Origin of the sequence: Paraburkholderia sp. J8-2 (assembly GCF_905220195.1) — a bacterium.
Lineage (GTDB): Bacteria > Pseudomonadota > Gammaproteobacteria > Burkholderiales > Burkholderiaceae > Paraburkholderia.
Window position 1 is genome coordinate 1 of sequence record NZ_CAJMZA010000013.1, and the last position, 115343, is coordinate 115343.

General features: G+C 65.9%; 99 protein-coding genes and 1 pseudogene (1 of these 100 running past the window's edge). 50 read left to right on the forward strand and 50 right to left on the reverse strand.

Annotated features, from left to right (window positions below; translation table 11 throughout):
* The first annotated feature begins 526 nt into the window (after positions 1–526).
* The 3 genes from U5A52_RS24955 to U5A52_RS24965 are packed head-to-tail and all read left to right on the forward strand — an operon-like array spanning position 527 to position 2309.
* Positions 527–1204: a CsgG/HfaB family protein gene (locus tag U5A52_RS24955; RefSeq protein ID WP_321936612.1), complete on the forward strand. Its 678-nt coding sequence runs from the start codon at positions 527–529 to the stop codon at positions 1202–1204.
* A gap of 59 nt (positions 1205–1263) precedes the next feature.
* Positions 1264–1629: a DUF4810 domain-containing protein gene (locus tag U5A52_RS24960; RefSeq protein WP_321936613.1), complete on the forward strand. Its 366-nt coding sequence runs from the start codon at positions 1264–1266 to the stop codon at positions 1627–1629.
* A 14-nt stretch (positions 1630–1643) separates the two neighbouring features.
* Positions 1644–2309 carry a DUF799 domain-containing protein gene (locus U5A52_RS24965; RefSeq protein ID WP_321914152.1) on the forward strand — a complete coding sequence of 222 codons (666 nt, stop codon included), beginning with the start codon at positions 1644–1646 and terminating at the stop codon, positions 2307–2309.
* Positions 2310–2411: 102 nt separating this feature from the next.
* On the opposite strand, the gene rpoD is transcribed toward U5A52_RS24965, so the two are convergent.
* From rpoD to U5A52_RS24985, 4 genes are all read right to left on the reverse strand, one after another.
* Positions 2412–4391 (reverse strand): RNA polymerase sigma factor RpoD, encoded by a 1980-nt coding sequence (gene rpoD / locus U5A52_RS24970; RefSeq protein ID WP_321914151.1) that lies wholly within the window; start codon positions 4389–4391, stop codon positions 2412–2414.
* A 408-nt stretch (positions 4392–4799) separates the two neighbouring features.
* On the reverse strand, positions 4800–5390 hold the full coding sequence (locus U5A52_RS24975; RefSeq protein ID WP_321936614.1) for a class I SAM-dependent methyltransferase: 591 nt from the start codon (positions 5388–5390) through the stop codon (positions 4800–4802).
* 128 nt (positions 5391–5518) lie between these two features.
* Entirely contained in the window at positions 5519–5956 is a 438-nt protein-coding gene (locus U5A52_RS24980; RefSeq protein ID WP_321936615.1) for a GFA family protein, read from the reverse strand.
* Between the two features lie 262 nt (positions 5957–6218).
* Entirely contained in the window at positions 6219–6560 is a 342-nt protein-coding gene (locus U5A52_RS24985; RefSeq protein WP_321914148.1) for an XRE family transcriptional regulator, read from the reverse strand.
* A 79-nt stretch (positions 6561–6639) separates the two neighbouring features.
* On the opposite strand from U5A52_RS24985, the gene U5A52_RS24990 reads away from it, so the two are divergent.
* The 3 genes from U5A52_RS24990 (at position 6640) to U5A52_RS25000 (ending at position 10192) form a co-directional block, all read left to right on the forward strand.
* Positions 6640–7536 (forward strand): hypothetical protein, encoded by an 897-nt coding sequence (locus U5A52_RS24990; RefSeq protein WP_321936616.1) that lies wholly within the window; start codon positions 6640–6642, stop codon positions 7534–7536.
* Positions 7484–7732: a hypothetical protein gene (locus tag U5A52_RS24995; RefSeq protein WP_321914146.1), complete on the forward strand. Its 249-nt coding sequence runs from the start codon at positions 7484–7486 to the stop codon at positions 7730–7732. Before U5A52_RS24990 ends, U5A52_RS24995 begins: the two co-directional genes overlap by 53 nt.
* A 228-nt stretch (positions 7733–7960) precedes the next feature.
* Positions 7961–10192, forward strand: coding sequence for a tetratricopeptide repeat protein (locus U5A52_RS25000; RefSeq protein WP_321936617.1), 2232 nt, complete (start codon positions 7961–7963; stop codon positions 10190–10192).
* Between the two features lies 1 nt (position 10193).
* Here U5A52_RS25000 and bcsR read toward each other — a convergent pair whose 3' ends face one another.
* The 9 genes from bcsR to bcsB all read right to left on the reverse strand — a co-directional run bounded on the left by bcsR (position 10194) and on the right by bcsB (position 25427).
* A complete protein-coding gene (gene bcsR, locus U5A52_RS25005; protein ID WP_321914145.1) occupies positions 10194–10403 on the reverse strand; it encodes a BcsR/BcsP family cellulose biosynthesis protein in 210 nt (69 codons plus the stop codon).
* On the reverse strand, positions 10403–11989 hold the full coding sequence (bcsG, locus tag U5A52_RS25010; protein WP_321936618.1) for a cellulose biosynthesis protein BcsG: 1587 nt from the start codon (positions 11987–11989) through the stop codon (positions 10403–10405). Before bcsG ends, bcsR begins: the two co-directional genes overlap by 1 nt.
* A 50-nt stretch (positions 11990–12039) precedes the next feature.
* Positions 12040–14634: a UDP-forming cellulose synthase catalytic subunit gene (gene bcsA / locus U5A52_RS25015; RefSeq protein WP_321914143.1), complete on the reverse strand. Its 2595-nt coding sequence runs from the start codon at positions 14632–14634 to the stop codon at positions 12040–12042.
* Positions 14631–15455 (reverse strand): cellulose biosynthesis protein BcsQ, encoded by an 825-nt coding sequence (gene bcsQ, locus U5A52_RS25020; RefSeq protein ID WP_321914142.1) that lies wholly within the window; start codon positions 15453–15455, stop codon positions 14631–14633. Before bcsQ ends, bcsA begins: the two co-directional genes overlap by 4 nt.
* Positions 15452–15655 (reverse strand): hypothetical protein, encoded by a 204-nt coding sequence (locus U5A52_RS25025; protein ID WP_321914141.1) that lies wholly within the window; start codon positions 15653–15655, stop codon positions 15452–15454. The genes bcsQ and U5A52_RS25025 overlap by 4 nt, the downstream gene beginning before the upstream one ends.
* 9 nt (positions 15656–15664) lie before the next feature.
* The gene (bcsE, locus tag U5A52_RS25030; protein WP_321936619.1) at positions 15665–17509 is read right to left on the reverse strand and encodes a cellulose biosynthesis protein BcsE; all 1845 of its coding nucleotides are present in this window, start codon (positions 17507–17509) and stop codon (positions 15665–15667) included.
* A gap of 72 nt (positions 17510–17581) precedes the next feature.
* On the reverse strand, positions 17582–21664 hold the full coding sequence (locus tag U5A52_RS25035) for a cellulose synthase subunit BcsC-related outer membrane protein (RefSeq protein WP_321936620.1): 4083 nt from the start codon (positions 21662–21664) through the stop codon (positions 17582–17584).
* On the reverse strand, positions 21646–23037 hold the full coding sequence (gene bcsZ, locus U5A52_RS25040; protein WP_321936621.1) for a cellulose synthase complex periplasmic endoglucanase BcsZ: 1392 nt from the start codon (positions 23035–23037) through the stop codon (positions 21646–21648). The genes U5A52_RS25035 and bcsZ overlap by 19 nt, the downstream gene beginning before the upstream one ends.
* Before the next feature lie 2 nt (positions 23038–23039).
* Positions 23040–25427: a cellulose biosynthesis cyclic di-GMP-binding regulatory protein BcsB gene (gene bcsB / locus U5A52_RS25045; RefSeq protein WP_321914137.1), complete on the reverse strand. Its 2388-nt coding sequence runs from the start codon at positions 25425–25427 to the stop codon at positions 23040–23042.
* Positions 25428–25858: 431 nt separating this feature from the next.
* On the opposite strand from bcsB, the gene U5A52_RS25050 reads away from it, so the two are divergent.
* Positions 25859–26527, forward strand: coding sequence for an O-methyltransferase (locus tag U5A52_RS25050; protein WP_321936622.1), 669 nt, complete (start codon positions 25859–25861; stop codon positions 26525–26527).
* 101 nt (positions 26528–26628) lie between these two features.
* Here U5A52_RS25050 and U5A52_RS25055 read toward each other — a convergent pair whose 3' ends face one another.
* Entirely contained in the window at positions 26629–28860 is a 2232-nt protein-coding gene (locus U5A52_RS25055) for a TonB-dependent siderophore receptor (protein ID WP_321936623.1), read from the reverse strand.
* Positions 28861–29358: 498 nt separating this feature from the next.
* Here U5A52_RS25055 and U5A52_RS25060 point away from each other — a divergent pair, with 498 nt between their 5' ends.
* Both U5A52_RS25060 and U5A52_RS25065 read left to right on the forward strand, forming a co-directional pair.
* Positions 29359–30090, forward strand: a complete 732-nt coding sequence (locus tag U5A52_RS25060) for a PIG-L deacetylase family protein (RefSeq protein WP_321914134.1) — start codon at positions 29359–29361, stop codon at positions 30088–30090.
* Entirely contained in the window at positions 30087–30782 is a 696-nt protein-coding gene (locus tag U5A52_RS25065) for a 4-carboxy-4-hydroxy-2-oxoadipate aldolase/oxaloacetate decarboxylase (protein WP_321914133.1), read from the forward strand. Before U5A52_RS25060 ends, U5A52_RS25065 begins: the two co-directional genes overlap by 4 nt.
* A gap of 89 nt (positions 30783–30871) precedes the next feature.
* On the opposite strand, the gene U5A52_RS25070 is transcribed toward U5A52_RS25065, so the two are convergent.
* From U5A52_RS25070 to U5A52_RS25085, 4 genes are all read right to left on the reverse strand, one after another.
* Positions 30872–31999, reverse strand: coding sequence for an aminotransferase class V-fold PLP-dependent enzyme (locus U5A52_RS25070; RefSeq protein ID WP_321936624.1), 1128 nt, complete (start codon positions 31997–31999; stop codon positions 30872–30874).
* A gap of 197 nt (positions 32000–32196) precedes the next feature.
* On the reverse strand, positions 32197–32631 hold the full coding sequence (locus U5A52_RS25075) for a hypothetical protein (protein WP_321936625.1): 435 nt from the start codon (positions 32629–32631) through the stop codon (positions 32197–32199).
* A gap of 47 nt (positions 32632–32678) precedes the next feature.
* Positions 32679–33938, reverse strand: coding sequence for a LysR family transcriptional regulator (locus U5A52_RS25080; RefSeq protein ID WP_321914131.1), 1260 nt, complete (start codon positions 33936–33938; stop codon positions 32679–32681).
* 40 nt (positions 33939–33978) lie between these two features.
* Positions 33979–34704, reverse strand: coding sequence for a GntR family transcriptional regulator (locus U5A52_RS25085; protein WP_321914130.1), 726 nt, complete (start codon positions 34702–34704; stop codon positions 33979–33981).
* Positions 34705–35077: 373 nt separating this feature from the next.
* Between U5A52_RS25085 and U5A52_RS25090 the strand changes: the two genes are divergently transcribed.
* From U5A52_RS25090 to U5A52_RS25110, 5 genes are all read left to right on the forward strand, one after another.
* Positions 35078–35923, forward strand: a complete 846-nt coding sequence (locus U5A52_RS25090) for a gallate dioxygenase (RefSeq protein WP_321914129.1) — start codon at positions 35078–35080, stop codon at positions 35921–35923.
* Positions 35920–36279: a protocatechuate 3,4-dioxygenase gene (locus U5A52_RS25095; protein ID WP_321914128.1), complete on the forward strand. Its 360-nt coding sequence runs from the start codon at positions 35920–35922 to the stop codon at positions 36277–36279. Before U5A52_RS25090 ends, U5A52_RS25095 begins: the two co-directional genes overlap by 4 nt.
* Positions 36280–36481: 202 nt before the next feature.
* Entirely contained in the window at positions 36482–37597 is a 1116-nt protein-coding gene (locus tag U5A52_RS25100) for a porin (protein ID WP_415774051.1), read from the forward strand.
* Between the two features lie 160 nt (positions 37598–37757).
* Positions 37758–38867 carry an NAD(P)/FAD-dependent oxidoreductase gene (locus U5A52_RS25105; RefSeq protein ID WP_321936626.1) on the forward strand — a complete coding sequence of 370 codons (1110 nt, stop codon included), beginning with the start codon at positions 37758–37760 and terminating at the stop codon, positions 38865–38867.
* Positions 38868–38906: 39 nt separating this feature from the next.
* Positions 38907–39200 (forward strand): antibiotic biosynthesis monooxygenase, encoded by a 294-nt coding sequence (locus U5A52_RS25110; protein ID WP_321914126.1) that lies wholly within the window; start codon positions 38907–38909, stop codon positions 39198–39200.
* Between the two features lie 40 nt (positions 39201–39240).
* Here the strand turns inward: U5A52_RS25110 and U5A52_RS25115 are convergent, their stop codons facing one another.
* Both U5A52_RS25115 and U5A52_RS25120 read right to left on the reverse strand, forming a co-directional pair.
* Positions 39241–40362 (reverse strand): CmpA/NrtA family ABC transporter substrate-binding protein, encoded by a 1122-nt coding sequence (locus tag U5A52_RS25115; protein WP_321936627.1) that lies wholly within the window; start codon positions 40360–40362, stop codon positions 39241–39243.
* Entirely contained in the window at positions 40359–40940 is a 582-nt protein-coding gene (locus U5A52_RS25120; protein ID WP_321914124.1) for an ANTAR domain-containing response regulator, read from the reverse strand. The genes U5A52_RS25115 and U5A52_RS25120 overlap by 4 nt, the downstream gene beginning before the upstream one ends.
* A gap of 400 nt (positions 40941–41340) precedes the next feature.
* On the opposite strand from U5A52_RS25120, the gene U5A52_RS25125 reads away from it, so the two are divergent.
* Positions 41341–43107 carry a sulfate permease gene (locus U5A52_RS25125; RefSeq protein WP_321914123.1) on the forward strand — a complete coding sequence of 589 codons (1767 nt, stop codon included), beginning with the start codon at positions 41341–41343 and terminating at the stop codon, positions 43105–43107.
* Positions 43108–43143: 36 nt separating this feature from the next.
* Here U5A52_RS25125 and U5A52_RS25130 read toward each other — a convergent pair whose 3' ends face one another.
* Positions 43144–44163 carry an alcohol dehydrogenase gene (locus U5A52_RS25130; RefSeq protein ID WP_321936628.1) on the reverse strand — a complete coding sequence of 340 codons (1020 nt, stop codon included), beginning with the start codon at positions 44161–44163 and terminating at the stop codon, positions 43144–43146.
* Positions 44164–44378: 215 nt separating this feature from the next.
* Here U5A52_RS25130 and U5A52_RS25135 point away from each other — a divergent pair, with 215 nt between their 5' ends.
* Positions 44379–44816, forward strand: a complete 438-nt coding sequence (locus U5A52_RS25135; protein WP_321936629.1) for a GNAT family N-acetyltransferase — start codon at positions 44379–44381, stop codon at positions 44814–44816.
* Between the two features lie 13 nt (positions 44817–44829).
* Here U5A52_RS25135 and U5A52_RS25140 read toward each other — a convergent pair whose 3' ends face one another.
* Positions 44830–47640 (reverse strand): helix-turn-helix transcriptional regulator, encoded by a 2811-nt coding sequence (locus tag U5A52_RS25140; protein WP_321936630.1) that lies wholly within the window; start codon positions 47638–47640, stop codon positions 44830–44832.
* Positions 47641–47783: 143 nt separating this feature from the next.
* Positions 47784–49661 (reverse strand): AMP-binding protein, encoded by a 1878-nt coding sequence (locus U5A52_RS25145; protein ID WP_321936631.1) that lies wholly within the window; start codon positions 49659–49661, stop codon positions 47784–47786.
* A gap of 416 nt (positions 49662–50077) precedes the next feature.
* On the opposite strand from U5A52_RS25145, the pseudogene U5A52_RS25150 reads away from it, so the two are divergent.
* The 5 genes and pseudogenes from U5A52_RS25150 to U5A52_RS25170 all read left to right on the forward strand — a co-directional run.
* Positions 50078–51013: pseudogene (locus U5A52_RS25150) on the forward strand (ShlB/FhaC/HecB family hemolysin secretion/activation protein); the annotation flags it as partial.
* A 36-nt stretch (positions 51014–51049) separates the two neighbouring features.
* Positions 51050–51268: a hypothetical protein gene (locus tag U5A52_RS25155; RefSeq protein WP_321936632.1), complete on the forward strand. Its 219-nt coding sequence runs from the start codon at positions 51050–51052 to the stop codon at positions 51266–51268.
* 4 nt (positions 51269–51272) lie between these two features.
* On the forward strand, positions 51273–51749 hold the full coding sequence (locus U5A52_RS25160; protein ID WP_321936633.1) for a carboxymuconolactone decarboxylase family protein: 477 nt from the start codon (positions 51273–51275) through the stop codon (positions 51747–51749).
* Positions 51746–52603, forward strand: coding sequence for a sigma-70 family RNA polymerase sigma factor (locus U5A52_RS25165; protein ID WP_321936634.1), 858 nt, complete (start codon positions 51746–51748; stop codon positions 52601–52603). The genes U5A52_RS25160 and U5A52_RS25165 overlap by 4 nt, the downstream gene beginning before the upstream one ends.
* A gap of 91 nt (positions 52604–52694) precedes the next feature.
* Complete coding sequence (locus U5A52_RS25170; protein ID WP_069265792.1) at positions 52695–53102, forward strand: DUF2000 domain-containing protein; 408 nt, start codon at positions 52695–52697, stop codon at positions 53100–53102.
* Positions 53103–53225: 123 nt separating this feature from the next.
* Here the strand turns inward: U5A52_RS25170 and U5A52_RS25175 are convergent, their stop codons facing one another.
* From U5A52_RS25175 to U5A52_RS25190, 4 genes are all read right to left on the reverse strand, one after another.
* Positions 53226–55031, reverse strand: a complete 1806-nt coding sequence (locus U5A52_RS25175) for a chloride channel protein (protein WP_321936635.1) — start codon at positions 55029–55031, stop codon at positions 53226–53228.
* Positions 55032–55036: 5 nt separating this feature from the next.
* Positions 55037–55450: a MarR family winged helix-turn-helix transcriptional regulator gene (locus tag U5A52_RS25180; RefSeq protein ID WP_321914114.1), complete on the reverse strand. Its 414-nt coding sequence runs from the start codon at positions 55448–55450 to the stop codon at positions 55037–55039.
* A gap of 121 nt (positions 55451–55571) precedes the next feature.
* Positions 55572–56729: an HPP family protein gene (locus U5A52_RS25185; protein WP_321936636.1), complete on the reverse strand. Its 1158-nt coding sequence runs from the start codon at positions 56727–56729 to the stop codon at positions 55572–55574.
* 262 nt (positions 56730–56991) lie between these two features.
* Positions 56992–57564, reverse strand: a complete 573-nt coding sequence (locus tag U5A52_RS25190; RefSeq protein ID WP_321936637.1) for a hypothetical protein — start codon at positions 57562–57564, stop codon at positions 56992–56994.
* Positions 57565–57878: 314 nt separating this feature from the next.
* Here U5A52_RS25190 and U5A52_RS25195 point away from each other — a divergent pair, with 314 nt between their 5' ends.
* On the forward strand, positions 57879–61469 hold the full coding sequence (locus U5A52_RS25195; RefSeq protein ID WP_321936638.1) for an indolepyruvate ferredoxin oxidoreductase family protein: 3591 nt from the start codon (positions 57879–57881) through the stop codon (positions 61467–61469).
* 15 nt (positions 61470–61484) lie between these two features.
* On the opposite strand, the gene U5A52_RS25200 is transcribed toward U5A52_RS25195, so the two are convergent.
* The 3 genes from U5A52_RS25200 to U5A52_RS25210 form a co-directional block, all read right to left on the reverse strand.
* Complete coding sequence (locus U5A52_RS25200) at positions 61485–62243, reverse strand: glycosyltransferase family 2 protein (protein WP_321936639.1); 759 nt, start codon at positions 62241–62243, stop codon at positions 61485–61487.
* Between the two features lie 240 nt (positions 62244–62483).
* Positions 62484–63200, reverse strand: coding sequence for a 3-oxoacyl-ACP reductase FabG (gene fabG, locus U5A52_RS25205; RefSeq protein WP_321914109.1), 717 nt, complete (start codon positions 63198–63200; stop codon positions 62484–62486).
* A 41-nt stretch (positions 63201–63241) separates the two neighbouring features.
* Complete coding sequence (locus U5A52_RS25210) at positions 63242–63502, reverse strand: phosphopantetheine-binding protein (protein WP_321936710.1); 261 nt, start codon at positions 63500–63502, stop codon at positions 63242–63244.
* A 516-nt stretch (positions 63503–64018) separates the two neighbouring features.
* Here U5A52_RS25210 and U5A52_RS25215 point away from each other — a divergent pair.
* From U5A52_RS25215 to U5A52_RS25270, 12 genes are all read left to right on the forward strand, one after another.
* Positions 64019–64687, forward strand: a complete 669-nt coding sequence (locus tag U5A52_RS25215; RefSeq protein ID WP_321936640.1) for a hypothetical protein — start codon at positions 64019–64021, stop codon at positions 64685–64687.
* A 92-nt stretch (positions 64688–64779) separates the two neighbouring features.
* The gene (locus tag U5A52_RS25220) at positions 64780–66579 is read left to right on the forward strand and encodes an AMP-binding protein (protein WP_321936711.1); all 1800 of its coding nucleotides are present in this window, start codon (positions 64780–64782) and stop codon (positions 66577–66579) included.
* Positions 66576–67619, forward strand: coding sequence for an acyl-CoA synthetase (locus tag U5A52_RS25225; protein WP_415774052.1), 1044 nt, complete (start codon positions 66576–66578; stop codon positions 67617–67619). Before U5A52_RS25220 ends, U5A52_RS25225 begins: the two co-directional genes overlap by 4 nt.
* An 83-nt stretch (positions 67620–67702) precedes the next feature.
* Positions 67703–68269, forward strand: coding sequence for an outer membrane lipoprotein carrier protein LolA (locus U5A52_RS25230; protein ID WP_415774053.1), 567 nt, complete (start codon positions 67703–67705; stop codon positions 68267–68269).
* Positions 68269–70821 (forward strand): MMPL family transporter, encoded by a 2553-nt coding sequence (locus U5A52_RS25235; protein WP_321936642.1) that lies wholly within the window; start codon positions 68269–68271, stop codon positions 70819–70821. The genes U5A52_RS25230 and U5A52_RS25235 overlap by 1 nt, the downstream gene beginning before the upstream one ends.
* Positions 70818–71678 carry a polysaccharide deacetylase family protein gene (locus U5A52_RS25240; protein WP_321936643.1) on the forward strand — a complete coding sequence of 287 codons (861 nt, stop codon included), beginning with the start codon at positions 70818–70820 and terminating at the stop codon, positions 71676–71678. Before U5A52_RS25235 ends, U5A52_RS25240 begins: the two co-directional genes overlap by 4 nt.
* A 30-nt stretch (positions 71679–71708) precedes the next feature.
* Positions 71709–72914: a beta-ketoacyl-[acyl-carrier-protein] synthase family protein gene (locus U5A52_RS25245; protein ID WP_321936644.1), complete on the forward strand. Its 1206-nt coding sequence runs from the start codon at positions 71709–71711 to the stop codon at positions 72912–72914.
* 5 nt (positions 72915–72919) lie between these two features.
* Positions 72920–73747, forward strand: a complete 828-nt coding sequence (locus U5A52_RS25250) for a beta-ketoacyl synthase chain length factor (RefSeq protein WP_321936645.1) — start codon at positions 72920–72922, stop codon at positions 73745–73747.
* Positions 73744–74262 (forward strand): hotdog family protein, encoded by a 519-nt coding sequence (locus U5A52_RS25255; RefSeq protein ID WP_321936646.1) that lies wholly within the window; start codon positions 73744–73746, stop codon positions 74260–74262. The genes U5A52_RS25250 and U5A52_RS25255 overlap by 4 nt, the downstream gene beginning before the upstream one ends.
* Before the next feature lie 22 nt (positions 74263–74284).
* Positions 74285–74578 carry a hypothetical protein gene (locus U5A52_RS25260; RefSeq protein WP_321914101.1) on the forward strand — a complete coding sequence of 98 codons (294 nt, stop codon included), beginning with the start codon at positions 74285–74287 and terminating at the stop codon, positions 74576–74578.
* 287 nt (positions 74579–74865) lie between these two features.
* Positions 74866–77187, forward strand: coding sequence for an EAL domain-containing protein (locus U5A52_RS25265; protein WP_321936647.1), 2322 nt, complete (start codon positions 74866–74868; stop codon positions 77185–77187).
* A gap of 165 nt (positions 77188–77352) precedes the next feature.
* Positions 77353–78318 (forward strand): chemotaxis protein, encoded by a 966-nt coding sequence (locus U5A52_RS25270; RefSeq protein WP_321914099.1) that lies wholly within the window; start codon positions 77353–77355, stop codon positions 78316–78318.
* 16 nt (positions 78319–78334) lie between these two features.
* Here U5A52_RS25270 and U5A52_RS25275 read toward each other — a convergent pair whose 3' ends face one another.
* On the reverse strand, positions 78335–79120 hold the full coding sequence (locus U5A52_RS25275) for an aspartate/glutamate racemase family protein (RefSeq protein ID WP_321936648.1): 786 nt from the start codon (positions 79118–79120) through the stop codon (positions 78335–78337).
* A complete protein-coding gene (locus U5A52_RS25280) occupies positions 79117–80361 on the reverse strand; it encodes a D-amino acid dehydrogenase (RefSeq protein WP_321936649.1) in 1245 nt (414 codons plus the stop codon). Before U5A52_RS25280 ends, U5A52_RS25275 begins: the two co-directional genes overlap by 4 nt.
* A gap of 273 nt (positions 80362–80634) precedes the next feature.
* On the opposite strand from U5A52_RS25280, the gene U5A52_RS25285 reads away from it, so the two are divergent.
* The 5 genes from U5A52_RS25285 to U5A52_RS25305 all read left to right on the forward strand — a co-directional run bounded on the left by U5A52_RS25285 (position 80635) and on the right by U5A52_RS25305 (position 86304).
* Positions 80635–81801 (forward strand): branched-chain amino acid ABC transporter substrate-binding protein, encoded by a 1167-nt coding sequence (locus U5A52_RS25285; RefSeq protein WP_321914096.1) that lies wholly within the window; start codon positions 80635–80637, stop codon positions 81799–81801.
* Between the two features lie 16 nt (positions 81802–81817).
* Positions 81818–82717 (forward strand): branched-chain amino acid ABC transporter permease, encoded by a 900-nt coding sequence (locus U5A52_RS25290; RefSeq protein WP_321936650.1) that lies wholly within the window; start codon positions 81818–81820, stop codon positions 82715–82717.
* Positions 82718–82720: 3 nt separating this feature from the next.
* Positions 82721–84589, forward strand: a complete 1869-nt coding sequence (locus U5A52_RS25295) for an ABC transporter permease subunit (protein WP_321936651.1) — start codon at positions 82721–82723, stop codon at positions 84587–84589.
* On the forward strand, positions 84580–85341 hold the full coding sequence (locus tag U5A52_RS25300) for an ABC transporter ATP-binding protein (protein ID WP_321936652.1): 762 nt from the start codon (positions 84580–84582) through the stop codon (positions 85339–85341). Before U5A52_RS25295 ends, U5A52_RS25300 begins: the two co-directional genes overlap by 10 nt.
* A gap of 174 nt (positions 85342–85515) precedes the next feature.
* Positions 85516–86304, forward strand: a complete 789-nt coding sequence (locus tag U5A52_RS25305) for a helix-turn-helix transcriptional regulator (RefSeq protein WP_321936653.1) — start codon at positions 85516–85518, stop codon at positions 86302–86304.
* Positions 86305–86328: 24 nt separating this feature from the next.
* Here the strand turns inward: U5A52_RS25305 and U5A52_RS25310 are convergent, their stop codons facing one another.
* The 10 genes from U5A52_RS25310 to U5A52_RS25355 all read right to left on the reverse strand — a co-directional run bounded on the left by U5A52_RS25310 (position 86329) and on the right by U5A52_RS25355 (position 95159).
* Entirely contained in the window at positions 86329–87207 is an 879-nt protein-coding gene (locus U5A52_RS25310) for a LytTR family DNA-binding domain-containing protein (RefSeq protein ID WP_321936654.1), read from the reverse strand.
* On the reverse strand, positions 87204–88337 hold the full coding sequence (locus tag U5A52_RS25315) for a sensor histidine kinase (protein ID WP_321936655.1): 1134 nt from the start codon (positions 88335–88337) through the stop codon (positions 87204–87206). The genes U5A52_RS25310 and U5A52_RS25315 overlap by 4 nt, the downstream gene beginning before the upstream one ends.
* Complete coding sequence (locus U5A52_RS25320; RefSeq protein WP_321914089.1) at positions 88334–88711, reverse strand: DUF2306 domain-containing protein; 378 nt, start codon at positions 88709–88711, stop codon at positions 88334–88336. The genes U5A52_RS25315 and U5A52_RS25320 overlap by 4 nt, the downstream gene beginning before the upstream one ends.
* Positions 88712–88847: 136 nt before the next feature.
* A complete protein-coding gene (locus U5A52_RS25325; RefSeq protein WP_321936656.1) occupies positions 88848–89315 on the reverse strand; it encodes a GNAT family N-acetyltransferase in 468 nt (155 codons plus the stop codon).
* A gap of 55 nt (positions 89316–89370) precedes the next feature.
* Positions 89371–90894, reverse strand: coding sequence for a response regulator (locus tag U5A52_RS25330; protein ID WP_321936657.1), 1524 nt, complete (start codon positions 90892–90894; stop codon positions 89371–89373).
* Positions 90891–92297 (reverse strand): sensor histidine kinase, encoded by a 1407-nt coding sequence (locus U5A52_RS25335; protein WP_321936658.1) that lies wholly within the window; start codon positions 92295–92297, stop codon positions 90891–90893. The genes U5A52_RS25330 and U5A52_RS25335 overlap by 4 nt, the downstream gene beginning before the upstream one ends.
* On the reverse strand, positions 92290–93432 hold the full coding sequence (locus tag U5A52_RS25340) for an ATP-binding protein (protein WP_321936659.1): 1143 nt from the start codon (positions 93430–93432) through the stop codon (positions 92290–92292). The genes U5A52_RS25335 and U5A52_RS25340 overlap by 8 nt, the downstream gene beginning before the upstream one ends.
* Positions 93417–93842 (reverse strand): anti-sigma regulatory factor, encoded by a 426-nt coding sequence (locus tag U5A52_RS25345; RefSeq protein WP_321914084.1) that lies wholly within the window; start codon positions 93840–93842, stop codon positions 93417–93419. The genes U5A52_RS25340 and U5A52_RS25345 overlap by 16 nt, the downstream gene beginning before the upstream one ends.
* A 53-nt stretch (positions 93843–93895) precedes the next feature.
* Positions 93896–94255 (reverse strand): STAS domain-containing protein, encoded by a 360-nt coding sequence (locus tag U5A52_RS25350; RefSeq protein ID WP_321936660.1) that lies wholly within the window; start codon positions 94253–94255, stop codon positions 93896–93898.
* A gap of 37 nt (positions 94256–94292) precedes the next feature.
* Positions 94293–95159: an STAS domain-containing protein gene (locus U5A52_RS25355; protein WP_321914082.1), complete on the reverse strand. Its 867-nt coding sequence runs from the start codon at positions 95157–95159 to the stop codon at positions 94293–94295.
* A gap of 408 nt (positions 95160–95567) precedes the next feature.
* Here U5A52_RS25355 and U5A52_RS25360 point away from each other — a divergent pair, with 408 nt between their 5' ends.
* The 5 genes from U5A52_RS25360 to U5A52_RS25380 all read left to right on the forward strand — a co-directional run bounded on the left by U5A52_RS25360 (position 95568) and on the right by U5A52_RS25380 (position 100220).
* The gene (locus U5A52_RS25360; protein WP_321936661.1) at positions 95568–95798 is read left to right on the forward strand and encodes a hypothetical protein; all 231 of its coding nucleotides are present in this window, start codon (positions 95568–95570) and stop codon (positions 95796–95798) included.
* Between the two features lie 218 nt (positions 95799–96016).
* Positions 96017–96649 carry an MlaC/ttg2D family ABC transporter substrate-binding protein gene (locus tag U5A52_RS25365; protein WP_415774054.1) on the forward strand — a complete coding sequence of 211 codons (633 nt, stop codon included), beginning with the start codon at positions 96017–96019 and terminating at the stop codon, positions 96647–96649.
* Positions 96650–96838: 189 nt separating this feature from the next.
* Entirely contained in the window at positions 96839–98794 is a 1956-nt protein-coding gene (locus U5A52_RS25370; protein WP_321914079.1) for an AI-2E family transporter, read from the forward strand.
* An 85-nt stretch (positions 98795–98879) separates the two neighbouring features.
* The gene (locus U5A52_RS25375) at positions 98880–99131 is read left to right on the forward strand and encodes a hypothetical protein (RefSeq protein WP_321914078.1); all 252 of its coding nucleotides are present in this window, start codon (positions 98880–98882) and stop codon (positions 99129–99131) included.
* A gap of 348 nt (positions 99132–99479) precedes the next feature.
* Positions 99480–100220, forward strand: coding sequence for a 3-ketoacyl-ACP reductase (locus tag U5A52_RS25380; RefSeq protein ID WP_321914077.1), 741 nt, complete (start codon positions 99480–99482; stop codon positions 100218–100220).
* Between the two features lie 343 nt (positions 100221–100563).
* On the opposite strand, the gene U5A52_RS25385 is transcribed toward U5A52_RS25380, so the two are convergent.
* Positions 100564–101856: a D-amino acid dehydrogenase gene (locus U5A52_RS25385; protein ID WP_321936663.1), complete on the reverse strand. Its 1293-nt coding sequence runs from the start codon at positions 101854–101856 to the stop codon at positions 100564–100566.
* Between the two features lie 380 nt (positions 101857–102236).
* Between U5A52_RS25385 and U5A52_RS25390 the strand changes: the two genes are divergently transcribed.
* A complete protein-coding gene (locus tag U5A52_RS25390) occupies positions 102237–103349 on the forward strand; it encodes an alkene reductase (RefSeq protein WP_321936712.1) in 1113 nt (370 codons plus the stop codon).
* A 555-nt stretch (positions 103350–103904) separates the two neighbouring features.
* Positions 103905–104375 (forward strand): ribonuclease, encoded by a 471-nt coding sequence (locus tag U5A52_RS25395; RefSeq protein WP_321914074.1) that lies wholly within the window; start codon positions 103905–103907, stop codon positions 104373–104375.
* Between the two features lie 69 nt (positions 104376–104444).
* Here U5A52_RS25395 and U5A52_RS25400 read toward each other — a convergent pair whose 3' ends face one another.
* The gene (locus tag U5A52_RS25400; RefSeq protein ID WP_321936664.1) at positions 104445–105329 is read right to left on the reverse strand and encodes a LysR family transcriptional regulator; all 885 of its coding nucleotides are present in this window, start codon (positions 105327–105329) and stop codon (positions 104445–104447) included.
* Positions 105330–105458: 129 nt separating this feature from the next.
* Between U5A52_RS25400 and argC the strand changes: the two genes are divergently transcribed.
* The gene (argC, locus tag U5A52_RS25405) at positions 105459–106388 is read left to right on the forward strand and encodes an N-acetyl-gamma-glutamyl-phosphate reductase (RefSeq protein ID WP_321936665.1); all 930 of its coding nucleotides are present in this window, start codon (positions 105459–105461) and stop codon (positions 106386–106388) included.
* 117 nt (positions 106389–106505) lie between these two features.
* On the opposite strand, the gene U5A52_RS25410 is transcribed toward argC, so the two are convergent.
* The 6 genes from U5A52_RS25410 to U5A52_RS25435 form a co-directional block, all read right to left on the reverse strand.
* Positions 106506–107027 (reverse strand): SRPBCC domain-containing protein, encoded by a 522-nt coding sequence (locus tag U5A52_RS25410; protein WP_321914071.1) that lies wholly within the window; start codon positions 107025–107027, stop codon positions 106506–106508.
* Entirely contained in the window at positions 107020–107430 is a 411-nt protein-coding gene (locus U5A52_RS25415) for a metalloregulator ArsR/SmtB family transcription factor (protein ID WP_321914070.1), read from the reverse strand. Before U5A52_RS25415 ends, U5A52_RS25410 begins: the two co-directional genes overlap by 8 nt.
* Before the next feature lie 101 nt (positions 107431–107531).
* Positions 107532–108332, reverse strand: a complete 801-nt coding sequence (locus tag U5A52_RS25420; RefSeq protein ID WP_321936666.1) for a DUF2182 domain-containing protein — start codon at positions 108330–108332, stop codon at positions 107532–107534.
* Positions 108325–108927, reverse strand: a complete 603-nt coding sequence (locus U5A52_RS25425) for a DUF1326 domain-containing protein (protein ID WP_321914068.1) — start codon at positions 108925–108927, stop codon at positions 108325–108327. The genes U5A52_RS25420 and U5A52_RS25425 overlap by 8 nt, the downstream gene beginning before the upstream one ends.
* Before the next feature lie 269 nt (positions 108928–109196).
* Positions 109197–110057 (reverse strand): class I SAM-dependent methyltransferase, encoded by an 861-nt coding sequence (locus U5A52_RS25430; RefSeq protein ID WP_321936667.1) that lies wholly within the window; start codon positions 110055–110057, stop codon positions 109197–109199.
* A 34-nt stretch (positions 110058–110091) separates the two neighbouring features.
* Positions 110092–111075 (reverse strand): LysR substrate-binding domain-containing protein, encoded by a 984-nt coding sequence (locus U5A52_RS25435; protein ID WP_321936668.1) that lies wholly within the window; start codon positions 111073–111075, stop codon positions 110092–110094.
* Positions 111076–111241: 166 nt separating this feature from the next.
* On the opposite strand from U5A52_RS25435, the gene U5A52_RS25440 reads away from it, so the two are divergent.
* The 3 genes from U5A52_RS25440 to U5A52_RS25450 all read left to right on the forward strand — a co-directional run.
* The gene (locus U5A52_RS25440) at positions 111242–112993 is read left to right on the forward strand and encodes an IlvD/Edd family dehydratase (RefSeq protein ID WP_321914065.1); all 1752 of its coding nucleotides are present in this window, start codon (positions 111242–111244) and stop codon (positions 112991–112993) included.
* A gap of 98 nt (positions 112994–113091) precedes the next feature.
* On the forward strand, positions 113092–114447 hold the full coding sequence (locus tag U5A52_RS25445; protein WP_321936669.1) for an MFS transporter: 1356 nt from the start codon (positions 113092–113094) through the stop codon (positions 114445–114447).
* Between the two features lie 40 nt (positions 114448–114487).
* A protein-coding gene (locus tag U5A52_RS25450; RefSeq protein ID WP_321914063.1) for a dihydrodipicolinate synthase family protein crosses the window boundary here: on the forward strand, positions 114488–115343 show its 5' portion. Its footprint extends 74 nt past the window's final position; the window shows 856 of its 930 coding nt (coding positions 1–856); it begins with the start codon at positions 114488–114490; its stop codon lies beyond the right edge, outside the window.

Sequence of the window (115343 nt, forward strand, 5' to 3'; positions counted from 1 at the left end):
ATCTCCGAAAGAGAGCCGGGGTTCTGGCGTTTGGGCGTCGTGAAAGAACATGCAACACCTCTCCCGCAGCATTTCACAGCCGCGATAACGGAAAGCACGACTCCGTTTTTAAAACGTATTTCCCTAATACGTTAATGCGATTCAAAATTTCGCAAAATCAATCTAATAAGCATTAAATAACCAATCTCCTAAAGTTTCTCTAAAACCCGCCGATACATGCGTTTGTAGTTTTTAACTACGAATTAAAAAAACACGCTACATCGACAAGAATCCGGGGGCTTCCGCGTGCGCGCTTGCGCACGGGAGGCGAGAAACATGCAATGCCGATGGAATAACCACGCGCGCAGCGACACACTGCGCCCTTTGTGCTCGCCCGCGCCTCCGTGCGCCGGGCCGACATGCCCCACGTGCGCGCCGCCGCACAGCACCGCATTTCGCCGCTCCCATTTCTCCAGTCGCTTCAATCCGTGCGCGCAGCAAACGCGCGCGCCTGCTGTCGTTTCTGTTCCACCACCAAGGAGAATCCATGAAGTTGTCCAGAACCTGCGGTGCCGTGCTGGCCGCCGCCGCTATCGCGGCGCTGAGCGCCTGCGCGACGGAGTCGTCGCGTTCGCTGCCGGTCCCGCCGGTCGCGAGCGCGCAGCGCCCGGCCGTCGGCAAGCCGGTGCAGATCGCAGTTGGCAAGTTCGACAATCGCTCGAGCTATATGCGCGGCATCTTCTCCGACGGCATCGACCGTCTCGGCGGCCAGGCGAAGACCATCCTGATCACGTCGCTGCAACAAAGCGGGCGCTTCAGCGTGCTCGATCGTGACAACCTCGACGAGATCCGCCAGGAAGCCGGCTTCACGAAGAAAGCCCAGGTGATCAAGGGCGCGAACTACGTCATCACCGGCGACGTGACCGAGTTCGGCCGCAAGGAAGTGGGCGACCACCAACTGTTTGGCATTCTCGGAAGCGGCAAGAACCAGATTGCCTACGCGAAGGTGAACATCAACGTCGTCGATACCACGACGTCGGAAGTGGTCGCTTCGGCGCAAGGTGCAGGCGAATACAGCCTGTCGAACCGCGAAATTATCGGCTTTGGCGGTACCGCGAGCTACGACTCGACGCTCAATGGCAAGGTGCTCGAGCTCGCGATCCAGGAGGCAGTCAACCATCTGGCCGATCAGGTCGACGCGGGCGCGTTGCGCACCGCACATTGAGCGCGCGCGTCGTCCGCGTTTCACGCTCGATCACAACAACTACGCATACGGGGTTTTCAATGAAATACATCGGCACGCTTCGGGGACTCTGCCTGCCCGTCACGGCAGCGACGCTGCTGCTCGCGGGCTGCGCGAACACCACGCCGCCGCTTTACCAGTGGACCAGCTATCAGCCCGCGGTCTACGACTACCTGAAGGGCCAGAAGGCGCCGCAGGAACAGATCGACGTGCTCGAGAAGTCGCTGCAGGAGATTCGCGCGAAGGGCAACACGCCGCCGCCGGGCTTCCATGCGCAGCTGGGCATGCTGTACGCCAACGTCGGCAACGACACGCAAGCCATGCAGGAATTCGACGCCGAGAAGCATCTCTTCCCGGAGTCGACGACCTATATGGACTTCCTCATGAAGAAACCGAAACAACAATAAGCGAGCGTACCGATATGTCCAGATTCTCTTCCCTCAAGCTCGGGCTGGCCCTCTGCGCGCTCGCGCTGCTGGCCGCCTGCGCGCAGCCCGTCAGGCACGCGGACTACACGGCGTTCAAGAGCGCGCGTCCGCGCTCGATCCTCGTGCTGCCGCCCGACAATGCGACGACCGACGTGAATGCGTCGAACAGCATGCTCTCCCAGATGACGATGCCGCTCGCCGAAGCGGGCTACTACGTGATTCCGGTCGCGGTCATGGAGGAGACGTTCAAGCAGAATGGTCTCACGACGGCAGGCGATATCCAGCAGACCTCGCCCGCGAAGCTGCGAGAGATTTTCGGCTCCGACGCGGCGGTGTATTCGAAGATCACGCAATTCGGCACGCAGTATCGCGTGCTCGACAGCGCGACGGTCGTCACGGCGTCGGCGAAGCTCGTCGATCTGAAGAGCGGAGACGTGCTTTGGCAAGGCTCAGCGACCGCGAACAGCAACGAGGGCAATAACAGTAGCGGCGGCGGTCTGATTGGCATGCTCGTGATGGCGGCGATCAAGCAGGTCGCGAATTCGCTGACCGACAAGAGCCACGATATCGCTGGTGTCACGAGCTATCGCCTGCTGCACGCGGGGCCGCCGACCGGTCTGCTCTACGGTCCGCACTCGCCGAAGTACGGTACGGACTGACCGGCACCCGCGTTGGACCAAACAAAAAGGCCCGTCACCGAAGTGACGGGCCTTTTTCATTCTGGCTCCGAAACGCGTCGCACTAGAGCGCGACTAACGCGATCAGCGCTCCAGGAACGGCCGCAGCTTGTCTGCGCGGCTCGGGTGCATCAGCTTGCGCATTGCCTTGCTCTCGATCTGGCGAATACGCTCGCGCGTCACGTCGAACTGCTTGCCCACTTCTTCGAGCGTGTGGTCCGAAGTCGTGTCGATGCCGTAGCGCATACGCAGCACCTTGGCTTCGCGCGGCGAAAGCGCCTTGAGCGCTTCGTCGATGGCAGCGCGCATGTTCGCGTGGATCGCGGCGTCGGCCGGCGAGGCCGAGCCTGCGTCCTCGATCATGTCGCCGAGCGTCGCGTCGCCGTCGTCGCCCACCGGGCTTTCGAGCGAGACCGGTTGCTTGGCGATCTTGAGGATGCCGCGCACCTTCTCTTCGGTCATGCCCATGCGTGCGGCGAGGTCCGCCGGATGCGCTTCCATGCCCGTTTGCTGCAAGATCTCGCGCGAAATGCGGTTGAGCTTGTTGATCGTTTCGATCATGTGCACCGGCACGCGGATCGTGCGCGCCTGGTCGGCGAGCGCACGCGTCACGGCCTGACGCACCCACCACGTCGCGTACGTCGAGAACTTCCAGCCGCGGCGATATTCGAACTTGTCCACCGCCTTCATCAGGCCGATGTTGCCTTCCTGAATCAGGTCGAGGAACTGCATGCCGCGGTTGACGTACTTCTTCGCGATCGAAATCACGAGACGCAGGTTGGCCTTGACCATCTCGCCCTTCGCCTGACGCATCTTCGATTCGGCAACGGTCATGCGGCGATTGATCGCCTTGATCTGCTGCAGCGACAGCGATGCGGCCGCTTCGATCTCGGCGAGCTTGCGCTGTTCTGCCTGGATAGCCGGCAGGCTGCGCTCGATCGCGGGACCGTACTTGCTCGACGCGGCTGCGGCGCGCACGCCCCAGTCCAGATCGGTTTCGTGACCCGGGAACTGCTCGATGAAGGCTTCGCGCGGCATGCCGCAGCGATCGACGACGATGGAGAGCACATTGCGCTCGATCGCGCGAATTTGCGCGACCTGCTCGTGCAGCAGCGAGCACAGGCGGTCGATGGTGCGAGCCGTGAAGCGGATCGGCGCGAGTTCCGTCTGGATGTCGGCGCAGATCTTCATTTCCGAGGCCGACGCACGCGCATTGGCGTCCGAGGTGCAAGCCATCTGTTCGAACAGCGTGCGAACGCGCGCGAAGATCGCGAGGCTGTCTGCCTTCAACTGTGCGAGCAGGGCTTCGTTCGCCTTGCTGTTGTCGGCGTCGGCGTCGTCTTCGTCATCGCTCGAATCGTCCGATTCTTCTTCGTCGGAGGCCGCTTCGACGTCTTCGCTGGCGTCGGCTTCGGCCGCGGCCGGTTCCTGTGCGGCTTCGTCGCTGCCGATGCCGTCGACGAGTTCGTCGATGCGCATTTCGTCAGCCGCGATGCGGTCGGCGTCGGCAAGGATGGTCGCGACGATCGACGGGCATGCCGCGATCGCCTGGATCATTTCCTGGAGACCGTCTTCGATACGCTTCGCCACTTCGATTTCGCCGGCGCGCGTGAGCAACTCGCTCGAGCCCATTTCGCGCATGTACATGCGCACGGGGTCGGTGGTGCGGCCGAATTCGGAGTCGACCGTCGAGAGCGCGACTTCGACTTCTTCGTCGGCTTCGTCGTCGGCCTGCTGGTCGGCGCGGGAATCTTCGTTCAGGAGCAGCGTGTCGGCGTCGGGCGCCTGTTCGTACACCTGCACGCCCATGTCGTTGAACGTGGCGACGATCGTTTCCAGCGCGGCCGTCTGCGCGAAGTTGTCGGGCAGATGGTCGTTGATGTCCGCGTGCGTCAGATAACCGCGCTCACGGCCGAGCTTGATGAGCGCCCGCATTTGATGCTGGCGTTTTTCGAGTTGCGAGCCTGCGTCCATGGGCGTCGTATCGCCGGATTTGTCTTTCGACGAACGGCGTGCGGGGCGGGCAGACGAGATCAGCGCGTCGTCCCGGTCATGGCTTGTCAATACATTCTCCTCGAAGGGATAGCCCGACAAGGGCAAAAAGGGTCACGCGCCAGCGGCGTGGCGTCCTGGCGATGACGAAATTGCAGGGGAGTGGGCGGGGCGCATGCCGGTCCCGCCAAGCGAGCGCCAAACGTCGAAGACGTGGCAGCCTGGATTTTCGTGCAATGCAGAAAGACCGCGTATGGTAGTGCGTTACTGCATGCGAGGCAACCTGAATCGTCGTGTTTGCGGCACATTGTCCGCCTTCAGGGTCGTACCGCTTGCTAGCGCTCCACCTTACATATCTCCTACATAAGTGCGTTAGACCATTTTTCAAGCGAATAGTTCACGTATTTGTCACTCGCTCGGTGCCTGGCGCTCTGTTGTTCCCCACTAATCCCGTTGCCGGATCGTCGTGCGCGGCAACGCTCACGCACGAATCGCGACAATACGTTGAACGCGTTTGCCGGAAGAGCGGTTGACCGCGTCCTCGTCGAGCGCGAGCGTCGTGCCCTCGAGCGCGCCCGTCACGAGCGCGGGGTCGAAGGCACTATATAGACGCCCCGCAGGGTCGCGTGCGCTGTCGCCTTCGGTTACGCGCCAGCTCAGGTACAGCACGCCGCCGGGCGTGAGCAGCTCGACGAGGCGGCGGCAGGCCGGGCCGATTTGCGCGACAGGCAAATGCATGATCACGGTTTCGCAGAGGACGTTGTCAAAGCTCGCGGCCGGTACATTCTCCAGATCGGGCAACGTGGCAAGGCCGAACGCGTATTGCGGGTATTCAGCGGCAGCCTGCGCGATCAAACCCTGCGACGCGTCGTACCCGGCCGCCGGATAACCGTGTGCGTTCAGCCACGCCACGTCGCGCCCCGATCCGCACCCGATATCGACTGTCCGTCCCTCGGGGCGGAAATGCTGCGTGAGACGCGCATAGAGGTCGTCCGGCTCGGGCTGGTTCGCCCATTCGGCTGCGTAGCTTGCGGCGCCACTCGTGTACGTCTCGATCGTCTTGGAGTCCATATGGGGCTCGGAGTCCTTGGGGACAAGGGGAAGGGACGCTTCGAGACTAGCCGAACCATGTACCGGCAGGCAGTAGTGCGGCGATACCGGTATGGTCGCTGCCACGCATGTCTGCAGGAACGCACGTGTCAGGGCGGGAATTCGTCGTACTGGGGGAGCGAGTCGGCGATCTCGAACCAAGGCGCTTTCGAGCGCACGAAGATATGGCCGGCGGGCCGGATGTCGGGCGCATCGGTCAGCGTGCCGAGCGTTACGTGCACATAGGCTCCTTCGCGCACAACTGAATAGAGCAGCGAGCCGCAGCGGCCGCAATGCACGTCATGGGCGGCCTGAGGGTCGCCGTAGACCAGCGTCTGCGCTTCGCCCTCGGTCAGGCGCAGCGCCTCGCTTTCGATGCCCGCAAAGGGCTTGAATGCGGACCCGGTCGCGCGGCGGCACTGCGAGCAGTGGCAATTGAATGCATAGCGGAATGCATTCGCGACCGCATAGCGCACGGCGCCGCAAAGGCACTGCCCGCGCAAAGTAGCGGGAGCATTCGTGTGGACGGGGGAAGTGTCGGCGGACATGGTGGACGCGGTGCTCGGGTAGCGAATCTCACACACTGCAAACGGGCGGCTGCGGTGCGATGGGTGCTCTCACATCATACGTTTGAGCCTCCCGCGGCGCAGGAAAACGTCAAGGTCACCACATATGGGGATTTGCCGGACCACCGTGGCTTGCGCACGGTTCGTGGCTCCTCTGGAACCCCGAAATGCAAGGCGAATTTCCCATGGATGGTTACCTTTGCGCCCTCGCGCAAAACGCTTCGTGCCGCCGGCCCAATTGAATCTACGCGGGCCGTTCCCTCAGCTCCTTCAATCCCTTGATGACGACCAGCAGCGCGCGGCCGTGCTCCTCCGAGCCGTCCCACGCCTCGACGATCGCGTTGCGCAGCAATTCGTTGTACGCGGCCGCGTGCCGGCTGGACGGCGGCGCCTTCACGCCATAGAAACTGCATAGCTTATTGAATGACGCGCTCCGGCGTACACGCCTCCCGTTCGACGTGCGAAGACGCGAGACGGTAGGCTGACTGACCCCGGAAAGCCGTGCAATTTCGCTGGCCGAGCGTGAATCGTCCGATAACCGCCGCAGCAGTTCCTGCACCGGAAAATAAGTATCTGGGGCTTCCATGTCATGCATTATACCTATACAGTAACGGTTATTGAATTGCTCACCCTAATCAATGAGCAACTGCATTCCGAGGAAGTCGATGGCACTGAAACACCTACCGCCCACGTTCTGCTGGTCCCGTATCGGGCCGGAGGCCGGCATGGATCTCCCTACGCTGATTCTGCGCAAGGAGTGGGAGCGCCGGCAGGGCGGCGGACGTTTCCTGTGGGGCATCGGCCAGTCGCTCGGCAGCAGCGCTCAGGTCGCCGCGCTGCGCACCGGCTCGCTCCTCGCCCTGTTCTCGCCGGCGGCGAGCCGTCCGCGCGTAGCGCAAGACAAGCGCGGCAAGCGTGCCGGCGTGGTCGTGTGGAATGCGTGGGTCGACGCAAGCGGTCAGGTGCGCCAGCTTCCGCAGCACGTGTTCGTCACGAGCAGCGCCACGCTGCCTTCGGGCGCCGCACGCGAGCATCACTACGCGCTGGTATGCGTCTCGCCAACCGAGCTCAGCGTCGGCAGTTCGCTGCGGGTGTTTCCGGAGCGGCTGCGCAGCGTAAGCACGGCGAAGCCGCCGGCCCGCTCGCAGGGCACCGTAGTGGTGGATTGCGTCGAGCGCGCCGCCGAGGCGGGCGGCAAGAGCCATCCGCTCGTGTTGACGGCGGAGCTGGAGGCGCCGTACTTTGTGCGGCTTACGCAGCCCACGCTCGTCAAGGCGCGCGATCTCGCGGCAATTCACGAGGCGTCGCGCATGGGCGACTTCGACACCTACGCGAATCTCACCAAACGCGTGCGCAGCGAGGCCTGTGCGCAGCAGGCGCGTGGCGTGACGCGCGATCTCTTCGACGTGCCGCCGGCCGACCACACGGCGTCTTCACGGCTTGGCGGCGCAAGAACGCGTCACGTCTCCCGGGCGGGAGACTGGACGCAACTCACGATGGAACTCTTCCATGGCGATTCACATCCGTTCACAAGAGGCCGAGGCTGCGCAACGCTTTTTTGAGGCGAGCCGCAACGTCGACCGGGCATTTCGCGCCCTGCGTGCCGAGGTCCAGGGCGACATCGCCGCGCCACTTGCCTATGGGGTCGCGCAATCGCGGCTCGACCGCGCGCTGGACGAACTGGCGCGTGCCGAGGCGCTGTTCGATTCGGTGACTGAAGTCCAGGCGCGTCAGATCAAGGATCATAAGGACCACTGAAGCACCGCTCGCTGGCCTGCATGCCGCTTCCGCGCAGCCTGCTTGCTGAACGTATGGACCAGGGCGGGCCTGGAGCGCGCTGCGGAGCAAGCCGGCTCGGCCTGGCGCCACAACGGGCGCAACCCAGACAGCCAGTTTCGAGACGCGGCAATAATCGAACGCTTTGCGTCTACACGCGTTGCCATCTTCGGACGTTTGCTATCCGAAGCCATGGAAGCGTTCACCCTCATGTCGACCTCCCAAGCTTCCCGCGACGCCACGCCGCCCGCGCAAGCAACGCAAGCACCCTTGGCCGCCGCCGAGTCCGCGTGGCAGCGCGGCGAAACTGAAGCGGCGCGCGCCATGTGCGAGCGCCTCATCGCCGCCAATCCGCACGACGCCGACGCGCTGAATCTCGCCGGCCTGATCGAAAACGGGCGCGATCCGCTCGCCGCACGTGCGCTCATCGCCCGCGCGCTGGCCGAGCGGGAGGACCCGGTCTTCCTCGTGAACCTCGCCTTGACCTGTCAGCGCGCGGCCGACCGCGACTTCGCGATCCGGGCGCTGCATCGCGCGATCGAGTTGCAGCCGGACTTCGCCGTGGCGCTGAACAATCTCGGTCAGCTTTACGGCGAAGCGGGAAACTGTGCCGAGGCCTCGCGCCATTTCGAGCGTGCCTTGGCGCTTGCGCCCGCCCATGTGGCTATCCACTTCAATTACGGAACCACCCTGTACAAGTCCGGCGAGTTCGCGCGCGCGGAAGCGGTACTGCGGCGCACGCTGGAACTGGCGCCCGGTCATGTGAATGCCTGGAACAATCTTTCACAGGTGCTGCTCGCCACGAACCGCAACACCGAAGCGCTGGCCATGCTCGAACACGCGCGTACGCTCGCGCCGGACTCGGTCGACCTGCTCACGAATCTGGGCTGCATGCTGCTGGGCGCGGGCCGTGTCGACGAAGCGCAGGCCGCACTCATACGCGCGCTCGAACGCGAACCGGGCAGAGTGTCCGCGTGGAACAATCTCGGCAACCTGATGATGCAGACGGGCCGCATCGACGAGGCGCGCGCGGCCTTCACGCGCGCGATCGAACTCAAGCCGGATTTCGCCGCCGCGCACCTCAACCTCGGCAACACGTGCAGCAAGTCCGGCAGCATCGACGAGGCCATTGCCTGCTATCGGCGCGCCATGGCCTGCGATCCCGCGCATGCCGGCGCGAACAGCAACTTGCTGTGGTCGCTGATGTTCGCCATCGACGACGGCCACGCGCTGCGTGCCGAAGCCGAGCAGTTCTCGGCCCGGCACGAAGCGGCGCTGCTGGCCGCGAGCGCGGGAGCGCACCATGCGAACACGCCCGAACCCGCGCGTCGGCTGCGCATCGGCTATGTCTCGCCCGACTTCCGCAACCACTGCCAGTCGCTTTTTACGACGCCGCTGTTGCGCCATCACGATCACGAGGCGTTCGAAATTTTCTGCTACTCACTGGGCGCACAGGCCGACGAATTAACCGCCCGGCTACGCGGTTTCAGCGATGTCTGGCGCGACGTGCGCGAGTTCGACGATGCGCGCGTAGCCCAGCAGATTCGCGACGATCGCATCGACGTGGTCGTGGATCTCACAATGCACATGGACGGCGCGCGGCGCCTGGTGTTCGCACGGCGGCCCGCTCCGCTGCAGGTGGCGTGGCTCGCCTACCCCGGCACGACGGGCAGCCCCTCGATCGGTTGGCGTCTCACCGACCCCTGGCTCGATCCGGAGGGCGAGCCGCACATCGACGATCAATACACCGAGCGCTCGGTGCGCCTGCCGGACGCCTTCTGGTGCTACGACTCGTTGGCGACGGATGTGGATGTGAACGCATTGCCGGCGCTCACGGCTGGACACATTACGTTCGGATGCCTGAACAATCCCTGCAAGCTCACCGACGCCACATTGGCGCTGTGGTCCGGCGTGTATGCCGCGCTGCCAAACGCGCGGCTGCTTCTGATGGCGCCGCCCGGCAGTGCGCGCGAGCGCTTGAATGCGCGCTTTGCGGCACACGGCATCGATCCGGCGCGCGTGAGCTTCGTGGGTTTCCAGGCGCGCGCCGATTATCTGCGCACTTACCAGCAGATCGACATCGCGCTGGACACGTTTCCGGCCAATGGCCACACCACGAGTCTCGACGCCTTCTGGATGGGCGTACCTGTGCCCACGCGCTACGGCCGCTCGGCGGTGAGCCGCGCGGGGCTCTGCCTGCTTGCCAATCTGGGTTTGCCGGAGCTGGCGGCGGCAAGCGACGCCGGGTATGTGGCCGCCGTGACGGCGCTCGCGCGCGATGTGCCGCGCCTCGCCGCGCTGCGCGCGGGCTTGCGTGCGCGCATGGAAACCTCGCCGCTCATGAATGGCGCACGCTTCGCGCGAAACATGGAAGCCGCCTACCGGCAAATGTGGCAAGCGTGGTGCGCTCAAGAGGGCGCAACCCGCGAGGGCGTGCGCTGACTCAGCCTTTGCTCTCCTGCGTCGGCAGCTCCAGCACGGCCGCCACGAGCGGCCAGCGTTTCGCGGCCGCTTGCCAGGCGTCCTCGGCCTGAACGTCGAGATAGCGGTCGCGGTCCACGCCCTCGACCAGGCGCGCGAGCGCGTCGATATCGCTCGGTAGCGCAGGACCGCTGCGCGAACGGCGGCCGGACCCCCACAAGCGTATCGCCATTACTTGCCCTCCACCCACACGCCGTCCGGCGTGTGGATCACATAGCCCGTGGGGGTCGTCATCGTCACCGTGCCCTCGTTTTCGCCCACCATGCGCGTTTGCGGCAGGTTGTTCGCATACTGCGCGAGCGGCGGCGCGCCCGTGGCGAACGGGCTTTGCGCGACGAGGTTCGCGAGCAGTTGCGCAAGCGCGAGAAAGCTCGTGGGCGTATCGATCGTCGTCACGCCACCGGTGTGCTCGCTGCCGGGCGGCAGACCCACCACCTTCACGCCTACCGGCACATGCACGATGTTCGGCGTGGGAATTTCGCGCATGCCGGCGATCTGGTTTTCTTCACCGCGCAGCGCCGCGCCGTGTTCGGGGACGAACACGATCACGGCGCGGCGGCCCGATTGCGCGACGAGGTTGATCAGCTTGTCGACGTCGCCGAGCAGATTCTGCAGGCGGATCGGGTAGGACTGCAGGCTCGTGAGATTGGTGTTCGGAGGCGGCAGGCGGTTGCCGTCGTGCAACGAGACCGTGTTGTAGTAGAGCGCGACCGGACCGCCGCCCGCCGCAATGCGTTGCTTGTACCAGCGCGCGAGCACGTCGTAGTCGCCAACCAGCGGCGAGCCGTCGAACTCCTTCATCGCTTCCGGCAGGCCTTCGTTGGAGGGAATCGTCACGCCCGGCACGGCCATTTCATTGATCACCGTGCCGCGGAAATTGTCGAAACGGCCGTTGTGATTGAGCAGCGCCTGCGGCTTGTAACCCGCCTGCGCAAGCTGCGCGAACAGATGGCACTCGGGCGGCGCCGGGTCGTAGAGCGACTTGTGCGGCTCCTGCCCGCAGGTGGCGCGCAGGACGCGAATGGCGGCAGGGCCGCTATAGCTCGCGGCGGAACTGAAGTTCTGGAAGATGTAGTCGAAGCGCGAGAAGAGCGGGTTGTTGCGCATCTTCACGACGTCCATGTCGTCCCACGAGAGCGAGCAGATGTGCACCACGATGATGTCGAACTGCGCGCTCGTGTCCGTCGTGAGCGGCGTGAAGTTCACGCGCCGGCCCTCTTCGTTGGCGCGGAACGCCGCTAGCTGCTGGTCGTAGCTGCCCGACTGCTCGTCGCGCTTCTTGCCCGTGCCGCCGTCGTCGTCGCCGTTGCTGGCGAGCGAGGCGTTGGCGGTGGCGTTCGCGACGAAGGTGCCCACGCCCTGCCAGATCGGCATGACGACGAGCGCGATCAGTACGAGCGTCGTCACGCGCACCCAGCGGTCGATGAGGAAGTAGAGCAGCACGCCAAGCACCGCGGTCACGACCATCGAAAGCGAAATCACGCGCCGCGTGAGTTCGAACATGTACGAAGGCGTGAAGGTGAAGAGCACAGGAATCTGCGAGATCGCCCGGCCGATGTCGGGCATGCTCGACTCGTGGTACGCAATGGCGATGCCCACGACAACGGCGGCCACGTCGCGCGCGATTCGCAGCCAGCGCTTGTGCAGCGGCACGAGCAGCAGGACGACGAAGGCGAAGTTCATCCACCACTCGGGCTTGAGCGTGCCGATCGAGTAGAGGTACAGCTTGGCGAGGAAGTAGAGATTCCAGAGACCCATAGTGTTTCGCGTTCCAGGGGTGTAGCGGCTTGATGTGGCGGTTGCGTTTCTCAGGGCTGGCGGGCCTGGCCGGCCCGGCGTCGCGTGAAGAGGTTTTCCAGCGCGTCGAAGAGCGCGTCGATGAGGCGCATGTAGCCTTGCCAGCTCAGCTCGATCAGCTGGACGAGGCCGTGCAGCGGCGCATCGGAGGGCGGCACGTCTTCCCACTCGAGCCAGGCGTCGGCGCGGCCGAACGTGCATTCCACGAGCTTGCGCTCCGTCTCCACCGTCATGTCGGTAAAGCGCACGCCAAGGCGCCGGTCGGCGAGACGCGCGACCACGGCCGGGAAGTCGTGTTCCAGCACGCCGCGCGCGAGCGTCACGTTGATGCGCTCGCCGGGCTCGAGCTTCGCCACGGCGTCGGCGGGCAGCATGAGGCCGAGGCCGCCCATCGAATAGTTCTCGGTCTTGCAGGCGAGCGTGCGGCCGTCGGGCAGTGTGAGCATGGCGGGCACGCGCAACGGAATGCGGTGCGCCACGCGCACCTGCTTCGCCTCTTTGGCCACGCCGAGCGCCAGCCCGAGAATGGTGAGATTCACGCCGGCCCAGAAGAGGTTCATGAATACGGTGGCGGGCTCTTCGGTTCGCCAGATCGTGAGGCGGCCAATGCCGGCGAGTATGGAGCACACGTTGATGCCAAGCAGCACGAGATAGGGCTTGGAGATCGTCCAGTCGAGATACTCGTGCTCGATATGGCCGCCCTTCGAGGTCACGTTGAACTTGCCGAGCTTCGGGTTGATGAAGGCCATGGTGGTGGGCAGCACGATGTACCACGCGAGCACCGACTCGTAGGCCTCGGCCCAGAACGAGTGCCGGTAGCGCCCCTGGATGCGCGAGTTGGCGATCGCGGCAATCACCAGATACGGCACCACGTAGGCGAGGATCACGGGCGCGGGCGTGTTGATCACGTGCAGTCCGAAATACAGGTACGCGCCCGGCATCACGAGGAAAATGAGGCGTGGGAAGCCGTAGAAGAAGTGCAGCATGGCGTTGCTGTAGCACATGCGCTGGAAGAACGAGAGGCCCTTGCCGATCCACGGATTGTCGACGCGGAAGATCTGCGTCATGCCGCGCGCCCAGCGAATGCGCTGGCCGATGTGGTCGGCGAGGCTGTCGGTGGCGAGGCCCGCCGCCTGCACGGTGCGCAGGTAGGCCGAGGTATAGCCGTGGCGATGCAGCCGCAGCGAGGTGTGGGCGTCTTCGGTCACGGTCTCGGTCGCGATCCCGCCGATGTGTTCGAGCGCCGCGCGCTTGATGACCGCGCACGAGCCGCAGAAGAACGTGGCGTCCCAGAAGTCGTTGCCGTCCTGGATCAGGCCGTAGAAGAGGCTGCCTTCGTTGGGCACGCGGTGGAACGTGTCGAAATTGCGTTCGAACGGGTCGGGCGAGAAGAAGTGGTGCGGCGTTTGCACCAGCGCGCAATTCTTGTCGGCGAGAAAGACGCCTACGGTCGTTTGCAGGAAGGAGCGCGTGGGAATGTGGTCGCAATCGAAAATCGCGATGAACTCGCCCTGGGTGAGCGGCATCGCATGATTGATGTTGCCGGCCTTCGCGTGCGTGTGCTCGGCGCGCACGATATAACCCACGCCGGCTTCCTCCGCGAAGCGTCGGAATTCATCGCGCGTGCCGTCGTCGAGAATGTAGACGCGCAGCTTGTCGCGCGGCCAGTCGATCGAGCTGGCCGCGAACACGGTTGGGCGCACCACCGAGAGCGACTCGTTGTAGGTCGGGATATAGATGTCGACGGTCGGCCAGTCGGCGGGGTCGTCGGGCAGCGGCTGCGGCTTGCGGCGCAGCGGCCAGGCGGTCTGCACGTAGCCGAAGATCAGCACGATCCACGTGTAAAGCTCGGCCGCGTAGAGGATGTAGCCCACGATAGCCTCGGCGGGGCTCGTCAGATGCAGCGTTTGCGTGCTGCGCCACCAGACGTAGCGGCCCGTCATGAGGATCGAGAGCATCACCATGAGCATGGTGGCGAGACGCCCCGGCAGGCGGCGCGCGATCATCACCACGACGTACACGAGCAGGAACAGCAGCACCTGGCCCGCGAACGGCAGCGGCGTCGTGCACACGGCAATGGCCGCGATGAACGCGAGCCACAGAAGGCACTGGCGCAGGAAAGGCACGCTGTCGAGCGCTGCCGAAAGCTTCTCGAGGCGCTGCTCGATGCCGTCCCACGGCACGTCGGGCAGGCGTGCGCCGATTGCCGCGCTCGCGCGCGAGGCACGGCGATAGATCGGTTCGAGCCCCCTGCCGAGCCACGCGCGCAACGCGAAGCGATGGTGCCCTTGCGGCGCCTTGTGAAGCTTGCGCAGGTCGGCGGCAAGGCGCTGTCGCGCGCGGCGCGGGCGCAGGAAGAGGCGCAGCAGCCAGGCGCCGGCGGTGTCGTCGCGGCCTATGTTCAGCCGCTGGCGGATGTCCTTGCCCAGGCGCGCGAAGGCGAGGGCGGGCACGTCGCGCTGGCCGGGGCGCGGCGGCCGGAAGAAGGCGCGCAGCAGCCACTGGCCACGCGGCGCGTCGGGCGCGAGATCGAGCTCAGGCGCGCTCAGGCGGCGTAGCGACGCCCAAAACGCGATCCACAGTGCAGCGATCTTCTCGCGGATCATGGCGTGCTCCCGCGCGCGGCATGTTGCGCGAGCAGTTCGTCGGGGGCGTCGAGGCTTGCGCCCGTGCTCCAGTGCGAGAGCCACGAGGCAATGCCGTTCAGGTCGTGCGCGGCTTGCGAGCTGGGCGCGCTCAGGCAGAAGTTTTCGCCGGCGGCGAGTGCTGCGGGCACACCGGTGTCCGCATGCACGAGATACGGCAGCATGGCGGCGCCGAGGCGCGCGCGCAGCAGCGAAACGACGTCCATGTGCAGCTGGCGCGCGGGCGCGACCGCATTGGCGATGAACACGCTGCGCTTGCCGGCGCGCACGAGCGCGGCGATCAGGCGCGGCAGCGTTGCACACGCGGTGGCGCAGGGCGCGAGGACGCAAAGCACGAGGTCGGCGGCGTCGATCGCCTGGCGCGCGTGCGCCGAGGGCCACGTGCCCGCGTCGACGAGCGCAATCGCGTGCGCCGGCAGGTCCACGCGGGCGAGCAGTTCGCGCAGCCAGCCAGGGCGCGCGTCGAGCAGGGCGCTCGCGTCGTCGTCGAGGGACGCGTGGCCGTTCGCGAGGCTGCCCCATGGCAGCACGAGCACGCCATCGTCGCTTTGCAGCGCGGCGCGCGACCAGGCGTCGTCGGCGCCGGGGCCGCCCGCCAGATGCGTGACGAGGCCTTCGCGCGCGCTCTCGCGCAGCCCGAAGTGGAGCGCCAGCACGTTGCGCGGGTCGCATTCGGCGGCGAGCGCGACGTGCTCGCGCGCCGCCAGCAGCCCCGCGAGCGCGGCAGTGAGCGTGGTGCGGCCGGCACCGCCGACGCTTGAGACGATGGCGATGGTTTTCATTGGCGCGGCCCCGTCTGGCCGGTGCGGCGCTGGCCGCGAATCAGCAGGGCGTCGAGCTGGGGCGGCAACTGGAGCGGGCGCGAGCGCGCGGGGCGCAGCCACATGGGCAGGAAGCGCCCAAGACGCAGACGCCAGGCGACGAAGTAGAGCGGCACGGCAAGCATCAAGCCCCAGACGAAGTAACCGAGGAATACGTTCATGTCGCTCTCCTATGCTTTGAGCGGCAGCGGCGCGCGCTGCGGCGCGGCTCGCGGTTTCGCGCTGTCGCCGCGCGCGGCGGGGTCGAGCGCGGACAACAGGTCACCATTTATGGGAGCGATATTGCGCGGCGTCGCGTTTGCTGTCGCTGTCGTTGCAGCCGACGCTGCGCCCGGCGCAATCGCGGAAGCCGCCGCAGGCGGCACGGTCTGGCCGTTGGCCTGGACCGAGACGGCCGCGGGCGCGGCGGGCTGCCCCTCGTTGATCGCGAGCCAGCCCGAATAGTCGGGCGGCGGCGCGGTGTCGATCTCGTCGGCGAACGCGTCCAGCGCCTCGGTGATCGCGCGGCCATCACCGTAGCGCTCCTCGCCCTGGAACAGCTCGGCGAGCGGCCGCGTGAACACGCGCTGACACACGGCGTCGGCGTCGCTCATGCGGCATGCAAAGAAGAACACGTAGAGGCTGTCGCCGCTCGCCGTCACGATATCGCCCGCGCGGCGCAGATGGCACACCTTGAGCGCATCCACGTGCGCGATTTCCGGCATTAGCGCGAGCCGGATCAGCACGCTCGGCAACTGGATCACGCGGCTGCGTTCCACCGCCGCGCGCACCAGTTCGACGAAGTGCGCCGCACCCACGTAGCCGCTCTCCTCGCCGTGCACCACGGCGGCGAGCGCCTGGCGGTAGTCGGCGGGCATGGGCCGCGAATACACCTGGCCCTGCAGACTGTCGACGATAGCCTCGACCTGCGCGAGCGGCGTTTGCCGCGCAATGACCCGGTTCGCACCGAGGTTGAGCATGAGCGACTCGTAGCGCATGGCCACGGCGTCCTCGCGCACGATGATCTTGAGCGCTTCGCCGCACTGCAGGCGCAGCGTGTGCACCTGTTCCGCGAGCGCTTCGAGGTCGCGGTTCACGCTGAAATCGAGAATCACCGTGGCTGCGACCGAAGTGCGCGCCGCGGCCACGGCAGCCTCGTTGTTGTCGACGATCTGCCAGGCCTGCGGCAGTACGCGTTCGTGCAGCATGGCGTCGCGCGAAACAACGACACGGCCTTCGTCGGGCGCGAGCAGGCCCGCTTCGCCGATCTCGGTTTCGAAGGTGCCGCCAGAAACGGTCAGGCGGTGATCGACCGCGGAAAAGCGCAGCGGCACGCTCTGGCTGCCGTGCACGGCGTCGCCGGCGCGCCAGAACGCCACTTCCCAGCGATACTGCCCCTGCACCTGGTGCAATTGCGCGGCGCCCGCAAAACGCGCCTGGAACGCGGCCAGCTCGGGATGCTCCTGATCGTCGCCAAGGCCTGGGGGCGCCACCACCATCAGCACGCCGTAACGATACTGCGCGCACCACCCTGCGAGCTGCGCGCCCTGACTCGCAAGCGCGGCGGGGTCCTGCCAGTTGAAGAACGCCTCCGCGCCTTCGATGAAGAACTGGCTTTCGGGTGCGGCGCACTGCGCGGCGAGCGCGTTGAGCGCTTCGATCAGCACCTGCACGCCGTCGCGTTCCTGGAGTGGACGCACCGTGCATACGTTTGCCCACGCGTGCGTCGAACCGTTCTTGTCGAGATCGACGCCATGGTCGCGCAACGTGGCCGCGAGGCTCGCGCCGTCGCGCGTGGAGAGCACGGTGGCTGGACCCGTGAGCGCGGCGGCGGCGGTTTGCCAGAAGAGCGCGTCGCGCGCGGGCGAGGCGCCCGCGTAGACCACGTGCACCTGGCCCGCGCCGAGCGAGGCGAGCGACGGCGGCAGGCCGTCGATCGCGAGCGGCTCGCGGCGCGCGAGACGCGAGAACAGCGAGCGGCGCGTATCGCGGCTGGCGCCGGCGGGCGCTGCGGGAAGGGTGGCGGGATCGGTCATCGTGTCGCTCGTGTCGCGGATTTCATCGTCGCGGGTTTCATCGTCGTCATGCGCGCTCGCTCTGTGGCCACGTCAATAGGCCGAATAAGGGACGACCGGCCGCGGCGGGAACGGCACCGGCCCCTTCTGCGGCGAGAAGAAGTAGCGCATGTAAAGCACGCCCACGTTCGGCGCGTAGTCGCGCGAGCGGTCGATCGAAAAGCGTCCGCCCACCACGAAGTGCTCTGTCACGCGGTATTCGAGCGCGGCTTCGATCGTATAGCTGAAGCCGCCGCCCGAGCCGCCGCCGAAATACGGCGAGCCGAGATCGTTGGCGCTCATGAACGCGAGCGCCTGAGCCTGCAGGCCTGGCCGCGTGGGGTAGAACGGCGACTGGTTTTCATTCGTGAACGACATGCCCACCGACCCGTCGATCTCCCACGAAAGCTTCTTGTAGCGGCCGGTCCAGTCGAGCGGAATGCCGATCGAAAAATAGCTTTGCGGACTGTAATAGCCGCCGTTACCAAACGTGTAGTTGTGCTCGTTCTTCGAGTACTTCCAGTAGTTGAGGATCAGGCCGCTCGACACGATCTGGTCGGGCCGCCTGAACACGGACCAGTCGTAGCCGCTGCGCACCTTGAACTCCTGGTTGGTCTCCACGTTGGTGCCGGTCAGGAGTCCGAAGCCGATGCTCGTGAAGATCGTGCCGGGCCCGAAGTCCTTCGCGCCGCGCACCGTGAAGCCATTGCGCACCACGCCGCCCCACTTCTCGCCAGTGACCGGATCGATGCCGCCCGCGTACGAAACCAGGCTGGCGGTCACGGGCCGGCGCGAGACGTCGAGCGACAGCGACGAACTGTTCTGGAAGTCGTGGCGGTACTGAATGCCGCCCAGCACGCTCGTGATCGGAAAGCCCACCGGCGTGCTGCCGATGTCGGCGCGCCAGCTATTGTTCGCGCCGCTGAACTCGTAGCCCGCTGCGAGCGCGACGCCCTTGGCGGTCTCGTTGATGTTCCCGAGTCCGGCGTTGCCGAGCGCCGCGATCTTGCCGTACTTGGACGCGGTGTCGAGGTCGCCGCCGGGCAGCGTGCCGGCGTTCAGGTAGACCGTATCGGCATGGAAGAAATAATGGCCCGTGTAGCCGTCCGGAATGCGCACGTAGAGCGGGACTTCGGTGGCGTGCAGTTCGGAAATGCCGGGGTCGCCCGAAAGGTTCGACTGATACCAGCCGGTTGCGACCTGCCCCTGCTTGCGGTCTTCCAGACTCTGCAGCGCGCGGCCGGCCGATGTCGTGCCATCGGCGTCCGGCTGCGTGCCTTCGGCCTCTTCCTGCGTGCGCGAAGTGCGATAAAGGTTCGCGGCCTCGTTGTAGTTGCCGCGCGCCTGCGCCACGCGCCCCGCCTGGATCGTGATGTCCGGGTTGTCCGGATATTGCTCGTGCAACGGATCGACCACGGCGGAAGCCTCGTCGTTCAGCCCGAGCGCGGTGAAGCGCCGCGCCACGGCAAGGCGCGTGTCGATGTCGTTCTCCGCGGTGTCGGCCAGCACTGCGCGCACCATGTCGGCGGCCTCCCGGTCTCGGCCCATGCGCTCCAGCATACGCGCAACGGCGAGGCGTGCATCGGCGTCGTCGGGTTGCGTGGCGAGCACCTTCTGCGCCGCGGCCATCGCACCCTTGTAGTCGCCCTTCGCGTCGAGCAGATCCACCTCTTCGAGGAGCCACCGCCGGTTCGACTTGAGGCGGTCGGGCACGGCGTCGAGCGTGTGGCGTGCGGCCGTGAGGTCGCCCGCTTCGATCTGCCGGTCGGTTTCGCGCACCGCCAGGCGCAGCTCCTGGTCGTCGAGACTGGCCAGCTGCTCCTCGGTGATGCCGGGCTGATCGCGCGTGGCGTCGATCCAGTTCGCCCACGCGTCGTCGCGGTTGGCCGCCGCCAGCAGCTCGCCGTAGCGCACCCGCGCGCCGTTGGCCGCCGGGTCGTCGGGGTGCGCCGCGAGCCAGTCCTGCACGAGCTTCAGGCCCCGGTCCGGCTCGCCGATGGCGATCCACTCGCGCCCGACCGTGGCGAGCATCTGCGGGTCGTTGGCCGCGTTGGCGTCGGCGGCGGCGGAGTCGAGCAGCGCGCGCGCTTCGTCTTCCTTGCCCTGGGCGATGAGCTGGCGGGCCTGCGCGATCTTCTTCTGCGCGGCGAGGTTGCCTATCAGCTCGCGCATGCCCTGGCTGCGTTCGGCCTCTGGCACAGCCGCGAGCTGTGCGGCGGCCGCGTCGACGTCGTCCACGGAATTCAGGTAGAGCGCCGTGGCGTAGCGCATGTCGGGCGCCTGCGAGACTTTCAGGCCGTCTTCCATGACCTGGCGGCCCAGCGCGGGCAGGCCCAGATCGCGATACTGGCGCGCGAGCGTGAAGCGCGTCCAGGCGTCGTCGGGCGTGAGGCGCACGGCCTCTTCGAGTTTCGCGATGGCCGGGCTCTTGCGGTTGTCCGCGAGCAACTGGTCTGCCTGGATCGAGAGCAGCTCGGCGTGCAGGCGCTTGAGCTCCGCCGTCGAACCGCTCACGCGCGGCGTCGTGGCGGCGATCAACGGTTCGATCTCGTTTTCGCGATGGGTTTCGCGCAGCACCGTCACGAGGCCGCGCAGCGCGTCCATGTCGGGCTTGGGCGCGTTCACGAGTGGACGCAGCACGGCTTCGGCTTCTGGCCACTTCTTTTGCGCGATGAGCGCGTTGCCGAGAATGTCGCTGGCGGTCGTGTTGCCCGGATCGAGCTTGAGCGCCTCGCGCGCGAGCGCTTCGGCTTGTTCCGGTTTGCCTTGCGAATTGGCATCGCGCGCCTTGGCAATGGTGCCCCAGATGGTGGCCGTCTTTTCGAGGCTGCGCCACTTGCCGGCGTTGTCCGGGTCGAGCTTGAGGGCGCGCGCGAACAGTTCGCGCGCCTCGTCGTGGCGGCCTTCGCGCAGCCGCACGAGGCCGAGCGCGCCAATGGTTTCGCCGTCGTTGGGGTTCGCGCGCTGCGCGCTTTGCAGCGAGGTTTCGGCGTCCTTGAGATCGCCGCGGTCGAGTTGCGCGAGGCCGCGCGCGCGGTCGGCGGCGCCGGGGCCGGGCCGGGCGCGGGCCTGAGTCGAAGCGCCGCTCGTTGCAGCTGCACGCGAGGGTGCGGGCGCGGTGACGACGGCCTGCGGGTTCTGCGCCTGCGCGAGCGCCTGCGCCTGGCCCTTCGCGCCGAGCTTCTTGCCGAGATCGGCCACGGTCTGCTGCGCGTCGGTGTCGTCGGGCACTTCCTGCAAATAGCGCAGATACCACACGTAGTAGGCCGGATCGTCGCGCCCGGCGCTGCCGAGTGCGCGGCGCCACAGTTCGAGCGCAAGCGCGCGATTGCTGTCCTGGCGCTGGTACACGCGGTAGATGAGGTTGAGGCCTTCCATGCGCGTGTCGGCGCGGTCGGTGAGCAGGTCGCCGAGGATCAGCGCGAGACGCGGGTCGTTCGGATTCTGCTTCACGCGCGTGCGCAATTCGCTGATCGCCTGCGCGCGGCCCGCGGTGGTGCCGGCGAGGATGCGGTAATAGTCGCGTGCGAGATCGCCCGCGGGCGCGCCGTTCGGAAACAGCTTGAGCAGGCGTGCCGAGGCTTCGTCGCTCTTGCCCGCGGCCGAGAGCAGACGGATCTGGGCCATCTCCATCTTGCCGCTCGTGGCGATGCGGTAGGCGTCGTCGAGTTCCTTCGTCGCGCTCGCGTTCGGGGCGATTTTCTTGAGCTGCGCGAGGATTTTCGCGGCCTCGGCCGGGCGGTTCGAGCGCAGCTCGATTTCGCCGAGCAAGGCGAGCGCGTCGGGCTGCTTCGGGTCGAACAGCAGCGCTTTTTGCACGAGCCCACGTGCGACGTCCGGACGATTCTTGCCTTCCCACATGCGCGCGGCCGAGAGCAGTTGCTCGGCCTGGGCGCCTGGCGTGGCGGCGTTGGCCGCTGGCTGCGGAGCCGTCTGCGCCGAGGCAGGATATGGCGACGCGGCGACGAGCAGCGCAACGAGCGGCGCGATGTTCGGCAACAAGCGGCTCGGCGGCGTGCCGGGACTGGCGAGGCCCGGCAGCGCGCACGCAGCGAGGCGCCGCGCCTCACGGCGCGCGCTGCGCGCACGGGCGCCGCGGCGAGCAGACGCGAGGGCGTTCAGCGCGGCGTGGGGCATGCGCTCGTCCATGCTGGGGCAACGCGGCCTTGCGCGTCGAAATGGTAGAGGCCGTCGAGGTAGCCGAGCCCGAACAGCATCAGCACGCTGCTGTAGTAGCCAGGCGGCGACTTCTGCGCGAGCGTGCGGCTGCGCTCGGCCTGAGCGTTCGCGAGATCGCTGCGGCCAAGCGCGGCCAGGTACGGCGCGACCGCGGCGGAAAAGCCGCCGTTGCCCTCGTTCGGCCCCGCTGTACCCGTAGTCGTGTCGACGCGCTCGGGCGGAAAACCCTGTGTGCCGACAAAGTCCGCGAGCGGCTTGAAGGTGGCGAGCGTGCTGGCGCGCAGCGGGTCGTCGCTCGCGAGCATGCCGGCCCACAGGTACACGCGAATGGCGTTGTAGGCGCTTTCGGCGTGCGTTTGCGCGTCGGGGGCGAAGCCGCCTTTCGCGTGATATTCCACCCAGTCGGGCGAGTAGCCCTTGGGCGCGGTCTCGTTGACGAGTCTCGCCGAGGAAGCCAGCAGCGCCTTCCATTCGCTCGCCTGTGGCAGCGCGAGCATGAAGCGCCGCATGACCTGGAGCGGCACGTAGCTCGGGTTCAGGCGCCAGCCGTCCTTGCCGATCGTGAAACCCACGGGCCCTGGCAGCACCGTGCGCCCAAGCCCCGGCAGCACGGCAGTTTCCTCGCGCACGATGTTGCGGGCCATGATCGTGCCGAGCGCGGTATAGCGGCGCTCGTTCCAGAGGCGCCCGGCTTCGAGCAGCGTGTAGGCGATCCAGAGGTCGGCGTCGCTGGCGGGGTTGCTGTCGATCACGCCCCACTGGGGCTCGCCGGCGTGCGCGGCGCTGGCCGGCGCGGGAGCGGAAGCGCCCGCAGCCGCGACCGGCTTGCCGTCATCGCCGATATCGCGGCGCCCCCAGATCCATGCGGGCAAATGCGAGGCGAGATCGCCCTGCGCGAGATTGTTTTCGGTCCACGTGAGGACCTTGTCGAAGCTCGCCCGGTCGTTCGCGACCAGCGCGAAGAAGAGCGCGTAGGACTGCCCTTCGGAAACGGTGATCTGGCGAGGCGTGCTCGCGTCGATCACGCGGCCGTCGGCGCTCAGCAGCGTGCTGCGGAATGTGCTCCATGCGGGCCAGGCGCAGGCGGCGGGGCTGGCGGACTTTGCGGCGGTAGCGTTTGCAACTGGCGCACCTGGCGCGCCTGGTGCGGCCGGCGCAGCCGCGTGCGCCGTGGCAGCCGGCATCAGCAGTGTCAATGCGGCGAGTGTCCCGAGTGGCCCTGGCGGCGCGAGCGGCGCGCAGGCGAGCGCGCCGGCCGTGAGCCAGCGCGCAAACCGGGGCGCGAGCCGTGGCGCCAGAGCCGGCGCGAGCGTAGCCAAACCCGGGCGCATGATCAGGTCCCGGAGCGGCGGGTGGCCATGCGGCCGAGCGCCCAGAACACGGTGAGCGCAACGATCAGACCGGCCAGAATGCCCGCGAGCGCCATCAGCGACGGGTAGCGCGAGATCAACACCCAGGCGCGCGCATACCACGGCAGATCGCCGACGAAATAGCGCTCGCCCACGCGCAGGCCTTCAACCTGGCCGTGGCGCACGAGCGTGAGGTCGCCGTGCATCTGCGAGATCCTGGCGCCGTCCTGAAGCGCGTCGAGCACGTCGCCGAGCTGGGCCGACGAGGTGGTGGCGAGCGCCACCACGCTTCTGCCCGACTTCAGCGGCGACTCGAAGCCGATCAGCGCCGCCATCGGTCCGCCGAGCGTGACGATCGAGCGACCCGACGGCGTCGGGTCTTCGTCTTCGGTGCCGCCAAGCCAGCCGGGCCAGCCGGAGCGCTGGTCGCGCGTGGTCACCTCGGTCCTGCCGCGCTCGATGAGAAGCGGCAGGTCCTTGCCCCACTTTTCGAGCAACTGCGCGCCCGAGCCCACGCCGAGCACGAGCAGGTCGCTGTTGCGCACGGTGTCCACCTGGCTGGCCGGTACGATCGTCAGGCGCAGCGAGGGCAGGCCGGTCCACTGGCCCATGTGGCCGAGCAGCGTGAGCACGGCTTCCTGATCCTTCGTGTCGGGTTCGTCCGGAATCACGAGGGCCGTCTCGGAGAGGTCGGCCATGCGCGTGAATGGATAACCGCTGTTCGCGAAGTAGGCGAGATTGGGCAGCGCCGTGTAGTGCGCGAAGCCGCTGAAGTCGATGACCGAGTCGGGATCGACGGCCGCACGCGCGACATCGGTGGCGGTGGACGTGCACAGGCCCGTCTTCTGCGAATCGATATGAAACTGGAACTGGAACTGGTTGTCGCTGCCCACGCGGAACGCGGGAATCTCCAGATTGGTCGCAGCGCGCGTGTCCGAGCCCGAGAGCAGCGGCACGTTGATGCGCGCTTCGTCGGCGGCACGCGTGACGGGCCGCAGCCGCTGCGAGCGCACGAGCTGATCGTTGATGCTCACGTTGAGCACCGAGTCGTTCCACGCGGAAGGCGCCGTGTAGCGATAGCGGATATCGAGCGGCACGTTGCCCCGCGCCCACGCGTAGAGGTCGGCGGGCACGCGCAGATTCACGCGGATCGCGGGTGGGTTGTAGCCCGACACCTGGAGCTGCTGCGGGTCGGTGACCAGCTCGCGGAACAGCACGGGCCGGTCGGTGGGCACCCAGTTCGGCGCGTCGTAGGGCTTGCGCTCAGGCCCGAGATCGATCGACTTCACCATCACGCTGTTGCCCGTCATGCCCGCTTGCCCGAGCGCGAGTGCATAGGCGGCGTTCTGGAGTTCCTCGGGCGTGCGGCCGGCGAGCACGAGGAGCTTGCGTCCCGACTGCGGATCGGCGGCCGGGTTCGCCATGACCGAGATCGTGGGGCCCGTGATCTCCGGCAGCTTCAGCCCCTCGGGCACCTGCCCCGGCAGCACGAGCGCGATGGCGTTGGCGTCGGGTGGCACCGTGCGCGTGACCGGGAAGCGCGAGCCGCGATAGCTCGCGAGCGCGCCGAGCCACGACGAGACCACGCCCGCCGCACGCAGCACGGGCACGCCCGCGTTGGCGGCCAGCACGAAGGGCACGCGCACGAGCCGGTTGTCGTGGCGGTCGAAGAACGGCACGGGCAGCAGCGCAAGACTATCCGGCAGGACGATGCCCGCCGTGTTGAGCGTGAGCGACGTCTCGGGACTCACGTCGGCCCAGAGGCTCGAATGATAGGCATCCTCGCAATGATCGAGCGTGTAGTGCGCGATCATCTGCACGGTGATGCGGTTGTAGTCGGTGAAGAGGCGCGGATCGAGATCGATCTCGCTCGTCACGAGTTGCCCGGCTGTCTCCTTCACGAGCGGAATCGTCGCGACGACTTCACCGTTCACAAACACCTTGAGATGCGAAAGCGACCAGATCAGCGAGGGCGAGTAGGTGTAGACGAGCTTGAGCTTCGCGCCAGTCACCACTTCGTCGGTGCGCACGTCGACGCTCATGCCGGCGGTGGGATCGAGCCCGCGCAGCGCGATCGGCCCGTACACACCCATCTGGCGCAGCGTGAACGTGCGTGAGCGCGGCTCGCCAAGCGGCGCGGGCGCGGCAGGCCCGGGAATGACGGCGCCGGGCGCCGTCTGGATGACAACGGGCCCGGTCACCGCGGCGGAGGCCGCTGCCGGCGCGGCAGCGGGAACGTCGCTTGCTCCGGGCGCTGCCGCCTTGGTGGTCTGTGTAGCCGCGATAGCCGATTTGTCCACCGCGAAGAGGCTCGCCCCCAGCAGCAATCCGGCGACGAGCGCGCCCAGCCCAACTTGAACGGATAGTCGCATCGCAACAGCCCTTTGTTTTCTTCGCAGTGACTGTCTTTATCCAGTAAAGACAGCGATCAGGGATATTAGCGGCGTGGTGCCGCCAGTCGTTATCTCGAAACGGCGTCAATGTGGGTGGAGTGTAGCGGAGAGCAGAGGATCGTGCCCTATGAATGCACGTGTTTATGCCTGTTGCGTAGCGCGCGCAGACGACGGGCCGGCGCGGCCTGGCGGCCGATTTGACAGTTGCGCGCGTGGGTGCGGCGGCCCGCTTGGGGCGTTTGACAATTCCTGAGCGCGCAACAAAGAGCGGCGGCGTTGCGAATGCGCAACGGGGTCTTGCGCCTCGCGTGCCGAGTCAGCTTTCAGAGTCATTCAATCAGGATCCCGAACTGATGTTGCGCGAGCGGATGCGGTAATCTTGGCAGCGTGATCCAGACGGGAACAGGGTAATGAACGAGCAAACGTGGCAAGCAGTGGATGACTGGTTCTGCGATCGGCTGATCGGCCCGGATGACGCGCTCGACGGCGCGCTCGCGGCAAGCGCGAAGGCGGGCCTGCGTGCGATCAACGTGGCGCCGAATCAGGGCAAGTTTCTGCATCTGCTCGCGCGCATTCAGGGCGCGCGGCGCATACTCGAAATCGGCACGCTGGGCGGCTATAGCGCGATCTGGCTTGGGCGCGCGCTGCCCGACAATGGCGCGATGGTGTCGCTCGAATTCAGCCCGGAGAACGCGGCCGTTGCGCGCGCCAACATCGCGCGGGCGGGGCTCGATGCGAAGGTCAAGGTCGTGACGGGACTTGCGCTCGAATCGCTCGACGCGTTGATTGCGCAAGGCGAGCCGCCGTTCGACTTCGTGTTTATCGACGCGGACAAGAGCAACAATCCGAACTACCTCGAACGCGTGCTGAAGCTATCGCGTCCCGGTACGGTCATCGTTGCCGATAACGTGGTGCGGGAAGGGCGCGTGGCCGATCCTGCACATCACGAGGACGATGTGGTCGGCTTGCGGCGCTACTTCGACATGCTGGCTCACGACGAGCGGCTGGCGACGACCGCTGTGCAGACGGTGGGAAGCAAGGGCTGGGATGGGTTTGCGATTACGGTGGTGGGCAGATAACGAACGTGCGTTGTCCGTAGACATACGGTAAAAGCAAAAAGGGCCTGGCAGATGAACTGCCGGGCCCTTTCTTCACAGTGCTATGTGCGCTCGATTGCCGATCAGAAGTCCGTCGTCATCGAGAACAGCACGGTACGCGGCGCACCCATCGTCAGATAGCCGCCGTTGGTCGACGACCAGTACGCCTTGTTCGCGAGGTTATACACGTTCGCGCGGAACGTAGTCGGACGCCCGAACACGTTCGTCGCATAGCGCGCACCGATATCCACCGTGTCCCATGCCTTGATCGACATGGTGTTGGCCGCGTCGAAATACTGCGGACCCGTATGCGTCCAGCGCGCCGAAAGCGTGAGGCCCTGAACCCAGGGCACGTCGTACTCGGCGCCCAGGTTGAGCAGGAAGCTCGGCACGCCCACCGGCGTCTTGCCGTCGGTCGAGCCGCCGTCGGTGTCGAGTTGCACGGCGTTGATATAGGTTGCGCCCGCAATCAAACGCACGCCCTTGTACACCTCGCCGAACACCGACGCCTCCACGCCGCGATGGCGCTCGTTGCCGTTGGCCACATAGGCGCCCGCGCTATTGGTGTACGTCTGCGGCTTTTCGAGCTGGAACAGCGCGAGCTGCGCGCCGTACTTGCCGTTGTCGTACTTGGCGCCCACTTCATACTGCTTCGTGCGTTCCGGCGCGAGCTGCGCGCCATAGTTCGTCGTGCCTTGAGGGGCAATGCCGCCTGCCGAAAGCGACTCGCTGCGGTTCGCGTAGATCGACACGTTCTCCCACGGCTTGACCACGAGGCCGAACAGCGGCGTGGTGATCGAGTCGTTGTAGTTCGACGTTTGCAGCAGCGTGGACGACGAGTAGCCGTTCGACAGAATCTCCTGGTGACGCACGCCCACCGTGAACAGCACGCGGTCATGGAAGAAGCCGAGCGTGTCCGAAGCTGAGATGCTGCGCAGCAGGTTCAGCGCCGTGATCGGCGGGTTGCCGTCCATGCCGGCCTGCATCGTGGTGGCCGGATACGGCACCTGCGGCGTGTTGTAGAGATCGGTCGTGAACGGGCCGCCATAGGTCCAGCCCGACTGCGTTTCCACGCGCACGATCGAGGCGCCCGCGGTCACGAAGTGGCTCACCGGGCCCGTGTCGAAGTGGCCGCGCACGCCCGCTTCCGCCGAGGTCGCGCCTTCCTTGCGCACGACGCCCAGGCGCGAGCCATAGGTGTTCGTGGGATCGGTGTAGTAGGGCGAGAAGTATTCGCCGTGCTCGTTCGTGTGGCGCACGCCGCCCGTCACATACGCGGTCCAGCCGGGCAGGAAGTCGTATTCGGCGCGCAGGATGCCGACCGTGTCTTCCGCATCGCTATACGACCAGGTTTGCGCGTAGTTGTGCGTGGCCGAAGGCACGGCCGGGATCTCGTCGCCGAGGACGTAGACCACCGGGCGCCCGTCCGACACGTGCTGGCGCTGATACAGGAAGTCGCCTTCGAGGCGCAGCTTGTCGCCGCGCCAGTCGAGCGCCACGGCCGTCTGGTTGTTGCGGCGGTTTTCACCGTCGATGCTCGTTTCGCCGTCGCGGTTCGACTGGTTCACGCGAATGCCGAACTGGTCGTTGTCGCCGAAGCGGCGGCCCACGTCGATATGCGTGCCGAACTCGCCCGAGGCGCTGCCTTCGAGCGTCACGCGCGTGAGCGGTTTGTCGTCGGCGCGCTTCAGTTGCAGGTTCACGCTGCCGCCAATCGCGCTGCCGTTGGGCGAGGCGCCGTTCACGAACGCGCTCGCGCCCTTGAAGATGTCCACGCGCTCGAGCGCGGCGGTCTCGACGAGCTGGCGCGGCGTGATGCCGTAGAGGCCGTTGAGCGAGACGTCGTCGCTGTCGAGCGTGAAGCCGCGAATGACGTAGATCTCCTGGAAGTTGCCGTAGCCATAAGCCGTGCGCACAGCAGGATCGTTCGAGAGCACGTCGCCGATGGTGCGCGCCTGCTGGTCTTCGATCAGCTTCGCCGTGTACGTCGCCATGCTGAACGGCATGTCGATGTTCTTCTGCGAGCCGAACACGCCGAAGTCGCCGCCGCGCGCCACCTGGCCGCCGCCGAAGGTCGGCTGCAGATCGCCCGGCAGCCTTTCCTGGGCCGCTTGCACTTTCACGGCGGGCAGCGTGGCGTTGCTTGCGTCACCGGTTGCGGCGGCGCCGCTCGCTGCCGTGGGCGTTGCGGCAGCTTGCGCGAATGCCGCGGCGGGCAGGCTGAAGGCGACAGCAATGGCGGCGAGGATGGCAGCGCGGGAAGTCGGGAGACGCGAAGGCAAGTTGAAAGACGAGGGCAAACGTGATGCGGACATAAAAAGGGTTCGTAGCAAGGTAGCGCTGGCGCTCCGTGATGCCTTGGTGCTGCGCTCAGGCTCCGGGCGAATGGTTATGCTTTGCCGGTCAGACAGGGCTCGCGGAGCTGGCCCCATGAGCGGCCCGGAAAAGTATGCGGATTGTATTGCAAATGAGAATGCTTGTTATTTAAATATTGCTGTCAATAGGTGTATTCAGCGTTTACGCAACAATTTCAGCATCAGGCATTCGATGTGGGCGCAACGAAAGGTTCGAAAAATTTCAGGGTCGTAAGACTTGAGTGCGTACGCTTTCACTCAACGTTGCGCGCTCAACCAACGCAGCACGCGCTCCTGACTGCCGCATGGGAAAAACCCGGCCCGGTTCGTTCGCAAGAGGGTTTGTTTGCGGTGCCAATAAGCAGATTCGATACCTTTAGGCAGTCCTTTCGTTGGTTCGCGAGGCGCGCCCAAACCTACAATGGGGCTTCGTGATGAAGGACGTCTGGTGAACCGGAAATGACTGAACAATCGATGCTCGTGGTGAGCGCACACAGCGCGGATTTCGTATGGCGCGCGGGCGGCGCGATTGCCCTGCACAGGAAGAACGGCTATCGCGTGAAAGTGGTGTGCCTCTCGTTTGGCGAGCGCGGCGAGTCGGCGAAGCTCTGGCGCAAGGGCCCCGACATGACCATCGAGAAAGTGAAGGCCGCGCGCCGCGAGGAGGCGCTCGCCGCCGCGGAGATCCTGGGCGCCCAATGCGAGTTCTTCGATCTGGGCGACTATCCGCTGCGCGTTTCCGATGAAGCGCTCATGCGCCTCGTCGATGTGTATCGCGACGTGCAACCGGCCTTCGTGCTGAGCCACTCGCAGAAGGACCCGTACAACTTCGATCATCCGCTCGCCATGCATGTGGCCCAGGAAGCGCGCATCATCGCGCAGGCCGAGGGCCACAATCCGGGGCAGAAGATCGTCGGCGCGCCGCCCGTCTACGCGTTCGAACCGCACCAGACCGAGCAGTGCGAGTGGATTCCGAACACCTTCCTCGACATTACCGAAGTGTGGGACGTGAAGCGCCGCGCCATTGAGTGCATGGCGGGCCAGGAACACCTTTGGGAGTACTACACGCGTGTCGCGCAGCAGCGCGGCGTGCAGGCCAAGCGCAACATCGGCATTACGGCGAAGCGCGACATTCAATACGCGGAAGGCTATATGCGCCTGACGCCCGCAGTAGTGGGAGATCTGTCATGAAACGCGGTGTAGTCGTCACCCAGATTCCGCGCGCCGACGCGCGCCACATCGAAATCCTCAAGGAAGCCGGCTCGGCCACCGTGCACGAGGCGCAAAGCCGTCTTGGCTTGCTCGCCACGTATTTGCGGCCCATTTATTCGGGCGCCGCGATTGCGGGCTCGGCCGTGACCGTGCTGATGCCGCCCTCGGACAACTGGATGCTGCACGTGGCCGTGGAGCAGTGCCGTGAAGGCGACGTGCTCGTGGCCGCGCCCACGTCGCCCTGCGAAGACGGCTACTTCGGCGAACTGCTCGCCACCTCGCTTGCGGCGCGCGGCGTGCGCGGGCTCATTATCGACGCGGGTTGCCGCGACGTGCGCGCACTGAAGGCGATGGACTTCCCGGTGTGGTCGAAGGCCGTTTCGGCGCAAGGCACGGTGAAGGAAACGCTCGGCTCGGTGAACGTGCCGGTGGTGTGCGCGCAGCAGATCGTGCATCCGGGCGACGTGATCGTGGCCGACGACGACGGCGTGGTCGTGGTGCCGTTCGACACGGTTGCGAAGGTCGTGGAAGCGACGCAGGCGCGCCTTGCCAAGGAAGAAAAAACGCGCGCGGTGCTCGCCGGCGGCACGCTCGGCCTCGACTATTACGGCATGCGCGAGCGCCTTGCCGAAAAGGGCCTGCGCTACGTCAACACTGCGGCAGACGCTTGAGTCCGGTACGCACGACGCACTAGCAGCAAGCACGAAAACGAGCGCCGCAAGGGCGCTCGTTTCGCTTTGTGACTACATGAGGCGTTGCGTCAGAGAATGCGCTCCAGCGCCTTGGCGAGCCTGCCGACCGCGCCTTCGACGTCATGCAGTTTTTCGAGGCCGAATAATCCAATGCGGAAGGTCTTGAAGTCTTCCGGCTCGTCGCACATCAGGGGCACGCCGGCCGCGATCTGCAAGCCGGCGTCGGCGAACTTCTTGCCGGATCGTATGCCATCGTCGTCGGAGTAGCTGACCACGACACCCGGCGCCTGAAAACCTTCGGCCGCTACGCTTCTGAACCCCTTGCTCGCGAGCAGCGCCCGAATGCGCTTGCCGAGTTCGAGCTGCTCCGCCATCACCTTGTCGAAGCCGTAAGCCTCGGTTTCCTTGATCACGTCGCGCAGCGTCGCGAGACTGTCCGTGGGCATCGTGGCGTGATAAGCGAACCCGCCGTTCTCGTAGGCTTCCATGATCTGCAGCCACTTGCGAAGATCGCAGGCGAAGCTGGTGCTGGTCGTGGCATCAATGCGTTCGCGGGCGAGCGAGTTGAGCATGACCAATGCGCAGCAAGGTGAAGCGCTCCACCCCTTTTGCGGGGCGCTGATCAGGATATCGATGCCGCTCGCCTCCATGTCGACCCAGACCGTACCGGAGGCGATGCAATCGAGTACGAACATGCCGCCTACGGCGTGCACAGCGTCGGCCACCGCGCGCAAATACGCGTTGGGCAGCATCATGCCGGATGCGGTTTCGACATGCGGCGCAAAGACCAGATCGGGCTTGTTCTCCTTGATCGCAGCAACGACTTCTTCGATGGGCGGCGGTGCATAGGCGGCTTGCCTTCCCTGTTCGACCGGGCGCGCCTTCAACACGATCGATTCAGACGGAATGCCGCCCATGTCGAAAATCTGCGACCAGCGGAAGCTGAACCAGCCGTTGCGAATGACGAGGCATTTCTTGTTCGTCGCGAACTGGCGGGCAACGGCTTCCATGCCGAAAGTCCCGCTGCCCGGAACCACCACGACCGACTTCGCGTTGTAGACTTTTTTCAGCGACGCGGAGATATCTCGCATGACGCCTTGAAAGCGCTGCGACATATGATTGATCGAGCGGTCGGTGTAGACCACTGAATATTCGAGGAGTCCCTCGCGGTCGACGTTGGGAAGTAAACCTGGCACGCTCGCCTCCGATAAAGGATGAACATTGTGAGCAGTATTTGCGGTTCGCTACTGCCGCAACAATGCAAAATGTTTTATGCCGCGACGGAAATAGATTCTAACGAAAGCCGTCTGTCGCTTGGGGCATATTTTTACCGGCTATCCGGCGCACGCATGCAGCGTCGCGTCGCCCGTGACAATGGTGCGATGCGGCAGAGTCAGTGTCTGCCTTGGTTGCGCGCGGGCGGCTGCGGATTATTGGCCGGGTTCGTATCGAACCGGCTCACGCTTTCGATGCCCACCTGATCAGCAAGGGTGGAGAGCCGCGCATACAGCGAGTCGGCGGCCTCGCTGTCGTAGACCTCTTCACCGCGAATGTAGACCGTGAACGACTTCAGGTATTTCGCCTTTTTCTCGCGATTGCCAATCGTGTCTTTCGTCCATTGATATAACGGATAGCGCTCGCGCCCCTCGCGTTCCGCTGCGTCGACATAGTCGGCGAACGCGTCGAACTGACACTTCAAAGAGGCGTCGTACTCGCGCAAAACAGCTTCGAGCAAATCGCGCCCGTCGTAGGGCCTGCCCGCACGCAGCGCATCGGCCAACGCGGGGGTGACGGTGATACGGACCTGGAATTGCCATGCTTCTGTCATGTATGCACTCCCGCGCTGGCGAACCACTACGCTCTGTCGCACGACGATCAGCCCGCGCGCCGTCCCTCCACCACGCGCGTTGCGGGCGCAACGTCCATGACCGCGAGCCGGATCGCGTCGATCAGCGCACGCGCCGCAGGCGAGGGCGAGCCCTGCGCGCGCAGCGTGAGCCCGATATCGCGGCGCGTGTGCTGCAACGGCACGTCGAGGATCACCAACTGGCCCGACTCGATTTCGTAATGCAACTGCTGCGCCGAGAGCGCCGTGATCATGTCCGTGCCGAGCAGCAGCCCGCGAATCACGGCGAGGTCAGCGGTTTCGACGGTGGGCAGCGGCGGCTTGAGCTTCACGCGACGGAACTGCGCCTCGAGCAGCCCGCGCGAGGGCGAATGCGTGCGCGAAAGAATCCATTGTGCGTCACGCAGATCGTTCAGCGTGAGACCATGCTTTTTCGCGAGCGGATGGTCATGCCGCGCGAGCACCACCATGTCCTCCGACATCAGCCGCTCGTTGCCAAGGCCGCTGGCCGCGTCGTTTTCGCGCAGCGCGCCGAGCACGAAGTCCACGTCGCCCGCGCGCAGGCCCGCCACGAGCAGCTCATAAGCGCTTTCGTCGGTCACCACGCGCACGCCTGGATGCTGCGCGGAAAGACGCGCGATCGCGGCGGGCAGGATCAGCGTGCGGCCCAAAGGCAGCGCGCCCACCGTCACCGAGCCCTGGATATTGCCGTGCAGCGCCGCGATATCGTCGGGCACGTGGCGCAATTCGTTGAGCGCGCGCCGCACGTGCAGCAGGAACGTTTCGCCTTCAGCCGTAAGCAGCACGCCGCGCGGTCCGCGATGGAAGAGCGTGACGCCCGAGCCGCTTTCGAGCACGCGCATGGCGCTGCTCACCGCGGGTTGGCTGATGCCGAATGCATTGGCCGTGCTCGGCATGTGGCGATGCCGCGCCAGCGCGACGAATAGCTGCAGCCGCCGTGTGTTGAGCAGATACGCGGGCAGCGTGCCTTCGCTCAACGCGCGACGGCGCGCCTGGCGCGCGGCGCACCACTGCGCCAGCTCTTCCAGTTCGCCAAAAATGCGCGCGCAGCGCTCGAGCACCACGCGGCCCACGGCCGTGGGCAGCATGCCCGATGGCTTGCGCTCGAAGAGCGGCGCGCCGAGCGCCGTCTCCAGTTCCTGTACCGAGCGCGTGACGGCCGACTGCGCGCGATACAGGGCCGAAGCGGCGCGCGTGGCGCTGCCGGTGTCGGCAACGAGGCGAAAGGCGCGCAGATGCGCGAGATTCAGGAGTTCGGGCTGGCTCACGGCGCGATCATGTCGTTTTGGGTGGGATACGTGCCGTGTCTCATGCGGCCACTGCGGCGGCCACTGCGGCGCCAACTGCGCTCAGATGCAGGCGGTCGACCGAGAGATTGAGGCTCTCCTTCGAAATATGCGTGTGCTCTTTCATCAGCGCTTCGACGCGCGCGCCTTCGCCGTTCACGAGCGCGCCGACAATCGCGTGATGCTGGCGGTGCGCATACGAGAGCATCATGAACTGGCGCTGCTGCGCGGCCTTGTCGAACACCACCGTGCCCGGCGAGACGAATGGAATCTTGTCGTTGAGCGCGAGCGCGGCGCTCACCGCGAGATTGTGCGCCGCTTCCACAATGAGTGCGTGGAAGCGGCCGTTCATCGCGGCGTAGCGCGTTTCCGCTTCGCTGTCGAGCACGCCGGCCGCGAAAATCGCGTCGCCCTCGCGCAGGCAGTCTTCGAGCGCGCGCGCGAGCGCCGCATCCACACCGCGCTCGGCGACCGTGCGTGCGGCGAGCCCTTCGAGCACGCCGCGCACGTCAATGGCGTTGAGCACGTCGGTCACCGAAAAGCGCCGCACTGTATAGCCGCGCGCGCCCGAGCGCTCGACGAGGCCCTCGGTGGCGAGCACACTGAGCGCATAGCGCAGCGGCGTGCGTGAAATTCCGAGGCGCTCGGCGAGCTGGGCCTCGACGAGCCGTTCGCCGGGCGCGAGTTCGCCGGACAGGATGCGCGTGCGCAGCGCCTGCACGATAGTTTGCTGGGTCGTCCCGTTCATGTCTTGCGTGAATCGCAGTGTGCGAGGCGCGCGGCGTATGGCGCGCGTGGCCCTTGCGAGTTCGTTCTTTTGATATCTGTTTCGTTTATGAGGGCGTTGCCGGGGCGGATCTTCCGCACTTCCCGCAATGGTCTTTCAGGATACCAAAAACCGTTACGGCGCGCGGGTTTGAGCGATCGGCCGAGTGTGCGAAAACGCTCAAAAGCCCTGAATTCATGAGGAAAAGGGAAAAATTCGTGGTTAACCCTTGCTTACGGTTTGGGCGGCATTTTTGTAATTTCGTATCCCAATTGATGGATCGAAGGCGTCTGCCGACGTATCCGGTCCAGCGCGGCGCGAGTGCGCCGCATGAACAGCAGCAGAGGGCAAGATCATGGCAAGAATAGTGGGCGGCATCGGCACATCGCACGTGCCGACAATCGGCATGGCATACGACAAGGGCAAGCAGAACGAACCCGCGTGGGCGCCGCTCTTCCAGGGGTACGAACCGGTGGCGCAGTGGCTCGCCGAGCGCAAGCCGGACGCGCTCGTGATGTTCTACAACGACCACGCCAACAGCTTCTTCTTCGACTGCTACCCGACCTTCGCGCTGGGCGTTTCCGCCAGGCACGAGTTCGCCGACGAAGGCGCGGGCAAACGCGCGCTGCCGGACATTGCGGGCCACCCCGACCTCGCGATCCACATTGCCGAGCAACTCGTGAACGACGAGTTCGACCTCACGATCTTCCAGGACAAACCGCTCGACCACGGCTGCAATTCGCCGCTTTCGCTCATGCTGCCGCACGAAGGCGGATGGCCCGCCGCGCTGGTGCCGATCCAGGTGAACGTGCTGCAGTATCCGCTGCCGACCGCCAACCGCTGCTACCGGATCGGCCAAGCGCTGCGCCGCGCGATCGAATCGTTCGAGCAGGACCTCGATATCGTCGTGGTGGGCACGGGCGGCCTTTCGCACCAGGTACACGGCGAGCGCAGCGGCTACAACAACACCGAATGGGACATGGAGTTTCTCGACCTGATCGTGAACGATCCGGAGCGCCTCGCTCGCATGAAGCACGTGGATTACGTGCGCCTTGGCGGCGCGGAGAGCGTGGAGACGATCATGTGGCTCGCCATGCGCGGGGCGCTGGGCGGCAAGATCCGCGAAGTCCATCGCAACTACTATCTCGCGACCAGCACGGCGATGGCGGTCACGGTGTACGAAGAAGAGGGCCAGCAATGAATCCGCAACTGGCTGGCATCGAGGAACTCACGGGCACCTACCCGTTCGACATTCGCCAGAGCATGAAGGCCATGCGCCTGAACCGCTTCTTCTGGGAAATGCGTTTGCCGCAGGCGCGCGAACTGTGGCTGAGCGATCGCAAGGCCGCCTACGACGCAGCGGCGCTTACCAACGAGGAGCGCGCGCTCATCGACGCAACGGACTGGCTCGGCCTCATTCAATACGGCGTGTGCTTTTTCGTGCTGGAGAAGTTCGCGCGCGTGGTGAAGATCACGAATCTCGGCATGTACGCGAGCATGCGCGGCGAAACCCTCGAGGCGTTCCTGAAGACGCGCAAGGTGCCCGACGCGGTTTGATCGCTCGATCGACCGTTTTATCCCGCTTGATCTCCCGATTCGCTTTTGCGCTTAAGCGGGCGTTTTGCCCGCTCGAGCGCGTTTGACCCGCGTGGCCCATATGCCGCGCGCTTGCTTGCGGCTCGCCTGATCTCGGGGTGGCGAGCCGGATAACCTTCGATGCTCGAATAAACAGGTTTGTTCAAAACAGGAGACTTGGAGAATGCAGGATCATAAGCAGTACAAAAAAATTGCATTGGCGATTACGGGGGCCATCGGCGCGATGGCATGCGCGGCACCTGCGTTCGCGCAAAGCAGCGTGACGCTCTACGGGATGATGGACACGGGCATTACCTACGTGAGCAACCAGGGCGGCAAGCACAACCTCAAGATGGACGACGGTGTGAACGGCCCGAACCTCTGGGGCATCACCGGCACGGAAGACCTGGGCGGCGGCACGAAGGCCTTCTTCCAGCTCGTCAACCAGTTCCAGGTGGACAACGGCGCCTTCATGCCGAACAAGAGCCTCTTTAGCCGTACCTCGATTCTGGGCCTGAGCAACGACAAGCTGGGCAAGCTCACGCTCGGCAACCAGTACGACTTCATGACGGACTCGTTGTATTTCGCAGGCAACGATCCGGCGGAACTCTCGGGCCACTTTTATGATTTCCGCGCGGGTCCGTTCCAGAAGCTCGCGCTGCCGAACAACGCGACCGGTGCATTCGACTGGGACCGCATGGCAGGCGAGACCGTCAACAACTCCGTGAAGTATCTGTCGCCGACGTTCGGCGGCTTCAGCGCGGGCGCGATGTACAGCTTCGGCGGCGTGGCCGGTTCGATCGGCACGGGCAACGGCACGAGCTTCGCGCTGAACTACTCGGCGCATGACTTCGGCGTGAACGCGGCCTATACGAATCTCAAGACCGTCGTGACGGGCGAAGGCGACGTGAGCGTGCGCAACTGGGGTATTGGCGCGCATTACCGTTTTGGCGGCTGGATTACGAATGCGCTCTTCACCACGGTGCATAACTCGGCCAACGGCGGCTCGGTGTACGAGGGCTCGGTAGGCGCGCACTACAACTTCACGCCTGCGCTGAGCGCCGGCGCGTCGTACATGTACATGAAGGGCAACGAGGTGGTCGACAACAATCACGCTCACCAGGTCGCGGCGATCGTCGATTACGCGCTCTCCAAGCGCACCAGCGTGTACGTGCTGGGCGTGTACCAGCGTGCCAGCTCGGGCGGTCTTGCGCAGATCAACGGCATGAACTCCTCGGACGGCGCTTCGAGCGGTCAGAGCCAGGCGGTTGCGCGCGTGGGCCTGCATACGCACTTCTGATGCACGTCTAGCCTCATTTTCTCCGGTAGTTGTTTGACGCCGCCCGATCGCCTGATCGCGCGGCGTTTTTTCATGCTGCGCGTCCTTTCACGCAATGCACGCGAATTGGGCAAAATAGCGCCAGTCGAAACAGCACTCGCGTGACGAGAAAGGAAGTTTCATGACGGACACGGTGGATTGCGTCGTGATCGGCGCGGGCGTAGTTGGTCTCGCGGTTGCGCGAGCGTGTGCGCGGCAAGGCTGGGAAACCGTCCTCGTCGAGGCGGAAAACGCCATCGGCACGGGCACCAGTTCGCGCAACAGCGAAGTGATACACGCGGGCATCTACTATCCGCAAGGCTCGCTCAAGGCGCGGCTGTGCGTGCGGGGCAAGCGCCAGCTCTACGCGTATTGCGAAGAGACGGGCGTGGAACACAGCCGCTGCGGCAAGTTCATCGTCGCAACACAGGAAGGGCAGCTCGACGCGCTGCGCGCGATTCGCGCGGCGGCGGCCGCCAATGGCGTGAACGACCTGCGCTGGCTCGAGCGCGACGAGGCGCGCGCCATGGAGCCCGCGCTCAATTGCGTGGCTGCGCTCGAATCGCCCTCCACGGGCATTGTGGACAGCCACGGCTTGATGCTCGCGCTGCAGGGCGACTTCGAAGCGGCGGGCGGCATGCTCGCGTTTTGCTCGCCGGTCACGGGTGGCCTGGTGACGCCGGGCCAGCCGACGCTGCTCAAGGTTGGTGGCGACGAGCCGATGGAATTGCTTGCCACGCGCGTGGTGAACAGCGCGGGCCTCTACGCGCAGCAGGTAGCGGCTTGCATCGAAGGCGTGCCGCAGCAATCGATCCCGCCGGTGCGCTACGCGAAAGGCAATTACTACTCGCTTACAGGCGCGGCGCCGTTTTCGCGGCTCATCTACCCTGTGCCGGAGGAAGGGGGCCTGGGCGTCCATCTGACGATCGACCTTGGCCACCAGGCGCGCTTTGGCCCCGACGTGCAGTGGATCGACACGATCGACTACACCGTGGACCCGGGCCGCGCGGCGAAATTCTACGAGGCGATTCGCACCTACTGGCCAGCGCTGCCTGACGACTCGCTGCAACCGGGGTATGCTGGCATCCGCCCGAAGCTGGCCGAGGGCAAGCATGGCGGCGACTTCGTGATCCAGGACGCACGCGAGCACGGCGTAAGCGGGCTCGTGAACCTCTACGGCATCGAGTCGCCGGGGCTGACGGCTTCGCTCGCGATTGCGGACGAGGTGGTCGAACGTCTAAACATGAACTGACTGCAGTCGCGAATCAACGCGAATCACAAGGAGAACAGGATGGTCTACGAGATGGCGCATATCGCAGTGAGCGCAGGCAAGAACGCCGAATTCGAGGCGGCCGTGGCGCAAGCGCTGCCGCTCTTTCACCGTGCGCGCGGCTGCCGCGCCGTGGAACTGCAGCGCGGCGTGGAAGAGCCGAACCAGTATGTGCTCGTCGTGCAGTGGGATACCGTCGAGGATCACATGGTGCACTTTCGCGAGTCGGATGACTTTCAGGAGTGGCGGCGCCTCGTCGGCCCGTACTTCGAGAAGCCGCCGGTCGTGGGGCACACGCAGGTCGTGGTGAAGTAACTCGCAGGGCGCGGGCGGGTTGCGTTGCCGCCCGCTGCGCTTACGCCTTGATATCGAACCCCTCCACGTACCCCACTGCATCTTCCCCGTCCCAAACGCGTCCATCGATGAACGGCGCGCTCACCGCGTCGCGAGGCACTTCAACCCCTATCGTCGCGGCCGCTTGCGCATACATCGCCGTCTGATTGAGCGCGCAAGCGATCTCGCGATAGTCGCTTCGCCGCGCGAGCATGCCCCATCGTTCGAACTGCGTAAGAAACCACACGCCCTCCGATTCGCGCGGATAGTTCACGCGGCCTTCTTCGAAGAACTTCATTCCGGGCGCGTTCGAAGCCGCATCGGCTTCTAGCCGGGCCGCGATCAGCCTGGCGTCCACGCCCAGCATCTCGGGGCGCGCGAGCCACTGCGCAATCTCGCGCCGATTGCCTTCGCCGTCCAGCCAGCGGCACGCTTCGAGCATCGTCTGCACCAGGGCGCGCGCCGTATTCGGGTGGCGCGCCACGAAATCGCGCCGGCAGGCGAGCACTTTCTCGGGATGATCCGGCCAGATCGCCCCGCTCGCGATGATCGTGCGTCCCACGCCGCGCTGCTCGGCGAGCCCCGCCCACGGCTCGCCCACGCACAGGCCGTCGAGGCGATCTTCGGCCAGGGCGGCCACCATCTGCGGCGGCGGTATCACCACGCTCTCGACGTCGCGCAGCGGATGCACGCCCTGCGAAGCGAGCCAGTAATACAGCCACATCGCGTGCGTGCCGGTGGGAAAGGTCTGAGCGAACACGGGCTTGCGCGCAAGCGTTGCGAGCGCGCGCGGCAGCGAGCCGTGTTCGGCGAGCGCGTCCGCGAGACGGTTCGAAAGCGTGATCGCCTGACCGTTGCGATTGAGCACCATCAGCACGGCCATGTCGGTTTGCGGGCCGCCAAGGCCGAGCTGCACGCCATACACGAGCCCGTAGAGCGAATGCGCGGCGTCGAGTTCGCCAGAGAGCAGCTTGTCGCGCAGCGCGGCCCACGAGGGCTGGCGCGAGAGTTCGAGCGTGAGGCCGTGCGCGTGGCCGAACTCGAGCAGCTTCGCGGCGACGAGCGGCGCGGCGTCGGCGAGCGGCACGAAGCCGATCTTCAGATGGGTTTTCTCGGGCGCGCCGAGCGTGGTGGTGGCGTTCATGGTCGGTCCTGCACGTCGCCCGCTGCGACGATCTGGCGGGCGACTTCGGCGAGCTTCACGCTCTGGTTCATCGCGCGCTTGCGCAGCGCCGCGTAGGCGGCGGGCTCGGTCAGCTTCTGTTGCTCCATCAGGATGCGTTTGGCGCGGTCGATCAGCTTGCGCTCGGCCAGCTCGTTCTCCGCCTGCGTGAGACGCTCGCGCAACTGCGCTTCCTGGGCAAAGCGCGCGAGCGCGACTTCGAGGATCGGCGCAAGGCGCTCGCTCGCGAGACCTTCCACGAGATACGCGGTCACACCCGCGCTCACGGCAGAGCGGATGAGCTGCTGGTTGGCGTCGTGGCTGAACATCAGCACCGGACGCGGCGCGGTGGCGTTCATCACCGCGAGCTGTTCGAGCGTGTCGCGCGAGGGCGACTCGGTATCGATGATGATGACGTCGGGCCGCTCGCGCTCGACGACGCGGTGCAGCGCCTGCGGTGTCGCAGGCTCGGCGAGCATGTCGTAGCCGAGCTTGGCGAGCGCGTCGCGCAGGTCGCCGATAGGCTTGTCGGTGTCGGTTACGAGCAGTACGCGCAGCATGGGGATTCGGTGGTCGTCGGCATGACGTCTTCGACGGTTAATCGGTGCGTTGTGCGCCATCGCTGGGCGCGCATGAGTGTTCAGCAAGGTATGTGCCAGTTGGTCCCCTGGCCGGAGAACCTTGCCGGACGGAACTTTGGGCGCGGCGCAACGCACCGCGGCGCATGCTGCGTTGTGCACCGCAGCAGTGCGGGCGCCGGCGGGGCGCACCCAGTTGGCGCAGTGGCCGCGGGCGATGCACGAAAAAGTGCGGTCCGCACGGGCGCTCAGGCTTGCGCAGTCAGTGCGGCCAAACTCGCCTTTTGTGACGAAGGCATTTCAACTATTCTTTTTAGCGCACGCAGTCGGCTCCACGATTCCCAGCGCCAGCATTCTCACGACAATTAACCGGCCAATGGAAATGGAAAGACCTGCTTCCACCGATGCACCGCCCGCAAGTGCGACCGCAAGCCGGTCATGGCTGCGCTGGCTGCCCGGCGTCACGCTGTTCAAGACCTACCAACGCGCCTGGCTACTGAACGATCTTGCCGCGGGCCTCGTGCTGACCACGATGCTCGTGCCGGTCGGCATTGCCTATGCGGCGGCTTCCGGTGTGCCCGGCGTCTACGGTCTCTATGCGACGATCATTCCGCTGCTGGCGTACGCCCTATTCGGGCCTAGCCGCATTCTCGTACTCGGCCCCGATTCCGCGCTCGCGGCGCCCATACTCGCCGTGGTCGTTCAGGTGGCCGGCGGCGACCCCGCGCGCGCCATCGGCGTGGCGAGCATGATGGCGATCGTTTCCGGTCTCGTCTGCGTCGTCATGGGGCTCTTGCGCCTCGGCTTCATTACCGAGCTGCTGTCCAAGCCCATTCGATACGGCTACATGAACGGCATCGCGCTGGCCGTGCTCATTAGTCAGTTGCCGAAACTCTTCGGCATCTCTATCGACGAGCAGGGCCCGATGCGCGACCTGTTCAGCCTCGTCGAGGGTGTCGCGCGCGGTGCGGCCAACTGGTACACCTTTGCCGTGGGCGCGGGAAGCCTCGTGCTGATCTTGCTGCTCAAGCGCTTTGACAAAGTGCCCGGCATCCTGATCGCCGTGATCGTGGCCACGCTCTCGGTGAGTCTCTTCCACCTCGACAGCCTCGGCGTCAAAGTGCTGGGCACGATTCCGCAGGGGTTGCCTGGGCTCTCGCTGCCGTGGGTCGCCAACGTGGACCTCGTCAAGATCGTCCTGGGCGGCGCGGCCGTCGCGCTGATCGCCTTCGCCGATACGAGCGTGCTCTCGCGCACCTATGCGGCGCGCTTTCATGCGCGCGTCGATCCCAATCAGGAGATGGTGGGCCTCGGCGTGGCCAACTTCGCGGCGGGCTTGTTCCAGGGCTTTCCGATCAGCAGCAGCGCGTCGCGCACGCCGGTTGCCGAGGCCGCGGGCGCCCGCACGCAGCTCACCGGCGTGGTGGGCGCGCTCGCGGTGGCGGCGCTGCTCATGGTCGCGCCCAATCTGTTGCGCTATTTGCCCAACAGCGCGCTGGCGGCCGTGGTGATCGCCGCCGCACTGGGGCTGTTCGAATTCGCGGATCTCAAACGCATTTACCGCATTCAGCAGTGGGAGTTCTGGCTATCCATCGGCTGCTTCGTGGCCGTCGCGGTGTTCGGGGCGATTCCCGGCATAGGCCTCGCCGTGTTGATCGCCGTCATCGAATTTCTCTGGGACGGCTGGCGGCCCCACTTCGCGGTGCTTGGCCGCGTGGAAGGATTGCGCGGCTATCACGATATCGAGCGCTATCCCGAAGCCGTGCGCACGCCGGGCCTCGTGCTGTTTCGCTGGGACGCGCCGTTGTTCTTCGCGAATGCCGAGCTGTTTGCGCAACGCCTGATGGAGGCGGTGGAAGCGTCGCCCACACCGGTGCGCCGGGTCGTGGTGGCGGCGGAGCCCGTGACGAGCGTGGACGTCACGTCCGCCGACATGCTGCGCGAGCTGACCCACGCGTTGCGCGAGCGCGGCGTCGCGCTGCATTTTGCGGAGATGAAAGACCCGGTGCGCGACAAGCTCAAGCGCTTCGATTTGCTCGAGGACATCGGCCCGGACCGTTTCGATCCGACCGTAAGCAGTGCTGTCGATCGCTATGTCGGCGAGGCCGGCCTCGCAAAGGACGAGGCCGGGCCGCAAGAGGGGCGCTAGTGTGACGGAAGTGCGCCGTTCGCAACGCTCGCCGACTCAGGCGCCGGGCTTGAGCACCACGCGAAAGCGCGCTTTGCCGCTTATCATCCGCTCATAGGCTTCTGCGGCGCGCGACAGCGGATATTCCTCGATCATCGGCTTCACGCCGGAGAGCGCACTGAACGCCAGGGTCTCCTGAGAGTCGGCAGCGGTGCCCGAGGGCCAGCCCTGCACCGAGTGGCGGCCCATGATGAACTGCGTGATCGGCACCTCCACGGGCTCCTGCGAGACGCCGACCATGATCATCTTGCCGTTCAGGCCAAGGCCGCCCAGCGCGGCGCTCATGGCCTTGCCGCTCGTGGCCGTGGCGAGGATCACGCGCGCGCCGCCTAGCGCGAGCAACGCCTGCGCGACGTCCTGCGAGGCGCTGTCGATATAGTGATGCGCGCCGAGTTGCTTCGCGAGCGGCGCCTTGTTCTGCCCGCGCGCGATGGCTACGGTGACGAAGCCCATTTTGCGCGCGTACTGCACGCCGAGATGGCCGAGCCCGCCAATACCGAGGATCGCTACGACATCGCCCGCGCGCGCGCCGCTGTGGCGCAGCGCGTTGAAGGTGGTGATGCCGGCGCACAGAAGCGGCGCGGCGTCGACGTCGGAGAGGTCGTCGGGCATGCGCGCGAGCGCTTCCTGCGGCGCCACCATGTAATCGGCATAGCCGCCGTCGTAGCTGATGCCGGGAATTTGCCCGTTCTTGCAAAGCACGAAGTCGCCGTGCCGGCAGTGTTCACAATGGCCGCAATGGCCGCCGTGCCAGCCCACGCCGATGCGCTGCCCGACCTGCCAATCCTCGACGCGCGCGCCTAGCTTTGCGATCACGCCCGCGATCTCGTGGCCGGGCACGCGCGGAAACTGGAGGCCTGGCCAATGGCCTTCCTTCGTGAGCGAATCGCTATGGCAGATCCCGCAGGCGTGCACCTTGACGAGGACGTGTCCTTCGGGCGGCTCGGGAATATCGCGTTCAACCAGTTCGAGCGGGGCACCCGGTTCTGCTACCTGTACTGCGTGCATCTTTGCCATCGTCTGCTCCTGGGAAAGTGGGCTTTCGCCGGTGATGTCGTGGCGACGTGCGACTACCGCGACATTGTAGGACGATGGTGAGAGCGCTTCGTGTTGCGCGGCGTGGGCACTCGAGGGGGATGTTTGTTAGCGTTGGGGTTACGCGGGCAGTCGACAACGTACTGGCGACCGTCAACAATTACCGGAAGTGCCAACGATACGGATGACCGGGGCGAATGAACAATCTTGAAGTTACGCTGCGCGCAGCGACGCCTGCCGACGAGCCATTTCTGTTCGATTTGCGCAGGGCGACGATGGACGAACACCTGGCACGCGCTGGCGAGTCGACCGACGAGCGCGCGCATTGGGCGCGTCTTCGTTACCGCTACAACGATGCCTATATCGTTTGCTGCGGGTCCGAAAGACTCGGCCTTTTCAAATTCTTTCGGGATGCAGATGAATGGACCATCGTGCAAATCCAGATTCTCCTGGCCTGGCAGGGTCGCGGCATCGCGGCCCATCTTCTCCATGAGTTTTTGAAGCAGGCGGACGGCGCCGGTGTGCCTGTCAAGCTAAGTGTTTTGAAAGGCAATCGCGCGATCGGCCTTTACGAGCGCTTTGGGTTTCAGGTCGTGAATAGTACTGACACGTCATGGCAAATGAGGCGAGGGTGAGCGGCAGCAGGCGCTAGGCCGGGCCATCCGATGACGGGCCGGCTCCGCCCCACCCAAGATTGAGGTCTCTGAGCCGTGCGACGGCTTCATCGCGGCTCGAAACGCCCAATTTGCCGTAGATGTTCTTCAGGTGCCACTTCACCGTTTCCGGCGAAATCGCGAGTGTGCGCGCAATCCGCTTATTGGGCATGGCCTGGGCGAGCAGCTGCACGACATCCGCTTCGCGCTCGCTCAACATCATGGCGGGCTTTTGTTGCGCGCCAGTTCCACCATCAACTGGCCGCTGTGCCGGGTGGACCGAATCCGTCATGCTGTGCGCGGCCTGCAACCGGCCGACATAGAACGAGAGGACCGGGTCCGCCGGCTCGCTCTGCACGACGCGTGTGACTAGTTCCAGCACACCGGGGCCGGCATCCAGCACGCTGCGCACGAGACCGAGCCGGTGCCCGCGCCGCAGTGCTGCCGTCACCGCTGGCGCCACGGCATGAGTTCGTCCGAGGCTGGCATGCGCGAGCGCCCCGAGCAGCTGGAAGTGTGTGGCGTGGCGTTGCCAGCCGCGCGCTTCGCACGCTGGGACCAATCGATCGATCTGCGCTGAGGCGGCCTCATGATTCTCATGGGCGAAAGCCCAAAGCATGTTGGCGCGCGCCGCGTGCACCGCCACGTGCCCAAGCGGCCCCGTGCGCTCGACGGAAATGCCTTCGGCAATCCTGTCGAGGCGATCGAGCGCCGCTTGGGCGTCGCTGGTGCGGCCGCGTTGCAGGTGGCGCTGGACCTGGTCGGCGAGACTGTGCGCGACGAGCCGGTTCAAGCGATATTGCCTGCCGTACTCTTCGAGGCGTTCCAGCCACGCAAAGCTGTCCATCTCGTGTCCGGCGATCCAGTGCACGGACGACAGCGCCGTCAGCACCCGCAACACCGCATCGGGAATCGACACGCGTTCGAGCACCTCGATCCGCTCTTCCAGGAGTCGTTGGCATGCGTCCAGCTCATTGAACTCATAGAGCACTTCGCCGAGTAGCGCCGCCGCAAGCGACGCGGCCTCGGCGGCCTCGCGGCCGCGCCGGTCGGCTTCGGCCATCACGTCGCGGCAGATTCGCTCTGCCTGCAAAAAGCGCCCTTCGAGCGAAAAACTGAGGCCCATGACGCATCTGCCGTACAGCATGCCGGCCGGCGTGCCCATCAGCTCGACACCGTTGACGAGCAGGGCGGGCGAGTCTGTCTGGATGGCGCGCGCCCGCTCGTACTCGCCAGCATGCATATAGAGCCACGACAGGATGTTGTTGCGCCCACCGATGCCCACGCTGTCGATCTCGGCGGGCACATTCAGCAAGCACGGCTCCACAGCGCTCACGCCGTCACTATCGTCACGCTGGACAGACAGTGTCGCCTGGGTGATCGCGAGCCGATAGCGCGCGCCGTGGTCGTCGGGCGCCACGTCGGCGAGCAACCCGTCAAGGATGGCCTCGCACGCGTCGAAGTCTCGTGCATAGAGCTTCAAACGCGCATTCCATAGCCGCAGACCAAAGCGCGCTTCGATCTCGGACGCCGGCAGCATGCGAATAATCGCCGCGAGCTTGCGCAGGTCGCCCTGGATCTGCATCTGTTGCGCAACCTGCACGACCTCGTCGGCGGCCGTTGCGGTTTCTCCGGCGAGCAGCGCGTGGCGGATTGCTTCGTCGTGCCGATCGTGCTCGCGAAACCAGCGCCACGCCCTGTGATGCACCTCACGTTGCTGCTCGAGCGGCCATGAGCGAAAGCGCTGCAGCAGCGTCTCGCGAAAGAGCGGATTCAGGCGATACCATTTCTCGCTTCCCGACGACGCAATGGACTCGACAAAAAGGTTGTCGCATTCGAGTCGGCCAGGGATCCGGCCATGCAGCTCCGGATTCGCGCCGAGCGCGGCGCACAGTGAAGCGCAAAATATCGTGCAGGGCGCGAGCCTGACGAGCAGGTCGAGTTCTTCGGCAGACAGTTGCGGCAGGACTTCGCGCTCGAAATAGTCGGCAACGCCGCGCGCGTCGAGGAAGTGGCTGCGGGGCACATGCCCGGCAAGAGGAGCGCCTTGCTCGCCCCGCTCGCCGCGCCGCAAATGCGCCGCGAGCAGCAGCAAGCCCGCCACCCAGCCATCCGTGAGCTCATGCATTTTTTGCGCGTCGCGCCGCTCCAGATGACTGACCTTCGCTTTCAGGAATGCTTCGGATTCCTCTGCGGTGAACCGAAGGTCGCGCATGCTGAGTTCGAGGGACTGGCCGCCATCGCGCAGCCTGCCAAGCGACACGGGAACGGCGCTGCGCGAGGCCATGACGATGTGCAGGTTGGGCGGCGCGTAGTCGAGCAGCCACTGCACGGTTTCGCGCACCTGAAGATCGACGACATGGTGTGCGTCGTCGAGCATCAGCATCAAGTGGCGCGGGTGCCGGCCAATACCGCTTACGAGGGCGACGAGGGAGCGCTCGACGGCTTCGTCGTCGGTGCCGCGGCCAGAGAGCAGCGCGGCCTCGTGCGGTATGGCGGGGTCGACCTGGGCGAGGCTCGCGGCGAGGTCGTCGAGCCAGCGCGACATGTCATTGTCTTCGGGGGCGAGCGTGAGCCACGCCACGTCGAAGCTGAGCGGCAACAACGCGCGGCGCAAGGCCAGCAAAAGCGCCGTCTTTCCGCAGCCCGCCGGCCCCTCGAGTATGAGGCAGCGGCGCCGGCGCGCTTCGGTCAACTGCGCGAGCAGGCGTTCGCGCGCCAGCACCCGTGCGTCCATACGCGGCGGCTGCAGTCGCTGTTCGGCTTCGCTCAACAGGGAGGCCAACTGTGACTGGGAAGATTCCATGGGGTCACATAAAGCAGAATGTTTGCCCGGCAAATGCCGCGGCGCAACGACGTGCCCGCATTCATGCGCTGGTCGATTGTACAGTGGGGGCCCCGAAAGCGGCGTCCGGAAGGTCGGCAGACCTGACGACGCCGCAGCCGCCCTCAGGCCGTGCTTGCGACGAAGGCACGAGGCGTGGGGCGATAGACTTCGTCGATCAGATCGCCGCGCCGCGCGCGGCAGGCTGCCTGATTGACATAGCCCTTGTCGGTGGTTTCGTTCGCGTCGATCGAGGGCGGCTCGGCCATGAGCATCAGGCGCCTGACATGGAGGCTCGCGCCGGACGCCTTCTGCATGCGCAGCCGCTCGTTCAACGCGGCAATGACGACGGGATGCGCAATGAGCGCCTCGACTTCCAGCGCGGCGAGTTCCGGCGCGAGCCGCCGACAGGCCGCCACGTTCGGCCACGCGAGCGCCGCCACATAGTCGCGGTCATGGCCGCAGATGACCGCATCGGTCAAGAGCGGGGCGCATTGCTCCAGCAGATCGAGCCTGACACTCCCGGTGCGGACCCACGTTCCATTGGTGAGTTTGAAATCTTCGGCTACACGACCGGCGAAGCGCAGACCTTCCGAGGGCTTCTCCGCGTTCACGAAGCGAACTGCGTCGCCGAGACACAAATAGCCCTCCTCATCAAAGGCCTTCGCGCTCTGGGACGGGTCCTTCAGGTAGCCACCGAAGATCGCTGCGCCCCGCATGCGGATTTCGAAGCGCCCGTCGCCGCCTTCGAGTGGCACCAGCTTGAGTTCCACGCCGGGGCCCGGCACGCCGATGTTTCCGAGATCGTCGGACGGCATGGCGAACCAGGTGCCCGTGCCGTTGGTTTCGGTCGCGCCCAGCGAAGTGCAAAACGTCAGGTGCTCGCCGATGGTCTCTGCGGCCACCCGCTGGATGCGCTCCCAGGTGGCTCGCGGAAGGCTCGCGCCTCCGTAACCGAAATTGATAAGCCGTGCGAAGAGCTTTTGCGCCAGCTGCGCATCGTCTTCGAGCGCGTTTGCGAGCATCGTCAACGCTGAGGGAGCGCTGCTGAATGCGGTCGGCGAAACGTCACGCAGGTTGCGCAAGGTGCGCTCGAAGTGGCCCGCTACCGGTCGCCCATCGTCGATGTAATGGCTCGCGCCCGTCACCATCGTGCGACCAAATGCCAGCACCCCGCCCATGGTGTGATGCCACGGCATCCAGTCGAGAAATACCGGTTGCGGCTCGGACAGCGTGCCGTAGATCCGGACGAAATAACGCGTCGCCGCCTTGAAGTTGGCGTAAGTGGAGACGACCCCCTTGGGCGCGCCTGTCGAGCCGGATGTGAACAGGATGCGCAACACATCGGCGGGCTGGATGGCTGCGCGCGCGGAGGCAAGCGCGGCAATGCGCGCTGGCGTCAGTTCGAGGCTGGCCAGCGCGTTGAATGAGCATGCTTCGTCCGTTGAACTGTGCACAGCGATGACAGGGACCTCGGGCAAGCCGAGCGCCGCAATCGCGCGCTCGAACGTCTCGCGGTCCTGAACGAAAATGGCGGCGGGCTGAACCAGCGCGGCGATGCCCTTCAGACGGGCGAAGTCGCTGCTGATCGTCGAGTAGGCCGGCGACACCGGCACCGTGGGCACGCCGGCATACTCCGCGGCGAGCAGCAGGATCGCCTGCTCGATCGAGTTGCCGGACAGCAGCATGAGCGGCCGCCCTTGCCCCAGTCCGAGGTTGAGGAGGCCCGCAGCCACATGTCTGACCTGGATCCAGAGCCCGGACCAGGTGATCGAGCGCCATCCGCCTTGTGCGTCGCGCTCGCAGAACACCGGCGAGTGAGCGCGGCGTTGCGCCCAGTACGGCAGAAAGTCGACGAAGCCGTTCTGCTCGATAGCAGGGGCTTGCGCAGACGAGAGAATGACGGTGCCGTCTGCGCGGTAAGTCGTGTGGACGTCCCAGGCAGGAATACGCGGGGAGCGATACGGTAGCGCCTGCGAGCAAGCGTCGGCGGGGGCGGCCATGCGGGTGTCTCCAGAGGGGGCTTGTTGTGCGAGTGATCAGGCTGCGTGGCCCGAACCTGAGGGAGAAACGATCCGGGCAACGACGCCTGGTCGAGTTTAGGTTCCGTCAGATCTGTCTGACCCACCCATCCAGGGTGGGTATTAGCTCGCACTTGTAAGGGCGATATACGGGGCAAGAACGGCCGGAGTTGGCAGCGCAAACCGAATGGAGCAATAGGTCGATGTGCCCCAATCGCTTGCGCAGCGATCCACCGTTCCCTCTTCCGGGTGAACGTTTAGCACCAGGATGGCAGGCAGACTCCCGAGCGACCAGCAATGTGAACTCGCTACGGTGCTGCTCATGTGGGTGGGGATTCAAGCACCCGTCGCAAGTGGTCGGAGTTGGCAACGGGCGTCTGCAGGTTCCACCGGCGGCTATCCTCTCGCTCGGTGCGAACCAGGATCTCTCATTTGGCAACAAGTCGCTCGGCTCGCACGGCTTCAATGGTTCGTACTCCGTGCCGTGGGGCTACTGGACGGCGACGCTCTCGGGCAACACGAACACCTACTATCAACCCATCGCGGGCACCGGCGGTCAGGTGTTCGTCTCAAGCGGCAACCAGCAGACGGCGGCGCTGCGCATCGCACGCGTACTCGCTCGCAGCCAGAATGACGTACTCGGCGCGTACGTCCAGCTATCGAAGCGCTTTGGCCAGAGCTTCATCGAAGATACGACGATCCCGATCCAGAACCGCAACAATACGTTCTTCGAGATGGGCGCGACGGATCGTCATTACTTCGGCGGCGCGCAGTTCGACGGCTCGCTCGCTTATCGTCAGGGCATAGGCGGTCTTGGTGCGAAACCGGACCCGGTGAACGACAACGGCACGCCAATGGCTGCGACCTACCGCTTTCACATGGCCGTGCTCGATGCGAACCTCTCGGTGCCGTTCGCAGTGGGTAACCAGCAATTCGCCTATGTCGGCACCGTTCACGGCCAGTTCACGGACAACACCCTGTTCTACATCGATGACCTGACCATCGGCAGCCGCTACACGGTGCGCGGCTTCGACGGCAACACGATGCTCGCAGGGGAGAAGGGTTTCTACTGGCGCAACGAATTGCAATGGCCGCTCTTCCAGACGGGCCAGATGCTTTACGTGGGCGTCGATTACGGCCATGTGTTCGGGCCGGGAACGACCGGTCAGGCGGGCACCCAGCTCGCGGGCGCGGTGATCGGTATCCGGGGTGGCGTACCGGCAAAGTATGTCGGCTTCAGTTACGACCTCTTCGTCGGGACGCCGATCTACAAACCGAGCGGATTTCCGACTGCGCGATTCACGGTCGGGGTGCAGGCTACGGCGCAGTTCTGATGCAGAGCAGTCTCGAGCGCAACAAAGAGAGGTGTTGTGGATGTACCGGACGGCCCGAGCATCCTCGTCGGCCATAACGATGGTGGCGCGGTAGTGATCGCCGATCTCGAGCGCTTCATGACCGAGCGAGCGGGCAGCAATACGGTCGCCGCCTGCGGCCGCGATACCGTTCGAGGCAGCAAATATTTTCCCCCGATGTCACACACGGCCCAGGCTATCTCGTCATGTCATGGCAACCCAACCGAAAGGAGATGACACCATGACTGCCAAGCTCGACCTGTTTGCCGCTGCTCCGACCCTGATGAAGTCCTGGATGGGCACCTCGCTCGCCGTGTCCGGCAGCCTCGAGCCGAGCCTCATTGCGCTGGTGGAGGTGCGCGCGTCGCAAATCAACGGCTGCGCGAATTGTCTTAACATGCATACCGCCCACGCACGCGAGGAAGGCGAGACCGAACAGCGTCTCTACCTGCTTTCGGCCTGGAAAGAGGCGCCCTGTTACACGGACCGCGAGCGCGCGGCACTCGGCTGGACCGACGCCCTCACGCGCCTTTCCGAAGGCCACGCGCTGGAGCAGGCGCGCACGGCGCTCGCCGACCACTTTACCGAGGAGGAGCAGGTGAAGCTCACGCTGATGATCAACGTGATCAACGGCTGGAACCGCCTTGCGGTCGGCTTTGGTCTGTGGGTCGATCCGGCGGCGGCCAAGGCCGTGGCCAGCAAGATGGTCGCCGCATGACGGACCCGGCACTCAAGGATGCCGCGGCGAGTTTCGACCCGCTGCGGCGCAAGCTGATCCGCGTGGCGTATCGCATGCTCGGCTCGGTCGCCGACGCCGAAGACATCGTGCAGGACGCATTTATCCGCTGGGCGGACGTCGAACGCGACGAGGTGCGCGTGCCAGAGGCCTTCCTGCGCCGCATGGTGATGCGCATGTGCCTCGACCAGCTCAAGTCGGCGCGGCATCAGCGTGAGACCTATATCGGCCCGTGGCTGCCGGACCCGGTCGTCGAAGAAGACGAGCAGGAGGACGTCACGCTGCCGCTCATGCTTGCGCTCGAACGCCTTTCGCCGCTCGAGCGCGCGGCGTTCCTGCTGCACGACGTGTTCGGGCTGGAGTTCGACGAGGTCGCGGCCACGATCGGGCGCGAGAGCGCCGCATGCCGCCAGCTTGCGGCGCGCGCCCGGAGTCACGTGAGAGAAGCGCGCCCGCGTTTTCATGTGGAGAAGGCGCGCGGGCTCGAACTGGCGCAGGCGTTTTTCGCGGCGTCGCGCAGCGGCGACATGAGCGCGCTCGGCGCCATGCTCGCCGACGACGTGAGCCTGCATGCGGACGGCGGCGGCAAGCGCCCGGCGATCGGTCACCCGGTGTTCGGCTTCGAGAGCGTGATGAAGCTGCACGCCCAGCTGGCCGACCTGTTTCGCAAGAACGGCTCGACGCTCGTGCGCGCGGGCTTCATCAACGGGCTTCCCGGCTTCGTTACGCGCGAGGCCGATGGCGAGTTGCAGACCACCGCGCTCGAAATCGAAGGCGGCAAGGTCACGGCCATTTACGTCATGCGCAATCCGGACAAGCTGCGGCATCTGCACTGAGCGAGCGGGGTGCGACTGCGTTGCACAAACGTTCCAGACGTGCTGCCGCGTCTCGCGGATCATGAGTGCCTCGAAAAAGGAGGCGGCAAGCATGTTCGATACGAAAGTGGCGCTGGTCGTGCGGGAGAATCTCGCGGTCTGGCAGAAGCTCAATGTGACCGCGTTTCTCGCAACCGGGATCGCGGCGGCGGTGCCCGAAGCGCTGGGTGAGCCCTACGAAGACGCGCGCGGGCAGCGTTACGGCAGGATGCTGGGCCAGCCGATGATGATCTATGGCGCGGATGTTGGCGGTTTGCAGGCGGCGCTGCGGCGCGGCGTGTCGCGCGAGCTGACGATCGTGCCGTATGTGCACGCCATGTTTTCGACGGGCCACGACGCGGCGAACCGCGAGGTATTTCGCGCGGAGGACCCGGAAAATCCCGATCTGGTGGGAATCGCGCTATACGGTCCGAAAAACGCCGTGGACAAAGCCGTGAAGGGGTTGGCGCTGCATCAATAGGCATCCGGGCGTATCGCAACTAACTGCCGAGCCGGCGGAAACACCGCGAGCGCAACGGCTTGCGGCACACGTGGCGATGGCGAGCGAACCAGGCGCCCGCCATCGCCGCAAGCATTGCTTTCTCTAGCTGGCCTTGCGCACCGGCGGAAAGCGCCGCTTGCTATTCCCACCCATGGGAATACGGCGGAAGCGCTCCTTCTTGTGCTCTTCCTCGAAGTGCGAGAGCGAGAGCTTGACGAGGTCACTGCGCGAAACGATGCCCACGAGCCGTCGCGATTCGCGGTCGGCCACCACGGGCAGCCGCTCGAGCCCATGAATCGCGAGGCGTGTGGCGATCTGGCGGCAGGTTTCCTCGGGTAGCGCCATGTCGGGAGAACGTTGCGCGAGCAACGAGTCGAGCGGCGTGTCGAGTGCTTCGGTTGCCGCGCTCGCGCGTACGGCGTCGAGCATCGAGCGATCCACTACACCGAGGACCGCGCCGTCGCGCAGCACCGGGAAGGCGCGGCGCAGCTGCGTCGAGCCGAAGTAACGGTCGAGCGCGTCGCGCACGGTAACGCTCGCGTCGATCGTATCGACAGTGCGCGTCATCACTTCATCGACGTAATGACGCTCGAGCGGATCGACGCCGTACTCGCGATAGATGTGATAGCCGCGGCGCGCGATCTTCTCGGTCATGATCGAGCGCTTCATGACGACCGTTGCGAAGCCGTGCGCGACCAGCGTGGCCGTGAGGAGCGGCAGCAGCGCGTTGGTGTCGTGCGTGAGGCCGAAGGCGAACACGATGGCCGTGAGCGGCGCGCCGAGCGTGGCGCCGAGCGTTGCCGCCATGCACACGAGCGGCCAGAGCGCCGGGTCGCTGCCGGGCAGCACATGGCTCAGTACCGAGCCAAGCCCCGCGCCAAGCATGAGCAGCGGCGCGAGCACGCCGCCCGAGGTGCCGGAGCCCAGCGCCACGACCCAGATCACGGCTTTCACCACCAGAATGGCAATGGCGACCTGAAGCACGATGTGCTGATGCAGCAGGTCGCCGATCACGTCGTAACCCACACCGAGCGCGCGCGGCTCGATGAAGCCGCCAATGCCCACCACGAGCCCGCCGATCGCCGGCCACCACGACCAGTGCAGCGGCAGATGGCCGAACAGGTCCTCGACCTTGTAGAGCGCCGCGGATAGCCCCGATGCAAGCGCGCCCGCCAGCAGCCCGGCAACGACGCACGAGAAGAGCGCCACGGCGTGCGGCGGCAGCGTCTGCATGGGAAAGAGCGGCGCCGTGCCGAAGAACACCGAGCGCGCGAAGCCCGCGACCGCGCACGCAAGCGCCACGGGCAGGAAGCTGCGCGGCCGCCATTCGAACAGCAGCAATTCGACGGCGAGCAGCACGGCGGCAACCGGCGTGCCGAACACCGCCGTCATGCCCGCGGCCGCGCCGGCCACGAGCAGCGTCTTGCGCTCGGCAGCGGTGACGCGCACGCATTGCGCGAGCAGCGACCCGAGCGCGCCGCCCGTCATGATGATCGGGCCTTCCGCGCCGAACGGGCCGCCGCTGCCGATCACAATGCCCGACGAGAGCGGCTTGAGCACGGCCACTTTGGGCGACATCTTGCTCTTGCCGAAGAGAATGGCTTCGATGGCCTCGGGAATGCCGTGGCCGCGAATCTTCTCGGAACCGAAGCGCGCCATCATCCCGACGATCAACCCGCCTGCCACCGGCACGGCGATGACCCACGGTCCCAGCGTGTTGAGTGCCGGCGAGCGGTCGGCGAACGAGAACTGGCCGAAGAAAAACAGGTTCGTGAACCAGTGGATCAGGCTCAGCAGCACGAACGCCGCGAGCGTGGCCAGTACGCCAATTACGGCGGCCAGCGCGCTGATGCCGGGCAGGCGTGCGTTCGCCGAAAAATCGCGCTTGTGGGAATCGTCGGAATGCATGGTCTCTATAAATCGATACGCGGAACGGTGAATGCGCCGTCGAGCGACTTCAACTCGGCGCGATGTAGTTCGGCCAGGCGCGCGAGCAGCTTTTCTCCGGCGGCGAGCAGATGCACTTCCACCTGGCGGCGGTCGCGCTCGCTCACACGCCGCTCGACGAGCTCGATCGCCTCGCAGCGCGAGACAAGCGCGACCACGCCGTGATGCTGTGCCTGCAAACGCTCAGCCAGCTCGCCAATGGTTGCCCACGTGCGGCCGGGATAGCCCTTCACATGCAGCAGCAGCAGGTATTGCAGCGGCGTAATGCCCTCGGCCTGCGCGGCCTGCTCCGAGAAACGCTCGAAACGGCGCATCTGGTAGCGGAATTCGGAGAGCTGTTCGAAGTCGGCCTTGTCGAGATCGCGCGCGCTTTTTTTCATTGGAAGTCCATGGAACGGTTCAGTCTCCTAATTTATCACGATATGATATTTTTCTCCGAAAGCGTCCGTTACAGCGGCATCGCGGCCAGGGGAATTGGCGCGAACCCGGGCGCAAACGCGCTCAGGCCGGCGCCTGCTGCGGCGTCTTCGCCTGGTGGTAGAGCCCGGAGATCAAATCGGCTTGCGTGATGATGCCCGCGAGCCGGTGTTCGTGATCGACCACCGGCACGTGATGGTGCCCGCGGCCCGCGAAGATGCGTACGAGTTCGACGATCGGCGTCGTGTGCGCAACGGTCAGCACATGCGTGGTCATCAGCGTGCCGACGTTCTGGCCGGACTCTGCATTCGGCCGCACGAGCCGCGAAATCGCATGGAGCATGAGACGCAGCGGATGCCGCTCACGCCCCTCGTCGGCGAGGTCGGCGCGCGTGACGATGCCCTTCACCTGGCGCTGCGCGTCGACCACGGGCAGTGCCTTCACGTCGTGGCGCTTGAGCAGCGAGCGCGCTTCGCCCACGGTCGTGGCGGCTGTGATGCTCACTACGTTGGCCGACATGACGTCCGCGCAGGTCAGCTCGCCGAAGCTGCGCGCGTACGCGCGGATCTCGGCGTCCTGCAGCACGGCTTCGAGGTCGTCGGTGTCGATGTCGAGCATTTCGTCGCGATCGCGCAGCACGGCTTCGAGGTCGGCGCGGGTGAAACCGGCTTGCGCGGGCGCGGGCACGGCCACGCTTGGGCGCCGCCCGGCGTGCGGGTAGCGATGCCCCGTGGCGGCGTGATAAACGAGCGCGCCGCCGAGCAACAGGAACGACTGCAGCGCGACGGGCAGGAACACGAACTCATAGCCGAGCGCATGCACGGCCGGACCGCCCAGCACGGCGGTGAGCGCGACCGCGCCCGAAGGCGGATGCACGCAGCGCAGCGTGAACATCGCGACGATCGCCACAGCAACGGCCACGGCGGCGGCGGCCACAGGGTCGTGTATCCACATTGCAGCGCTCACGCCGACGGTGGCGGAAACGAGGTTGCCGCCAATGATCGACCACGGCTGCGCGAGCGGGCTCGCTGGCACGCCGAAGAGCAGCACGGCCGAGGCGCCCATGGGCGCGATCAGATACGGAATGGCCGGATCGCCGCCGAGCAACCGGTGCGCCACTGCGCCGGTGAGGGCGATGCCGACCAGCGCGCCGCCGCCCGAGCGCAGGCGCTCGCGCCATGTGATGGTGACCCCGGAGGGGATGAAGCGGGTGAGCCAGCGAAGGACCTTGAAGCGGGACACGATTCGGAGCGGGTTTGAAACGGATAGGGAGCGCAGACGGCTCGGCACCGCCCAAAGAAGCGCAATTATATCTCAACGTGATATATATCGCGACACTTCGTCGCTTCGGGTTGTCCCGAGGATGGCGCGGAGGCGGGAGATTTTGAGGGACGCAACGAGAGCCGCGCAGCGTGTGGCGGCAGTTGAGGCAGCGGTAGAAGCGCCGCCGCGGGCGCGGCGACGCTTTTATCAGGCTGGCGGCCGGTTCGACCTGAAGCCTGTATTAGCTGGCATTACCGGCATGCGGCGGCTGACCCGCGAGACATGGCGCAGGCGCGGCGTTGGGATGGCCGTCGGGGTGGCGGTGGTGGCCGGCATTCGCGCTGGCGTTCGCGTTCTGGTTGCGGTTCGGCGCGGGCGGCGGGCGATGGGCAGCGGTGTGCACCGGCGCATGCCCGCCCGGCTGCGGCCGGTTGCCATGTGGCGGCATGCCATGCGGCGGCGCGCCGTGCGGCTGCATCGTCACGTGCACGCGCTGGGATTCGGGCACGCGTGCGTGTTGCATCGGCAGATGGCCTTCGTTGCGGGCCATCACCACGCGCAATTCCGCGCGGCGGTGCAGGACTTCGCCGCGCAGGTCGCCGCGGCCGTACAGGCGGCGCTGGCGGTGGCCGTCCGGCCCCACGATCCAGATATATGTGCTGCCGCCGGCGTAGACCACGTCGCGATCGAGCACGACCGAAACGTACGCGTCGTAGGGCTGCGGCACATACACCGGCTGGGCGACGACGACAGGCGGGGGAGGCGGCGGGGGCGCGGCAACCACGACGGTGGGGTGCGCGGGTGCGGTGGCCACGCGGGGGCTGCTGACGCAGCCGCTAATCAGCAGGGTTCCGGCCAGGGATGCGAACAGGACAAATGCAGACGGCAGAGCGCGCGGTTTCGCGTTCAAGCGGGACTCCGGAATGAGGGGTTGTTGGTCCCGTGTGTTAACGGCAAATGCCCGAGGGGCTTGAGAAAGCGCTCGCCGACTAATGGCTCGCTCCACGCCCAGCCATCCGTTTTTCGCATACCAGCGTTTCCAATTTGTGATTTTACGATGGCATATCGGCTTCCTATACTCGGCCGCGAAACGTCAGATTTCGCACCGATTCCGGAGACAGCCCCGCCATGAACGCCCCCGACCGTGCCGCCGTAGAAGCCGCATCGCTAGCCGCATCTGTTTCGCTCGACGACAAATACACGCTGGAAAAAGGCCGCGTATACATCAGCGGCACCCAGGCGCTGGTGCGCCTGCCCATGCTGCAAAAGGCGCGCGATCGCAAGGCCGGGTTGAATACCGCGGGCTTCGTCTCCGGCTATCGCGGCTCGCCGCTAGGCGCGCTCGACCAGTCGCTATGGAAGGCGAAGAAGCACCTCCAGGCGCACGACGTCGTGTTCCAGCCCGGCGTGAACGAGGACCTCGCCGCCACGGCCGTGTGGGGCACGCAGCAGATCAACCTCTGGCCCGGCGCGCAGCGCGACGGCGTGTTCGGCATGTGGTACGGCAAGGGCCCGGGCGTCGACCGCACCGGCGACGTGTTCAAGCACGCCAACTCGGCGGGCAGCGACGCGCGCGGCGGCGTGCTCGTGCTCGCGGGCGACGACCACGCGGCGAAGTCGTCTTCGGTGGCGCACCAGTCGGAGCACGCGCTCATCGCTGCGGGCATTCCCGTGCTGTATCCCGCGAACGTGCAGGAATATCTCGACTACGGTTTGCACGGCTGGGCCATGAGCCGCTACTCGGGCCTGTGGGTCGCCATGAAGTGCGTGACCGACGTGATCGAATCGACCGCGTCGATCGATCTCGACCCGGATCGCGTGGAGATCGTCACGCCCGCCGACTACACCATGCCCGAAGGCGGCCTCAATATCCGCTGGCCCGACACCCCGCTCGCCCAGGAAGCGCGTCTGCTTGACGAGAAGTGGTACGCCGCGCTCGCCTACGTGCGCGCGAACCGCCTGAACCGCGTGGTGATCGATTCGCCGCGCGCACGCTTTGGCATCATGACCGCGGGCAAGGCGTATCTCGACGTGCGCCAGGCGCTCACCGACCTCGGCCTCGACGATGAAACCTGCGCGCAGATCGGCGTGCGCGTGCTCAAGGTGGGCTGCGTGTGGCCGCTCGACGCGCAAGACGCGCGCGGCTTCGCCACGGGGCTCGAAGAAATTCTCGTCGTGGAGGAGAAGCGCCAGATTCTCGAGTACGCGCTCAAGGAAGAGCTATACAACTGGCGCGAAGACGTGCGCCCCAAGATCTACGGCAAGTTCGACGAGCGCGACAACGAAGGCGGCGAATGGTCGGTGCCGCGCGGCAACTGGCTGTTGCCGGCGCACTACGAACTCTCGCCCGCGCTGATCGCCAAGGCCATCGCGCGGCGTCTCGCGCGCGCGGATTTGACCAATGCGGTGCCCGAGGAAGTGCGCGCGCGCATGCTCGCGCGCGTGGCGATCATCGAGGCGAAGGAGCGTGAAGCGGCCAAGCCGCGCGTGACGGTGGAGCGCAAGCCGTGGTTCTGCTCGGGGTGTCCGCACAACACGTCGACCAACGTGCCCGAAGGGTCGCGGGCGCTGGCGGGCATTGGCTGCCACTACATGTCGATGTGGATGGACCGCAAGACCGAAACGTTCAGCCAGATGGGCGGCGAAGGCGTGGCGTGGATCGGCCAGATGCACTTCTCGGGCGACAAGCACGTGTTCGCGAATCTCGGCGACGGCACGTACTTTCACTCCGGACTGCTGGCGATTCGCGCGGCCATCGCGTCGAACGCCAATATCACCTACAAGATTCTCTACAACGACGCCGTGGCGATGACGGGCGGCCAGCCCGTGGACGGCGTGCTCACCGTGCCGCAGATCGCGCACCAGGTCCATGCGGAAGGTGCGAAGCGCATCGTTATCGTGACGGATGAGCCGGAAAAATACGACTCCACGATCGTGCTACCCGCCGGTGTGGACGTCCATCATCGCGACCAGCTCGATAGCGTGCAGCGCACTTTGCGCGACACCGCCGGCACCACCGTGCTGATCTACGACCAGACCTGCGCCACCGAAAAGCGCCGCCGCCGCAAGCGCGGCGCGTATCCGGACCCGGCCCGCCGCGCGTTTATCAACGACGCCGTGTGCGAAGGCTGCGGCGACTGCTCGGTGCAGTCGAACTGCCTTTCCGTCGAGCCGCTCGACACGCCGCTCGGCACGAAACGCAAGATCAACCAGTCGTCGTGCAACAAGGACTTCTCGTGCGTCAAGGGTTTTTGCCCGAGCTTCGTGACGGCCGAAGGTGCGCAGTTGCGCAAGCCGCGCGCGGCGAATGCGTCGAGCGCCGCATCGATCGATTTCGACGCGTTGCCCATGCCTCTCCTCCCGCAACTGGCGAAGCCTTACGGCATTCTCGTGACGGGCGTGGGCGGCACGGGTGTCGTGACCATCGGCGGGCTGATCGGCATGGCCGCGCATCTCGCGGGCAAGGGGGTGACCGTGCTCGATATGGCTGGCCTCGCACAAAAGGGCGGTGCCGTGCTGAGCCACGTACAGGTGGCGGCCACGCCCGCTGCCTTGCATGCCACGCGCATCGCCACGGGCGAGGCGCGCCTCGTGATCGGCTGCGACGCGATCGTCTCTGCTTCGGGCGACGTGCTTTCGCGCACCCAGCATGGCGTGACGGTCGCGGCGATCAACAGCGGCGCGACGCCTACTGCGGAATTCGTCAAGAATCCTAAGTGGACGTTTCCGGGCACGCAAACCGAAGCGGAGCTGCGCGCGAGCATCGGCGAGGGTTGTGCGTTCGTGGATGCCAATGCACTCGCGCTCGCCTTGCTTGGCGACACGATCTACAGCAATCCGCTTTTGCTCGGCTACGCGTGGCAAAAGGGCTGGCTGCCGCTCGAACTCGCGCATCTGCGGCGCGCGATCGAACTCAACGCCGTGGCCGTGGAAAAGAACCAGCAGGCGTTCAACTGGGGGCGCTACGTCGCGCACCATGGCGAGGCGGCTGTGCGCGCGTTCACGAAAACGCCCGCAGAGCCGCAGGCCGTCGTTCTGCGCATGCCCGAATCGCTGGACAAGGTGATCGCCGCGCGCGAAGCGTTGCTCACGGCGTATCAAAACACCGCCTATGCGCAGCACTATCGCCGCGTGGTCGAGCGCATTCGCGTGAAGGAGACAGCGCTTGGCGGCGACGCGAAGCTGCCGCTCACGCGCGCCGTCGCCGTGAATCTCGCGAAGCTGATGGCGTACAAGGACGAATACGAAGTCGCGCGTCTTTATGCCGATCCTGCGTATCTGCAGAAATTGCGCGAGCAGTTCGAAGGCGAGCCGGGCCGCGACTACAAGCTGAACTTCTGGCTCGCGCCGCCGCTGCTCGCGAAGCGCGACGAGCACGGCCATCTCGTGAAGCGCCGCTTCGGTCCGTGGGTGCTGCCGGTGTTGCGCACGCTAGCCCGCATGAAGGGGCTGCGCGGCACGGCGTTCGACGTGTTCGGCAAGACCGAAGAACGTCGCGACGAACGCCGCTCGATCGTGGAATACGTGGCGCTCGTGGACGAATTCTGCGCGAGCCTCGACACACAGCGCCTGGCCGCCGCGCTCCAGCTTGCCGCGCTGCCCGATGAAATTCGCGGCTTCGGCCACGTCAAGGCGCGCAATCTCGCTGCGGTGGAGAAAAAGAAGGAGCGCTTGCTCGCGGACTACCGCACGCCCGCGGCGCAGCGCGCCACGGCGTGAGAGGCGTAAAAGCGATCAGGGAAGCAGGCGCCTGCCGATCAAGCGCGGCAGGCGCAGCGCAAACCCGCTCACGAGCCGCAAATGCATGCCCGCGAGCAGCAGGTTGTCGCGCACGTAGTTGAAATGCGAAACGCCGCCTTCATCGGCGCCGAAGTAGCGCACCGGCGCTTCGATCTGGATGGGCCGCACCCCGGCCCAGCACAGGCGCACGGCGGCTTCGGGATCGAAGTCGAAGCGGCGCATCCACGTCTGGCGCTCCATGATCGCCTTGAGCGGCGCGATGGGGTACACGCGAAAGCCGTACAGCGAATCGCCGATACCGGCCCACAACGTTTCGAAGTCGGCGAAGAAGTTCGAGACGCGCCGTCCCTGCACGCGCAGTTGCGGCGCGCTTGCGTCGAACTTCGGCCGACCCAGCACCATGGCTTCAGGCGCGGCCTGCGAGGCGGTCATGAATTCGGGAATCAACGCGGTGGGGTGCTGGCCGTCCGAATCCATCGTCAGCACGTGAGTGAAACCGCGCGCGGCGGCGGCTTCGAGCCCGGCGAGCACCGCGCCGCCCTTGCCGCGGTTGGTGGGCAGCACGATGACGTGCAGGCCGGGGTCGTCGTTGGCCATGGCTTGCAGGCGCGCGGCGCTGCCGTCGGTGCTGCCGTCCACCACGACCCATACGGGGTTCCATTGCGCGCGCGCGCTGCGCACCGTCTCTTCGAGCTTGGCACCGGGGTTGTAGCTCGGGATCAGGACAAGATGCGTGGACGAAGGCGTGGACATGGCAGCGGGTGCCTCTACAGCGTGAGACCCTGAAAAAATTTTAGGTCGCGCCGCTGCGCGTGCATAACCGCCGTGGCGGACGTCCGGCGCATCGTGCGCGGGGACTTCGTAACCGGATGCTTCGGCGCTCGAGCCCGTGCTTGTGCCGGGCGCGGAGCGCGACTGCCGCTTTGCGTCGAAGGGTTGCACAGACACTCGTATTTCCTCAGAGGATGCAGCGGCGGAATACGCGCCGCGTGTTCAGGCCAGGCCGCCGTTGATCGAGAGCACTTGCCCCGTCACGTAGGCGGCCGCGTCGGACACCAGGTACGCCACCATGGCCGCGACTTCCGCGGGCTGGCCGGCGCGCTGCGCGGGCACGAGCTGCTTGATGCGCTCGGCGGGAAACGCGCGCTCCGCCATGGGCGAAGCGATGATGCCGGGCGCCACGGCGTTCACGGTGATGCCGCGCGAGGCCAGCTCCAGCGAAAGCGATTTCGTTGCGCCGATCAGCCCGGCCTTCGCGGCCGCATAGTTCGCCTGGCCGCGGTTGCCCATCACGCCAGCGATCGAAGCGATGTTGACGATGCGCCCGCGGCGCGTGCGGATCATCGGCATGAGAAGCGGCTGCGTGACATTGAAAAAGCCGTTGAGCGAGACGTCGATCACGCGGCGCCATTGTTCGCGCCGCATGCCCACCAGCGGCGCGTCGTCGTGAATGCCCGCGTTGTTCACCAGGATCTGCACGGGCGCGTCTTCCACGAGGCGCGTAAGCGCGGCCTCGGTCGCGTCGGCGTCGGTCACGTCGAAGGCAATGGCGTGCGCGCTGCCGCCCGCCGCGACGATGCGCTGCGCAACCGCTTCGGCCTCTGCCAGACGCCGGTTCGCATGCACCCAGACCTCGTGGCCCGCTTGCGCGAGCGCAACGCTGATGGCCTGGCCGAGTGCGCCGCTGCCGCCCGTCACGAGTGCACGCATGCGTTTTTCTCCATCAATCCTGGCTGGCGCCGGCAATGACGTTACCGCACGCGGTGCGCCGCGACATAGGCAGCCAGCGAGCCGAGCGTCGCGAAGATTTTCTCGTTTTCCGGATTGTCCGAGCGCAGCTCGAAGCCGTACTTCTTCGAGATCAGCAGCGCGATTTCCAGGATGTCGATCGAGTCGAGCCCGAAGCCTTCGCCGTACAGCGGGGTGTCGGCGCTCACTTCGTTGAGCGAGACATCTTCCAGATTCAGCTCTTTCACGATCTGCGCGGCGAGCTCGTGTTCCAGTTCGTTCATCATGCGTGGGCTCTCCGGGCATGCGGACCGTAGCGGCGGCTGCCCGTTTTTAGGGTTCGTTGGATGTAAAAGTTACCAGGATTCTAAGTGAAGGGTATCGGTGCGTATACGGTGCTCCCCGGCGAAAGGGTTACAGAGGGTCGGTGCCAGGCGGCGCGCATTTTTGGGATCGGAACGCGCGAGATGCTTGCGCGGCTTCGGGCCTGTCTGGATCGGACAAAAGCCTTACCTGGCGCGATTCCGAACATTCAGTTACAAACCGGCAGCCGGCAGGACAGGTGATCGGGTCCCGCCAATCTTAAAATGTGCGTGCTTGCAAGAAACCGGCCCGATACTTGCATTTCCTATGATGATTCGTCGCGCTTGCCACGCCCTACGATTGACTTACAGCGCCATTTGCGATAGTTGCCAGATGCCTTGTCCGCTTAGCCATTGCGCCTCGGGTTGCACCGGGGCCGCCCGCCCGCCGGCGCCATGTGCACGGCAGGGCGGCGCGCGCCTTTGCGGAGGCAAGCGATGAGCGCGCTGGCAGCGGCGGCGCGCGCGGCGCTTGGGGTGGCGGCGGTGGCCGCCTGGCAAATCGGCGCGCATTACGCGGTGGCGACGCCGGGCGCGCACGGCTTCGGCCTTGCCATGGCGCTCGTGCCGCCGCTCGCCATTGCGCTGGCCGCGGCCGCCCGCTCGCCGCGCCGCGCGTGGCTGTTGCCGCTGTGGACGCTCGTGGCGCTCGCGCTGTGGTCCATGCGCACGCCGCTTGCTCTGCATTTTGAATGGGGGCTGTATCTGGAGCATGTGAGCTTCAACCTCGCGATGGCGCTGCTGTTCGGGCGCACGCTCGCGGCGGGGCGCGTGCCGCTGTGCACGCAGTTCGCGACGATGATCCATGGCGGCACGCTCCCGCCGGCCGTCGCGCGCTATACGCGGCGCATCACGCTCGCATGGGCGCTCTTTTTCGTCGCGATTGCCGGCGTTTCGACGCTGCTGTTCGCGGTTGCACCGATCGTCGCGTGGTCGACGTTCGCCAACTATCTGGCGTTGCCGCTCGTGGCGGTGATGTTCGTCGCCGAGCATGCGTGCCGGCGTTTCGCGCTGCCGGGCGAGCCGAATGCGGGCATGCTCGACGCGATTCGCGCCTACCGGCAGACGACCCGGCACACGACCCCGGCGCACGCGGAGCATTCCTGACCATGGGTGCCGCTCGCCCGCCCGAGTCGAAGCAGGGCCAAACACAGGACTCCGCACAGGAATCCGCACAGGAATTCGTATCGACCGAAGTTATGCAGACTCATCCGCTCGTTTTTCATACGTCGCCCGAACAGGTCATTGCCTGGCGCGACGGCGCGCCCGTCACGGTGCGCGCTTTCCTCGCCGATGTCACGCGTGTGGCCGCGGCGCTGCCGGCAGGCGGCCACGTGTTCAACGTTTGCCGCGACCGCTACCGCTTTACCGTGGGCCTGTGCGCGGCGCTCGTCTCGGGCCGCGTCAGCCTGTTGCCCTCGACGCAGACGCCGGAGACGGTGCGCCAGCTCGCAACCTTCGCGCCCGACGCGTTCTGCCTGCACGACGCGCCCGACTGCGCGATCGACCTGCCGCGTTTCGCCTGGCCCGAAGCGCAGCAAGAAGCCGCCGGGGACGCGCCGTTCGCCGTCCCGCAGATCGACGCCTCGCGCATCGTGGCTTACGTGTTCACGTCGGGCTCCACCGGCGCGCCGGTGCCGCACGGCAAGACCTGGGGCGCGCTCGTGGCGGGCGTGCGCGCGTCGGCCGAGCGCCACGGTCTCCTCAGCGCGCACGACTGCACGATCGTCGGCACCGTGCCGCCGCAGCACATGTACGGTTTCGAAGTGACCGTGCTGCTCCCGCTGATCGGCGGTTTCGCGTTCAGCAACCGGCTGCCGTTCTATCCCGTCGATATCCGCAGTGAGCTCGAAGCGGTGCCGCATCCGCGCGTGCTCGTGACCTCGCCGATCCATCTGCGCGCGCTGCTCGCCACCGGCCACGCGCTGCCGCCGGCCGAACTGGTACTTTCGGCTACGGCGCCGCTCTCGGAAAAGCTCGCACTCGAAGCGGAAGCGCGCCTGAAGGCGCCGCTCGTCGAAATCTACGGCAGCACCGAAACCGGCCAGATCGCGACGCGCCGCACCGCGAAGGGCGCGACGTGGCAACTGTTCCCGCAGGTCCGTTTCGAAGCGCGCGAAAGCGCGGCACAGGACGACGAAGGCCCGACGATGTGGGTCTCGGGCGGCCACGTGCAAGAGCCGGTGCCGATGGGCGACGCCATCGAACTGCTCGATGCCGAGCGATTCCTGCTGCACGGGCGCAAGGCGGACCTCATCAACATCGCGGGCAAGCGGACCTCGCTCGCGTACCTCAACCATCAGCTCAATGCGATTGCGGGCGTAGAGGACGGCGTGTTCTTCATGCCTGCCCACCTCGAGCACGATGCGCTCACGGGCCACGACGTCGTGCAGCGGCTCGTCGCGCTGGTGGTCGCGCCCACGCTGCCGCTCGCCGATCTGCAGCGCGCGCTGCGCGAGCGCATCGATCGTGCGTTCCTGCCGCGTCCGCTCGTGTTCGTCGACGCGCTGCCGCGCAATGACACCGGCAAGCTGCCCCACGACGTGCTCGCGGCGTTCGTTGCGCTGCATATGCGCGGTGGCCTCGCGAGCGCCGCGAAGAGCGCCCCCGAGGCGACGCAAGCGAGCGCCGCGTCGGCACCCGCGTCCACGTTTTCGTTTGCGATTCCCGCCGATCATCCCGCGCTGCCCGGCCATTTTCCGGGCCACCCGATCGTGCCCGGCGTCGTGCTGCTCGATCGCGCCATCGACGCGATCGGCACGGCGCTGAACCGGCCGTTCGCCACGTGGAAGCTCAGCAGCGCGAAATTCCTGAGCCCGGCCGCGCCCGGCGAAACACTCGACCTTGCCTGGGACGCAGCGGCGAGCGGCGCAATCCGCTTCACGCTGCGCGCGGGGGCGCGCGATGTCGCGAGCGGCGTGCTCAGTGACGCAATGAGCGACGTATTCCGCGCCGGACCGCTCGCGCCTGCAAGCGCGCAAACCGGAGCGCGACCATGACGAAGCGCACCGACTGGGCGAACCAGCAGGAGCGCAGCAACACGCTGCTCCTGCGCATCATGACGTGGCTTTCGCTGCGCCTCGGCCGCCGCGCGGGCCGCGCGCTGCTGCACCTGATCGCGCTGTATTTCGTGCTGTTTTCGCCGCGCGCGTGCGCGGCCTCGCGCGACTACCTGCGCCGCGTGCTGGGCCGCCCGGCGCACTGGCGCGACGTGTACCGCCACGTGTTCACGTTTGCCTCGACGATCCACGACCGCGTTTATCTGGCCAACGCGCGCTTCGACCTGTTCGACATCCGCCCCCATGGCCATACGCTCGTGGACGAAACGCTCGCCAAGGGGCGCGGCGTGTTTCTGATGGGCGCGCACCTCGGCAGCTTCGAGGTCGTGCGCGCGCTCGGCCGCACGCGGCCCGATCTGCGTGTGGTCGTGACGATGTACGAAGAGAACGCCCAGAAGATCAACGCGACGCTCGCCGCCGTGAATCCTGCGGCCAAGCCCGAAGTGATCGGGCTAGGACAGGTCGGCTCGATGCTGAAGGTGCACGAGCGTCTCGACCAGAACTGCATGGTGGGCATGCTCGCGGACCGCACGCTGCTTGCCGACGACACGGCCACCATGCGGCGCATGGGTTTTCTCGGCGAGCCGGCGGCGTTCCCGCTCGGACCGCTCTATATGGCCGCGATGCTCAAGCGCCCGGTGCTCTTCATGACCGGTCTGTACCGTGGCGGCAATCGCTACGACGTGCACTTCGAAACGCTGGCGGACTTCACCGACGTGCCGCGCGAAGCGCGCCAGCGCGCGATCGACGCCGCGCTCGTGCGCTACGTCACGCTGCTCGACCGCTATTGCCGCAAGGCGCCGTACAACTGGTTCAACTACTACGACTTCTGGCAGGGCGGCAAGCAGGGCGCGAGTGTCGGCGCGCCGCTATCGACAACTGTGGCGGCAACTGCTGCATCCCGCGCGCCGGCTCCGGTGCGCCGCCGTGAAACGCGACCCCACGCCGAGCTTCCCGTGCACGAGGTGACCGACGCATGAGCGCGATCCACCGTTCCCCAACGTTACGCGCGCGCTGCCTGCGCGTGCTGGCGAGCGCCGCTTTCATCGGTGGCTTCGTCGTGATGGCGGGCGCGCCGGTCGTGCAGGCGCAGGCTGCGGAATCGGCGCAACCCGCATGGACGCTCGACCGCCTGATGTCCACGCTGGCGCAGCACAAGTCCGGCCGCGCAAGCTTCACAGAGACGAAATACCTCTCGATCGCCACGCAGCCCGTGGAATCGTCAGGAGAACTCGTGTTCGTCGCGCCCGACCATCTGGAAAAGATCACACAGAACCCGAAGCCCGAACACCTCGTGGTGGACGGCGACATGCTGACCGTGCAGCGCGAGAACCACAAATACACGCTCGCGCTTGCGCGCTATCCGGAGCTGGGCGCGTTCATCGAAAGCATCCGTGCGACGCTCGCGGGCAACCGCTTCGCGCTGGAACAGGTCTACAAGGTCGCGCTCGCGGGTGAGGGCGACGACTGGACGCTCACGCTCACGCCGCTCGACTCGCGCATGCGCAAGGTGGTGAGCACGATCACGATAGACGGCACGCGCGACGCGATGCGCAGCGTCTCGATCCAGCAGGCCGACGGCGACCATTCGGTGATGCGCCTGCACGCCCTTTCCGCGGACACGAACTGATGAACCCGCGCGCCCATCCGCTCCTCGCACGCGGCTTCGCGCTCGCGCAGCGCCGCGCCGTCGCGGTGTGGCTGCTGTGCCTCGTTGCGTGCGCGGTGGCGATCGGGCGCGCGAATTTCACCGCCGACCTCTCGGCGTTCCTGCCGCGCTCGCCGACCCCCACGCAGCAAGTGCTCGTCGATCAACTGCGCGACGGTCTGGCTTCGCGGCTCATTCTCATTGGCATCGACGGCGGCTACGAGAGCACGCGCGCCGCGCTCTCGCGCCGCGTGGCGGCGACCTTGCGTGCGGACCCGCAATTCGTGGCGATTCACAACGGCTCGGGCCAGAACGACGCACGCGACGAGCAGTTCATGTTCTCGCACCGCTACGTGCTGAGCCCCGCGGTCACGCCGCAACATTTCACGCAACAGGGGCTGCACGAGGCGCTGGGCGAGAGCCTCGATCTGTTGACGTCTTCGGCCGGGCTGGTTGCCAAGGACCTGCTGCCGCGCGATCCCACCGGCGAAGTGGCGGCGATGCTCGGCCAGCTCGACAGCGCGTCGCAGCCCGAGAGCCGCGGCGGCGTATGGGCCTCGCGCGACGGCCGGCGCGCCGTGCTAGTGGCGCAAACTGCCGCCGCCGGCTCCGACACCGACGCGCAGGCCCATGCCATCGACGCTGTGCGCGCGGCCTTCGCTGCCGCCACGCGCACCTTGCCCAATGCTTCGGCCTACCAGGTATTGCTGACGGGGCCCGGCGTGTTCGGCGTCGCCACGCGCGACGCCATCCGCCACGACGTGGAGCGCCTCTCCACCTTGAGCCTCGTGCTGATCGTCGCACTGTTGCTCACGCTGTACCGCTCGCCGCGCACGCTGGCGCTCGGCCTGTTGCCGGTGCTTTCGGGCGTGGCGGCGGGCATCGCCACGGTATCGCTCGTGTTCGGCACGGTGCATGGCTTGACGCTCGGCTTCGGCACGACGCTGATGGGCGAGGCGGTGGACTACTCGATCTATCTGTTCGTGCAGTCGTCGCAGGGCGGCCCGAGTGGCGCGCCGCAGAGCCGCGACACCATGCGTGCATGGCTTGCCGCCTACTGGCCGACCATTCGCCTTGGCGTGCTCACCTCGGTGTGCGGCTTTGCGACGATGCTGTTCTCGGGCTTTCCGGGCCTCGTGCAACTCGGGCTCTATTCGATCGCGGGCCTCGTGAGCGCCGCGCTCGTGACGCGCTTCGTGCTGCCGCAGTTGTGCGGCGGCGCCGTGGCGATTCGCGACGTTTCGCGCATCGGCGCGGTGCTCGCCCGGTTTGCGTACGCAGCACCCCGGCTGCGCTGGCCGCTCGCGGCACTCGTGCTCGCCGCGGTAGCCTCGCTCTGGCTGCATCGCGACGATCTCTGGAGCCACGAGCTTGCCTCCCTGAGCCCCGTGCCCGCCGCGAGCCAGGCGCTCGACACGCGCCTGCGTGCGGACGTGGGTGCGCCCGACGTGCGCTATCTCGTGGTGATACCGGCCGCGAGCGAGCAGGCCGCGCTCGAAGGCGCGGAGAAGGTCGGGGCGCAACTGCAGCCGCTCGTCGAGCGTGGCTTGCTGGGCGGCTTCGAGAGCCCCGCGCGTTACCTGCCGAGCGACGCCACGCAGCATGCGCGCCTGGCGAGCCTGCCGGAGAAGGACGTGCTCGCAGCACGCATGCAGGAGGCAATCAAGAACCAGCCAGTGGACGTGAGGCCCGACGCCTTCGCGCCTTTCCTCGCCGATGTCGAGGCGGCGCGCAACGCGCCGCTCGTCACACGCACGGACCTCAAAGGCACGTCGATGGCACTGGCCGTCGACGCGCTCCTGACCCAGCGCGACGGCCAGTGGAACGCCATGCTCGCCTTGCGCGCGCCGCGCCATTCACAGGGCGCACAGGCCACGCAAGCCGCGAACACGCCGAGCCTCGACGCCAGCACCGTGAGCGACGCCGTCGCGCGTGCGAACGTGCCGGGCGCACTCTTCGTCGACTTGAAGACCGAAGCCGACCGCATGTACCTCGACTACGTGCACGAAGACATCCGCCTCTCGCTCGCGGGCTTTGTCGTCATTGTCGTGCTGCTGGCGCTCGCGCTGCGCTCGTTCTCGCGCGCGGCGCGTGCGCTCGCGCCGCTCGTCGCGGCGGTGCTGGTCGTGGCGGCGGGATTCGCGCTGGCGGGCGTATCGCTCACCATCCTGCACCTGATCGGCATGCTGCTCATCGTCGCGGTGGGCTCGAACTATGCGTTGTTCTTCTGCAAGCGCGACGACGAAGCGGGCATCACGCCGCGCACGCTCGTCTCGCTGCTCGTTGCCAATCTCGCGACGGTGGCGGGTTTTGGCCTCCTCGCGCTCTCGCATGTGCCGCTGCTTGAAACGTTCGGGCTCACGGTTGGGCCGGGCGCGATGCTCGCGCTGATATTCGCAGCGATTCTCGCGCCGCCGCTCGTACGCGGGAGCGACGAGGCGCATGGAGCGGCCGATAACCCTGAAGAGCGGCAGGCGGCCAGCCCGCGCACCGAACGCACGCACATGAGCCACCCGCACGGAGGCCGCGCATGAACTCGGCTTCGTTGCCCTCTACGCGCGTGAAGGCCGCGACCGCTACGGCGCGCCGCTGGAAGCCTTCGCCGTTCATTGGCGCAGCGGTAGCGGTGCACGCGGGCGCGGCCGCCGGCCTGGTTGCGCATCCGGGTGCGTGGCCGTGGGCCGCGGGTAGCGTAGTCGCCTCGCATCTCGCGCTGACTGCCGCGGGCCTGTGGCCGCGCAGCGCATTGCTCGGCCCGAACTGGACGCGACTGCCCGAGCACGCGGGGCAGCGTATCGCGCTCACGATCGACGATGGTCCGGACCCCGAAGTGACGCCGCGTGTGCTCGACCTGCTCGACCGGTTTGATGCGCGCGCAACGTTCTTCTGCATCGGCGATCTGGCGCAACGCTACCCGCATCTGGTGGAGGCGATCGTGGCGCGCGGCCATGCCGTCGAGAATCATAGCCAGCGCCATCGGCATACATTCTCCCTCTCGGGGCCGCTCGCGATGAAGCGCGAGATCGAGGCGGCGCAGCGCGCGCTCACCGAAATCGCGGGTACGCCGCCGCGCTTCTTCCGCGCACCGGCGGGCCTGCGCAATCCGTTCCTCGAGCCGGTGCTGTGCGGCCTCGGCCTGCGCCTCGCAAGCTGGACGCGGCGCGGCTTCGACACCTGCGCGAAAGACGCCGGCACGGTCACGCACCGCCTGCTCGATGGCCTGGCCGAGCGCGACATCCTGCTCGTGCACGACGGCCATGCGGCGCGCGACGCGCGCGGCGAGCCGCTCGTGCTCGACGTGCTGCCGCCGCTCCTGCGTGCCGCCGCCGAACGCCAGCTGCAGTGGACCACACTGCGCGCGTGCCTCGACGGCGAAGCCGGTCAACCCTGATTCCACCGCAGCGACAACGGACCGACTGACGTGAAACCACTCCTCCTTTCGCATTTCACCGCTACCAGCTGCCTCGGGCGCGGGCTCGACGCGACGCTCGCTGCGTTGCGCGGCAAGCGCGGTGGGCTCGCGCGCTGCGACTTCGCGCGCGCGGATCTCGATACGTGGATCGGCGCGGTGGCGGACCTGGAGAGCGAGACCGTGCGTGCCGACCTCGCGGACTACGCGTGCCGCAACCACCGCCTCGCGCAAATCGGCTTCACGCAGGACGGGTTCGCCGAGCACGTTCAGGCCGCGATTGCACGCTATGGTGCGGATCGCGTGGGCGTGTTCGTCGGCACCAGCACCTCGGGCATTCTCGAAACCGAAAACGCGTACCGGCAGCGGGACCTGGAAAGCGGCGCGCTCAGGCCGGGCTTCCACTACGCACAAACGCACAACCCGTTCGCGCTGGCCTCATTCGTGCGCGCGTATTTCGGCCTGCGCGGACCGGCAACCTCGATTTCCTCTGCCTGCTCTTCGGGCGCGAAGGTGTTCGGATCCGCGCGCCGCATGATCGAAGCGGGGCTGATCGACGCGGCGGTGGTGGGCGGCGTCGATTCGCTCTGCTTGACAACCTTGTATGGCTTCAATTCGCTCGAACTGCTTTCGCGCGACCCGTGCCGCCCGTTCGACGTGAATCGCAACGGCATTTCGATTGGCGAGGCCGCGGCGTTCGCTTTCCTCGAACGTACGCCCGCCACGCCGGACGACGACGCCATCCTGCTGCTTGGCGTGGGCGAATCGAGCGATGCGCACCACATGTCGTCGCCGCATCCCGAGGGACTCGGCGCGCGCGCCGCGATGACGCAGGCGCTTTCCACAGCAGGCGTGGCCGCAAGCGAGGTCGGCTACATCAATCTGCATGGCACGGCCACGCCGAGCAACGACGCCGCCGAGAGCCGCGCGGTCAACGCCCTGTTCGAGCGCACGCCGTGCAGTTCGACCAAGGGCGCGACGGGGCACACGCTCGGTGCGGCGGGTGCGCTCGAAGCGGTGATCTCGGCGCTCACGCTGCGCCATCGCTTCGTGCCCGCCGGCGTCAACACCACGCAGCCCGACGCGGCGCTCGGCCTTGACTACGTGCTCGAAAGCCGCGAGTCGCAAGTGGGTGCCGCGCTCAGCAACTCATTCGGTTTTGGCGGCACGAACTGCAGCCTCCTGTTCGGCCGCGCGGACCGCGCACATCACGGATGACCGCCATGAGACTTTGCGCATTCATTGAAAGCGTCGGCGTGATTGGCCCGGGTCTTGCCAACTGGCCGCAGGCCGCAGACGTGCTCGCCGCGCGCACGCCCTACGCGAGCGCACGCACGGTGCTGCCGCCGCCGGAAGGTCTGCCAGCGGCAGAGCGCCGCCGCACCGGCGCGGTCGTCAAGACCGCGCTGGCCGTGGGCCACGAAGCCGTCGCGACAAGCGGCCGCGACGCCACCACGCTGGCCACCGTGTTCGCCGCCTCGGGCGGAGATGGTCAGAACTGCCACATAATCTGCGACGCGCTTGCCGGCGAGGATCGTCTGCTTTCGCCCACGCGTTTTCACAACTCGGTGCACAACGCGCCGGCGGGCTACTGGAGCATCGCGACGCGCGACCAGGCCACGTCGAACGTGCTGTGCGCGCACGACGGCAGCTTCGCAGCGGGACTGATCGAAAGCGCGTGCCAGGTGGCCGTGGACGGCGTGCCTACCTTGCTGATCGCCTACGACGCCGACTATCCCGAGCCGCTGCACGCGCTACGTCCCGTGGCCGATGCGTTTGGCGTGGCGCTCGTGCTCGCGCCGCAGGCGAGCGCGACGACGATCGCGCGGCTCGATGTGACGCTCACCGAAGCGCTCGCGACGCCGCTTGCCTCGCCGGAACTCGAAGCGCTGCGCACGAACAATCCCGCCGCGCGTGCGCTGCCGTTGCTCGAAGCGCTGGCGTGCATGGAGAAGTCCGGCCGGCCGGCAAGCGTGGTTATCGACTATTTGCCCGAATTGCGCGTGCAAATCGACGTGGCGCCCGCGGGTGCGTTTGGAGAGGGCGCATGACGACGCAAGCCGCCCTGCCGGGTACCCTCGCGGACGTGATCGCGAGCGCCGCGACGATTGCGCCGATCGACCGCGCATGGATCGCGGCGCGCATACCGCATAGCGGCGCGATGTGCCTGCTCGATGGCGTGCAAGCGTGGGACGAAACACATATCCGTTGCACGGCAACGAGCCATCGCGATCCACACAATCCGCTGCGCTCGCGCGGCCGTCTCGCGGCGGTATGCGGCGTGGAATATGCCGCGCAGGCGATGGCGGTGCACGGCGCGTTGCTCGGTGCAATGGATGGTGCAGCGGCGGACCGCCCGCGCGTGGGTTTTCTTGCTAGCGTGCGCAACGTGATTGCGCACGTTGACCGCCTCGATACGCTCGCTACGCCGCTCGCGATCGAAGCCGAGCGCGTGAGCGGCAGCGGCAACACGATCCTCTATGGTTTTACGCTGCGCGGCGAGGGCCGCGTGCTGTTGACGGGACGCGCGGCGGTCATGCTCGACGCGTCCGCAGTCATTCGATGACAATACAAAAGGGAGCCCGACGATGAAATCCAAACGGTTCATACTTGCCGCGCTCGTGCTGGGCATGGCCAGCACGATGGCGCACGCCGACCTTCACGAAGTGAAGGAGAACATCAAGCACGACTCGAAGGAAGCGGCCACGAAAACCGGCCACGCCGCGCGCGACTTCGGCCACGCCACCGCGAATGCGGCGAAGACAGTGGGCCACGGCATCGCGCATGTTTCGCGAGAAGGCTACGAGGCCACGAAGCGTGCGACCAAGCGCGTGTTCCATAAAGACGGCAGCAGCGAAAGCAGCGAGAAGAGCCAGGCGTAAGGCGGTTTTCAGCTACGCGCCGGCATTCGTAGGCGTTTACCCTCGCGCGTACCTACGCTTCGCGCGCCTCCGTCCACTCGGCGCGCCTTTCCGTCCGCGCCCTGAAATCCGCCTCGCCAGCGTTCCCACTCAACACTTCAAGATACCGCCGCCCCTGCCGTTAATGCAGGGGCGGCGTCATCGCTCGCCTCGCGGCGAACGGTGCGCCTCACACCACAACAAAGATCGGGCCGGCCGCGGGCGCGACGTGCATCACACGCACTGCGGCAAGAAGAGGGGAAGAAGGTATGGTCTATTCCCAGGCGGCGGGAGCGTTCGGCGCAGCGGGATCACGGGGCGGTCAGTCGGAGGTGTCGAAAGAATCGAGCGAGGCCGTGAGCGGAGCGGATGCGGCGCTCGCTGAAGAGCGAAACGTACTCAGGCTGGTGTCGCGCAGCATGCCGCTGCCGGAACTGCTGGCGGAGGTCTGCTGCCGCGCCGAACGGCTGCTGGGCGAGGGCGCGAACTGCGCGATCCTGCAACTGGACGGCGACGGCCGGCGCCTGCGCATCGGCAGCGCGCCGTCATTGCCGGCGCAGTATCACGCCGCGTTCGACGGCACGCCGGTCGGTTCCGGCACGAGCCCGTCCGGCACGGCAATCCACGAGCGGCGCACGGTTTGCGTCGACGACTTCGAACGCGCAGACGAATGGGGCGAGTACCGCCGCATCGCGCTCGACAGCGGCCTGCGCGCAGTCTGGACCACACCGCTCGACGACGACAGTGGCGGCGTGATGGGTGCGCTCGCCGTGTACCAGAGCCGGCCCTGGCGGCCCACCGCGGCCGAGGAGGCGCTGCTGTGCGATATCGCCAGCAGCGTCGCGGCCATGCTCAACCAGCAGACCATGGCCGAGCGTCTCGCGCTGAGCGAAGAGCATCATCGGCTCGTGGTGGATCACCTCAACGAAGGCATCGTGATGCAGGCCCGCGACGACACCGTGCTCGCCTGCAACCGCAGCGCGCGGCGCATGCTGCGGCTGCCCGAGCACGCCATCGGCCTGAGCATCCTGAAGGTGATTCCACGCGTGCTCGACGAAAGCGGCAAGCCGCTGCCCATCTCGAAGCGCCCGAGCATGCAGGCGCTCAAGACGGGCAAGCCGGTGCTCGGCGAGACGGTTGGCCTCGAACTCGCGGATGGCGAGATCGTGTGGGTGAGCGAGAACGTGCTGCCGATTTTCCGGCCCGGCGAAAGCGAGCCGGTTTCCGTGGTGGTTTCGTTCACCGACATCGGGCCCGTGCGCGAAGCGCAGCAGCAATTGCGCTATCTCGCCACGCGCGACCCGCTCACGGGGCTCTATAACCGCACGTTCCTCGCCGAGCGCATGCACACGCTGCTCGAAACGGCGAGTTGCTCGGCGCGGCCCGCGCTCCTCTTCGTCGATCTCGACGGCTTCAAGAAGGTCAACGACACGGGCGGCCACGAGGCGGGAGACTCGCTGCTGCGCGACGTGGGGCGGCGGCTCGCCGCTTGCGTGAGCGACGCGGACACGCTCGCGCGCGTGGGCGGCGACGAATTCGTGATCGCGGTGTGCTGCTACGAGAGCGTGGACGAACTCGTCGCGCTGGCGCAGCGCGTGCTCGCCGCGATCGCTGCGCCGTTCGCGGTGGCGGGCAACGAGTACTACCTGGGTGCGTCGATTGGCATCAGTCTGTATCCCGACGACGGCCGCAGCGCCGCCGCGCTCATCCGCAACGCCGACTCGGCCATGTACGCGGCCAAGCAGCGCGGCACCAACCAGTTCCAGTTCTTCACGACCGAATTGCGCCAGCGCCTGCAGCGCCGTTTCCAGATCGAGCGGGGGCTGCGCCGCGCGCTCGCTTCGGGCGAGCTGCGCCTCGTGTATCAGCCGATCGTGGATGGCGAAAGCGGCCGCATGATCGGCGCGGAGGCACTGCTGCGCTGGGAGAGCGAGGAGCTGGGGCAGGTCTCGCCCGTGGAGTTCATTCCCGTGGCCGAGGACACCGGCATGATCATCCCGATCGGCCAGTGGGTGCTCGAGCATGCGTGCCGCCAGGCCGCGCAGTGGCGGCGCCTCTTTGCGCCCGACTTCGTCATGGCGGTCAACTTTTCGCCGCGCCAGATTGCCGACGGGCTGGTCGAACAGGTCGAGGACTGTCTTGCGCGTACCGGACTCGCGCCCGACGCGCTCGAAGTGGAGATCACCGAAGGCATTCTCATGAGCGACAGCCAGAGCGTGCTGCCTCTGCTGCACGCGCTCAACGACATTGGCGTGCGTATTTCGGTGGACGACTTCGGCACCGGCTATTCGTCGCTCTCGTATCTGAAGCGTTTTCCGTTGCACCATCTGAAGGTCGATCGCACGTTCGTGGCGGGCTTGCCGGGCAACCGCGATTCCGTGGCGATCACCCAGGCCGTCGTGGCGATGGCGCATTCGCTCGGCATGCGCGTGACCGCCGAAGGCGTGGAAACGCCCGAGCAGTCCTCGTTTCTCCGCTCGCTGCGCTGCGAGCGGCAGCAGGGTTACCTGTTCGGCCGTCCGGTGAGCGCCCAGGCCTGCGCGGCGCTGCTGCGCGAGCATGCCGCCGGCCACGTGCGGGAGGGCGCGTGAGGGCGCGTGGATGTGCCCGGATACGGCACGGTCGTGCGGAAGTAACAGGTTGAAAGCTGGCTCAAGAATTCCCGCGCGAGGCCGTAGACGGAAGACAGGGAACCGATGCCACGAGCATCGGTTCGCACCGGACAAAGCGGCACACGATAAGGACACGAGAGAATCATGGACAGCGGCTTCGCAATCGACGAACGAACGCGCCTGACAAGCACGAACCAGTTCGAACTCTTGCTATTCCGTCTCGGCGCGGCGCCGGGCAGCGAGGTGGGCGAAGTCTTCGGCATCAACGTTTTCAAGGTACGGGAAATCCTGAGCATGCCGGCGATCACGCCGATCGCGGCGTCGTCGCCCTACGTGCTGGGCGCGGCGAACATTCGCGGCCAGGTGATGCCCGTGATCGACCTGCCGCGGCTCATGGGCTGCGAGCCGGCCACGGGACTGAACATCCTGCTCGTGACCGAATTCGCGCGCTCCACGCAGGGCTTCGCGCTCGAAAGCGTGGACGAGATCGTGCGGCTCGAATGGAGCCAGGTGCTGACCGCCGATGTCACGATGGGCAATCGCGTGACGAGCATCGCGCGGCTCGAGAACGACCCCGAGAGCAAGCGGCTCGTGCAGGTGGTGGACGTGGAGCAGGTGCTGCGCGACGTGTTCCCGGCGCAGCACGGCGCGGTCGTGGCGGAGGACGTGGGCGAGCCCGCGATGATTCCGGCGGGCGCGAAGGTGCTGGCCGCCGACGACTCGGGATTCGCGCGCGAGTTGATCGGCCAGAGCCTCAAGGCGCTCGGCGTGGAATACACGATGGCGAAGACGGGCCTCGAAGCATGGAAACAGCTCGACGCGATCGCGACGAGCGCGGAGCGCGACGGCGTGCGGGCGAAGGATCGCATTGCGCTCGTGCTGACCGACCTCGAAATGCCGGAGATGGATGGCTTCACGCTCACGCGCAAGATCAAGGCGGACCCGCGGACCGTGGATATTCCCGTGGTGATCCATTCGTCGCTTACGGGCACCGCGAATGAAGCGCACGTGAAGAACGCTGGCGCGAGCGGTTATGTGGCCAAGTTCGCCGCTGGCGATCTGGCGGGGGCGATTCGCAGCGCGCTTGCCGGGAAGCCGGTTTACGCGTGATTCGCTTTGACTCTCGCTAACGCGCAAACAACCTCCCCAACTGCGGCTCGCTATCCCGCACCCCTGCGAGCCGCAGCGCGTGCCAGGCCATCGCGTAGTTGCTCGACAGCACGGGCTTGCCGGTCTGCGCTTCGATCTCCGGCACCAGCGAGGCCACGCGCAAACTCGTGCACGAGACGAACACCGCGTCGGCGTCGTCGTGGCGCGCGAGCCTGTCTATCGCACTGCGAATCGAACTCGCGTCGATGCGTGCCACCTCGTTGTCGTTCGCATGCTCGAACGAGGCCATGCGCGTGACGGCCACGCCGCGCGCCTCGATGTAATCGCGCATGAAGTCGTTGATCGTTCGCACATAGAGCGTCAGCAGCGCCACGCGGCGCACGTCGAGTGCGCGCAGCGCGGCGAGCGCCGCCGTGATCGGCGTGGTGCATTCGATGGCGGGCCGTGCCTCGTGAATGCGCGAAGCGACTTTCTCTTCGCCTATGACCATCGAAGCCGAGGTGCAGCCGAACGCCACCACGTCCAGCCGCTCGCCGGGCAAGAGCAGGCTCACGGCCGGGGCGATGCGCGCTTCGATTTCCGCCAGACGCGGCGGCGTGATGTCCGGCGAATTCTCCACGCGGCTCTCGTAGAACGCCACGCCCGGCTGGCGCAACAAGTCGCGCCATTCGTGTTCGATCGTATGGTCGGTGGCCAGCACGACGAGGCCAATCGCGGCGCGGCGGGCAATGCCGCCGTCGAGCGCGAAATCGAGCTTCGTGTAGGCGTCCTCGTGATCTTGCGGCTGTGCGGTAGTGTTCATCTCAGCGTCAGTCCCGTCATGTCGAGTTCGGGTTCGCGCCCGGCCATGATGTCCGCGAGCAGTTTCGCGGTGCCGCACGACATGGTCCAGCCCATGTGCCCGTGCCCCGTGTTCAGGAAGAAGTTGCGATGGCGCGTGCGGCCGATCAGCGGCGTGCCTTCGGGCGTCATCGGGCGCAACCCGGCCCAGTAGGTCGGCTGCGTGTAGTCGGCGCCCTGAGGAAAGAGTTCGTGTGCCGCCTGCATCATGGACGTGTAATCCGAGGGCGTATGGCGCGTGTCGTAGCCCGCGAAATCCGCGGTGGCGGTGAAGCGCAGGCGCGCGCCGAATCGCGCCCACGCCACGAGGTGATTCTCGTCCACGCCGCCCATGTCGGGCGGCCGATGTTCGGGCCCGCAGGGGAACGTCGCCGAATAGCCCTTCACGGGATAGATCGCGATGCGGTAGCCGAGCGGCCGCGCGAGGATCGGCGACCAGGAGCCGAGCGCGAGCACGTAGTCGTCGCCCTGGATCACGCCGGCGCGCGTATGCACGCCGATAATGCGGTCGCCGGCGGCTTCGATGGCCTCGATCGGGGCGTCGAACACGAAGTGCACGCCCATACGTTCGCAAACCTCTTTGAGCGCGCGCGTGAAGCGGTGCGCGTCGCCGCTCTCGTCGCTCGGGCAGTAAATCGCGCCGGCAATGCGCTCGCGCGCGTGGGCGAGCGCGGGTTCGCGCGCGGCGACGGCCGCGGCGTCGAGCGTTTCGAGCGGCAGGCCGTTTTCGACGAGGATCGACATGTGAGCGCGGCCGCGTTCGAACGAGGCGGCGTCGCGATAGAGATAGAGCAGGCCGCGGCTGATACGGTCGTATTCGAGCTGTTCGCGCGTCGTGACCTCTTGCAGTTGATGCTGCGAATAGCGGCATAACCGCACCTTGCGCGAGGTATTTTCGCGCGAGCGCGCTTCGGTACAGTTGGCCAGGAATTGCGCGCACCATGCCCACATGTGCGGATCGGCCCTGAGGTGCAGGCGCAGCGCCTGGCCCTCGACGAACAGCGATTTGAGCAGGATTTTCGGCGCGCGGGGCGAAGCCCACGTGTACGAATGGCCAGGCGCGACGAGCCCCGCGTTGGCGAAACTGGTTTCGAGCGCAACGCCCCCGCGTCGCTCGACCACGGTGACGTCGCGGCCATCGTGCGCGAGGTAGTACGCGCTCGTGACGCCTGCTATGCCGCCGCCCAGCACGATGGTCTTCATTCGCGCGCCTCCATGCGTGTATACAAAGTACCTTCACGCCGCCCCAAGCGCACGCGATTTGTATACGCGCATACCCTATAGCAGTTAAACGCTGGCATGCATCTATCATGGATAAGTCGTTATGCACCGGTCCCCATGCAAGCTGCGCGCCATGAGCGAGCGAGTCCTGCAGGGCATCGCACCGGACGAATTATTTCGTTTCGCTAACTGACCGCGCGGGCTCGCCTGCGTTGCGGCATCGCCCGGTCGGGTCCACGCTCAGGAGCCGCTCACATGAATCCTCAGAACAATGGCACGCTGCACGCAACCCTCGCGCTCACCTTCCTTTCGCTTGCCGCGCTCGCGCCTGGCTTCGCACAAGCCCAGACGATCAAGATCGGCGTGCCGGTGCCGCTTTCGGGCAGCAGCGCCGCAGCGGGCACGGATATCCTGAATGGCGCGAAGCTCGCGGCCGCGAAGATCAACGCGGCAGGCGGGGTGCTCGGCAAGCAGATCGAACTCGTACCCGAAGACGACGCCTGCGATGCGCAAACGGCGGTTCAGGCTGCGCAAAAGCTCGTGGATGCAGGCGTGGTCGCCGTGGCGGGCGGCTACTGCTCGAGCGCCGCATTGCCCGAGTTGACTGCGTTCCACCGGGCCGGCATTCCCTATGTGCTCGATGCCTCGACCAATCCGAAGCTCACGGAAATGGGCTACGACAACGTGTTTCGCACGATTGGCCGTGACGACGAGCAAGGGCCGTTTGCGGCCAGCTTCATGAAGAATTCGCTGCACGTGAAGCGCGCGGCGGTGATCGACGACAACACGACCTACGCGAAGGGTCTCGCGCAGAACACGGTCGAATCGCTCAAAAAGATGGGCGTAGACGTGGTGTATGCCGACTCGATCACGCCGGGCCAGATGGATTATTCGCCGACGCTTACCAAGGTATCCTCACTGAACCCGGACGTGATCTATTACACGGGCTACTTCTCGGAGGCGGGTCTGCTCGTGAAGGAAGCGCGCCAGGTGGGCCTGAAGATGACCTTCATGGGCGGCGATGGCACCAATGATCCGACGCTCATGAAGACGGCGGGGCCGGCCGCCGATGGCATGATCATCACGACCGCGCCGCTCGCGCAGTTCCTCGCGGGTGCGCACGACTACGTGGATCAGTACAACAAGTCCTATGGTCAAGGGCCGGGGCCGTATTCCGTGTATGAATACGACGCCGTGGGCGTGACGGCCAAGGCTATGGCCGATGCGAAGTCGGCCAAGCCCGCGGACATCAGCGCGGCGCTGCACAAGATCGCGAACTATCCGGGCGCCACGGGGACGATCGGTTTCAATCCGAAGGGCGATCGCAGCCGCGCCGTGTACATCACGGTCGTCGTGCACAACGATCAGTTCGAGCCTTATCAGCGCCAGGATGCAAACGGCAAGTGGGTGACCATGAAGTAAGCGCCCCGGGTCGCTCATGAGCACCTTTTTCCAGTTCGTCGTCGAGGGGCTGACGATCGGCTCGTTCTACGCGCTCGTCGCTCTCGGCTACACGATGGTCTACGGCATCATCCGGCTCATCAACTTCGCACACGGGGATCTCTTCATGGTGGGCGCGTTCATGGGCTGGACCGCGCTCGCCGCCCTCGCGGCCGCGCACCTGCCGCTCGCGCTCGCACTGTTCGTGGCCTTCGCGGTGGCCATGCTCGCGACCGGCCTGCTCGGCGTGGCGATCGCGCGCGTGGCGTACCAGCCTTTGCTGCGCGCGCCGCGCCTTTCCATTCTCATTACGGCGCTCGCCGTTTCGCTGCTGCTGGAGAACGGCGTGCTGATTGCCTACGGCGCGGGCTTTCGCACGTATCCGCACCTGCTCACGCATACCGGCTTCGATATTGCGAACGTGCACATTACGTTCGCGCAGATCGGCATTGTTGCGGCCAGCTTCGCGCTGATGAGCGCGCTGTATTTATTCGTACACCATACGTTTATCGGCACGGCCATGCGCGCGCTCGCCATCGACCAGGATGCGGCGCGCCTCATGGGCATCGACGTCGAGCGGCTCATCCAGCTCACGTTTTTTATCGGTTCGGCGCTCGCTGCGGTCGCCGGCGTGATGGAAGGGCTTTTCTACACGCAGATCAACTTCTTCATGGGCTTCGTGCTCGGCCTGCGCGCATTCACGGCGGCGGTGCTCGGCGGTATCGGCAATATTCCCGGTGCGATGGTGGGCGGCTTCCTGATCGGCTTGCTGGAAGCGTTCGGTGCGGGATATGTGTCCTCCCAGTGGACCGACGTGTTCGTGTTCGGCGTGCTGATTGCCGTGCTCGTGGTGAAGCCGACAGGGTTGTTCGGCGAACGCGTTGTCGAGAGGATGTGAGGCATGCGCGCACAGGCTGGGCAATCCCGGCAAACCACATGGGTCGCCGCCGTCGTGCTGATCGCGGCGGCGACCGCGTTGCCGGCCTTTGCAAGCGGCTATATCGTCGACGTCGGGCTCACCATCATCACGTATGCGATCCTCGGCCTCGGGTTGAACATCGTCGTGGGCTACGCCGGGTTGCTCGACCTCGGCTACGCGGCGTTCTTTGCCATTGGCGCCTACACCACGGCGCTGCTCGAAACCCTGCTGCATTTCTCGTTCTGGGCGACGCTGCCGTTCAGCCTCGCGTTCGCAGGCGCTTCCGGCGTCGTGATTGGCTATCCCACGTTGCGCCTGCGTAGCGACTATCTCGCCATTGTCACGCTCGGCTTTGGCGAGATCACGCGCATTGTCGCCACCAATCTCGACATTACCGGCGGCCCGAACGGCATCTACGGTATCGAGCCGCCGAGCCTGTTCGGCTTCGAGTTCAGTTCGCCGCGCTCGGTGTACGTGCTGGGCATGGTGTTCTTCATCGTCGTGCTCGTGTTCGCCGTGCGGCTCGGGCGTTCGCGCCTGGGGCGCGCGTGGACCAGCATCCGCGAGGATGAAGCCGCTGCCGAGGCGGTGGGCGTTGCGACCTTGCGCGTGAAGATGCTCGCCTACGTGTTAGGCGCGCTGATCGGTGGCCTGGCGGGCAGTCTGTTCGCCGCACGCTTCGGCACGATCGATCCCACAGCGTTCACGTATTTGCAGTCGGTGACGATCCTCATCGTCGTCGTGATGGGGGGGCGCGGCAGCATTCCCGGCGTAATACTGGGCGCGCTGATCGTTGCGGGGCTGCCGGAAATGCTGCGCTTCCTGAATCTGTGGCGCATTTTCGGCTTTGCCGTGGCGCTCGTCGTGCTCATGTTGTTGCGTCCGCAAGGATTGTGGCCCGCGCGCGTGAGGCGCGCCGCGCCGAGGCCCGAGGAAGCGACGGTGGCGCACGAAGCGGAAGCCGCAGAAGCGGCGGGCAAGGAATCCACGGCGGCCGTTTCTCTCGCCGATAGCGGCGGCCTCGAAGCCGCCGCCGCGCGCGAAACCCTGCTCGAGGTGCATGCCCTCGAGCGTCGCTTTGGCGGCGTTCGCGCGATCGGCGGGATCAGCTTCCAGGTGCGCAGCGGCGAGATTCTCGCGCTGATCGGCCCGAACGGCGCGGGCAAGACCACGGTGTTCAACTGTCTGACGGGTGTGATCCGCCCAACCGGCGGACGGCTCGTCTGGCGCGGCGAAGCGCTTGCCGGTGGCGCGCCCCATCGCAACGTGCATCGCGGCATAGCGCGCACGTTTCAGGGCATCCGGCTCTTTAACCACATGAGCGCGTTCGAGAACGTGCTGATCGGCATGGATCATCGTCTGCACACGGCCCTCGTGGCGGAGTTGCTGGGCACGCGCGCCGCGCGCGCCGAGGCTGCGGAGCACGGCGCGCTCGGGCAGCGCTGGCTCGATCTCGTAGGGCTCGGCGCGCGCGCGAGCGAATATGCCTCGGACCTTCCGTATGGCGATCAGCGCAGGCTGGAAATCGCCCGCGCGCTGGCGAGCCAGCCGCGCCTCCTGCTGCTCGACGAGCCCGCCGCCGGCATGAACCCCACCGAAAAACACGCGTTGATGGCGCAGATCCGCCGCATCCGCGACCTGGGCGTGACAGTGCTGCTGATCGAGCACGACATGGCGCTGGTGATGGGCGTGTCGGACCGCATCATCGTGATGGATCATGGCGAGATCATTGCCGAGGGCACACCCGTGCAAATCCAGAACAACCCCGTGGTGATCGACGCCTATCTCGGCACGGCCGAAGAAGACGACGGACCGGACGCCGCGGACGGGGAGAAGTCGTTATGGAGTTAGACACGGCCGCCAAACTTCTCGACGTTCGCGACCTGCGCGTGAACTACGGCAACATCGAAGCGCTGCATGGCGTTTCGCTCGACGTCGAGCCGGGCGAGATCGTTGCGCTGCTCGGGGCCAACGGCGCGGGCAAGACCACGACGCTGCGCACCATCTCCGGGCTGCTGCGCCCGCGCGGCGGAAGCATTGCGTTTGCGGGGCAGGCGCTCGTCGGGCTGCCGTCGCATCGTATCGTTGCGCTTGGAATCGGGCATGTGCCTGAAGGGCGGCGTATTTTCGGCGGCCTGACCGTCGAGGAGAATTTGCGCCTTGGCGGTTACCTCTTGCGGCACGACGCCGGCGCGCTCGATCAAGGCATTGCTCAGGCATACGAAACATTCAGCAGACTGCGCGAGCGCAAGGAGCAGCTCGCGGGCACGCTAAGCGGTGGCGAGCAGCAGATGCTGGCGATTGCGCGCGCGCTCATGCTCAAGCCGAAACTCGTGCTGCTCGACGAGCCTTCAATGGGGCTTGCGCCCAAGCTCGTACGCGCGATCTTCGAAGTGATCGCGCGCATCAGCCACGCAGGCACGGCGGTGCTGCTGGTGGAACAGAACGCGCGGCAGGCGCTGCGCATTGCGAATCGGGCGTATGTGCTGGAAGGCGGCCGCGTGGCGCTCGCGGGTCCGGCCCACGAACTGGCCGACGACAACCGGGTGCGCGCCACCTATCTTGGCGGCGGCGCAGCGGCGCAGGAGGGTGGGGGGGCATAGGTGGTCTGCTAAAACATCCGTGTTGTATAAAGTGCAAATCATTCTCGTTTGCATTAGCAATTCATCATCATCCGATGCAAAATACAGAACACGACGACCTCGCGCGATGTGCTCACAGAAAAATTGCGCAAAAATAGACAAACTTAGCTGAATCAGCGAAGAAATTCCGGACTCATGGATCAGATCAGCTGCCATCGACCTGAACTCACGCAGCGCACGTTCGAACGGCCCTGCACGGCGACAAGCCATGAATACGATGCAGGTGTGAGGCAGGCGCGGCGCTCGCACGATCAGGCACAGCTCGTTTTCACCACGAGCGGCGTGCTGCGCGTGGCGACGCCCATCGGCATGTGGACGCTTGGTCCGCATCGCGGGCTGTGGCTTGCGCCGCGCGTGGGCCACGAGTTGATCGCGACGAGCGCGGTGCGCATGCATCGCGTGGTCTTCGAGCCGCAGGCGTCGCCGTGGCCGGAATCCGCATGCCACGCCGTGAGAGTTTCGTCGCTGCTACGCGAACTGGTGGTGGCGATGGTCGAAGACCGCGAGCGCAACTCGGAGTGCCGCCACGCGCTCATTACCCCGCTGTTGCTCAGTGAAATGCGCCAATCGCGCGAAGCGTCGGGCGCAGGGCTGCCGTTGCCGCTCGACCGCCGTTTGCGGCAGATTTGCGATGTCCTGCTGGCGGACCCGGCCAATGGCGACTCGCTTTCCGTCTGGGGCGAGCGCGTGGGCGCGAGCGAACGCACGCTCGCGCGGCTTTTCAAGGACGAAACAGGGCTGACGTTCGGCCACTGGCGCCAGCAGTTGCGCATCGTCGAGGCGGTTTCGAAGCTCGCGCAAGGCGTGCGCGTGGCGGAGATCGCGGCGGAACTCGGTTACGCGAATGCGAGCGCGTTCATCACGATGTTTCGCAAGACGATGGGCGAGACGCCCCAGCGGTATCTAAAAAGCGAGCCGCGTTGAGCCGAGCGTGCCCTCGCGACCCGCTTACATCTGCCGGAACAGGTGAGCGTACTGCCGGCTCACCGCGAGCGCGCCGGCATGGCCGCGCAGCTGCAGTGTCATCTTCCCGATCGCGCTGACCGAGGCGCTTTCCACCTGATCCACATTGACCACCGTGCCGCGGTGCACCTGCCAGAAACGCTCGGGGTCCAGTTGCGCGCACAACTCTCGCAGGCTCGTGCGGATCAGCAGTTCGCCGCTGCGCGTCGTGACCACGACGTACTTGTCCGCTGCTTCGAAGTACAGAACATCTTCCACCGGCACCACGCGGATGTCGTTGCCGCTGGAGGCGCGCAGATAACGCAGCGGCGTCGCGCGCGGGGTGTCATCCGTGTTGCCCGCTCGCGCACCGGCCCGCGCTTCGCGAACGTCCTGCGTGATCGCTTCCAGCTGGCGCAGCACGCGTTGCAGATCCGCCTGCATTTGCGGCGCCTCGGCGTCGCTCGCCGCCGATCGCGCAAGCCGTGTGCGCAGGCGCTCCACGGTACGCGCGAGCCGCGTGGTTTCCACGGGTTTGAGCAGGTAGTCGATGGCCGCGGCCTCGAAGGCTTCGAGCGCGTAAGCGTCGTAGGCGGTGACGAACACGATTTGCGGTGGCGCGGCGAGATTCGCGCAGGCGCGCGCGACATCGAGGCCGGTCGCGCCCGGCATGGCGATGTCGAGGAACGCGACGTCGGGCTGTAGCTTACCGATTTGCTCGATGGCTTCGTGGCCGTTGCCAGCCGTCGCCACGATGCGCAATTCCGGCCACACGGCGGCGAGTTCTCGCGCAAGCGCGGCGGCGATCAGCGGCTCGTCCTCGGCGATCAGCGCGGTCGGGGTGTCACGGGTTCGTGTCACATCGCCGGGCGTGTGGTTTTTCATGATCGGGACTCCTGCACGCTCACGTCAATCGCATGACGCAAAGGCAGCCGCACACGCGCCACGAGGCCGTGCGGCACGTTCTCGATCAGCGTGAGCGACGCATGCTCGCCGTAGAGCGCCGCAAGCCGCTCGCGCACATTCACGAGCCCGACGCCCGCGCCCTGGGTGCCCGGCGTCGCGCCAAAACCCGGGCCCGTGTCGGTCACGGTCAGCTCGACATGTTCATCGACACGCCGTGCGACGACGTCGATTCTGCCGCCCTCGAGCGCGCCCTGAATGCCGTGCTTGAGCGCGTTTTCCACGAGCGGCTGCAGCAGCATGGGCGGCACCGGGAGATCGGCGCAATCGCGCGGCAGGTCGAACGAGTAGACGAGGCGCGCTCCGATGCGCATGGCGTGCACAGCGAGCATCGCGTCGAGCACCTTGAACTGCACCGCGAGCGTTTCGCTTTGGGCGCGCGAGGCCTCCAGCGTCGCGCGCAGGAAACGGTTGAGGCTGGCGAGCAGCTCGCGCGCACGAGGGGGATCGGACGCGATCAGGCTGTCGAGCGTCGCCAGCGTGTTGAAGAGAAAGTGCGGCTCGATTTGCGCCTGCAGCGCCTGCAGGCGCGCGCTGAGCGCTGTGCGCTCGGCGGCTTCCTTTTGCCACGCCGTGCGCGCGACCTGCTCGCTCAGCTCGGCAATGCGCGTGCGCGACCAGCCATACCAGGTGACGAGCAGCGTGGCGGTGAGCGCAATCCAGCCCGTCAGCGGGAGATCTTTCGTCTCGAACGCGTAGCGCAGGCCCAGGCCAAGCACCACGCTTGCAATGGAGCGTCCGAGCTCCGCGCCGAGCATGATGGCCAGCACCATCGCGAGAGCGAGCCGCGGGCCCGTGAGGGCGTTGCGGCGCTGCAGGAAGAAGCGGGCGACGTCGAGCAGCAGCATGATCGAGAGCCCGATCGCCTGGCTGAAGACGAAGTTGTCGATGAATCGGTGAAAGCCAACGGCGGTGAGCGCGACGGCGATCAGTGTGTTCCCGACGACGACGATCGCCCCCTCGCGCGCGAACCCGGCCAGCAGGACATTCGCAGCCGGCGCAGGGTGGCGGGCGGAGGCGTTCGGAAACTCGACGTGCATGCCAGGAATCATGCGATCCAGCTCGTGACGATGAGATTGAGCAGCCGATGTGGCGTCGCAACGGCGGCGAGGCCGGCCGCAACGAGCGCGAAGAACGAACCGCGCATGGCCAGACGGTGGCCGCGCACGTTGCCGTGGCGAATTGCCCAGACGGCGCGCCCGACGCTCGCGAACGTCAGCAGCGAAAGGCCGTGAACCCAGGAAAAATGCCCCGGATTCAGTTCGCGGATGTCGAACGAACTGAGTGCAGTCGCGAACATCATCAGCACCCACAGGCGGCCGAGCCATTTGTGCCGAATGCTGCCTTTTTCGGCCAGCGTGACGGCGGTTCCGAGTATGACAGAAAGCGTAGCGGCGACGACGTGCGCCGCAATGATGACAGGCATGCTGGCTCTCCTTGGCAGGTCGAGCGGAGTCGATGGCTGCAGTGTGGAGAGCGGCGCGGCGGTGAGCGAGGGGCTTGCGACGAACGGTGGGAAAGTGGCCGCGAACGGGGGCTGGCGCGGCGCGGGTGGTGGCGGATCAGGCGCGAGCGGGCGGCAGCGCCCTCGCCATTTCCGTCGTCGCGCCCCACCCGAGGCCTTCATAGAGCCCACGCCCCTGTTCGGTGGCGTGCAGAATCGCGTACGTCACCCCTCGCCGTGCGAATGCCTCATCGGCGAGCCGCATGAGTTCGCGCGCGAGACCGCGCCGCCGCGCGCCGGGCTCGACGTAGACGTTGAGCACATAACCGCGCTGGGCCGTTTCGGGGTGTAGAGGATGCGGCGGCCAGTCGATCAACATGAGCCCGATGCCCGCGATCGCCACGCCGTGCTCGCTCAGCACGTAGCCAAAGTACGCGCCATTGGCAAGCCGCGGCGCGAGCCAAGCGCGAAAATGCTCCGTCATCGTACGCAGCGTGGCCTCGTCGCGGCCCGCTTCGCGGAACATGGCTTCGCGATGACGGCAGATCAGTTCGAGGTCTTGAACATCGAGAGGGCGCACATCCATGCGGTTCTTCTCCTGAGAGCGGACCGCACAGATTACCTCAGCCTCAGCCTCAACCTCAACCCGGCGGCGTGCGTTCGATTTCCCGCAGAATCTCTTCGAACGGTGCGGGCTTCACGAGATGCCGGTCGAAGCCGGCCTCGCTCGCCGCCAGGCGGTCGCGCTCCTGGCCGTAGCCCGTGAGCGCGATCAATTGCACGCGTGCCGTCGCGGCCTCGGCGCGCAGCGCCTTCGCCAGCGCATGACCGTCCATGCCGGGCAGACCGATGTCGAGTATCGCCACGTGAGGCAGGAAAGTCTGCGCGAGCGCGAGCGCACTCGGGCCGTCGTGGGCCACACGCACCTCGTGGCCTTCGAGTTCCAGCAGCATGAGCAGCGACGAGGCGGAATCCACATTGTCGTCGGCGATCAGCACGCGGCGGCGCGGCGGCGCAGTGTGTTCTCCGGCGCCCGGCGTCTGCTCGCGCGGGGCTTCGCATTGCGGCGCCCGGGCGAGCGGCAGACGCACGACGAATTCCGAGCCGCGCCCGAGCCCGTCAGAATGCGCGCTCGCCGAGCCGCCATGCAGTTCCGCAAGTTCGCGCACGAGCGCGAGACCGATGCCGAGGCCGCCGTCGGCGCGCTTCACGGCCTCGCGCGACTGCATGAAGAGATCGAACACGTAGGGCAGTTCGTCGTGCGCGATGCCGATGCCGTTGTCGCGCACGCGAATCAGGATCTCGTAGACGTCCGCTTCGAGCCGCAAGGCGATCTGGCCGCCTTCGGCGGTGTACTTCGCCGCATTGGAAAGCAGGTTGCTGATGATCTGCGCCACGCGTATTGCGTCGCCGGTCACATGGCACGGCTCGCAGTCGATCTCGACCGTGAGCGTTTGCGACTTCGCGTCGAGAAACGGGCGGCTCGTCTCCACGGCGATCGCGACGATCTCGCGCAAGTCGAGCGTGCTCATCTGCAGCGTGATCTTGCCGTGAGAGATGCGCGAGACGTCGAGCAGGTCGTCGACGAGACGCCCGAGATGCTCGACCTGGCGGCTCGCGATCTGCCGCGCGTCGGCGCGTATGGTGTCGTTCGCGCCGTGGCGCGGGTCGAGCAGTTCGATGGCGTTGCGGATCGGCGCGAGTGGATTGCGCAGTTCGTGCGCAAGCGTCGCGAGAAAGCGGTCCTTGCGGCGGTCGGCGTCGCGCAACGCTTTTTCGGCGGCGTAGAGGCGCAGCAGTGCGCGCACGTTCGCCACGAGTTCGGCGGGTTCGACGGGTTCGGTCAGGTAGCTGTCGGCGCCGCCGTCGAGCGCGAGAATCTTGTCGCGCGTTTGCACTGCCGCGGCCGAGGTTTGCAGCACGAGCGTGGAGTTCGTTTCCGGGTCCGACTTGATGAGGCGGCACACCTCGATACCGCTGATGTCGGGCAGCTTCACGTCGAGCAGCACGATCGCGGGCGCCTGTTCACGCACGGCTTCGAGCGCGGCCTGGCCTGTGGCGGCTTCGATCACGGCGTAGCCGGCGTGGCGCAGCACGCGAGACTTCACATAGCGCGCGCCTTCGTTGTCGTCGACGTTGAGGATGAGTGTGGCGGGTGCGTTCATGGCGCGTCCCCGGAGGTCTCGCGTTCGTCCTCGAAGGACGTAGCGAGGCGCACCGGCATGGTCAGGCGGAACGTCGAGCCCACGCCGGGCTCGCTTTCCACCCCCACTTCGCCACCCAGCAGCGCCGCGAGCTTGCGGCATAGCGGCAGGCCAAGACCCGTTCCCTTCACGCGCTGCTGCAGGCGGTTCTGCACCTGGCCGAACTCCTCGAAAATGATCTGGTGGTGCTCGGGCGCAATTCCGATGCCCGTGTCCGCGACGAAGAAGGTGATCCGCGCGTCGTCGCCATCGCCGGGCATGCACTGGGCGCCGACGCGTATTTGTCCGTGCTCGGTGTACTTGATCGCGTTCGAGACGAAATTGCGCAGGATCTGCGTGAGCTTCGGTTCGTCGGTGTAAAGCTGCGGCAGGCCTGTCGTGGCGCCAAATTCGAGCGTGACGTGCGGCGTGTCGAGCAGCGGCATCAGCATCGTGCGCAGCGCGGCGAAGAGGTCGGCGGCGTCGAACCACGCGGGAACGACTTCGGTCTTGCCGGCTTCGATCTTCGCGAGGTCGAGCAGATCGTTCACGGTCTCGCCCAGGCTTTCCGCAGACGAAAGAATCAACCGGACCTGGCGCTCCTGCTCCACGCTCAGGTCGCCGTCGAGCCGGTTGAGCAGCAGGTTCGCGAGCGCGCGGATCGAACTGAGCGGCGTGCGCAGTTCGTGGCTCATGTTCGAGAGAAAGCGCGTTTTCATCATGTCGGCGCGGCGCAGCTCCTCGGCGCGCTCGTCGAGCTCGGCGTAGAGCGCCACCACACCGCGGTTGGTCGCCTCCAGCTCTTGTGCGAGGCGCGAGAGTTCGTCCTGGCGTTCGCGCAGCTCGTCGAGCGCCGTGACGAGTTCGCGGTTTTGCTGCTGCAGTTCTTCGAGCGAGTCGCCGTGCACGCCCTCTTGCGGACTGCGTGCGGACAGTTCCCGCACGATGCGATCGAGTTCCTCGCCGCCCACCGCGCCGCGCTCTTGCGGCAAGTCGCGGGCCATGGTGACGGTCGTGCCGCTCGCCGAGGAGCGAATGTCGAAGCGGTCCATCAGACGCCGGCTGCCCGTAATGCCGAGGCCCATGCCGCCGGGCGATTGATACGTGCCGTCGAGCACGGCTTCGAGCTCGCGCACGCCGGGGCCGTGGTCGCTCACCTGCACGGCGAGCGCTTCGTGTGAGCGCTCGCTTTCCAGCGCGAACGTGACTTCGCCTCCGCCCGCATATTCGAACGCGTTGCGGGCGATTTCGGAGACGGCACTCGCAATGCGCGTCTGATCGAGCGGCGAGAAGCCGAGCCCGGCGGCCAGCTCGCGCGCGCGGCGGCGCGCGGCAACGACGTCCTGGGCGGTTTCAAGCCGGATGCGCAGCAGGGGCTTATTCATGATTCAACTGTACTCCGGGGCGGGCGCGCACGACGACGACGGTGGCGTCGTCGCGCCGGCGCGCGAAGTCTCGGTAGAGGACGGCCGCGATCACGACGGCGGGCTGGTTGGCGAGTCCGGGCCAGGCGGCAAGATCCCAGCGGGTGCCGATACCATCCGAATGCAGCACGAGGAGCGCGTTCTCGCTCCACGTCAGCTCGAACTCCTGGGTGCCGCGCATCGTGTGGCCCACGATGCCGTTGCGCGAGACGATCTGGTAGCACTCGCGCGCGGAAGATGCGCCTGCGCTGGCGGGCCGGTGCGTATGGCTGGCCAATGCGCTACTGTCGGCCGGGCGGCGTTCCGCGGGACGGCCCGCGCCATACGCGACCGCGGAGATGTTGCCCGTGCCGCAAAACGCGAGCGTGCCGCGCGCGAGGTCGATGCGCACGAGCGCCAGCGCGGCCCCGCGCGTGGGGCGCAGCGCCGCGTGCGAGAGTTCCATGAGCGCGGCGGGCGCGAGCCCGGCGCGGCGGCGCAGCACGTCGAGCGCGGCCACGGCGGCGACGTGGGCTTCGGCGCCGTGGCCGAGACCGTCTGCCAGTGCGAGCGTGAGGCCGCTCTGGTCGGCCTGCGCGAGCCACCCGTCGCCGCAGACTTCCTCGCCGGGATAGGGCACGCACACCGCGCCGATCTCGGGTCCGGTGAATGCCGCGTGGGCGGCGTTGCCGCCGCTCTTTTGCACGAGCGCGCGCAGCACGGTGCCCATGCCCGGCTGAGCGTAGACGGCGAACTGGTTCGAGAGCCGCCGCATCGCGCCGAGCCCGGTGCCGGGCGTGCCGGCCGTGGAGTGGCCGTCGGCGAGCGCTGCGCCCACGTCGGTCATGCCGGGGCCGCTGTCGAGCGCAATCAGCTCCACTGCGCCTTCGAGCGCTCGCACGAGCAGCTCGCCGTGGCCGGCGTGCTTGAGGATATTGGTGGCCGCTTCGGTGAGCACGATCGCGAGGCGCCCGGCGTCGGTCTCGGTGAGCGCGGCAATGCGCGCGGCTTCGGCTGCGCCGCGGCGTGCATAGGCGACGCTGCTTGCGTCGCCAATCTCGTAGGACCGGTGGCTGCCGCCGGCGGAACCGGCCGCGCCGTCTAGCGTACTTTCCATTTCGTGATGGTGACCGTCGTGCCGGCACCCGGAGTCGATTCGATCGTGAACTCGTCACACAGGCGCCGCGAGCCGCCCAGGCCCAGACCCAGGCCATTGCCGCTCGTGAAGCCGTCCTGCAGCGCGCGCTCGATGTCGGCAATGCCCGGGCCCTGGTCGAAGAACGTGAGCCGCAGGCCCACGCGCACGCCTCGTTCCAGCACTTCCAGCCGCGCGTCGCCGCCGCCGCCGTGCTGCAGCGTGTTGCGCGCGAGTTCGCTCGCCGCCGTCACGAACTTGGTTTGCTCGATGAGCGAAAACCCCTGCGCGATGGCGGCGTCGCGCACAATCTGTCGCAGCCGGACGATTTCCTCGTCCGAACGCAGGCTCACCTGGGCCGCGAGCCTTCCGGTCGTGTCGTTGCTATTCATGATCGAATGCAAGAGACGTGCTAGCTAACGGAGTCATGAGGGAGTCACGGGACTTAACGGAGCTGGCGCTGCTTGAGTAGCGCCATGCCTTTTTCGACGTTCAGCGCGGTGCGCACGCCCGAAAGCGTGAGACCGAGCTCGACCAGCGTGATCGCCACCGACGGCTGCATGCCGACCACCACTGTTTGCGCGTCGAGCACCGTCGCCATGGCGGCCGTGTTGCTGATCATGCGGCCGATGAACGAGTCGACCACGTCGAGCGCCGAGATGTCGAGCAGCACGCCCTTGGCCGACTCCTTCACGATGCGCTCGGTGAGGTCGTCCTGCAGCGCGATCGCGAGGCGGTCGTGCATGTCCACCTGGATCGTGACGATCAGGCAGTCGCCGAGGCGCAGAATCGGAATGCGTTCCATCGTGTGCGGTTCCCGTGCGTCGTACGCTCAGTGGCGTTCAGGCCGTGGCCTTCGGCGAGATGATGGTCGCGCCGATGCGCTGCAGCGCGATGACGAAGGCGTCGGCGAGCGTGGACTTGGTCGTGACGTTGGTGAGATCGACACCGAGGTGCACGATGGTCTGCGCGATCTGCGGACGGATGCCGCTGATGATGCAGTCCGCGCCCATGAGGCGAGCGGCGGCCACGGTCTTGAGCAGATGCTGCGCGACGAGCGTGTCGACGGTGGGCACGCCCGTGATGTCGATGACCGCGAGGCCCGCGCCCGTGTCGACGATCTTTTGCAGCAGGCTCTCCATCACGACCTGGGTGCGCGCGGAGTCGAGCGTGCCGATGAGCGGCAGCGCGAGAATGCCTTCCCAAAGTTGCACGACAGGCGTGGAGAGCTCCAGCAACTCTTCCTGCTGGCGCGCGATGATTGCTTCGCGGCTTTTCTGGAAGACGTCGGTGGTGTAGAGGCCAAAGCCGTCGAGCAGCAGATTCACCTGCCAGCTCACCTGGGCGAGTTCGGCGGGATTGTGCGCATAGCCCTCGCGCAGGCGCGCGTAGAGCGGCTCCTTGAACGAGAACACGAAGGTGGCCGTCTCGACCGGCGTGTAACCCTGACGCGCGCGGTGCGCCGACATGTCCGCGAGGAACGCGCGCACCGGCTCCCATTCGGGGCGGCTCGCATCGAAGGTTTCGGTGTTGGGCAGCGTGTCGAGAAAGACATTGAGGAACGCGGAGAACTGCTCGCGAATTTCCCCTTCCATCGCGAGGCCGCGGCGCAGCGCGATCGGCAGATGCAGGCGCAGCCATTCGGCGAGCAGCGTGTCGCGATGCTGGCCGAGGATGTCCGCAATGCGAACCTGTTCCGGTGTGTTCATGCAATCTCCTGAGCGATGGGGCGCGCGCTTCGTCGTCGAGACGAACCGCTGAACCTTACACCTTCGTATCGATTCGATCCCAATTCGGTTTCGATTGAACCGCGATGGAACCGCGATTGAACCGCGATTGAACCGATTACGTGCGTATGCAAGGCAAGCGAACGGGCGGGCGTGTGGCTGCATGCGTTTTTCGTGCCTGCCTGCCCGCGCAACGGCTGCCGGGCCTGGCGCGTGCGGGGTTTTCCGCTTTGCCGTGACGCGCTTGTAGTTTTTACAGAGCGGAAGTCGCGCAACCGATGCGTGACCGGCGTGAGGGCGAGGTCAAGCGTGAAGTCATCGGATGGCATGTGTCTTGCTCCATAGCCTGCGCCAATCACAATCCGGTCCGCACCGAGGAGCACCGTCGCCATGGAGCCCGAATCCCTGTCTCGCCAGCACTCGCCGTTATCGACGACGTCCGCGCCACTGGGCGGCGCGCTCGCTTCTGGCGAGACCGCGCTGGAGGAGGACCCGGAGGATGGCAACAGCGACCCGATGCCGGGTGTGCTTTCGCGCCTCTCGTTTTGCGTTGCCTGGCTATTCGGGCTGGAGGCGTTCCTCGCGCAGTCCGATGGGCATGCGGGGCCGCCTCGCGCGTGAATGCGCGAGCGGCGTGAGCCGCACGAGCCGCACGAGCCGCACAGCGATCCGACCGGACAGCGCCCGACCCGCTAGACTGAGCACTGGCGTGCGCACGCGCGGTGCGTCCGGCTTGAGGCGCTCACGCGCCGGGATGCCGGTGTTGCCGGCTCATCGACTTCGCGCCGCCTCGCCCCTCCCGCCATTGCCCAGAGATATCGATGACCAGGTTATTCCGTATGACCGCGCTCATTGCGTGGTGTTTGTCGTTCCTGCCCGCCACGGCGGCATTTGCCCAATCGGCCCAGGTGGACCAGTCGGACCCGCAGGCGCTCATCAGGACCGCCACGCAGCAAGTGCTCGACGAGGTGCGCGCGAAGTCCGTCGCGCCCGACGACATCGCGCGCATTCAGGACATCGTCAACCGCGACATTCTTCCGTACGTCGATTTCCGCCGTACCACGCGCCTCGCCATGGGGCCGCATTGGCGCACGGCCACGCCCGAGCAGCAGGCGCAGATCGAACAGCAGTTCCAGCTGTTGCTGATCCATCTCTACTCGGGCGCCATCGCGCAACTGAAGCCAGACCAGAAGATCGACTACCCGCCCATGCGCAGCTCGCCTGGCGACACGGACGTCGTGGTGCGCACGCTTGCGCAAACCAACAACAATCCGCTCGAAATCGATTACCGCCTGTACAAGACGCCGCAGGGCTGGCGGCTTTACGACCTGAACGTGCTCGGTGCGTGGCTGATCCAGACCTATCGTCAGCAGTTCAACGAGAAGATCCAGCAGGGCGGCGTGGACGGGCTCATTCAGTTCCTCGTCGCGCGAAATCAGGAACTCGTGTCGGGCAAGACGCAAACGCAGTGACGCGCGTTTTTGCGCCCGACTCGCGTGACCTGCGAAAATCTGGACGGCCGCGCCCGATGTGCGTGGGCGCAGTACCATTTTGAGGCGCACCTCGTGCATGTTTGCGCGTGCTCGTGCGAGTAGAGGGGCCGTGCGCTTGCCCGAGCTGGCGCGGCCCGATGTTCCCTTTTTTTGCCGATCCGATCCGACATGAATTTCCCGCTGCCGCCGCAGGGCCGACGCAACCGGGTGTTTCCGCCAAGCCCGCCCACGCTGCATAGCCTCGCCTCCGTCATTACCGGGGTGGTCGTGGTGTGCGGCCTGTACTTCGGGCGCGCGGTGCTGATTCCCATTACGCTCTCGGTGCTGCTGAGCTTTCTGCTGGCGCCGCTCGTGACCACGCTGCGGCGCATCCACGTGCCGCAATTCCTCGCTATCCTCGTTGCGGTGCTTTCCACCGTGCTCGCGCTCGCCGGCGTGGGCGCGTTGATCGCCGCGCAGGTCTACCAGCTTTCTGCTTCCCTGCCGCAGTATCAGGAGGAGATCGAGCAGAAAGTGCAAACGGTGCAGGAAAAGACGGTGGGCCGCGCCGATTCGCTGATGTCGCGCGCCGCTACCACCCTGCAGCGCATTACGCCCACGCCGCCGCCCGCGCCGCCGCAGCCGCGCGGGCGCGCGGCGCGCAACCAGCCGCAGCAGCCCATGCCGGTGGAGATCCACAACCCCGCGCCCACGCCGCTCACGCTCGCGCAAAAGGCGCTTGCGCCGGCTATCGCGCCGCTCGAAACGACCTTCATCGTGCTCGTGGTGACGATCTTCATCCTGTTCCAGCGCGAGGACCTGCGCGACCGGCTCATTAGCGTGTTCGGCTCGGACGACCTGCACCGCACCACGACCGCCATCAACGACGCCTCGCAGCGGCTCTCGCGCTACTTCGTCGCGCAAGTCGGTGTGAATGTCACAGTAGGCGGGGTGATCGCGCTCGGGCTGGCGGGCATTGGCGTGCCGGGCGCGCTGCTGTTTGGCGCGGTGGCGGCGCTCATGCGCTTCGTGCCGTACATCGGCATCTGGATCGCCGCGATCATGGCGACGCTCGTCGCCGCGGCCACGCAGCCGCAATGGACCATGGCCGTCACGACGCTGATCTTCTTCATCGTCGTGGACGTGGTGGCCGGCCAGTTCGCCGAGCCGATGCTCTATGGCCGGCGCTCGGGGCTTTCGCCGCTCGCCGTCGTGGTGGCGGCGATTTTCTGGAGCTGGCTGTGGGGGCCGGTGGGGCTCGTGCTTTCCACGCCGCTCACGCTGTGCATCGTCACGCTCGGCCGCTACGTGGACCGCCTGAACTTCCTCACGATCCTGCTGGGCGACCAGCCCGCGCTCACGCCCGCGCAAACCTGCTACCAGCGCCTGCTCGCGGACGATCCGCACGAGGCGCTGCTGCAGGCCGACCGGCTGCTCACGACCATGCCGCTCATCGACTACTACGAGCAGGTGGTGTTCGAGGGCCTGCGCTTCGCGCGCAACGACGCCTTGCGCGGCGTGCTGCCCGCCGAGCAGGTGGCGCGCATCAACCAGGCGTTGCTCGACATTGTCGAGGACCTCGAATCTGTAGACGATTCGCGCCACGCCGCAGCCGGGGACGAGAGCGCGAAACGAGCCGCCGAGGGCGCGGACGAAGGCGCGAGGGTCATTGAATTCACGCTCTCGCCGGACGCGGGCGAGGTGCTCTGCGTACCCGGGCGCGGCGCGTTCGACGACGTGGCGGTGGCGATCATCGGCCAACTGCTCATGCGCCGCAATATTCCGTGTACGGCCACCACGTACGACGAAGTGCGCGCCACGCGCGGGGCGATGATCGATGAGCGCTCGCCGGCTATCTGCGTGGTGTCGCTCGACGCACCCGAGTCGCCGCCGTACCTGCGCAACCTCGTGCGGCGCCTGCGCGAGCGCGCGCCCGGCGCGACCATCGTGGTGGGTGTGGGCGCGGCGCTGCGTGACGAGGGCGCAGGCATTGCCGACGACCCCGGCACGCTCTTTCCCACCTCGCTGCGCACCCTCGTGGAGGAGTGCGGCGTGGCGCTCGTGCCGCCGCAAGCGCCGCCGCCCGAAAAGAGGGCGCCAAGCCCGGATATGCAGGATCAATACAGCGCCGGCGCGAAATTGTGACAGTCATGCCAGTGTCACATTGAACCTCGAATATATGCGGCCCTGTGCCCCCTGGTTGCGGCATGAGAGTTACTGGGAGACAACATTGCTGAGCCCTAAGGAATTCGCCACGCTGATGCTGGTCCGCCATTCGCCGGACCAGATCGACATGAATCGTCAGGAACTGGACACGCTGCTCGAGCGTCAGCTCGTCGCGCTCGAGCACTGGACGGAAGGTCATCGCCGGCTTGCGCTCACGATTGCCGGCCGCTCGCTGCTCGAAGCGGTCGGGCGGCTGGATTATGTGACGGGCCTGCCCGAAGGATTCGGCGACGAGCGGCTCGCCGCCGGTCTCTGACGCCTTCGCAGTCAGCCTGCGCACGGCCCGGCTAGATGCCGGGCCGTATTCTTATGCAAAACACATCTCTACGCGTGTGTTTATTGAGGCATGCCAGGCAAATGTGTGCTTTTGCCCACGTCTGACGTTGCGATCGCCTTGTGTCCCCCAAAAGACGCTGATAGGCTTGTTCGGTCCGCTGGCGGCATCGAGAAAACGCCAGCACACCCTGTCGTACGGAATGGTTCCGGCAGGCGTTTTCCTGTACGGGTATTTCCCCATCGCCCGGCTGGGTGGCGCTCGTCAAACTGACTCCATCCTCCAGAGTCTTTCCCAACTCACCTACCCCCTAAAGCAAAAGGAGGATCTATGGCAAAGCGTATTGCCTACGTGACCGGCGGCATGGGCGGCATCGGAACGGCCATCTGCCAGCGTCTGCACAAGGATGGCTACACGGTGGTCGCGGGCTGCGGCCCGAACTCGCAGCGCAAAACGCGCTGGCTCGACGAGCAAAAGGCGCTGGGCTACGAGTTCGTCGCCTCGGAAGGCAACGTGGCCGACTGGGACTCCACGGCTGTCGCGTTCGAGAAGGTGAAGAAGGACGTCGGCGAGATCGACATTCTGGTCAACAACGCGGGCATCACGCGCGACGTCGTCTTCCGCAAGATGACGCACGAGGACTGGATCGCGGTGATCGACACCAACCTCACGAGCCTCTTCAACGTGACGAAGCAGGTGATCGACGGCATGATCGAGCGGGGGTTTGGGCGCGTGATCAACATTTCGTCGGTGAACGGGCAGAAAGGCCAGTTCGGTCAGACGAATTACTCCACGGCCAAGGCCGGCATTCACGGCTTCACCATGGCGCTCGCGCAGGAAGTGGCGACCAAGGGCGTGACGGTCAATACCGTTTCGCCCGGCTATATCGGCACGGACATGGTCAAGGCGGTGAAGCCCGAAGTGCTCTCGAAGATCGTCGACAGCATTCCGGTGCGTCGCCTCGGCGAACCGTTGGAGATCGCCTCGATCGTGGCGTGGCTCGCGTCCGACGAATCAGGCTTTTCGACCGGCGCGGACTTCTCGCTCAATGGCGGTTTGCACATGAGCTGAGTGTTGCCGCGTCTGCTTGCGCGGTGATGGTGAGCACAACGAAGTGATCTGGCGGGAGCGGCGTGGAGCCGGCTCCCGCTTCGCATTTTGGGGTGCCGGTTTGTGTGACGTCTGGCTGGATGGCGAAAGAAAAACGCGCCGGGAGCGGGCTCCCGGCGCTCAATTTCGACTCTGCGTGGTCCCCGACAGTTAGGGGCAGGGTATGGGGCCTGGCAGGAGGACGATCCGCAAGTCATAGGACCGGCTGCCTTGCTCCATAAGTGAAATAACGGCCGAGCGCGCCGTGAGTTGAGTGCGTGGAAACCCAGGGCGCGTTCGCGTAGCGAGGCGCACGCAGTGCTGCCTAGTCCAGTGCGAAATCCGCGGGGGCTGCCGGCTCCTTGTCGTAGCGGAATACGTTCAAATCGTCGTACTGGATGGCGGGCCTTCTGCCTGAAATCAGGTCGGCGAGAAGCTGTGCCGAACCGCAGGACATGGTCCAGCCAAGCGTGCCATGGCCCGTGTTCAGGAAAAGGTTGGGCACGGCAGTGCGGCCGACAATGGGCGTGCCGTCTGGCGTCATTGGCCGCAGCCCGGTCCAGAACGTCGCCTTCGATGTGTCGCCGCCGCCCGGGAACAAATCGTTCACGCACATTTCGAGCGTCTCGCGCCGCGCCTCGCGCAGGCGCTTGTCGAACCCGACGATTTCGGCCATGCCGCCCACGCGAATGCGTTTGTCGAAACGGGTGATGGCGATTTTGTAGGTCTCATCCAGGACAGTCGAGACCGGCGCGCGAGCCTCGTCGACGATAGGCGCCGTGATGGAATACCCCTTGAGCGGGTAGACCGGAATCTTGACGAGGCCCGACAGGAAGCTCGTCGAATAGGAGCCAAATGCGACAACGAACGCATCCGCATGGATGAGCTTGGTCCCATGGCGCACGCCAACGACTTTGCAGTCTTCGACAACGAGGGTATCGACTGGCGTGTTGTAGCGGAACGTTACGCCTGCCTCTGCGGCGAGCGCGGCAAGCCGGGTCGTGAACAGCTGGCAGTCGCCTGTTTCGTCGCCGGGCAGGCGAAGGCCGCCGGTTAGCTTGTGCGACGTTGCAGCGAGCGCAGGCTCAACCCGCGAGAGTTCGCTTGCGCTCAACAGCTCGTAGGGAACGTTCGCCTCTTTCAGGACGGAAATGTCTTTGGCTGCGCCGTCGAGCTGCTGCTGCGTGCGGAAAACCTGTAGCGTGCCGCCGGTTCGTCCTTCGTACTGGATACCCGTTTCAGCGCGCAGTGCCTGCAGGCAGTCGCGGCTGTATTGCGCAAGCCGCACCATGCGGTTCTTGTTGATCGCATAGCGCTCGGCGGTGCAGTTCTGCAGCATCTGCCACATCCACTGAAGCTGGAACTGCTTGTCCGCGTCATCCGGGCGGATGGCGAGTGGCGCATGCTTCTGGAACATCCACTTAACGGCTTTGAGCGGAACGCCGGGTGCCGCCCATGGTGCTGCATAGCCTGGAGAGATTTGCCCGGCGTTCGCGAAGCTCGTCTCAAGCGCGGGACCTTCCTCGCGGTCGATGACAGTGACTTCGTGACCGGCACGCGCCAGATAAAACGCGCTAGTCACACCGACGACCCCGCTACCCAATACCAGGACTCGCATACCCGTCCTCTCCCCAGCCCGTAGTGAATGACCGCCGCCGGTGTTTGATCTGGCAGTCGATAACTGGATGCTAGCGACATATGCACAGTTTTCAATAATGTTTGGTCGCCTATTTCTGGTTGAAATTGCTATGCCGACTGGATGAAAAGTCATTAATGTTTCCAAACCTGTTCCCGGCATGGATGGCGTGGAATAGAAAGAGAATTGTTTGAAAAACGCGAGAACAGTATTGCTGGCAATCGCGACAAATGAATCGATATGTGCATATACACTCTAACCCATCGCAGTCGCGGGGAAGTGAGCCAGTTCCGCGGCTTCGGCTTCTGTCACGTCGGACAACCAGCAATCGATGCGCTTTCCAATCCTTTTTGGGGTCAATCATGTCCAAGCTCTTTTCTGAAGTCAAAGTCGGTCCTTACACGCTCTCGCACCGAGTCGTTCTAGCGCCGCTCACCCGTATGCGTGCTGAAAGCGGTGCGATACCCGGCCCGCTCATGGCGGAGTACTACGCGCAGCGCGCTTCGGCCGGCGGGTTCCTGATTAGCGAGGCCACCATCGCTGCGCCGAACGGCAACGGGTATCTTGGTGCGCCGGGTTTGTACGACGACAGCCAGATTGCCGGCTGGAAGCGCGTGACCGATGCAGTCCATGCAAAGGGCGCGAAAATCTTCCTTCAGCTGTACCACGCTGGGCGCCAGTCGAATTCGGAATTGCAACCCGACGGTGGGCGTCCGGTTGGCCCCTCGGAAGTGCCTCATGGCGGTGTCGCATACACGGACGCCGGCTGGGTTCCGAATACGCCGAATCGCGCACTGGAGACTCACGAAATTGCGGGCATCGTCGAAAGTTTTCGCGCGGCGGCAGCACGCGGCGTCGCGGCAGGCTTCGACGGCGTGGAACTGCATGCCGCAAACGGCTATCTGTTTGACCAGTTCCTGCAGGACGGCAGCAACAAGCGCACGGACATCTATGGCGGTTCGTTCGAAAACCGCGCCCGTCTGCTGATGGAAGCCACTCGTGCTGTTATTTCGGTGTGGGGAAGCGACAAGGTTGCCGTGCGCCTTGGGCCGAGCGGGTCATGGGGCGACATGTCGGATAGCGACCCTGTCGGCCTGTTCACGTATGTGGCAGAAGAACTTGCGAAGCTGAATCTCGCGTACCTGCACCTCATCGAGCCCCGCATTCTCGGCAATGTCGAAAACGAGAGCGCCAATCCGGATCCGGTCGCGGCTCAGATGATTCGCAAGCACTATGCGGGCACCATCGTCGCGGCCGGCGGCTTCGACGGTGAAAAGGCCGAAGCGATCCTGAAGGCCGGCGATGCCGATCTGGTGGCATTCGGTCGCCACTTCATTGCGAATCCCGACCTTCCAGAGCGGCTGCGTCGCAATCTATCGCTCAACCCGTACGACCGCCCGACCTTCTTTGGCGGCACGCAAATCGGTTATACGGACTACCCGTTCTATCAGTCTGAGGCGGAAGCTGTCGCCTGAAATGCGAGCTTGTATGGGCGGATGCGCGGACGCATCGGAGCACCGGCAGGCACGCTCGTCAATTGCGGGAACTCGGCGCCATATTGGGCTCGTTTCGGGCAATTGGTTAATGCCTGCTACGTCTACACTGGTTGTCATGGAGCGAGACGTTGGCTCCATCCCGGGATTCCCCTCCTGCGGTCGAGTTGGACCATACCGTGTACCCGTTGCAGTACAGCAGTCCCGCAGCAGTAGTCGTGTCTGGCAGAGCTTAACCGGTTATTGTCGAAGTACCATGCTGTTGAATCGATGAGGAGTGCAGGGAAATACGTTGTTGAAGTGCAGGGCAACACGTAGTTGAAGAGCAGGGCAGCATGCAGTTGAAGTACCGCGTCATCCAGCACTATGTCATTGCAGGTCCAGGCCGCTTACATCGGAACGGGTGTAAGCGGCCGTTGTTCGTTGCTACGTGCCGAGTGCCTGTTTCCTTTCGATCATTGATTCGCTGCGCCATTAGCGCTACCTTTACGTCTATCCTGGTCGTCGAGTTCCGGTCAACGAGAGGAGAATCGTTTCGTGAAGAGAGCGTGGGCTTTCCCCTGCATCGTTGCCTTGAGCGCGATCCTCTGTGGATGCGGCAAGGAGAGTTCGCGAAACGCCACGGAGGCATCGGGCGCGTCTGCAAGCCAGGCGCCGGCTCAGCCAACGCAGGGCGCAAGCGGCACACCCGCCGCATCGGGCGCGCAAGTAGCGGGCACGCTGGGCACCATCACCAGGACACAGTTGCCGGCGGAAGGAACCGAGACGCTACGGCTGATCAAAGCGGGCGGGCCCTTCCCTTTCGCAGACGACGGCGTGTTGTTCCGCAACAGCGCCGCTTTGCTGCCGAAGCATCCACGTGGCTACTACCACACATACACGGTTCGCACCCCTGGCATGACGGACCGCGGGCAGCGCCGGATCGTGTGTGGTGGACCGCGCAAGCAGATTGGCGACTGTTATTACACCGAAGATTACTACGCCAGTTTCAAGCGCATTGCGGAGTGAAGCGGGACTCTGATCTTCGTGAAGGGCTATTGTTTCAGCGAAAAGGGCCCTGGCGGCGAATGGCAACGGCTACGCCAGTCGCAAATCCCACAACACATCCAGGACGTGTTGCGTGGAACGCTCAACGTACCCCGCACGATATGCAATACCGAGCCGTCGCCACAAGGCTGGGCGCAGCGCACGCATGACGATGCGCTTGTCGGGCAGTGGCGTCGTGGCCTCATGTGGCAACAGCGCGGCGCCGTAACCTGCCGCTACCAGACTCTTGATCGCGTCGTTGTAGTTGAGCTGAATGCGCGGCGCAGGATGATGCCCTGCGGTCGCGAACCACTCCGCGGTCAGACGCGAGAGACGCGTGGTCGCGTCATTGAGGATGAGCGGTTGGGTGGCGAGCCATTCAGGCGTAACGCGGGCCGGACACCGCCAATGCGCCGGCACGAAGGCCATCACAGGATCGCGGCGCCAGGGCTTGATCACGAGTCCGGCCACCGGCGGCTGAGGCAGCGCGATCAGCCCGACATCCAGCGTTCCCTCCACCAGCCGGGACAGGGTTTCTTGCGAAGTCAGCACGGCAATTTGAATGTCGATGGCGGGATGGTGCTCGCGCAGGACCTCGAGCGCTTGCGGCAGCAGGTGCGCGATCACGCCCGTGGACGCGCCGAGCCGCGCACGCCCTTCGAGCCCCTCTACCTGGCGCTGGATATCGTCTAACGCCTGCTCCGCGTCGGCCAGCAGCCGGCGCGCGCGTTCCACCAGCACTTCGCCGATAGACGTCGGCCCCACATGTCCGCGCTTGCGTAACAGGAGCGGAGCCCCAATGCGGTCTTCGAGTTCCGCGATATGAAGGCTGACCGTTGGCGGCGCCAGGTGCAATGCGCGCGCCGCATCGGCAAACGAACCACGGTCGGCAACCGCGACCAAAGTGCGCAAGCGGTCCAGGCTGATCTCTCGCATGACGGCGTCCAGATTCAGAAAAGCTGAATGTTTGCGTTATGAAATTCAACTTTCTCTATTCTAGCCGTCCGCGCAACATAGGGGCTCGCTTTACCCGATACAACCCATAGTCAGCGGAGTCATGCACGTATGAGCTCTCCCGTAGTTTTCATCGACGGCGACCAAGGCACCACCGGGCTGCAAATCCACGAGCGGCTGCGCAACCGGACCGACATCAGACTGTTCACGCTAGACGCTGCGCAGCGCAAAGATTCGCGGCGTCGCGCAGAAGCCATCAACGCCTGCGACATCGCCATCCTCTGTTTGCCGGACGCCGCGGCGCGCGAGGCAGTGGGCGCCATTGTCAATCCTGCCGTCCGGGTGATCGACGCGAGCTCCGCCCACCGCACGCAGCCGGACTGGACTTACGGTTTTCCGGAAATGACGCCGGGGCAGGCTGAGCAGATTGCGAACGCATGTCGGGTCACCAATCCCGGTTGCTATCCGACCGGCGCAGTTGGCCTGCTGCGCCCGTTGGTGCAGGCCGGGCTCATACCGGACAATTACCCGATCAGCATTCACGCGGTATCCGGCTACTCCGGACGCGGGCGCGCCGGCGTGGAGGAGCATGAGGGGCCGCGAGCGGCCGACGCGCCTTCCTATCAGGTATATGGTCTCGAACTCGCGCACAAGCACACGCCGGAGATCCAGCAGCACGCCTGCCTGGCGCAGCGTCCCATTTTTGTTCCTGCGTATGGAGCGTTCCGCCAGGGCATCGTGCTGACGGTGCCGCTGGCGCTGCGGCTGCTGGCACCGGGCGTGGATGGCGGCACGTTGCACGCTTGCCTCGCACGCCACTATGCCGGGGTCCCTCACGTACGCGTTCTGCCGCTGCACGAATCGAGCGCCTTGAAACACCTGGACCCGCAAGTGCTGAACGGTACGAACGACATGCACTTAAGCGTTTTTCATGACGTGGAACACGAGCACGTCCTGCTGTCCGCGGTCTTCGACAATCTTGGCAAAGGCGCATCCGGGGCTGCGGTCCAGAACCTGGACCTCATGCTCACGCGGCAGTAGTGGCCGATGGCTTGCGCTAGCGTTCGGCCGCGCGTGCGCCGTGCGGCCATTGCTTCGTCAGGCTCTTGTGGGCGGTCGTAAAAGCGCACCGGGAGGCGCGCTTGTTCTTCTCGCGACTCAGCGATCGGCTTGCCGCTGCGTGAGATAGCGTTCGAGCGCATCCATGCTGCCACCCCAACCTTGAGACATGCTGGCGTGCGAAGCGTCAAAGATGGCTTCTTCGGCTTCGCTGGCGTCCAGCGCGCGCCATTCGAGGCGCATTAGCGTGCCACCTGCGACTTCGCTAAGCGTGGTTGTCGATAGCGTATACAGCGGCCACTCGCTGGCCATGGGGTGTCGCGTCACGCCACCCTCTGCGTCGCTGAATTGCACGACGACCACGATGCGCTCGGGGGGCGTCAATTCGCGGAACGTCCACTTGCCCCACATGGCAGAGGCGTCGGGCGCGCCGCTCGGCTTCATCGCGTAGTGAAAGACGCCGCCGACACGCGCGTCCACCGTGCAGTGGGACATTTCCATTCCCGGCGGGCTCATCCATGCGGCAAGATGCCGGGCTTCAGTCAACGCGGCGTACACGAGTTCCCGCGGCGCGGAGAAGCGGCGCTCAAGGATGAAGGGTGCGGACACTTTTTCAGTCATGGTTGCGGGGCTTCCTGGTACGGGGTGAAGAAACGTTGGTGGTCTTCGCGTTGGGCTTCTTGGGTGCGTCCTTGACCTGCGCCTGTTGCAGTTGCTGCAGGTAGCTGTCGAGCTGGTCGAGGCGCTGTTCCCACAGCGCGCGATATTGCAGCGCCCAGTCGGCCGCCTCCTTTAGCGGCTCAGCCACAATGCGACAAGGCCGGAACTGACGGTCTCGTCCTTGCGTAATCAGTCCTGCATGCGCGAGAACACGCAGGTGCTTGCTGATTGCCGGCGGACTCAAGTCGAAGGGCTTGGCCAGATCGCCTACCGTCGCTTCGCCTTGCGCCAGCCTCGCGAGGATGGCGCGGCGCGTCGGGTCGGCCAACGCAGCGAAGGTGGCACTCAGGTGATCCGATTCCAATTACTTTTCCGTTTGTTTAATTAACCGATTGGCGAAGTATAGATGGCGCCGATTTTCGATGTCAATCTGGATCGGCAATTCGTAACCGCCTGCTCGCGAATCTACCCCCTTGCGGCAACGGCAATGCCCCAGCAAATCAGCAGCGCTCCCTGCGCGAAAGGAAGCCATCGCACTTGCGGAAGCATTTTTTCGAGCATCACGTAGATCGACAGCACGGCAATCCAGAGCACGTTCATCACGCCAAATACGAAGAGGAGCGTCATGAGTAGTCCGCAGCAACCTACGCAATACGCCCCATGACGAAATCCCATGACCCAGGCGCCGAAGGTGCCGTCGCGCCACTCGGTTAGAAGAAAGCCGAGCGGGGACACGCACCTGGCAAGGCACGCATGCTTCGCAGGCGTCAACTGGAAGACCCCGGCAATGACCAGAAGAGCGCCTGCAAGCCACGGCGTCGCGCTCACCATCATCGGCGTAACGAGTCGTGCCTCGAGCAAGCCCCACTGCACGAGCGTCGCAAAGAGGCTGAAGCCGGACCAGACGGCGAGGTAGCCGAGAACGAACACGCTAGTCTGCACGTATGGCCGATGTTGCCCGCGACGCCGGCTGCTCATGGACGCGAAACCCAGCACCGTTGGCACGATGGACGGAAGCATCATGGCGGCCATCATGACGGCCCACATCGCCAGGACCAAAAGCAGGTCGATGGTATGCCAATGTGTCATGCGCGGCATGATGGCCATGGTCGCACCTACCTCCATGTGCTCCATGCCCCAGCTCATATACAGGAGGTAGGCCCACGCGAGCGCTGCGGCAGCCGTGAGCCCGGACAGCGCGACCGCCTGGTCGCGCCGCGGCCACCATCGCGTCGCGCGCGTACCCAGCAAGCCAGGTTCAGTCATGGTAGACGAACGGAGAATAAAAGCCGTTTCGGTCCGAGATTTCTCTGGTGAATCCGTGGTCAGTGAAGCGAAATTCCTTCGATTTTCCGATGACCGCCGCGAACCCCGGGACAGGCGTAAGCGGGTGATTGCTGATCGTGACGTCGCCACCGTCCTGACCCGCCAAGGCTTCGATTTCCATGGCTGCCACGTCGGGAATGTGGAGGCTGCGACGCTTCCCGTCCTGCTGATAACTGATGGCGGCCGGCCTGACGCCCATGACCTCGCCAATCATCGGGCCGAGCGCCGAAAGCGGTCCGCCGGCCTGACCGGAAAATATCTTGCCCAACACGTCGAGTTGCTCAGATGTGCCGCGTTCGTCCAGGTAGAGGGCGACTCTCCACTTGTTTTGCAACATGTGGCCCGGCGAATACGCAAACAGGGCAATGTTGAGGCCGTCCAGCGTCACGGCGGCGAACTTCCCCTGATCGATGTGCCAGCCGATCAGCACCGCGCAGTCTCCATCCGAAGGCGGTCCCAGGCAAACGCAACTGCAAGGGGCATAGCAATTGCAGCTCTCGAAATACGTACCGGCAACCTTCCAGCTCTCGGCCATTGTCTTCACCTCCGACGTCGGTCACGGACAGGATGTGCTCGCGTTCGGGCACGGAACATTCGCGCGCGTGAATATCGACTCCGGCACACCGGATCAAGCTTGCGAATTCCTTAAAGTCTAGGTCGAAACGGTCCAGGGTGAGCGTGCTTCATGCCTCGAGCTTTTTCGCTACTGCAGAAGCGGTGTATGTCCGCAAACAAGCTTGTCCTATTCACAATGGTGCGGGAGAAGCGCCAATTGAGAAAACCGGATGGGACGCCGGCACGGGGTCAAACCGTCGCCACGAGAATCGACTCCCCACTCGCCGGCCTCAGGCCATCGCTACGGCCTGCGAAATAACGCGCGGTGAGATCCGCGGTCGAAACATGCCGCGCATCGCGCAATCCCGCAACGCGTGCGAGCGCAAGCATCTCGTCCGGCGCAAAGAAGCTCACGAACGGCGTGCCCGCCGCCCGCGCGCGTTCATACACTGCGGCATGCTGCGAGCGCTCGGGCTCGTCGATGAGCTCGAGCGGCAAAAGAAACGTCATGACGAGCGTCGAGCCCGGTGCGAGCTGCGCGATCTGGCGCAGTGTCGCGAGGTTGGCTTCACGCGTGAGATACATCGAGACGCCTGTCGACGCGATCACCGCGGGGCTCGCGGCATCGAACCCGGCCGCGGCGAGCCGTTCCCACCATGTCTCGCCAGCTTCGAAATCCACCGGCACGAAGCGCAGCCAGTCCTGCTCGCGAAACCCCAGCTCCATGAGCCGCTGACGCTTCCACGCCTGCGTGCCCGGCTTGTCCACTTCGTACACGTGCAGGCGCGAGGCGATCTCGGGATGGCGCTGCGCGAACGTGTCGAGTCCCGCTCCGAGAATCGCGTACTGTTGCGCGAGACCTGTTGCGGTCTGCTCGGCCACGAGGTCTTCGACGAAGCGCGCGCGCCCGACGATCGAAGCGCGATACCCGCGCGTGCCTTCGGGGTGCATGTCGGGCCGCTCGCGCCAGTTCGATGCGGGCGCGGCGATCTGCATGCCGGTTTCGTCTTCGAGCACGTAGGGCGCGTCGTCGACCTGGACGTGCAGCGCGCGCCACAGCGCGACGCGAATGGCAGTGCTGTCGGGAGCGGCGCTCTGGCTGGCGGTCATGGTTCGGTCCTCTGCGGCGGGTTTCGTCGCACGATTATCGCGCGCCGGGCTCCCGGCGGTGGGCCCCGTAAATGTCGGCGCTCACTTGCCGCAACGCCTCGATCATCACGCTCGCCGCAGGCGTGAAGAGGCGGTCCGCGCGCGTGATGATGCCGAAGTCGTCCATCTGGCAATCCATCGGCACGGGCAGGATCGCGACCATGCCGTGCGCCGCGTAGTAGTGCGCCACGTCTTCGGTGAGCACGGCGATCATGTCGCTTTGCTCCAGCACGCGCGTGATGAAGAGCAGCGCGGGCGTTTCCACCACGTTCGACGGGGGCGCGAGGCTCGCGCGCTGGAACATCAGCTCGAAGCGATGGCGCAGCACGCTGCCCACCGGCGGCACGACCCACGTGGCGCGCGCGATATCGGCGAGCGCGATCGGGCGGGCTTCATCCGCGGCCTGCCCGAGCATCGGATGCCCCGGCCGAACCACGGCGCATACCGGCTCGCCCGCGAGCGGCTCGTAGCGCAACTGAAGCTTGTCGTGCTCGGCGGAAAGGCGGCCCAGCACGACGTCGAGCTTGTCTTGCGCCAGATGTTCGAGCAGCACGTTGCTGGCGTCGATCTCCACGGAAACGCGCAGGTTGGCATGTGTGCGCTTGACCGCCGCGACGGCGGCCGGCAGCACGCGCACGCCCGGCGAGGTGATCGCGCCCACCGCCACGTGGCCAAGGCGCCCCGCCTTGAGCGCGCTCAGTTCCTCCTGCGCCTGGTCGAGGCTGCCCAGCACGGCGCGCGCGTGGCGGATCAGGGCGTCGCCATACAGCGTGGGCCGCATGCCGCGCGGCATGCGCTCGAACAGCACCGCGCCAAGCATGTCCTCGAGCTCGCGCAGGAGCTTCGACGCGGCGGGTTGCGTCATGTTCAGCGCCGCCGCCGCGCGGTGAATGTTGCCTTCCTCGGCCAGCGCCACGACGAGGAGCAGTTGCCGCGTTTTCAGCCGCGTGCGCACGTACCAGGGGCTTGTATCGAGCATGTCTCCACCTGATTTCCCAAATAGTTTTAGGTGTTTATACCAATGCCGATTTCGATATCGGAAGCGTCCATTTTTTCATTAGAAGGTTATCAGACTTCTCCCTAGACTGTGCCGAATCCATCGCCCGGATGCATCGGCGAACTACCCGCTCCACAAGACGAACACGATGTCGGATACCAAACCCAAACTGCGCTCCCAACAGTGGTTCGGCACCACGGACAAGAACGGCTTCATGTACCGAAGCTGGATGAAGAATCAAGGCATTCCCGATCACGAATTCGATGGTCGCCCGATCATCGGCATCTGCAATACCTGGTCGGAACTCACGCCCTGCAATGCGCACTTCCGCAAGCTCGCGGAGCACGTGAAGCGCGGCATTTATGAAGCCGGCGGCTTCCCGGTCGAGTTCCCGGTGTTCTCGAACGGCGAATCGAACCTGCGCCCCTCGGCCATGCTCACGCGCAATCTCGCCTCCATGGACGTGGAAGAGGCGATTCGCGGCAACCCCATCGACGCCGTCGTGCTGCTGTGCGGCTGCGACAAGACCACGCCCGCGCTGCTGATGGGCGCCGCGAGCGTGGACGTGCCCGCCATCGTCGTGACGGGCGGCCCGATGCTCAACGGCAAGCACGAAGGACGCGACATCGGCTCGGGCACGGTGGTGTGGCGGCTGCACGAGGAGCTGAAGGCGGGCGAGATCGACCTGCACCAGTTCCTTTCGGCCGAAGCGGGCATGTCGCGCTCGGCCGGCACCTGCAACACCATGGGCACCGCCTCGACCATGGCCTGCATGGCCGAGTCGCTGGGCGTTTCGCTGCCGCACAACGCCGCGATTCCGGCTGTGGATGCGCGCCGCTACGTGCTCGCGCACATGTCGGGCATCCGCATCGTGCAGATGGCGCTGGAAGACCTGAAGCTCTCGAAGGTCCTCACGCGCGAAGCGTTCGAAAACGCCATTCGCACGAACGCGGCCATTGGCGGCTCGACCAACGCGGTGATCCACCTGAAGGCGATTGCGGGCCGCATTGGCGTGGACCTCGAGCTCGAAGACTGGCAGCGCGTTGGCCGAGGCACGCCGACCATCGTCGATCTGCAGCCTTCGGGCCGCTTCCTGATGGAAGAGTTCTATTACGCGGGCGGGCTGCCGGCGGTGCTGCGCCGGCTCGGCGAAGCGAACCTGCTGCCGCATCCGGGTGCGCTGACGGTCAACGGCAAGTCCATCTGGGACAACGTGCGCGAAGCGCCCAACTACAACGACGAAGTGATTCGTCAACTCGACAACCCATTGATTGCCGACGGCGGCATCTGTATCCTGCGCGGCAATCTTGCGCCGCGCGGCGCGGTGCTCAAGCCTTCGGCGGCGACGCCCGAGCTGCTCAAGCATCGCGGCCGCGCCGTGGTGTTCGAAAACTTCGACCACTACAAGGCGACCATCGGCGACGAATCGCTCGATGTCGACAAGGACTCCATCCTCGTGATGAAGAACTGCGGCCCGCGCGGCTACCCCGGCATGGCCGAGGTCGGCAACATGGGTCTGCCGCCCAAGCTGCTGCGCCAGGGCGTGAAGGACATGGTGCGCATTTCGGACGCGCGCATGAGCGGTACCGCTTACGGCACGGTGGTCTTGCACGTTGCGCCCGAAGCGGCGGCCGGCGGCCCGCTCGCGGCCGTGCGCAACGGCGACTGGATCGAGCTGGATTGCGAATCGGGGCGCCTGCATCTCGACATCAGCGACGAGGAACTCGCGCGCCGCTTGAGCGATGTCGATCCGGCGGCCGCGCCTGGCGTGGCGGAGCAACTGGGCAAGGGCGGCTACGCGCGTCTGTATGTCGATCACGTGCTGCAGGCCGACGAAGGTTGCGATCTCGACTTCCTCGTGGGCAAGCGCGGGGCGGGCGTGCCGCGGCATTCGCACTGAGCGGTTGAGGCGCTGAGGCAGGGCGCGCCGGCGCCCTGAGCGCGCGGAGTCAGCAAAGGCGCGCGCCGGCGAGAAGACATGCAGAGTTAGGAGACACGATGACAAATCCGCAGGTGCTGCAACACGATCAGCCCGCTGCGCTGGCAAGCGCCAGCAGCGAGGAAAAGCTCATCGTCGGCCATATCGCGCGCCGGCTTCTGCCTTTTCTCGCGCTGATCTACGTGGTGGCGTACGTCGACCGCACCGTGGTCGGCTTCGCGAAGCTGCACATGAACGCGGCTGTGGGCCTTTCCGACGCCGCCTATGGCCTCGGCGCCGGTCTCTTCTTCATCGGCTATTTCCTTTGCGAAGTGCCCAGCAATCTCGCGCTCGCGCGCTTCGGCGCACGCGTGTGGTTCGCGCGCATTCTGTTCACGTGGGGCGTGATCACGATGCTCATGGCGCTCGTGAGCGGCCCGAAGAGCTTCTACACGTTGCGCTTCCTGCTGGGCGCGGCGGAGGCGGGGTTCTATCCGGGCATTCTGTATTTCCTCACGCAGTGGTTTCCCATGCGCCACCGCGCGCGCGTGATCGGCTTGCTGGTGCTCGCGCAGCCCATTGCGGGCATCATCACCGGGCCGATTGCGGGCGCGCTGCTCGAAACGCACGGCTTTTTCGGCATGTCGAGCTGGCAGACGCTCTTCGTCGTGAGCGGCCTGCCCGCCGTGCTGCTGTGCATTCCCACGCTGCGCCTGCTGCCCGAGTCGCCCGCGCACGCGCGCTGGCTCGACGACACCGAGCGCCGCTGGATCGAGCGCGAACTCGCCGCCGACCACCGCGCCTACAGGCTCGACACGCACCGCAACCCGTTCAGCGCGCTCAAGGACCGCCGCGTGCTGCTGCTGGCGCTGCTGTTCCTGCCGTTTCCGCTGTGCATCTATGGTTTGTCGCTCTGGTTGCCTACCATTATCAAGGCGTTCGGCGTGAGCGATTCCACGGCCGGTCTGCTCTCCGCGGTACCGTATCTGTTCGCGGTGGTGGGCTTGCTGAGCGTGCCGCGCCATTCGGACAAGCATCGCGAACGCTATGGCCACATTGCCGTGGTCTCGGGCGTCGCGGCGCTGACGATGGCCGCGAGCGCGTGGTTTCACGCGCCGGCGCTGCAATTGCTGTTCATCTGCCTGACCGCTTTCTCGATCTACTCGATTCAGGCCGTGGTTTGGGCGCTGCCCGGCGAGTTCCTCACCGGCGCGAGCGCGGCCGTGGGGATCGCGACGATCAACTCGCTCGCGAATCTCGGCGGCTATCTCGGCCCCTATGGCATCGGGCTCATCAAGGACGCAACGGGCAGCCTGGCGGCCGGGCTTTACTTTCTCGCGGCCACGCTGGTGTTCGCGGTGCTCGTGACGTTCGCCGTGCGCGCGGTGCTGCGCACGCCCGGGCGCGGCACGGCAGAGCTGGCGAGCGAATCGTGAAGGCGCGGCCTGACACCCTTTCTCAAGCAGGACTGAAGACATGACTACGAGCCGTACGCCCCGCTACCGGGGCATTTTTCCCGTCGTGCCGACCACGTTCACCGAAACCGGCGAACTGGATCTGGCAAGCCAGAAGCGCGCCGTCGATTTCATGATCGACGCGGGCTCGGACGGCCTGTGCATTCTCGCGAACTTCTCGGAGCAGTTCTCGCTCTCCGACGACGAGCGCGAACTCATCACGCGCACCGTGCTCGAACACGTGGCGGGCCGCGTGCCCGTGATCGTGACGACCACGCACTACGGCACCTCGATCGCCGCTGCGCGCAGCAAGCGCGCGCAGGAGCAGGGTGCGGCGATGGTGATGCTCATGCCGCCGTATCACGGCGCGACGTTCCGCGTGCCCGAACAGCAGATCTACGACTTCTACGCGCGCGTGTCCGACGCGATCGACATTCCGATCATGATTCAGGATGCGCCCGCGAGCGGCACGGTGCTCTCCGCCGCGTTCCTCGCGCGCATGGCCCGCGAGATCGAGCAGGTTTCGTACTTCAAGATTGAAACGCCGGGCGCGGCGAACAAGCTCCGCGAGCTGATCAAGCTGGCGGGCGAGGCGGCCGAAGGCCCATGGGACGGCGAAGAAGCGATTACGCTGCTCGCCGATCTCAACGCTGGCGCGACCGGCTCGATGACGGGCGGTGGCTTTCCGGATGGCATTCGCCCGATTATCGAAGCGCATCGCGAAGGCCGCACCGACGACGCATTCGCGCTCTATCAGAAGTGGCTGCCGCTCATCAATCACGAGAACCGCCAGGCGGGCCTGCTGGCCTGCAAGTCGCTGATGAAGGAAGGCGGCGTGATCGAGTGCGAACTGCCGCGCCACCCGCTGCCCGCGATGA

Bases quoted from the DNA above. Each gene is read 5' to 3' on its own strand.
- U5A52_RS24955 (WP_321936612.1), top strand. From the start codon at position 527: ATGAAGTTGTCCAGAACCTGCGGTGCCGTGCTGGCCGCCGCCGCTATC.
- U5A52_RS24960 (WP_321936613.1), top strand. From the start codon at position 1,264: ATGAAATACATCGGCACGCTTCGGGGACTCTGCCTGCCCGTCACGGCA.
- U5A52_RS24965 (WP_321914152.1), top strand. From the start codon at position 1,644: ATGTCCAGATTCTCTTCCCTCAAGCTCGGGCTGGCCCTCTGCGCGCTC.
- U5A52_RS24975 (WP_321936614.1), bottom strand. From the start codon at position 5,390: ATGGACTCCAAGACGATCGAGACGTACACGAGTGGCGCCGCAAGCTAC.
- U5A52_RS24980 (WP_321936615.1), bottom strand. From the start codon at position 5,956: ATGTCCGCCGACACTTCCCCCGTCCACACGAATGCTCCCGCTACTTTG.
- U5A52_RS24985 (WP_321914148.1), bottom strand. From the start codon at position 6,560: ATGGAAGCCCCAGATACTTATTTTCCGGTGCAGGAACTGCTGCGGCGG.
- U5A52_RS24990 (WP_321936616.1), top strand. From the start codon at position 6,640: ATGGCACTGAAACACCTACCGCCCACGTTCTGCTGGTCCCGTATCGGG.
- U5A52_RS24995 (WP_321914146.1), top strand. From the start codon at position 7,484: ATGGCGATTCACATCCGTTCACAAGAGGCCGAGGCTGCGCAACGCTTT.
- U5A52_RS25000 (WP_321936617.1), top strand. From the start codon at position 7,961: ATGTCGACCTCCCAAGCTTCCCGCGACGCCACGCCGCCCGCGCAAGCA.
- bcsR (WP_321914145.1), bottom strand. From the start codon at position 10,403: ATGGCGATACGCTTGTGGGGGTCCGGCCGCCGTTCGCGCAGCGGTCCT.
- bcsG (WP_321936618.1), bottom strand. From the start codon at position 11,989: ATGGGTCTCTGGAATCTCTACTTCCTCGCCAAGCTGTACCTCTACTCG.
- bcsA (WP_321914143.1), bottom strand. From the start codon at position 14,634: ATGATCCGCGAGAAGATCGCTGCACTGTGGATCGCGTTTTGGGCGTCG.
- bcsQ (WP_321914142.1), bottom strand. From the start codon at position 15,455: ATGAAAACCATCGCCATCGTCTCAAGCGTCGGCGGTGCCGGCCGCACC.
- U5A52_RS25025 (WP_321914141.1), bottom strand. From the start codon at position 15,655: ATGAACGTATTCCTCGGTTACTTCGTCTGGGGCTTGATGCTTGCCGTG.
- bcsE (WP_321936619.1), bottom strand. From the start codon at position 17,509: ATGACCGATCCCGCCACCCTTCCCGCAGCGCCCGCCGGCGCCAGCCGC.
- U5A52_RS25035 (WP_321936620.1), bottom strand. From the start codon at position 21,664: ATGCCCCACGCCGCGCTGAACGCCCTCGCGTCTGCTCGCCGCGGCGCC.
- bcsZ (WP_321936621.1), bottom strand. From the start codon at position 23,037: ATGCGCCCGGGTTTGGCTACGCTCGCGCCGGCTCTGGCGCCACGGCTC.
- bcsB (WP_321914137.1), bottom strand. From the start codon at position 25,427: ATGCGACTATCCGTTCAAGTTGGGCTGGGCGCGCTCGTCGCCGGATTG.
- U5A52_RS25050 (WP_321936622.1), top strand. From the start codon at position 25,859: ATGAACGAGCAAACGTGGCAAGCAGTGGATGACTGGTTCTGCGATCGG.
- U5A52_RS25055 (WP_321936623.1), bottom strand. From the start codon at position 28,860: ATGTCCGCATCACGTTTGCCCTCGTCTTTCAACTTGCCTTCGCGTCTC.
- U5A52_RS25060 (WP_321914134.1), top strand. From the start codon at position 29,359: ATGACTGAACAATCGATGCTCGTGGTGAGCGCACACAGCGCGGATTTC.
- U5A52_RS25065 (WP_321914133.1), top strand. From the start codon at position 30,087: ATGAAACGCGGTGTAGTCGTCACCCAGATTCCGCGCGCCGACGCGCGC.
- U5A52_RS25075 (WP_321936625.1), bottom strand. From the start codon at position 32,631: ATGACAGAAGCATGGCAATTCCAGGTCCGTATCACCGTCACCCCCGCG.
- U5A52_RS25085 (WP_321914130.1), bottom strand. From the start codon at position 34,704: ATGAACGGGACGACCCAGCAAACTATCGTGCAGGCGCTGCGCACGCGC.
- U5A52_RS25090 (WP_321914129.1), top strand. From the start codon at position 35,078: ATGGCAAGAATAGTGGGCGGCATCGGCACATCGCACGTGCCGACAATC.
- U5A52_RS25095 (WP_321914128.1), top strand. From the start codon at position 35,920: ATGAATCCGCAACTGGCTGGCATCGAGGAACTCACGGGCACCTACCCG.
- U5A52_RS25100 (WP_415774051.1), top strand. From the start codon at position 36,482: ATGCAGGATCATAAGCAGTACAAAAAAATTGCATTGGCGATTACGGGG.
- U5A52_RS25105 (WP_321936626.1), top strand. From the start codon at position 37,758: ATGACGGACACGGTGGATTGCGTCGTGATCGGCGCGGGCGTAGTTGGT.
- U5A52_RS25110 (WP_321914126.1), top strand. From the start codon at position 38,907: ATGGTCTACGAGATGGCGCATATCGCAGTGAGCGCAGGCAAGAACGCC.
- U5A52_RS25115 (WP_321936627.1), bottom strand. From the start codon at position 40,362: ATGAACGCCACCACCACGCTCGGCGCGCCCGAGAAAACCCATCTGAAG.
- U5A52_RS25120 (WP_321914124.1), bottom strand. From the start codon at position 40,940: ATGCTGCGCGTACTGCTCGTAACCGACACCGACAAGCCTATCGGCGAC.
- U5A52_RS25125 (WP_321914123.1), top strand. From the start codon at position 41,341: ATGGAAAGACCTGCTTCCACCGATGCACCGCCCGCAAGTGCGACCGCA.
- U5A52_RS25130 (WP_321936628.1), bottom strand. From the start codon at position 44,163: ATGGCAAAGATGCACGCAGTACAGGTAGCAGAACCGGGTGCCCCGCTC.
- U5A52_RS25135 (WP_321936629.1), top strand. From the start codon at position 44,379: ATGAACAATCTTGAAGTTACGCTGCGCGCAGCGACGCCTGCCGACGAG.
- U5A52_RS25140 (WP_321936630.1), bottom strand. From the start codon at position 47,640: ATGGAATCTTCCCAGTCACAGTTGGCCTCCCTGTTGAGCGAAGCCGAA.
- U5A52_RS25145 (WP_321936631.1), bottom strand. From the start codon at position 49,661: ATGGCCGCCCCCGCCGACGCTTGCTCGCAGGCGCTACCGTATCGCTCC.
- U5A52_RS25160 (WP_321936633.1), top strand. From the start codon at position 51,273: ATGACTGCCAAGCTCGACCTGTTTGCCGCTGCTCCGACCCTGATGAAG.
- U5A52_RS25165 (WP_321936634.1), top strand. From the start codon at position 51,746: ATGACGGACCCGGCACTCAAGGATGCCGCGGCGAGTTTCGACCCGCTG.
- U5A52_RS25170 (WP_069265792.1), top strand. From the start codon at position 52,695: ATGTTCGATACGAAAGTGGCGCTGGTCGTGCGGGAGAATCTCGCGGTC.
- U5A52_RS25175 (WP_321936635.1), bottom strand. From the start codon at position 55,031: ATGCATTCCGACGATTCCCACAAGCGCGATTTTTCGGCGAACGCACGC.
- U5A52_RS25180 (WP_321914114.1), bottom strand. From the start codon at position 55,450: ATGAAAAAAAGCGCGCGCGATCTCGACAAGGCCGACTTCGAACAGCTC.
- U5A52_RS25195 (WP_321936638.1), top strand. From the start codon at position 57,879: ATGAACGCCCCCGACCGTGCCGCCGTAGAAGCCGCATCGCTAGCCGCA.
- U5A52_RS25200 (WP_321936639.1), bottom strand. From the start codon at position 62,243: ATGTCCACGCCTTCGTCCACGCATCTTGTCCTGATCCCGAGCTACAAC.
- fabG (WP_321914109.1), bottom strand. From the start codon at position 63,200: ATGCGTGCACTCGTGACGGGCGGCAGCGGCGCACTCGGCCAGGCCATC.
- U5A52_RS25210 (WP_321936710.1), bottom strand. From the start codon at position 63,502: ATGAACGAACTGGAACACGAGCTCGCCGCGCAGATCGTGAAAGAGCTG.
- U5A52_RS25215 (WP_321936640.1), top strand. From the start codon at position 64,019: ATGAGCGCGCTGGCAGCGGCGGCGCGCGCGGCGCTTGGGGTGGCGGCG.
- U5A52_RS25220 (WP_321936711.1), top strand. From the start codon at position 64,780: ATGCAGACTCATCCGCTCGTTTTTCATACGTCGCCCGAACAGGTCATT.
- U5A52_RS25225 (WP_415774052.1), top strand. From the start codon at position 66,576: ATGACGAAGCGCACCGACTGGGCGAACCAGCAGGAGCGCAGCAACACG.
- U5A52_RS25230 (WP_415774053.1), top strand. From the start codon at position 67,703: ATGGCGGGCGCGCCGGTCGTGCAGGCGCAGGCTGCGGAATCGGCGCAA.
- U5A52_RS25235 (WP_321936642.1), top strand. From the start codon at position 68,269: ATGAACCCGCGCGCCCATCCGCTCCTCGCACGCGGCTTCGCGCTCGCG.
- U5A52_RS25240 (WP_321936643.1), top strand. From the start codon at position 70,818: ATGAACTCGGCTTCGTTGCCCTCTACGCGCGTGAAGGCCGCGACCGCT.
- U5A52_RS25250 (WP_321936645.1), top strand. From the start codon at position 72,920: ATGAGACTTTGCGCATTCATTGAAAGCGTCGGCGTGATTGGCCCGGGT.
- U5A52_RS25255 (WP_321936646.1), top strand. From the start codon at position 73,744: ATGACGACGCAAGCCGCCCTGCCGGGTACCCTCGCGGACGTGATCGCG.
- U5A52_RS25260 (WP_321914101.1), top strand. From the start codon at position 74,285: ATGAAATCCAAACGGTTCATACTTGCCGCGCTCGTGCTGGGCATGGCC.
- U5A52_RS25265 (WP_321936647.1), top strand. From the start codon at position 74,866: ATGGTCTATTCCCAGGCGGCGGGAGCGTTCGGCGCAGCGGGATCACGG.
- U5A52_RS25270 (WP_321914099.1), top strand. From the start codon at position 77,353: ATGGACAGCGGCTTCGCAATCGACGAACGAACGCGCCTGACAAGCACG.
- U5A52_RS25275 (WP_321936648.1), bottom strand. From the start codon at position 79,120: ATGAACACTACCGCACAGCCGCAAGATCACGAGGACGCCTACACGAAG.
- U5A52_RS25280 (WP_321936649.1), bottom strand. From the start codon at position 80,361: ATGAAGACCATCGTGCTGGGCGGCGGCATAGCAGGCGTCACGAGCGCG.
- U5A52_RS25285 (WP_321914096.1), top strand. From the start codon at position 80,635: ATGAATCCTCAGAACAATGGCACGCTGCACGCAACCCTCGCGCTCACC.
- U5A52_RS25290 (WP_321936650.1), top strand. From the start codon at position 81,818: ATGAGCACCTTTTTCCAGTTCGTCGTCGAGGGGCTGACGATCGGCTCG.
- U5A52_RS25295 (WP_321936651.1), top strand. From the start codon at position 82,721: ATGCGCGCACAGGCTGGGCAATCCCGGCAAACCACATGGGTCGCCGCC.
- U5A52_RS25300 (WP_321936652.1), top strand. From the start codon at position 84,580: ATGGAGTTAGACACGGCCGCCAAACTTCTCGACGTTCGCGACCTGCGC.
- U5A52_RS25305 (WP_321936653.1), top strand. From the start codon at position 85,516: ATGGATCAGATCAGCTGCCATCGACCTGAACTCACGCAGCGCACGTTC.
- U5A52_RS25310 (WP_321936654.1), bottom strand. From the start codon at position 87,207: ATGAAAAACCACACGCCCGGCGATGTGACACGAACCCGTGACACCCCG.
- U5A52_RS25315 (WP_321936655.1), bottom strand. From the start codon at position 88,337: ATGATTCCTGGCATGCACGTCGAGTTTCCGAACGCCTCCGCCCGCCAC.
- U5A52_RS25320 (WP_321914089.1), bottom strand. From the start codon at position 88,711: ATGCCTGTCATCATTGCGGCGCACGTCGTCGCCGCTACGCTTTCTGTC.
- U5A52_RS25325 (WP_321936656.1), bottom strand. From the start codon at position 89,315: ATGGATGTGCGCCCTCTCGATGTTCAAGACCTCGAACTGATCTGCCGT.
- U5A52_RS25330 (WP_321936657.1), bottom strand. From the start codon at position 90,894: ATGAACGCACCCGCCACACTCATCCTCAACGTCGACGACAACGAAGGC.
- U5A52_RS25335 (WP_321936658.1), bottom strand. From the start codon at position 92,297: ATGAATAAGCCCCTGCTGCGCATCCGGCTTGAAACCGCCCAGGACGTC.
- U5A52_RS25340 (WP_321936659.1), bottom strand. From the start codon at position 93,432: ATGGAAAGTACGCTAGACGGCGCGGCCGGTTCCGCCGGCGGCAGCCAC.
- U5A52_RS25345 (WP_321914084.1), bottom strand. From the start codon at position 93,842: ATGAATAGCAACGACACGACCGGAAGGCTCGCGGCCCAGGTGAGCCTG.
- U5A52_RS25350 (WP_321936660.1), bottom strand. From the start codon at position 94,255: ATGGAACGCATTCCGATTCTGCGCCTCGGCGACTGCCTGATCGTCACG.
- U5A52_RS25355 (WP_321914082.1), bottom strand. From the start codon at position 95,159: ATGAACACACCGGAACAGGTTCGCATTGCGGACATCCTCGGCCAGCAT.
- U5A52_RS25360 (WP_321936661.1), top strand. From the start codon at position 95,568: ATGGAGCCCGAATCCCTGTCTCGCCAGCACTCGCCGTTATCGACGACG.
- U5A52_RS25365 (WP_415774054.1), top strand. From the start codon at position 96,017: ATGACCGCGCTCATTGCGTGGTGTTTGTCGTTCCTGCCCGCCACGGCG.
- U5A52_RS25370 (WP_321914079.1), top strand. From the start codon at position 96,839: ATGAATTTCCCGCTGCCGCCGCAGGGCCGACGCAACCGGGTGTTTCCG.
- U5A52_RS25380 (WP_321914077.1), top strand. From the start codon at position 99,480: ATGGCAAAGCGTATTGCCTACGTGACCGGCGGCATGGGCGGCATCGGA.
- U5A52_RS25385 (WP_321936663.1), bottom strand. From the start codon at position 101,856: ATGCGAGTCCTGGTATTGGGTAGCGGGGTCGTCGGTGTGACTAGCGCG.
- U5A52_RS25390 (WP_321936712.1), top strand. From the start codon at position 102,237: ATGTCCAAGCTCTTTTCTGAAGTCAAAGTCGGTCCTTACACGCTCTCG.
- U5A52_RS25400 (WP_321936664.1), bottom strand. From the start codon at position 105,329: ATGCGAGAGATCAGCCTGGACCGCTTGCGCACTTTGGTCGCGGTTGCC.
- argC (WP_321936665.1), top strand. From the start codon at position 105,459: ATGAGCTCTCCCGTAGTTTTCATCGACGGCGACCAAGGCACCACCGGG.
- U5A52_RS25410 (WP_321914071.1), bottom strand. From the start codon at position 107,027: ATGACTGAAAAAGTGTCCGCACCCTTCATCCTTGAGCGCCGCTTCTCC.
- U5A52_RS25420 (WP_321936666.1), bottom strand. From the start codon at position 108,332: ATGACTGAACCTGGCTTGCTGGGTACGCGCGCGACGCGATGGTGGCCG.
- U5A52_RS25425 (WP_321914068.1), bottom strand. From the start codon at position 108,927: ATGGCCGAGAGCTGGAAGGTTGCCGGTACGTATTTCGAGAGCTGCAAT.
- U5A52_RS25430 (WP_321936667.1), bottom strand. From the start codon at position 110,057: ATGACCGCCAGCCAGAGCGCCGCTCCCGACAGCACTGCCATTCGCGTC.
- U5A52_RS25435 (WP_321936668.1), bottom strand. From the start codon at position 111,075: ATGCTCGATACAAGCCCCTGGTACGTGCGCACGCGGCTGAAAACGCGG.
- U5A52_RS25440 (WP_321914065.1), top strand. From the start codon at position 111,242: ATGTCGGATACCAAACCCAAACTGCGCTCCCAACAGTGGTTCGGCACC.
- U5A52_RS25445 (WP_321936669.1), top strand. From the start codon at position 113,092: ATGACAAATCCGCAGGTGCTGCAACACGATCAGCCCGCTGCGCTGGCA.